The sequence below is a fragment of the Nostoc sp. DedVER02 genome, from assembly GCF_034530675.2.
Classification (GTDB): domain Bacteria; phylum Cyanobacteriota; class Cyanobacteriia; order Cyanobacteriales; family Nostocaceae; genus Nostoc.
On the sequence record NZ_JAVRCP020000007.1, the window covers coordinates 1 to 84,802 of the forward strand.

General features: G+C 40.6%; 64 protein-coding genes and 1 other RNA gene. 24 read left to right on the top strand and 41 right to left on the bottom strand.

Going from position 1 to position 84,802, the window contains the following annotated elements:
* Positions 1-141: 141 nt before the first annotated feature.
* The 5 genes from RMZ41_RS10135 to RMZ41_RS10155 form a co-directional block, all read right to left on the bottom strand.
* Entirely contained in the window at positions 142-306 is a 165-nt protein-coding gene (locus RMZ41_RS10135; RefSeq protein ID WP_322641456.1) for a hypothetical protein, read from the bottom strand.
* A gap of 278 nt (positions 307-584) precedes the next feature.
* Positions 585-4,586 carry a DUF4912 domain-containing protein gene (locus tag RMZ41_RS10140; protein ID WP_322641455.1) on the bottom strand — a complete coding sequence of 1,334 codons (4,002 nt, stop codon included), beginning with the start codon at positions 4,584-4,586 and terminating at the stop codon, positions 585-587.
* Between the two features lie 379 nt (positions 4,587-4,965).
* Entirely contained in the window at positions 4,966-6,096 is a 1,131-nt protein-coding gene (locus RMZ41_RS10145) for a precorrin-8X methylmutase (RefSeq protein ID WP_322641454.1), read from the bottom strand.
* 3 nt (positions 6,097-6,099) lie between these two features.
* Positions 6,100-6,645, bottom strand: a complete 546-nt coding sequence (locus RMZ41_RS10150; protein WP_322641453.1) for a hypothetical protein — start codon at positions 6,643-6,645, stop codon at positions 6,100-6,102.
* Positions 6,632-7,711, bottom strand: a complete 1,080-nt coding sequence (locus RMZ41_RS10155; protein WP_409875062.1) for an AAA family ATPase — start codon at positions 7,709-7,711, stop codon at positions 6,632-6,634. The genes RMZ41_RS10150 and RMZ41_RS10155 overlap by 14 nt, the downstream gene beginning before the upstream one ends.
* A 299-nt stretch (positions 7,712-8,010) precedes the next feature.
* Here RMZ41_RS10155 and RMZ41_RS10160 point away from each other — a divergent pair, with 299 nt between their 5' ends.
* On the top strand, positions 8,011-9,951 hold the full coding sequence (locus tag RMZ41_RS10160; protein ID WP_322641451.1) for a heavy metal translocating P-type ATPase: 1,941 nt from the start codon (positions 8,011-8,013) through the stop codon (positions 9,949-9,951).
* A gap of 129 nt (positions 9,952-10,080) precedes the next feature.
* On the opposite strand, the gene RMZ41_RS10165 is transcribed toward RMZ41_RS10160, so the two are convergent.
* From RMZ41_RS10165 to RMZ41_RS10175, 3 genes are all read right to left on the bottom strand, one after another.
* Positions 10,081-13,272 (bottom strand): efflux RND transporter permease subunit, encoded by a 3,192-nt coding sequence (locus RMZ41_RS10165; RefSeq protein WP_322641450.1) that lies wholly within the window; start codon positions 13,270-13,272, stop codon positions 10,081-10,083.
* Between the two features lie 279 nt (positions 13,273-13,551).
* Positions 13,552-15,180 carry an efflux RND transporter periplasmic adaptor subunit gene (locus RMZ41_RS10170; protein WP_322641449.1) on the bottom strand — a complete coding sequence of 543 codons (1,629 nt, stop codon included), beginning with the start codon at positions 15,178-15,180 and terminating at the stop codon, positions 13,552-13,554.
* Between the two features lie 1,239 nt (positions 15,181-16,419).
* Positions 16,420-17,709: a glycosyltransferase family 4 protein gene (locus RMZ41_RS10175; protein ID WP_322641447.1), complete on the bottom strand. Its 1,290-nt coding sequence runs from the start codon at positions 17,707-17,709 to the stop codon at positions 16,420-16,422.
* Between the two features lie 1,475 nt (positions 17,710-19,184).
* Between RMZ41_RS10175 and glyS the strand changes: the two genes are divergently transcribed.
* Both glyS and murD read left to right on the top strand, forming a co-directional pair.
* Entirely contained in the window at positions 19,185-21,371 is a 2,187-nt protein-coding gene (gene glyS / locus RMZ41_RS10180; protein WP_322641446.1) for a glycine--tRNA ligase subunit beta, read from the top strand.
* A gap of 84 nt (positions 21,372-21,455) precedes the next feature.
* Positions 21,456-22,916 carry a UDP-N-acetylmuramoyl-L-alanine--D-glutamate ligase gene (gene murD, locus RMZ41_RS10185; protein ID WP_322641445.1) on the top strand — a complete coding sequence of 487 codons (1,461 nt, stop codon included), beginning with the start codon at positions 21,456-21,458 and terminating at the stop codon, positions 22,914-22,916.
* Positions 22,917-22,955: 39 nt separating this feature from the next.
* Here murD and RMZ41_RS10190 read toward each other — a convergent pair whose 3' ends face one another.
* Complete coding sequence (locus RMZ41_RS10190; RefSeq protein WP_322641444.1) at positions 22,956-23,210, bottom strand: type II toxin-antitoxin system HicB family antitoxin; 255 nt, start codon at positions 23,208-23,210, stop codon at positions 22,956-22,958.
* Between the two features lie 395 nt (positions 23,211-23,605).
* On the opposite strand from RMZ41_RS10190, the gene argS reads away from it, so the two are divergent.
* From argS to RMZ41_RS10205, 3 genes are all read left to right on the top strand, one after another.
* Positions 23,606-25,369: an arginine--tRNA ligase gene (gene argS, locus RMZ41_RS10195; protein WP_322641443.1), complete on the top strand. Its 1,764-nt coding sequence runs from the start codon at positions 23,606-23,608 to the stop codon at positions 25,367-25,369.
* A gap of 156 nt (positions 25,370-25,525) precedes the next feature.
* Positions 25,526-26,089, top strand: coding sequence for a Uma2 family endonuclease (locus tag RMZ41_RS10200; RefSeq protein WP_322641442.1), 564 nt, complete (start codon positions 25,526-25,528; stop codon positions 26,087-26,089).
* 37 nt (positions 26,090-26,126) lie between these two features.
* Positions 26,127-26,579 carry a cobalamin biosynthesis protein gene (locus tag RMZ41_RS10205; protein WP_322641441.1) on the top strand — a complete coding sequence of 151 codons (453 nt, stop codon included), beginning with the start codon at positions 26,127-26,129 and terminating at the stop codon, positions 26,577-26,579.
* A 4-nt stretch (positions 26,580-26,583) separates the two neighbouring features.
* Here RMZ41_RS10205 and RMZ41_RS10210 read toward each other — a convergent pair whose 3' ends face one another.
* From RMZ41_RS10210 to RMZ41_RS10270, 13 genes are all read right to left on the bottom strand, one after another.
* A complete protein-coding gene (locus RMZ41_RS10210; protein ID WP_322641440.1) occupies positions 26,584-26,937 on the bottom strand; it encodes a phage holin family protein in 354 nt (117 codons plus the stop codon).
* 29 nt (positions 26,938-26,966) lie between these two features.
* Complete coding sequence (locus RMZ41_RS10215; protein WP_322641439.1) at positions 26,967-27,149, bottom strand: hypothetical protein; 183 nt, start codon at positions 27,147-27,149, stop codon at positions 26,967-26,969.
* 156 nt (positions 27,150-27,305) lie between these two features.
* The gene (locus tag RMZ41_RS10220; protein ID WP_322641438.1) at positions 27,306-28,334 is read right to left on the bottom strand and encodes a peptidoglycan-binding domain-containing protein; all 1,029 of its coding nucleotides are present in this window, start codon (positions 28,332-28,334) and stop codon (positions 27,306-27,308) included.
* A 110-nt stretch (positions 28,335-28,444) separates the two neighbouring features.
* Positions 28,445-29,716: a pitrilysin family protein gene (locus RMZ41_RS10225; RefSeq protein ID WP_322641462.1), complete on the bottom strand. Its 1,272-nt coding sequence runs from the start codon at positions 29,714-29,716 to the stop codon at positions 28,445-28,447.
* 108 nt (positions 29,717-29,824) lie between these two features.
* Positions 29,825-31,153 (bottom strand): M16 family metallopeptidase, encoded by a 1,329-nt coding sequence (locus RMZ41_RS10230; protein WP_409875067.1) that lies wholly within the window; start codon positions 31,151-31,153, stop codon positions 29,825-29,827.
* 248 nt (positions 31,154-31,401) lie between these two features.
* Positions 31,402-37,311 carry an AAA family ATPase gene (locus RMZ41_RS10235; RefSeq protein ID WP_322641436.1) on the bottom strand — a complete coding sequence of 1,970 codons (5,910 nt, stop codon included), beginning with the start codon at positions 37,309-37,311 and terminating at the stop codon, positions 31,402-31,404.
* 136 nt (positions 37,312-37,447) lie between these two features.
* Positions 37,448-37,631, bottom strand: a non-coding RNA gene (ssrS, locus tag RMZ41_RS10240) — 6S RNA.
* A 60-nt stretch (positions 37,632-37,691) separates the two neighbouring features.
* Positions 37,692-38,846, bottom strand: a complete 1,155-nt coding sequence (locus RMZ41_RS10245) for a 5-(carboxyamino)imidazole ribonucleotide synthase (RefSeq protein ID WP_322641461.1) — start codon at positions 38,844-38,846, stop codon at positions 37,692-37,694.
* Positions 38,843-39,367: a pentapeptide repeat-containing protein gene (locus tag RMZ41_RS10250; RefSeq protein WP_322641435.1), complete on the bottom strand. Its 525-nt coding sequence runs from the start codon at positions 39,365-39,367 to the stop codon at positions 38,843-38,845. The genes RMZ41_RS10245 and RMZ41_RS10250 overlap by 4 nt, the downstream gene beginning before the upstream one ends.
* Before the next feature lie 534 nt (positions 39,368-39,901).
* Entirely contained in the window at positions 39,902-40,609 is a 708-nt protein-coding gene (locus tag RMZ41_RS10255) for a DevA family ABC transporter ATP-binding protein (RefSeq protein ID WP_322641460.1), read from the bottom strand.
* Positions 40,610-40,737: 128 nt separating this feature from the next.
* A complete protein-coding gene (devC, locus tag RMZ41_RS10260; RefSeq protein ID WP_322641434.1) occupies positions 40,738-41,892 on the bottom strand; it encodes an ABC transporter permease DevC in 1,155 nt (384 codons plus the stop codon).
* 210 nt (positions 41,893-42,102) lie between these two features.
* Positions 42,103-43,527, bottom strand: a complete 1,425-nt coding sequence (locus RMZ41_RS10265; RefSeq protein WP_322641433.1) for an HlyD family efflux transporter periplasmic adaptor subunit — start codon at positions 43,525-43,527, stop codon at positions 42,103-42,105.
* A gap of 1,256 nt (positions 43,528-44,783) precedes the next feature.
* On the bottom strand, positions 44,784-45,521 hold the full coding sequence (locus RMZ41_RS10270; protein ID WP_322641432.1) for a phycocyanobilin:ferredoxin oxidoreductase: 738 nt from the start codon (positions 45,519-45,521) through the stop codon (positions 44,784-44,786).
* Between the two features lie 331 nt (positions 45,522-45,852).
* Between RMZ41_RS10270 and RMZ41_RS10275 the strand changes: the two genes are divergently transcribed.
* On the top strand, positions 45,853-46,080 hold the full coding sequence (locus RMZ41_RS10275) for a hypothetical protein (RefSeq protein WP_322641431.1): 228 nt from the start codon (positions 45,853-45,855) through the stop codon (positions 46,078-46,080).
* A 14-nt stretch (positions 46,081-46,094) separates the two neighbouring features.
* Here the strand turns inward: RMZ41_RS10275 and RMZ41_RS10280 are convergent, their stop codons facing one another.
* The gene (locus RMZ41_RS10280) at positions 46,095-46,694 is read right to left on the bottom strand and encodes a nucleoside triphosphate pyrophosphatase (protein ID WP_322641430.1); all 600 of its coding nucleotides are present in this window, start codon (positions 46,692-46,694) and stop codon (positions 46,095-46,097) included.
* 121 nt (positions 46,695-46,815) lie between these two features.
* Positions 46,816-47,361 carry a photosystem II reaction center PsbP gene (gene psbP / locus RMZ41_RS10285; RefSeq protein WP_322641429.1) on the bottom strand — a complete coding sequence of 182 codons (546 nt, stop codon included), beginning with the start codon at positions 47,359-47,361 and terminating at the stop codon, positions 46,816-46,818.
* 736 nt (positions 47,362-48,097) lie between these two features.
* Between psbP and RMZ41_RS10290 the strand changes: the two genes are divergently transcribed.
* From RMZ41_RS10290 to RMZ41_RS10305, 4 genes are all read left to right on the top strand, one after another.
* Complete coding sequence (locus RMZ41_RS10290; protein WP_322641459.1) at positions 48,098-49,093, top strand: ABC transporter substrate-binding protein; 996 nt, start codon at positions 48,098-48,100, stop codon at positions 49,091-49,093.
* 9 nt (positions 49,094-49,102) lie between these two features.
* The gene (locus tag RMZ41_RS10295; RefSeq protein ID WP_322641428.1) at positions 49,103-50,887 is read left to right on the top strand and encodes a diguanylate cyclase domain-containing protein; all 1,785 of its coding nucleotides are present in this window, start codon (positions 49,103-49,105) and stop codon (positions 50,885-50,887) included.
* Positions 50,888-51,250: 363 nt separating this feature from the next.
* Complete coding sequence (gene dapB / locus RMZ41_RS10300) at positions 51,251-52,087, top strand: 4-hydroxy-tetrahydrodipicolinate reductase (protein ID WP_322641427.1); 837 nt, start codon at positions 51,251-51,253, stop codon at positions 52,085-52,087.
* Positions 52,088-52,107: 20 nt separating this feature from the next.
* The gene (locus tag RMZ41_RS10305) at positions 52,108-52,794 is read left to right on the top strand and encodes a phosphate ABC transporter permease (protein ID WP_322641426.1); all 687 of its coding nucleotides are present in this window, start codon (positions 52,108-52,110) and stop codon (positions 52,792-52,794) included.
* Between the two features lie 182 nt (positions 52,795-52,976).
* On the opposite strand, the gene RMZ41_RS10310 is transcribed toward RMZ41_RS10305, so the two are convergent.
* The 3 genes from RMZ41_RS10310 to RMZ41_RS10320 all read right to left on the bottom strand — a co-directional run bounded on the left by RMZ41_RS10310 (position 52,977) and on the right by RMZ41_RS10320 (position 56,050).
* Positions 52,977-54,392 carry a right-handed parallel beta-helix repeat-containing protein gene (locus RMZ41_RS10310; protein ID WP_322641425.1) on the bottom strand — a complete coding sequence of 472 codons (1,416 nt, stop codon included), beginning with the start codon at positions 54,390-54,392 and terminating at the stop codon, positions 52,977-52,979.
* A gap of 100 nt (positions 54,393-54,492) precedes the next feature.
* The gene (locus RMZ41_RS10315; protein WP_322641424.1) at positions 54,493-55,122 is read right to left on the bottom strand and encodes a precorrin-8X methylmutase; all 630 of its coding nucleotides are present in this window, start codon (positions 55,120-55,122) and stop codon (positions 54,493-54,495) included.
* Between the two features lie 118 nt (positions 55,123-55,240).
* The gene (locus RMZ41_RS10320; RefSeq protein ID WP_322641423.1) at positions 55,241-56,050 is read right to left on the bottom strand and encodes a TPM domain-containing protein; all 810 of its coding nucleotides are present in this window, start codon (positions 56,048-56,050) and stop codon (positions 55,241-55,243) included.
* A gap of 252 nt (positions 56,051-56,302) precedes the next feature.
* On the opposite strand from RMZ41_RS10320, the gene RMZ41_RS10325 reads away from it, so the two are divergent.
* Positions 56,303-56,596: a DUF2281 domain-containing protein gene (locus RMZ41_RS10325; protein ID WP_322641422.1), complete on the top strand. Its 294-nt coding sequence runs from the start codon at positions 56,303-56,305 to the stop codon at positions 56,594-56,596.
* A 352-nt stretch (positions 56,597-56,948) separates the two neighbouring features.
* On the opposite strand, the gene RMZ41_RS10330 is transcribed toward RMZ41_RS10325, so the two are convergent.
* The 3 genes from RMZ41_RS10330 to RMZ41_RS10340 form a co-directional block, all read right to left on the bottom strand.
* Complete coding sequence (locus RMZ41_RS10330) at positions 56,949-57,488, bottom strand: DUF948 domain-containing protein (protein ID WP_322641421.1); 540 nt, start codon at positions 57,486-57,488, stop codon at positions 56,949-56,951.
* A gap of 11 nt (positions 57,489-57,499) precedes the next feature.
* On the bottom strand, positions 57,500-57,850 hold the full coding sequence (locus RMZ41_RS10335; protein WP_322641420.1) for a YtxH domain-containing protein: 351 nt from the start codon (positions 57,848-57,850) through the stop codon (positions 57,500-57,502).
* Between the two features lie 238 nt (positions 57,851-58,088).
* Complete coding sequence (locus RMZ41_RS10340) at positions 58,089-58,424, bottom strand: hypothetical protein (protein WP_322641419.1); 336 nt, start codon at positions 58,422-58,424, stop codon at positions 58,089-58,091.
* A 614-nt stretch (positions 58,425-59,038) separates the two neighbouring features.
* Between RMZ41_RS10340 and RMZ41_RS10345 the strand changes: the two genes are divergently transcribed.
* Positions 59,039-60,031 (top strand): metal ABC transporter solute-binding protein, Zn/Mn family, encoded by a 993-nt coding sequence (locus RMZ41_RS10345; protein WP_322641418.1) that lies wholly within the window; start codon positions 59,039-59,041, stop codon positions 60,029-60,031.
* Positions 60,032-60,121: 90 nt separating this feature from the next.
* Here RMZ41_RS10345 and RMZ41_RS10350 read toward each other — a convergent pair whose 3' ends face one another.
* Entirely contained in the window at positions 60,122-60,655 is a 534-nt protein-coding gene (locus RMZ41_RS10350) for a DUF4330 domain-containing protein (RefSeq protein ID WP_322641417.1), read from the bottom strand.
* 394 nt (positions 60,656-61,049) lie between these two features.
* Between RMZ41_RS10350 and RMZ41_RS10355 the strand changes: the two genes are divergently transcribed.
* A complete protein-coding gene (locus RMZ41_RS10355) occupies positions 61,050-61,913 on the top strand; it encodes a M48 family metallopeptidase (RefSeq protein ID WP_322641416.1) in 864 nt (287 codons plus the stop codon).
* A gap of 72 nt (positions 61,914-61,985) precedes the next feature.
* On the opposite strand, the gene RMZ41_RS10360 is transcribed toward RMZ41_RS10355, so the two are convergent.
* Complete coding sequence (locus tag RMZ41_RS10360; RefSeq protein WP_322641415.1) at positions 61,986-62,741, bottom strand: metallophosphoesterase family protein; 756 nt, start codon at positions 62,739-62,741, stop codon at positions 61,986-61,988.
* Positions 62,742-63,041: 300 nt separating this feature from the next.
* Here RMZ41_RS10360 and RMZ41_RS10365 point away from each other — a divergent pair, with 300 nt between their 5' ends.
* Positions 63,042-63,326: a DUF2470 domain-containing protein gene (locus RMZ41_RS10365; RefSeq protein ID WP_322641414.1), complete on the top strand. Its 285-nt coding sequence runs from the start codon at positions 63,042-63,044 to the stop codon at positions 63,324-63,326.
* A gap of 58 nt (positions 63,327-63,384) precedes the next feature.
* Here the strand turns inward: RMZ41_RS10365 and RMZ41_RS10370 are convergent, their stop codons facing one another.
* Together RMZ41_RS10370 and RMZ41_RS10375 are read right to left on the bottom strand one after the other, a co-directional pair.
* A complete protein-coding gene (locus RMZ41_RS10370; RefSeq protein WP_322641413.1) occupies positions 63,385-66,522 on the bottom strand; it encodes a plasmid replication protein, CyRepA1 family in 3,138 nt (1,045 codons plus the stop codon).
* Positions 66,523-66,627: 105 nt separating this feature from the next.
* The gene (locus RMZ41_RS10375; protein WP_322641412.1) at positions 66,628-66,852 is read right to left on the bottom strand and encodes a hypothetical protein; all 225 of its coding nucleotides are present in this window, start codon (positions 66,850-66,852) and stop codon (positions 66,628-66,630) included.
* A 211-nt stretch (positions 66,853-67,063) separates the two neighbouring features.
* Between RMZ41_RS10375 and RMZ41_RS10380 the strand changes: the two genes are divergently transcribed.
* Positions 67,064-67,573 (top strand): hypothetical protein, encoded by a 510-nt coding sequence (locus RMZ41_RS10380; protein ID WP_409875076.1) that lies wholly within the window; start codon positions 67,064-67,066, stop codon positions 67,571-67,573.
* Positions 67,574-68,049: 476 nt separating this feature from the next.
* On the opposite strand, the gene bchB is transcribed toward RMZ41_RS10380, so the two are convergent.
* Positions 68,050-69,576 carry a ferredoxin:protochlorophyllide reductase (ATP-dependent) subunit B gene (gene bchB, locus RMZ41_RS10385; RefSeq protein WP_322641411.1) on the bottom strand — a complete coding sequence of 509 codons (1,527 nt, stop codon included), beginning with the start codon at positions 69,574-69,576 and terminating at the stop codon, positions 68,050-68,052.
* Between the two features lie 665 nt (positions 69,577-70,241).
* Here bchB and RMZ41_RS10390 point away from each other — a divergent pair.
* From RMZ41_RS10390 to RMZ41_RS10410, 5 genes are all read left to right on the top strand, one after another.
* On the top strand, positions 70,242-71,264 hold the full coding sequence (locus RMZ41_RS10390; protein WP_322641410.1) for a tetratricopeptide repeat protein: 1,023 nt from the start codon (positions 70,242-70,244) through the stop codon (positions 71,262-71,264).
* A 277-nt stretch (positions 71,265-71,541) separates the two neighbouring features.
* The gene (locus RMZ41_RS10395; protein ID WP_322641409.1) at positions 71,542-71,760 is read left to right on the top strand and encodes a hypothetical protein; all 219 of its coding nucleotides are present in this window, start codon (positions 71,542-71,544) and stop codon (positions 71,758-71,760) included.
* Positions 71,761-72,042: 282 nt separating this feature from the next.
* Positions 72,043-73,209 (top strand): pyridoxal phosphate-dependent aminotransferase, encoded by a 1,167-nt coding sequence (locus tag RMZ41_RS10400; protein WP_322641408.1) that lies wholly within the window; start codon positions 72,043-72,045, stop codon positions 73,207-73,209.
* 113 nt (positions 73,210-73,322) lie between these two features.
* Positions 73,323-73,760 carry a secondary thiamine-phosphate synthase enzyme YjbQ gene (locus tag RMZ41_RS10405; protein WP_322641407.1) on the top strand — a complete coding sequence of 146 codons (438 nt, stop codon included), beginning with the start codon at positions 73,323-73,325 and terminating at the stop codon, positions 73,758-73,760.
* A gap of 138 nt (positions 73,761-73,898) precedes the next feature.
* Positions 73,899-74,951 carry an aromatic ring-hydroxylating dioxygenase subunit alpha gene (locus RMZ41_RS10410; RefSeq protein ID WP_322641406.1) on the top strand — a complete coding sequence of 351 codons (1,053 nt, stop codon included), beginning with the start codon at positions 73,899-73,901 and terminating at the stop codon, positions 74,949-74,951.
* A gap of 172 nt (positions 74,952-75,123) precedes the next feature.
* Here RMZ41_RS10410 and RMZ41_RS10415 read toward each other — a convergent pair whose 3' ends face one another.
* On the bottom strand, positions 75,124-75,801 hold the full coding sequence (locus RMZ41_RS10415) for an SDR family oxidoreductase (RefSeq protein ID WP_322641405.1): 678 nt from the start codon (positions 75,799-75,801) through the stop codon (positions 75,124-75,126).
* 183 nt (positions 75,802-75,984) lie between these two features.
* Between RMZ41_RS10415 and RMZ41_RS10420 the strand changes: the two genes are divergently transcribed.
* Together RMZ41_RS10420 and RMZ41_RS10425 are read left to right on the top strand one after the other, a co-directional pair.
* A complete protein-coding gene (locus RMZ41_RS10420) occupies positions 75,985-76,380 on the top strand; it encodes a hypothetical protein (protein WP_322641404.1) in 396 nt (131 codons plus the stop codon).
* A gap of 412 nt (positions 76,381-76,792) precedes the next feature.
* Complete coding sequence (locus RMZ41_RS10425) at positions 76,793-78,556, top strand: WD40 repeat domain-containing protein (RefSeq protein WP_322641403.1); 1,764 nt, start codon at positions 76,793-76,795, stop codon at positions 78,554-78,556.
* Here the strand turns inward: RMZ41_RS10425 and RMZ41_RS10430 are convergent.
* The 3 genes from RMZ41_RS10430 to RMZ41_RS10440 all read right to left on the bottom strand — a co-directional run bounded on the left by RMZ41_RS10430 (position 78,534) and on the right by RMZ41_RS10440 (position 80,881).
* Positions 78,534-78,680, bottom strand: coding sequence for a hypothetical protein (locus tag RMZ41_RS10430; RefSeq protein WP_322641402.1), 147 nt, complete (start codon positions 78,678-78,680; stop codon positions 78,534-78,536). The genes RMZ41_RS10425 and RMZ41_RS10430 overlap by 23 nt on opposite strands.
* Positions 78,665-79,705 carry a serine/threonine-protein kinase gene (locus RMZ41_RS10435; protein WP_322641401.1) on the bottom strand — a complete coding sequence of 347 codons (1,041 nt, stop codon included), beginning with the start codon at positions 79,703-79,705 and terminating at the stop codon, positions 78,665-78,667. Before RMZ41_RS10435 ends, RMZ41_RS10430 begins: the two co-directional genes overlap by 16 nt.
* 282 nt (positions 79,706-79,987) lie before the next feature.
* Positions 79,988-80,881, bottom strand: a complete 894-nt coding sequence (locus RMZ41_RS10440; RefSeq protein WP_322641400.1) for an alpha/beta fold hydrolase — start codon at positions 80,879-80,881, stop codon at positions 79,988-79,990.
* Positions 80,882-81,163: 282 nt separating this feature from the next.
* Between RMZ41_RS10440 and RMZ41_RS10445 the strand changes: the two genes are divergently transcribed.
* Entirely contained in the window at positions 81,164-82,858 is a 1,695-nt protein-coding gene (locus RMZ41_RS10445; RefSeq protein ID WP_322641399.1) for an S-layer homology domain-containing protein, read from the top strand.
* A gap of 102 nt (positions 82,859-82,960) precedes the next feature.
* On the opposite strand, the gene RMZ41_RS10450 is transcribed toward RMZ41_RS10445, so the two are convergent.
* Positions 82,961-83,200, bottom strand: a complete 240-nt coding sequence (locus RMZ41_RS10450) for a hypothetical protein (protein WP_322641398.1) — start codon at positions 83,198-83,200, stop codon at positions 82,961-82,963.
* Positions 83,201-83,684: 484 nt separating this feature from the next.
* A partial coding sequence (locus RMZ41_RS10455) for a tetratricopeptide repeat protein (protein ID WP_409875081.1) occupies positions 83,685-84,802 on the bottom strand: 1,118 nt, incomplete at its 5' end.

Sequence of the window (84,802 nt, forward strand, 5' to 3'; positions counted from 1 at the left end):
AACTTACTTTTGAGCAAGTAATTTCTGTCTCTTCTTATAACTTTATCCTAGAAGCTCTTTTCTATGCAGCTTCACATTAAATTGGTATTAGTAGCCAATACAGTTCAGAATGAGCAACAAAATATTTGTAGAGACGGCGATTTATCGCGTCTCGAAAACCCAAGCGTATTGAGTTAGTAGCGATCGCTCTGCCGGGAAGTGACAGAAGAGGGATAGATTTACCATCAAACGATAATTAATAAAAGCCTGAAACAACCTATTTTCGTAAACGCATACCATAATTAATTTGTACAGTGCGTAAGTCATAATCTACTCCAAAATATTGAAACCTCTCCCTGGTTTTACTACGCAAAACCAGGGAGAGGTTTGTCGAACTCACGTTACTTTATAAAAATGTCTGTTTACTTTCTCAAAATGACATTTGACTTATTCAAACCCCAGTTTGCTTTCCCATTTTGGTGTTTTCCGCAAGCAAAAGCCAGGACGAATAATTTCTATCATGCAAGACTTGAGCAAATTAACCCTTTCCCTATTTCCCCCTAAAAAGGGAGAATAGGGTGAAAAGGGATAGTTTAGCGTAATTACTAGTTCTCTGAAGTTTCCTGAGAGAACTTTTTATGAATGGTTTTGGTAGATTCTCCATCAGCCGCGACTGTGATCAGATAGTCCATTAAACCATCTGAAAAGGGGAGACGTAGGTGGAAAGTACCATCGGATTTAACTTTGACGGGATATCCACTAATGTTTACGTTTGTATTTGGTTGGGTTGCTCCGTGAATAATCAACTCTGCATCCGCCACAAACCAAAAATCTTCGTGGGAACGACTGAAAACGCGAACGTTAGGTGAACGGGCAATGAGTAACCAACGCTCGCTATCGGCGAGATAACCAATTTCAACCATGTAATCCCGATCGCTCACAGGAATCGCTACGAAGCGATCGCGGGCTATCTGTTCGCATTCGTACTGCTGGATAAGTTGGGGACTTTGATAACTCAAGTCAATGCCAGTTACATCATAAAGCCGCACTGCTAATTGAGAGCCACCCTGTTGTTGCAGTGCTTCGTTCTGAGTCGGGGAAATGTGCCAAGAAACATAAGCCCATTTGGGAGTACGGACTGTGAGCAGTATTTTGCTTTCTTCTTCACTACTCTCTTCTTCTACATTTACTAAGTCAACAGGTGTTTCACTTGCTAACGCTACATCTTCAAGGTTAATAGCTGTTTCGCTAGCTAAGGCTACATCTTCAACGGGGGAATCTGTATCAGCGGGACTGGAGACATGAACGATCGCAGAATGGGCAATGAACAACCAACGACCGCCATCAGCGACATAGCCGATTTCTGCTATGTAATCGCGATCGCTGATGGGAATTTCCACAAAGCGATCGTTTGCTGTCTCTTCACATTCATATCGCTGGACAAACTGAGGACTTTGATAGCTCAAGTCAATGCCAGTTGCATCATACAGCTGCACTACTAATTTAGAGCCGCCCTGTTGTTGCAATTCTGCTTTCTTGGTTTCGGATATCTGCCAAGAAACCTCAGCCCATTGAGAAGTACGAGGTGTGAGAACAATGCTGCTTTCTTGTTCAGCGATCTCTTCTTCTACATCCCAGTCAATATCTGTTTCACCCGCAATCGCTATATCATCAACGATTGGATCTGGAAGCACCGGGCTGAAGAAACGAACAACTGCTGAACGGGCAATCAATAACCAGCGCTCGCCATCAGCAAGATAACCAATTTCAGCTATATAATCGCGATCGTTGACGGGAATATCCACTAGTCCGTCATGTGCTGTCTCTTCAGATTCATACTGCTTGACAAGGTGGGGACTTTGATAACTCAAGTCAACGCCTGTAACATCATACAGCCGCACAACTAATTGAGAGCCGCCCTGTTGACGTAGGGTTGCTTTCTTGGTTTCGGATATCTCCCAAGTGACATGAGCCGATGTAGAAGTATAGGGTGTAAGTAAAATATTGCTCTCTTCTTCTACTTCTACCAAGTGAATATCTGTTGCATCTGCGTTGGCATCGCCCGTTGCAGGCATCGCTACATTATCAACTATCGGATCTGGAAGCACAGGGCTGAAGAAACGAACCACTGCTGAACGGGCAATCAATAACCAGCGATCGCCATCAGCAAGATAACCAATTTCAGCTATATAATCGCGATCGTTGACGGGAATCTCTAACAAGCGATCGTGTGCTGTCTCTTCAGATTCATACTGTTTTACAAGATGCGGACTTTGATAACTCAAGTCAATGCCAGTCACATCATACAGCCGCACTGCCAATTGAAAGCCGCCTTGTTGACGCAGTGCTGCTTTCTTGGTTTCAGAAATTTCCCAAGAGACATGAGCCAATTCATAAGTATGCGGTGTGAGCAAAATACTGCTCTCATCTTCTGCATCAACTGTAGTATCAGTTTCTCCTTGGGTATTTGATGGAAGATCGATCGCCCAGGCTCCAATCCCTGCACCTGCTGCTAAAGCCGCAACGTCTGCAAAATCTATAGATTCATTTTCAGCAGCAGCTTCTCCAATTGGCTCTGTTTGAGATTCTTCTACCACATTGGCAGGAGGTTCGGCTTCATCTGCTACTACATTAAATAAATCTTCTTCTGGCAATTCTGGTAAATCGATCAGTGAAGATTCCACTTTGCCATATTCTGGGAAAGGCAATTCATCTACTGAAGCTGTATTTTCAGTTTTGCCATATTCTGGGAAAGGCAATTCATCTACTGAAGCCGTATCTTCAGGTGAGGTGATACTTTCCAGCCAGTTCAATTCTGCCTGAAGTTCCTCATCTATTTGATCTTCACTAATTTCTGTGTCCCAATATCCCAAATTAGATGTTACTTCTGGCAGTGGGGCTGTGACTTCAGATGAAGGCAGTTGCACATCAGATATTTCTTCTGAAATGTTACCCAGTTGAGGATAGGGAGTATTTACTACAGCTGCTGGGGCTTCTATATCCCATGCAACGTCATCAGAATCAGGAGTGTTTGTCTCAGTATAATTATTTAGCTCAACCGTCTCATCAGTTAGATTTGTTTCTGTTTCTTTGTTGGTAAAGGCAGACCATGTAGCCGCCCCGATGCCCGTTGCTAAAGCTGCACCACCACTTAAAGCTGCGGCTCCCGAACCATTGGTTGCAGCAGTTGTACCTTCATAGAGGTTAGAAGTACCATTACTTGGCTCTTGTACTAAATTGGCTGTCCCTTGATTACCATTTTCATTCAGGTCAGACTCTGTTTGAGCATAGATATTGAAAGAAGTGCGATCGGGGGTTTCTTGCTCTTGGGAGTGTGGCAATGGCTGCTCTACAAGCATCGTTCCGTTAATGGAGGGAGCGGTGCCGGCATTGAGTAACGCCATTTCTCCATCTTCTGTACTAGGTGGATGAGGATTTGATTCTGGTAAGTTGTCTGTTTGATCGTTGGGCGATGGGCGTTTTCCCAGAATCCACGCTAATAAGGCTGTACCTACAGCAATAAAAAACAAAGGTAGGAGTAACCAATATGGTGTTTCCTTATTTACAATTGGGCTATTTTGTGCAGTAGCAGGAGCGACAAAAGGCTGTTCGCCAAATGCAGAAGCACTGGCGCTAGGAGAAGGTGTAGCAGCAGGTGTTATCTGGGCGCTGGGAGTAGGGGTGACGAAAGGTTGTGTGATGTTGGCTGCGACAGCAGTAGCTTCAGCCGTTCTACCTTGTTCTATAGCCTTCTGTCCTGGCGGTGCAAGGGTAAAACCAAGAAAATCTACTATGCTGACGCTGGGATTTTTTTTGTAAACGTAAACTAAAGGTTGCGAGAAGGGATATCTTGCATCATCTGGTAAAGCTTGATGTAATTGCAGAACTCGCACATTTTGCAGCTTTGACACCTGATTAGCTAACACATAGCTGATGCCGTCTTTGCCCAGTTGTTTGATAACTTCTGCGGTATTCTCATCCTTTAGTTGCGTAGCATCTGGCCCTGTAGCAAATTCAGCATTCTTGAAAGCTGGATAAGTGCGAAAAGTATTACGAGTCTCACTTGTACTAGGGTGATCGATTAACCGAATCTTTCCTGAAGGGCCTCCAACTTGTGACCAATTTGTAATTTGTCCCCGAAAAATCCGGGCAAATTGCTTACTAGTCAAGCTGCCTTTGAAAGGATTATCTGCGCTAACCACGATCGCAATCTTCTCACGGCGCAAGCGAACTTGCTCTAATCCTTGGGCTTTTTCTGCTGGTGTCAATCCACGCCCCATTGCTACGATGTCGATTTTGCCATCTAGCAACTCTTTCAGTGCCGTATCAGTGCCATTAGCGGCAATTTCAACTTTAGTACCCGAAAATTGTTTTTCAAAATTCTCTTTCAGGCTTTCGTTGATTGCACCCAAGCTACTTGAACCATCAATCCGAATTGTTGTCCCATTCTGCACTGTTTTCGGCACTGCAAAAGAAGGAGATTCAGGTTTAGATTGCGCCAGTATGGGTTCTGACACCAGCAAACCTGCTGCCATAGGAGTTGTAGCTAAAGCAACCCATAGTATCAGCCTGATTATCGAAGTATCTTTTTTTTCTTGTTGCCACATAAGCCCCTTAATTAAAGTAAAAAATAGAAAGCCTACCAGTTTTAAATCACAATCTTGTTAAGGATTATGGAGGAGACGCGCTAATTATACATCTGAGTTATCTTTACTTCTAACTTCCTTCAGCGCACTTGTATTGTTCTATACTTTGATTGAGATTGTATAGCATGATAATTTATACTCTAACTACTAGAGTCTGTTTACTATAAAATGTTCTAATTTAGATTGCAACTTATACGAAGTTGGTAGCTTATGGCCACAATTATGAATTATTGAATTACTAAAACTGGTAAAGTGTAGCAAATTCAATATTATTTAACAATATTATTTTCAGTAGTGCTAAGTACTGAGTATTTTTATGTCTTAAATGAGTACTTATTTTTCAGCAATCAGAAGAATCTCCTATATTTTTGAGATAACAATGACAATCTGGCTTATCAATGAGTGACTCCACCAAAGCATTTAAAGCTGTAGCAGCTAAAGTGCCACCTCCCAAAGTTCCTGCAACTGTAATAAAAGGTATCTTTTGTTGCATCAGTTGTCGCTTGGCTGCGGGAGCATGACTAAAGCCGATGGGCATTCCAATTACTAATGCTGGCTGGATTTTTTGGTTGGCGATCGCTTCACAAACTTCTACAAGTACTGAGGGAGCATAACCAACTACCAGTACACAACCCTGATTGACTTGCAGCAATTTCTCTCGCCATTCTCGATGTTGCCAAAAAGCAACTTCTGCTTCTGTGGCGGTAGTTATATGGGGATTATCAATTAAGGTTTCAATGTGGCATCCCAAGTGAAGTAATCGGGTTTGATCCAAAGCAGCAGCAACCGTTTGGGTATCAACAACAATTTGACAGCTTGAAGATAAGGCTTTTCGACTAGCTGCGATCGCATCTCGGCTCAATTTCACAAAGGACACTAAACTCACATCACCACAAGCCAAAACCAACTGAGAAATTAAGTGTTGTTCAATTTCCGAACGGTGAGACAAATCGGGTAGTAAGCGTTGTAGTGATTCTGAAAAAGCTTCTGAATGAGTATGAATTTCGGCATCTAAACCACTCCAGAGGTTTTCCAATCCACCCAATCCGGCTTGAGTTTCGACATCAAGTAACTTGAGTTGTGCCAAAACTTCCGCCTGCATAATTTGACAATGGCGATCGCGCCCCAATAATCCTTCTAATGCTGATGCAGTTTGTCGCAGTTGCGAAATTTGTTGCATCACCGCGCGATATTGCTGCTGGAGTTGTCCCATCAGGTTTGTAGTTGTCTCAGTTTCTGGTTCCACTTCCAAAATATTGCGGATATGGTTTAGCTGAAACCCTTGCTGCTTGAGTGCGACAATCCTTTGCAACCGCACGACATCTTTTTTGGTGTATAGACGGTAATTGCTGCGCGATCGTATTGGTTGCGGTAATAGTCCCAATTGATGGTAATGTCGCACCATCCGCGGAGTTAAACCGCCGCCGACTGCATCAGTGAGTTCTTTAATAGTTAAGCAACCAGCGCTCATGATTTACTCCAACAACGGCAAAATTCTTTGTAATTCTCCACAAGCCACCTGAAGAGATGGCGGTGCATTTTCATTCAAACCTTGGTAACACTGATTTACCAAGTTTTCTACAGATGGCTTACAAGCTGACTCATTGGTTAATTTGGAATATTCTGTTTCTTCATCAACAATTTCATCTTGTAAATAATGTATCCAAGTTTCAATATTTCTTTTGGGTATAAATATTGCGATCGCTTCTTTCGGCTGACGAATCTGCTGTGAATCTTCTATCAGTGCATCATCTAATTGTTTCAGCCTTTCCTCTACCGTTTTTTTGTCTGCATCAATTAAAACCACAAGCATTCCTGAAAGATAATTTTTACTCCGATATGCTTTCACCTCTGTGGGATAGCGTTTTCTGACAAACTGCTCTCCTGCACCTTTTGGGCAAATTTCAATTCTGAGATTTCTATCTAAAATAAAACCTCTTTTTTTCAGAAAATGCCGAGCAAAAACTTCTTGTTGCTTATCCTCACACAAAATAACAATCTGTACTCTACGCTGGCTCATAAAGCCATCCCCGTGCAATCAGTTCTGAAATTGGTAATCCAGTAGTTTCAGCAACTTCATTACTAATTTTTTTGACTCTTACAGGTGCATTACTCTGACGCTCAAACCAATAACCTATAGGTGATGCTAAAAGATAGTTAATTAATTCAGGATGATGAGAAATTAACAAAGCCTGGATTTTTTGCTCACTGCAAAGGTCATAAAGCTGAACTAGCCAAGGCTGAATTTCCGGTAGGGCTAAGAAATTCTCTGGTTCATCTATACACAGTGTGTAATCTTCAGACTGAGTGCAATAAAGAAGTGTGTACAGAGCAATTAGCACTTTTTGTCCATCGGATAATTCGCTAAAACGATAATCAATAATATTTTTTTTATCTTCACCTGTTGTAAATCGCAATTTTAAAGTTCGATATCTTTCACTAAAGTGTTCAAATTTAAAACTTATAAAACCATCTAAAACATCTTGTAGAATCTTCATAAGTTCAGAAATTTTACCTTGATCTTCTGAAATATAACGATACCAAGAAACAAAATTTTTCATTCTAAAATCTAGAGTTGTTTCTTCCTTTTCGCTGCCATCAGCCATAAGACTAGGAATAATTTGTACAATAATAAATCGCTGCATTCTATTTGTAAACCAAGCTATCTTCGTACTATTTGTATTGGCAGAAAATAACGATACTAGAGAAATAAACTCTGAAATTGAAGAAGGAAATGTAATATTTACTAATTCCGAAGTATCTTCTCGAAAAAATTGAATTTCATTTTTCTCTAATTTTAGCAATATTTGGTTATTAAACCAGAGACGTTCATATTCAACATGATTTTTATTTTGATTATGTTTAATAGCAAATTCATATTTATAATGACCATTATTCCCAGTAATTTCTAACTCAAAACGCTGAATTTGTAAAGTTTGCCAGCGAGTACAATCAGTATATTCAAAAATTTCTTCTAGGTTTTTGCGACCACTTACAAAAGTTTGAATTTTCCGCAAGGCTTCAAAAACAGTTGATTTACCCGTTCCATTACCACCAATAAACAGGTTAATCGAGTCAAAATTCATCTCGAAATTTACTAAACCGCGAAAGTTATCAATATATATTCGCTTTAGCATATATTTTTCCTCTTAGTTCAAGTTTAAAGTTAACAGTTAAATCGTCCTATTTACCCACATTCTGCTTTTGAAAAACGCTCCCAGAACACAAATAAAGATTTAACTCTGCGTACCTTTGCGCTTTCCAGCCTGCGGCAAGCCGCAAAAGCGTCTACAGCGCCCCTTTGCGTTTCAAAATCATTATAGACCTTGACATTAACATCAATGTCAAGGTTTAGCCTAAGAAAGTCCTTGTTAATTCACCTCTCATGCTCTACCCCCAACGCTTCAGCCAATTCACCAGAGAACACGCAGATACCTTAGCAGCGCTTTTGTGTGGCTTGCTGCTATTTTTTGGATGGTTCGCCTTACATCTCGGCTGGTTAGGATTAGCATTCCTTCTGCTACCGGCTGCTTATGTAATTGGTGGTTACGAAAGTGCGCGGGAAGGATTGACTACCCTTTTTAAAGAAAAAGAACTCGATGTAGATTTGCTGATGATTGTGGCGGCGATTGGTGCTGCTAGCCTTGGCTTATGGCGAGGAGAATATCATCTAATTATTGATGGGGCAATTTTGATTCTGATATTTGCTATCAGTGGTGCATTAGAAGGCTATGCAATGGCGCGAACTGAGCGCAGTATACGCAGTTTGATGAGCTTGACACCAGATACAGCAAGAATTTTGCTTCAGGGAAGAGAAGAGGAAATTCCTATCAGTCAGTTAAAAGTGGGTGATGAAATTATCGTTAAACCTGGGGAGCTAATTCCTACTGATGGGATAATTTTATCTGGTTACAGTACTCTCAATCAAGCTGCAATTACAGGCGAGTCTTTACCTGTAGAGAAAACGGTGGGTGAAGAAGTATTTGCCGGTACACTTAACGGCTATGGTGCATTGCAAATTAAGGTACACAAACCAGCCCAAAGCAGTTTGATTCAGCGCGTGATTCGCTTGGTAGAACAGGCGCAAACAGAAGCACCTCCTTCTCAAGAGTTTATCGATCGCTTTGAAAAAGGATATGCCAAAGTAATTGTAGTAGCCGGGATATTACTGGCAACTTTACCGCCATTCCTTTGGGGTTGGGATTGGGAAACAACCATTTATCGCGCCCTTACTTTCCTAGTGGTAGCTTCTCCCTGTGCGCTGATGGCTGCAATAATGCCCACCCTGCTTTCAGGAATCGCCAATGGTGCAAGACAGGGGATTTTGTTTAAGAATGGGGCACAGTTGGAGAAGATTGGCAAAGTCCGAGCGATCGCATTTGATAAAACTGGTACTCTGACAACAGGACAGTTGCAAATATCCCAAGTAATTGCAGTTAGTAAATACACGAGAGCAGATGTATTAAAAGCCGCAGCTAGTGTGGAATCTTATTCAGAACATCCTATCGGTAAGGCAATTGTGCAAGCAGCTGATAATTTGGATTTGGTTGGTGCAATCCAAGTACAAGCCATACCTGGGCAGGGAATTGTCGGAATTGCTCAAGAACAAGAGATAATCGTAGGGAATGCGGTTTTCGTGCAGCAATATGTCACAAATTTACCTGAAGAATTGCAAGAAATGGCTCAATCTTTGGAGCAAGAAGGTAAAACAGTGGTTTGGGTAGCACAAGAAGGCAGGGGAGCAGGGGAGCAGAGGGGCAGAGGGGCAGAGGTGATGGGTGTAATTGCGATCGCAGATGAAGTAAGATCGCAAGCAGCCGCAACCATTACCCGCTTAAAGCAACAGGGAATTGAGCAAATTGTCATGCTAACCGGGGATAATGAAGAAACTGCTCAAAGTGTCGCCAAAGCAGTAGGAATCGATCGGGTATATGCTCAACTTCTACCAGAAGATAAGCTAGATGTTATCCGCCGTCTACAGCAAAAGTATCAAACTGTGGCAATGGTGGGCGATGGAATTAATGATGCACCAGCTTTAGCCCAAGCATCTGTAGGGATAGCGATGGGTATATCTGGTAGTGATGTAGCATTAGAAACCGCAGATATAGTACTGATGGCCGATAAGTTAGAAAAAATTGCCGTGGCGATGCATTTGGGGAGGCGATCGCAATCCATAGTCAAACAGAATATAGTCGTAGCATTGAGTTTCATTATGTTGCTTTTGGTGGGCAACTTTCTAGGAAATATCAACTTACCCATCGGCGTGATTGGCCATGAAGGTTCTACAGTATTAGTTACTCTCAGTGGTCTAAGATTGCTGAAATGAAAAACTCCACGCCACTTGTGGGATGGAGTTTTTGGGCATGGGGAACAGGGCATTGGGCATGGGGATAAAGCACTCTTCTCTGTGTTCTCTGCGCCTCTCCGGTTCGGTAAATTAATTACGAATTACGAATTAGTTCTCGCCTTTTGTTGAATATGCAGTAGTTCTACCATCCAATGACATACCTTCTGTTTGCAGTTCTTGATGCTGATTTGGTTTGATAAAGCGCTCTGTCGTCGTCTTGATAACGATATACAAAATTGGCACTACAAACAAACTCAAGAAAGTCGCAATTAACATTCCACCAAAAACTGCTGTTCCCAAAGATTGGCGACTAGCTGCTCCTGCACCTGTGGAATTAGCCAAGGGGAAAATCCCTAAAAGAGTAGCAAAGGCAGTCATCAAAATTGGACGTAACCGTTCTTGTGAAGCTTCAATTACTGCTTTAGTCATCGAAAGACCTTGATCTCGCAATTGGTTAGCAAACTCCACAATTAAAATCGCGTTTTTACTAGCCAAACCAATCAACATTACTAGACCAATTTGACAATAAACATCATTAGAAAAACCCCGTAACGATTGAGCTACAAGCGCTCCAAAAATAGCTAAGGGAACTGATAACAGAATGATAAAGGGGTCAATGTAGTTTTCGTATTGAGCAGCTAGTACCAAAAATACAAATACCAATCCTAATCCAAAGATCAGGGGTGCTAAACCACCAGAATCTATTTCTTCTAATGCAGTCCCCGACCATTCGTAACCATAACCGGCTGGTAAAACTTCCTTAGCAACTTTTTCCATTGCTTTAATTGCGTCTCCCGAACTAGAGCCAGGAGCGGCGGAACCATTAATTTCAATCGAGCGGAAGAGATTGTAGTGATTGATAGTTTGCGCTCCTACAGTCTGAGTAACTTTAACTAAGTTGCTCAAAGGAATCATTTGATCCTTTTCAGAACGAACATATAGTTTGCTAATATCTTTTGGATTAGAACGAAACTGTTGATCTGCCTGGATATATACTCGATAATTGCGCTGCTGGAGATTGAAATCATTTACATATTGCGACCCCAAAGCAGTTTGTAAAGTATTGAAGATATCATCTATGGAAACTTGCAATGATTTGGCTTTATTGCGGTCTACTTCCACAAGCAATTGTGGTGTATCTGCTGCAAAGGTGCTAAATACAGCTTGTAATCCTGGTGTTTGATTAGCTTGACCTAGTAATTTACCCATCGACTGCACCAAATTTTCTAAGCCGCTGTTACCTCTGCGGTCTTGCAGTTGAAAGACGAAGCCACCAAAGTTACCTAAACCCTGAATTGGTGGCGGGTTCACAGGGAAAACCCTGGCTTCTGGGATTGCCATCAACTTCCCTTGCAAGCTGCCAATAATCGCCTGTACTGATTGACCGGGTTTTGAGCGCTCATCCCAAGATTTTAAAGTTGTAAATATGATGCCACTATTGGCAGTGCTACCACTAAAACCAAATCCACCGATCGCAAAAGTCCCCAATACTTCTGGAATTTGCAGAATTTCTTTTTCTACCTGTGCAATCACATCGCTGGTATATTGCAACGAAACCCCTTGCGGCCCTTGAATAATTGTGATGAAGTAACCTTCGTCTTCTTCAGGTAGAAAAGCTGTTGGTACTGTGATGTACAGCCAAGCAGTCATTCCCAAGGAAACAATAAACAACCCAATTACAATACCTTTGATGCGTGCTAGAAATGTAAGCGATCGCTTATAACTATGCTGTACCCAGTCGAGAAAGCGATTTATCTGGCCAAAAATCCAACCCAGCCAGCCTGAAGGTCTTTGTCCTTGACGCAGCAACACCCCACACAAAGAAGGTATCAGAGTCAAAGCCAAAAAAGTCGAAATCGCAATGGAAAAGGCGATAGTCAGCGCAAATTGCCGATAAAGTGCGCCTGTGGTTCCCGGAAAGAACGCCACTGGTACAAACACCGCCATCAATACCAGTGAAGTTGCAATCACTGCTCCAAAAAGTTCCGCCATTGATTCACTAGCGGCTCGCCGAGGACTAATTCCTTTATCCTGAATAAAACGGCTGATTTGCTCTACTACAATGATTGCATCATCTACCACCATCCCTGATGCTAAAGTCAGACCAAACAAAGTCAAACTATTAATCGAAAAGTTAAAAACTTTGACGAAGCCAAATATCCCAATGAAGGAAAGCGGAATAGTAATTGCGGGAATTAAGGTAGTTCGCCAGTCCTGCAAAAACACAAAAATTACAATTACAACCAGCACCACCGATTCAATCAAGCTCTTAAGCACTTCTGCCATCGACTCTTCGACAAACATGGTTGTGTCAAAAGCTACCTGATATTTCATGCCTGGGGGAAAACTTGGAGCCAATCGCGCAATTTCAGCTTTGACTCCCTTGGCTACATCCAAGGCATTACTACCAGGAACCTGATAAATCCCTAAACCGACAGCATCTTTACCACGAAATCGTAGAAATGAACTGTAGTTTTCTGCACCCAGTTCTGCTCTACCGACATCTTTGAGCTTGACTAATGTGCCATCATCTCCAGTTTTGAGGACAATTTCTTCAAATTCTGATGGTTCTTCTAATCGGCTAGCAGCACGCACGTCAAGTTGATATCTTTGTCCTTCAGGAGCCGGTTCTTGTCCAATTCTCCCTGCACCAACTTGTAAGTTTTGTTCAGACAAAGCATCTGCTACATCCTGAGTTGTTAGTCCCCGATTGGCAAGGCGACTCGGATCTAACCACAAACGCATTGCATAGCGGCGTTCGCCAAAAATTTGAGCGTTGCTTACACCTTTGACTCTTTTTAAGGCATCTGCTAAGTAAAGGTCGGCATAGTTACTTAAGAATGTATTGTCGTACTCTTTATTTTCAGCGAATAAACCAATCGCTAAGAGGATGTTACTAGATTCTTTCGATACTCGCACTCCCGTGCGTTGCACAGAGTCTGGTAGTTGTGGTTGGGCAACAGAAACACGATTTTGCACATCCACAGCCGCAATATCTTTATCACGCGATGAATCGAAGGTGGCTGTTATGGTACTAGTACCATCGTTACTGCTGCTGGAAGTGAGATATCTTAGTCCCTCAACCCCGTTGATTTGCCTTTCTAAGATATTTGTCACTCCGCTTTCTACGACTTCTGCACTAGCTCCGCTATAGTTGGAAGTTACAGTGATTTGGGTGGGACTAATTTCTGGGAATCTTGCGATCGGTAGTGTGGGAATACTGATTAATCCTATTAAAAGGATGACGATCGCACAAACCGACGCAAAAATTGGCCGCTTAATAAAGAAGTCAACGAACATAGTTTAAAAATTGGGCTTTCTTTGGGTATTTGGTATTTGGTATTGGGCATTGGGCATGGGGCATGGGGCATTGGGCATTGGGAATTGAGTATAGTTATTCTCCTTGTCCTCCTTGTCGCCCTCCTCCCAATACGGTTCGGATAAACATTTTTCATTTTCCTTGTGGTCTGGGGAATGGGTTTGCGGGTAAAGGATGTATTCAAAACCTTTCTCCTTTTCCCTTTCCCCTTTAACCGAACCGTATTGCCCCTCCTCCTCCTACTCCCCTGCCCCGTTCAGCTAAGGTTTCTGACTACCTGGTTCTTCCTTTGCTGGAGTGATAGGAGCGCCATTAGTTAGGTTGAGAATACCGGAAACAACAATTTTGTCTCCAGCCTTTAATCCTTCGATAACTTGATAATTATTCCCCTCAATAACTCCCAATTTCACGGGTTTTTGTTGAGCCACTAAAGATGGCGCTCCAGCTTTATTTTCTGCTGGTGCTTCAGCTTTATTTTCTGCTGGTGCTTCGGCTTTCTTTGCTGATGGCGCTTCAGCTACAAAGACAAAAGTCTCTCCACCCAAGCGAGATACTGCTGTAACTGGAATTAAAATTCCCGGACGTTCCTTCCAGATGACTCTGGTTTGCACTGACTGAAGATTAAGCAATCGATTTCTCAAATTGCCAAAGTTGGCTTTTACCAAAACTGTCTGCGAATCGGAACTGGCATTTGGGGAGATAAAACTGATTTTACCCGTTGTTGTGGGTTTGCCTTGGGCATCCAACATTTGCACAGGTAATCCCAAGCGCAAATTTCTGGCTTGATTTAGCGGAATGGATATATTCAGTTCTAAAGAGTCATTTTTGGTCAATGTTGTGAGTTGATCCCCTTGTGCCACATACTGTCCTACTTTGACTGGGATATCACCAACAATACCTGTGAAAGGAGCTAGGACTTTTGTGTATTGCAGTTGGACTTGAGCCGATTGGACTTGAGCGGCTGCTTGGCTTACTTGCGATCGCCCTTGGGCAATATCTTCTGGGCGGTTGCCGTTCACCTGCTGATTATAGTATTGTTTCTGTTGTTCTAAGGCAGCACCTAGCTGCTGGATATTAGCATCTCTGCTTTTGCGGAGTTGCTCTAGGTTTTTCTGGGCTGCAACTAACGCTGCTTGGGCACTATCTTTGTTTTTGATGTATTCGTCTAGGCTATCTTGGGAAGTCGCCCCTTCTTTTGTTAATTGTGCGTATCGCGTTGCTCGTGCTTGTGCTAATACTAGATCGGATTTGGCGGAATTAACTTGAGCTTCAGCCTGCTGAATTTGCTGTGGTAGCGATCCCGATACGGCATCTTGATATTTTGCTTGGGCCTGATCTAGCTGGGCTTTGGCTTGGGAAACTACTTCTGTTCGAGTCCCTGCTTTGAGTTCAGCAAGATTTGCCTGTGCTTGTTGTAGTGCTGCTTGTTTTTCTCGTAGCAAGGCTTGGGCATCATCAGTTTCTAAGCTAATAATTACTTGCCCTTGTTGAACCCGGTTGCCCTCTTTGATAAAAACCTGGCTAATTCGCCCTGCAATCCGTGGTTTGATTGGTACAGACTGTGGAGCTTCTAAAGAGCCAATAAACTCTGAACTTTCTTGTACAGTTTCAGTTTCCACAGTTGCTAGCTTGACGGGAATTGCCATCGGTTTTCCAGCAGCTGGCCCGCCTGCTGGTGGATTGCTAGCACTACTAGTTTGCCACCAGCGCCAACCAAAACCAATGCCTCCAATTAAGAGAATAATTCCCAAAATTAGAGGCCAACGACGCTTTTGAGGTGGTTTAGGCGATCGCTCTAATAATGGTTGCGACTCCTGGCTAGCATCAGTAACAGCAGGCTGTTCTATTTCAACTGGAAGGGGAGAATCAGGGAACTCAGAATGGGACATCTTCACTTTCTCGTCTTGTGGATTTAGACTTGGGCAATCTATTCTTCGCTAAAAAAGCATTATTTTGAATAGTTTTTAGCCCTTTGTTTTTGATGTTGATGACAAATATGTATTTGGGCGATCGCTTACGATGTCTAGCACCTAAAACAAACAAATATTTTTCAGCACATTATGGCTATTTTGTACATCACTTAACTCCTATCAATTTGTAAAGTGTAATTTATAAAACTTTTTTAGTCAGTATGAACCCATTACTTTCGCTCAGAGAGAAAACTCGGTTTATCTTGTTGCAATGGAATTAACTAAATTTTTTGCCTCCTCTCAATGGCAATTGATTAAGCAAATATCCTCAAAACTTATGTACTATTCAAAACTTTAGTTTTATGTAGTAATTTTGCTAAAACGCAGAATACCGTAAGGCAACCTACCTGTGGAACTATCTACAGATGCTTTCAAATCTATACCTGAAGATACTGCGCCCTTATCTTGACTTTTTTGCAAGTACACAACCAGTTGTTCGCGCAGTTATTTGATAGATTGGTATAAAATTAGACAGACTGTTTGAGAGAGTTGTTCATGAGCTTTGCAAAGGCTTAGTTGCACATGTAAGTACTTGCTTGCATTATAACCACATAACATACTGGATTTGTGTAAGTTCAAACATGAGTTTATCCCTCTTGAGTTGTATTGAATACTAATCTTAAGGAGGAAAAATCTATGGAGCGATGCCTGCGGCTGGCTACGCCAATGCTGATTAATTCAGCCTTATTAACCAAGATTGGGGCTTTCATCAAATTATCCTCACAACGAACAAAGTGCAATCAATCAGTGTACTCTAGAGTCCTATTTTTCAGCATTCTCATCTTCCTACACTTAGCTCACCCGATCAGATGATTTTTAAATCACCCAAATGGGTGATTCCATTTATCATCATCAGGGTTATGAATAGGACTCCTATTTGATTTTTACGAAGCTAGGTATGTTTTCAGAGCAAATAAATTTATTTATGGGGATTGTAATGCAAGAATTTTGTTAGCGCAGTGTAAAGCCTGCGGTATGGCAACGCTATGAGCGAGTCCACGTACTCTGTAAGAGTTGCAAGCTACGCTTTTAGTATCTCGTAGAGAGCGTCATTTTGAATTTTGAATTCCCCGTTCGCGTAGCATCCCGCAGGAAAGGGGTTGACTTACACAAGTAATTTAAAAAATTAAACCGAATTTTTGTCTAGTCAAAAGCCCTTTAACCATCCACAACTGATTCCTTGGAATTGAATTTCGGCAACATACCCACAGTTGATTTTCGATTAGTAACAATATGAGAAAGCAATCCTTCATAGCGATCGAGTGCTTGCTCCAAAGAATAATTTTCTTCAGCAAAATGTCTTCCTGCGTTACCTAATCTTTTTCCTAGAGAAGGATTAGCATATAAATCATACACAGCAGCAGCCATTGCATCGGGTGATTCTGGCTCCACAATTATTCCACCACCACTGAGTTCGATTGCTTTAGCCGCAGTACCCGTAGCAGGAACTGAACCCACAATTGGGCGACCACTTGCTAGTAGTAGTGGTATTTTTGAGGGCATATTGAACGAAATCACATTGCGTTTTTGCACAATTAATCCCACATCAGATGCAGCTAGCATTTCGGGTAGTTTTTCTCGTGACTGCAACGGTAGCAGCAAAACATTCTCTGCTCTATGTAATAGACAATATTCTTGCAAGCTTTGCAATGCTTTTGATTCACCAACAATGACAAAGACTATATCTTTGATATGACTTAAACAAACTGCTGCTTCTATTACTATTTCTAAACCTTGCGTTAGGGCAATATTGCCCGAATAAAGGACTACAAATTTACCATCAAGTTGATGGCTAGATATCCAGGAGTTGTTCTGTTTCGGCAAAGGGTGGATGAAATTTACATTAACCCAATTAGGAATACAAACAATTTTATTAACAGGTACTCCCTTATTCACTAAGTTCTCACGAAACCCATCGGCAATGACGCTAATAGTGTGTGCAGTCCGATATGCAAATTTCTCTAAAGCTGCAAGAATTCGGATCATCCACTTATTTTTCAGTAGCCCGATACGCACAGCGGCTTCTGGTAAGATATCTTGCACATTTAGAACTAATGGGCAGTTGTATAACCAACCAAACATTGTTGCTGGCAAAATACCTAATAGAGGTGGAACTGTTAAGATAATCACATCTGGACGTTCACCTTTAAAGGCTTGGGGCAAGCTTGTGAAGACAAAGCTTAACTCTAGTAACAGCCGATCTACAAGGTTAGGTTTAGACTTGATTCTCAGGTAGCTTCTCTGAATAGTGACACCATTTTTTTGTTCGTTAATATACCACTTACCTCGATAACCATCGTAAATTTCGCGCTCAGGATAGTTGGGCATTCCAGTAATCACCCGCACTTCATGACCTCGCTTTACTAGTCCTTCTGCCAATTCAGTCATTAAGGGAGCAATGCCAATTGGCTCTGGATGATAGTTGTAGGAATATATCAGAATGTGCATGAGCTATATATAAGTTTGGTGAAGACAGCCTAAGATAAGTGAATTTATCGCTAACTTCATTTGGGGCTGCAACTTTGTATTATTTAATTTAGGTTGTGATTAGATTATGACTTTTGTAAATCCCAGTTGTGAGCAATACCACTTAAGAAGTTTATATGTACATTTTAAAAGTTATTAGTTATTAATTATCAGTTTTTGTGGTTGGATAAACTTACTTAATTGTATATTTAAATTTTACCAGTATTAACTAATAATTTTTGAATGTTCACTTTAAATTTCTTTCCATATATTATGATAGTTGTTCACTTATTTAAAAGTGAACTTAGTCATGAAATTTACACTTAGGGGATTGTAGCATGAGATTTAATATCATGCATATAACCTACATTCCGGCTTGTGAACTGGCACATTAAGTATTTTTAACCAAGTAATCAGTATTGTATTTATGGGTAAGCATCCGATTTTTCCAGTAACTCAAAAGTACTAATTTTTTAAACCCAATGCCCCATTCCCCAAGTGGCGGGGCGGCTATCCCTCTCCACGCCACTTGCAGGATGGAGTTTCCCGCCGCCTTCGATGAAGAAAAACATTTTTTTAAATTTTTGGAGAAAATGCCAAGTCTATTTAATAAACCTAATGCGTACTCGATCTATAGAATTACTATTTGATTTTTGAACGAAATTAGGTATTGTAGAGTGTGTTAGAACGAAGTTCGTAACGCACTATTCTCAATGTTTGATGCCGTACTCTCCGCGCTCACATCCTACGTATATTTTCATAAATCAAACTTGATTCCTATATATCTCTTTTGATATATGTGTAGCAATCCAATTTGATTTATAAAAAAATCTAAATATCTGTAGTGGCGTGTTATCGCCGAGAGTACGGCACGAAAGCCTTCGGCTGATGCGTTATGCCTCTGGCTAACGTACCCTACGTATATTTAAAATTAAATATGAGTTTTATAGCAAGGTTTATGACTTATAAAATCATCAGCGATCGCCTGATAATAAATGATAAATTTGAGCTATGCAAAGTTGAAAACAGAAATACTGTTACCTAGAGTTTTCTAAAATTCTTAATAGGCTTACGGCGATCGGACTCAAAGCTACCTTTAGGACAACGGACTTCAAACATTACTTGTTGTTGAGACAAGCGCTATGGAAGCCATAGAGCCGACAATGTTAAATACAATAATCAAAAATGCCTGTTTCAATAATTCCATAATCTTTTTTCCAAGTGTTGCTGAGGCTGAGTCTCTACCATAAATCGGCATAAGTTCCACTTGTAAATGTATTTAAATTATCTTTTGATTCAAGTCTGAGAGCAATATATAGAGCCAATCAACTTTCAATATCCAACAGATATATAATTTTGGTGGTACAAAAATTTGTGTAGATAAGTATTCTATTATACTTAATAATTAACGCTACACATTTAACTAGTCTAATATCGTATATCTTTTGTATAGTATTATGATGGCAAAGGTTAAGAGTGTTGATATATCAGGAAATTTAGCGTTTCTATTAGAAGTTGGTACAGAAGAATTACCTGCAAGCTTTCTCAGTGATGCCTTAATACAATGGCGAGAACGCATTCCCCAAAGTTTGGAAGCAAACAGCCTTCAAGGTGAAAGTGTCCAGGTGTACGGTACTCCCCGGCGTTTATCGGTATTGATTAAAGGTCTACCATCACAGCAAGCAGACCGAGAAGAAGAAGTTAAAGGGCCCCCCGTCCAAGCCGCCTTTAAAGATGGTCAGCCGACTCCTGCTGCTATCGGCTTTGCCAAAAAGCAAGGTGTAGAACTGGATGCACTCTTCCTTCGCCCCACTGACAAAGGAGAATTTGTCTTTGTGCAAAAAAGAATTCCCGGTCGTCCGGTGGCGGAAATTTTGACAGAACTTGTTCAAGAGTGGATTTGGGGTTTAGAAGGTAAGCGGTTGATGCGTTGGGGAGATGGAGATGGGAGATTTTCTCGACCAATTCGTTGGTTAGTAGCTTTGTTAGATGAGACGGTGCTACCGTTGGAATTGGTAAATGGTTCTAAAACGATTCAGAGCGATCGCATTTCTCAAGGTCATCGTGTCTTACATCCTGAACCTGTGACAATTCCCCAGGCTACTGATTATGTTACCGCCCTCAAGTCTGCTTATGTCACTGTTGACCCAGAAGAACGGGAAAATCTGATTAAAGAGCAAGTAAAGGCAGTAGCAGAGAGTTTAAGCGGGTATACAGTCATTTACCCCGATTTGTTAGCGGAAGTAACCAATCTTGTCGAATATCCTTCTATAGTTGTTGGTAAATTTGAACCAGAATTTTTGGAATTACCAACTGAGGTAATTACTGAAGTCATGGTGACTCATCAACGTTATTTCCCTGTATTTAAACCAGATAGTTCTGAGCAACAATTATTGCCTAATTTCATCACCATTTCTAACGGCGATCCCAAAAAATCAGATATTGTTGCCGTCGGGAATGAAAGGGTAATTCGTGCCAGATTAGCTGATGGCAGATTTTTCTACGAAGCTGATTTAACTAAACCAATAGATAGCTTTTTACCGCAGTTAGAAAAAGTCACTTTCCAAGAAGAATTGGGTTCGGTGCGTATCAAGGTAGATAGAGTAGTTAAGATTGCTGAACAAATTACCACCCAATTAGAATTAGCAGAAAATCAAAGCCAAAAAATTCAACGTGCTGCTTTATTGTGTAAAGCAGATTTAGTAACTCAAATGGTGTATGAGTTTCCAGAATTACAAGGCATTATGGGAGAAAAATATGCCTTAGCCAGTGGCGAAGATGCCGAAGTAGCAAAAGCAATTTGTCAACATTATTTGCCAACGGGAGCCGGTGACAATTTACCCGAAACACTCACAGGTCAAATTGTCGGTTTGGCAGATAGATTAGATACCTTGGTAAGTATCTTTGGTTTAGGTTTAATTCCCTCTGGTTCCTCCGATCCCTTCGCCTTGCGTCGGGCTGCTAATGCTGTAGTTAAAATTACTTGGTTTTACAATTTACCGATAAATTTAGATAGTTTATTGGCACAAATAGCAACAGATTTTGCAGAGAAATATCAAAAAGATCGGGCATCATTAACCACAGCATTACAAGAGTTTTTCTTACAACGCATCCGCACCTTATTGCAAGAAGAAAAGATTGATTACGATTTGGTAAATGCAGTTTTAGGAGATAATGACCCAGAATACACAGAACGGACGTTAAAGGATTTATTGGATGTCCGCGATCGCGCCTTATACTTACAACAAATCCGTAACGACAGTACCTTAGATAACATCTACGAAACCGTTAACCGTTCCACACGATTAGCCGCTCAAGGTGATTTGGATACAAAACAGCTAGAACCGACAACGGTAGTTCGTCCAGAATTATTCCAGAAGCCTTCAGAGGAAGCTTTGTATAATGCCTTAATCGAATCAGTACCACAAACTCAAACAGCACAGCAGACACGGAATTATCAACTGTTAGTAGCAGCACTAGGAAAAATTGCTCCGACAGTTAGTAACTTCTTTGATGGGCCAGATAGCGTTTTAGTTATGGACTCCGATCCAGAAATTAAGCGTAATCGATTGCACTTACTGGGATTAGTTCGCAATCATGCCCGTGTTCTAGCTGACTTTGGTGCGATCGTCAAAAATCTGTAGCGTAGGTCAACAAAAAGTTGTGTAATTTTTACCAAGAAAGGCTACTATAGGGAGTGCTTAACCAGGGACACTCTGCTGCAATCTATGCCTAGAGCTACTGTTATTGGATTGGGAAAGTCCGGTGTTGCTGCGGCGAGATTGTTGAAAAGGGAAGGTTGGGAGGTAGAGCTAAGTGATAGCAATACCTCCGAAACCCTCCTCCAACAACAACAAGAACTCGTTGCCGAGCAAATAACCGTTAAACTAGGCCAATCCCTAGAATTGAATGGTGATAATTTACCCCAATTAATAGTTGTTAGTCCTGGCGTGCCTTGGGATATTCCCGTATTAATCAAGGCACGCCAATTAGGTATTGAAACTATTGGCGAAATGGAACTCGCTTGGCGAAATTTGCAATCCCTACCTTGGGTAGGAATTACAGGTACTAACGGCAAAACTACTACCACAGCTTTAATTGCTGCCATTTTTAAAGCAGCAGAATTAGACGCACCCGCCTGCGGTAATATTGGCTACGCCGCTTGTGAAGTTGCGCTATCCCAGGCAGGGAGCAGGGGGCAGGGAGCAGGGGGAGTAGAAGAAAAATTCAATCACTCTTCACTCGATTGGGTGATTGCGGAAGTTAGCAGCTATCAAATAGAATCTTCCAGTTCCCTTGCACCACGTATCGGGGTTTGGACAACTTTCACACCAGATCATCTGAGTCGCCATAAGACTTTAGAAAATTATTACAACATCAAAGCAAAGCTGTTGCGTCAGTCCGAGTTGCAAGTGTTCAATGGCGATGATGCCTACTTGAGGCAACAAGGTTTAAGTGCTTGGCCTGATGCTTATTGGACAAGTGTCAAAGGAAAAGATTTCTTGATTAGCGAAAAAGGCTTTTACATCGAGGACGACTGGGTTGTGGAAAAACTGACTGCAACCTCAGCACCAGAAGCGATTGTAAAAGTATCTACTTTGCGAATGGTGGGAGAACATAACCAGCAAAATCTCTTAATGGCAGTAGCCACGGCACGATTAGCAGGAATTAATCGTGATGCGATCGCACGGGCAATTAGTGAATTCCCCGGTGTTGCTCATCGTTTGGAGCATATCTGCACTTGGGAAGGTATTGATTTTATCAACGACAGCAAAGCTACTAACTATGATGCTGCCGAAGTTGGTTTAGCATCTGTGAAAACTCCAGCGATTTTAATTGCTGGTGGCGAAGCTAAAGCAGGCGATGATACTGGCTGGCTAGCACAAATTCAAACCAAAGCGGCTGCTGTATTATTGATTGGCTCTGCTGCACCCGCATTTGCCCAGCGTCTCCAAGAAGTGGGGTATTATTCTTACGAAATTGTGGAAACTATGGAAAGGGCAATCCCAAAATCGGCGGAATTAGCCAAGGAATATCAAGCGCCTGTGGTGTTGCTATCTCCGGCTTGTGCGAGTTTCGATCAGTACCCCAATTTTGAAGTGCGGGGCGATCGCTTCCGTGAGTTGTGCCTTGCTTGGGCGGCAGGAGGGAAGCTTCAACACAACTTGATGCTTTCATCCTCCCTATAATTTCTTCACTGTGTGGCTTGCAGTTGCACAGTGAATAAACTATGTAAAATTATTAACACTTTTTGTACTGCTGAAAAATAATTCTTTTGCAACTTCAACCTCATGAGCGATGCTTGTAGGCTGAGGAATAGGTAAATTATCTTCTAGCATTCCTTCTAGATGAAATTCAATAGCTTCTGCAATCATTAGCTTGACTTCTTCTAAAGTTTCACCCACAGCGACACAACCCGGTAAATCAGGGACATAAGCGCTATAGCTAGTTTCTCCCTTTTCAATCACAACTGTATAACGCATTAGTCTTCCTCATTTTGGGAACATCTTAATCGCGTGCATTAACGAAGTATAACGCTTGAAACACAGCCCAATCAAACCGTTGGGGGAGTTGAGTTTTTGGTAATGCCTGTGATAATTTAGAGAGAAATTGGCTCGGAAACGCTTCAACGTAAGTCGCTGTTTCGTTAAAACTTTGCTGTGAAAACAGCAAGGTTATTATTAATATCTAGCAACCTGGTGGCGTATAAAGACTTGAAAGTGCAAAATATGATGAGTTAAACGCAGTTTTGTCAAAAAAGATACTTTTACAAACGGCGTGTTGATTTTTTATTTCTCTTCAGAATCTCCAGATTTCTAAAGTGAATAATCAAGGTTTTCCAGAGCTACATTCCCTCTCTCAAAGATAAAATTTATATATGAACGCTACACAAGAAAAATTAAAATTTCAGGTTGAACAGGCAATAGTTGCGGCTTTTGGCGCTGATTTCGCGGGAGTAGATCCAATATTGGTTTCTGCTAGCAATCCTAAATTTGGTGATTATCAGGCGAATGTGGCTTTATCCCTGAGTAAAAAATTAGGCAAGCAACCAAGAGCGATCGCAGGTGCGATCGCTGAGAAACTAGATGTATCCGAAATCTGCGAACCGCCAGAAATTGCTGGGCCAGGATTTATTAATCTGAAATTAAAAACGGCATATCTAGAAGCACAATTGAACAATATTCAAGCCGATCCCCGGTTGGGACTTCCAGCGGCGAAAACACCGAAGCGGGAAATTGTGGATTTTTCCAGTCCGAATATTGCCAAAGAAATGCACGTTGGACACTTGCGTTCTACCATTATTGGTGATGCGATCGCCCGGATTTTAGAATTCCAAGGACATGATGTGCTGCGGTTAAATCATGTGGGTGACTGGGGTACGCAGTTTGGGATGTTAATCGCCTATCTGCGGGAAGTTTACCCAGAGGCGCTTACCACCGCTAATGCTTTAGATATTGGTGATTTAGTCACTTTTTACCGCAAAGCCAAACTGCGGTTTGATGCAGATGCAGCTTTTCAAGAAACAGCACGGCAAGAAGTTGTCAGATTACAAGCAGGTGCAGAAGATACACTCCATGCTTGGAAACTGTTATGTGAACAGTCACGGCAGGAGTTTCAAGTAATTTATGAGTTGCTGGATATCAAGTTAACTGAACGCGGGGAATCTTTCTATAACCCCCTGTTATCTGGCGTTGTGGAAGATTTAGAAAAATCTGGCTTACTGGTAGAAAACCAGGGCGCAAAATGCGTTTTTCTGGAAGGGTTTACAAATAGAGAAGGTGAACCTTTACCCTTGATTGTGCAAAAATCTGATGGCGGCTATAACTACGCCACAACAGATTTAGCATCTCTCCGCTACCGGATTCAGCAAGATGAAGCAAAGCGGATAGTTTATGTAACCGATGCTGGACAAGGAAACCACTTTGCCCAATTTTTCCAAGTAGCACGCAAAGCTGGGTGGATTCCTGATGATGTGGAATTAGTGCATGTTCCCTTTGGGTTGGTGTTAGGGGAAGATGGTAAAAGAATCAAAACTCGTTTTGGGGACAGTGTACGGTTACGGGATTTATTAGATGAAGCTGTTTCTCGTGCCCATGCTGACTTAAAAAGTAGATTACAAGAAGAAGAACGCCAAGAAACTGAAGAATTTATTAATGAAGTTGCTAAGGTAGTTGGCATCAGTGCAGTTAAATATGCAGACTTAAGCCAAAACCGTACCAGTAACTACATTTTCAGCTACGACAAAATGCTGGATTTCAAAGGTAATACTGCACCTTATATGCTATATGCTTATGCGCGGATTCAGGGGATTAGCCGCAAGGGTAACATTAATTTTAAAGAGTTGGGAAACAATGCTATTTTGTTGGAGCATGAAACAGAATTAGCGCTAGCAAAATATTTACTTCAGCTAGATGAAGTTATTAGTAATGTAGAGCAAGATTTGCTGCCCAATCGTTTATGTGAGTATCTGTACGAACTGAGTAAAAAGTTTAATCAGTTTTACGATCGCAATCAGGGAGTTCAGGTTTTGGAAGCGGAGGAACCGCAGCGAACATCTCGCTTGATTCTGTGTGATTTGACTGCTAGAACTTTGAAGTTGGGGCTAGATTTGTTGGGAATTCAGGTTTTAGAGAGGATGTAATATTTTTTTAACGCAAAGGGACGCTGAGGTAACGCAAAGGTGCGCTGAGTAAGAGTTAAATTAATTTCTTCTTGGTGTCCTTTGCGTCTTCTCTAACGAGACGCTACGCGATGGCGGTTCGTTAATCATAATTTTTGGAATTGGAGGCGATCGCTTATGGTACGGACACCATCAAAAAATATAACTTTGGCAGAGTTTCTAATGTTACCGGAAACAAAGCCCGCTAGTGAATACATCGATGGACAAATTATTCAAAAACCTATGCCACAGGGAAAGCACAGTATAATTCAAGGTGAAATGGTTAGCACTGTAAACTTAACGGTCAAGCCCAAGCGAATTGCTCGTGCTTTTCCAGAACTGCGGTGTACTTTTGGTGGAAGGTCAATAGTGCCAGATGTTGCTGTATTTACTTGGCAAAGAATTCCTCGTGATGAAAATGGTGAAGTTGCCAACGTCTTCCAAGCATCTCCCGATTGGACTATTGAGATTCTATCGCCTGACCAAAGGCAAACGAAAGTTACAAAAAATATTCTCCATTGCTTGAATTATGAAACACAAATGGGTTGGCTGATCGATCCAGAAGAACAAACGGTATTTGTGTACATTCGCAATCAACAGCCAATCATGTTGGATGAATTAGAAGCTTTAATTCCTGTGCCAGATTTTGCAAGTGAGTTGAGGTTGACAGTAGGAGATTTATTTGGTTGGTTGTTGGAGTAAACCAAACCCTAACGAATTTAATCAGGAAATACACCAAGTGCAACAGGTTTTATGGTTAGGAGTTGGTTGTAAACGGGGAACCTCATGGCAATTGATTGATTGGGCAATTGAGCAAGTCTTTCGAGAAAATCAACTTTGTCAAAGTGCGATCGCAGGGATTGCTACCATTGACACTAAAGCCTCAGAAGTTGGCTTAGTAGAACTTTGTCGTCTACGCAATCTACCCCTAAAAACCTTTTCTGCGGAAATTCTTCGTTCTGTGTGTGTGCCCAACCCTGCCACAAATATCGACTACAAAGTGGGTACACCTAGCGTAGCAGAGGCGGCTGCTATTCTTGCAGCTAATTTAATTGCTTCCCCTTTTAACAGCACAGAAGCATTGAAAATGAACCTCTTGCTTCCTAAACAAATTTTCCAGCTACAAGGGCAACCAGGAGCGGTAACGCTAGCTGTTGCCCAAGCCTCAAATATGATTATTACAAATTGCTAATTTTTTAGTCAACAACTCTCAAAAAATAGTTAATTATGCTGGAAACAATAGCTAGCACAATTGAACCTAACAAAGCAGGTAAAAAGCCCTGAATCTCAAAACCATAACCAGGAGTTAAGGCACTTGCCAACCAAAGGGTTAAAGCGTTGATTACCAATGTAAATAAACCAAAGGTGAGCAAGGTAATGGGAAAGGTCAAAATCTGCAAAATTGGTCTTATAAATGCATTAACCAGACCAATAACAAGGGTAGCGACTAAGGCAACCACAAAATTCTTGATATAGAATCCCGGAACAATATTAGCAGTAATAAATAACGCTACCGCAGTACCAAGCCAAGTTAATAAAAAGTGTTGCATAAGTTCTTTTAGAGGAATTAGCAGTAAGTTTAATTAATTTCACTGTTGCCAGTTGTGATTTGTAACACTGTCAGGTGTCTTTGTGCTTGACTCATATTGTTGCCATTATCTTTTGTCAGCCCAAAAGTAATGTAATTTTTCTGTGCTGGCATAGAGATACTTCTCATGGGTGTATCTTTATCGTATTGCAGGATGTACCGTATTAAATTCATAAAAATTTCTATAAGCGCCAAATCCCTACAGAGGTTTATTGAAGTTGAGAAAAACCTCTGTACCTTGGAAATTTCCAAAAAAGAAATAAGTTCAGAACTTTGAAGCATCTTGTCTGCACCTTTGATTAGTGCCAAAGTAGATGCTCCTTGACAAGGCTAACGGCGTAAAAGAACCTCCCAAGTAGAGCCACCAACTACACCGTCAGCTTCTAAGCCATAGCGCTTTTGTGCTGCTTTTACAGCAGTCTCGGTTGTCGCGCCAAAATCTCCATCGGCATCGCCTTTCAAGAAACCAAGCTTTTTCAGTTGTTGTTGCAACTTAACAACTTCAGAACCACGTAATCCTATACGCAAAATTGGCAATCCTTCTGAAGTGTATTGAATGCCAGGGGTTCGCTGAGTACTTGTTTTTGGCTGAGTTCGAGTATTTTGCCCAGTCCGTGTAGTTGCTTGAGTTCGAGTAGTTGATGTAGTCCGATTCGGTGTTTTCTGTCTGCTTGAAGTTGTAGTTTTTCTTGGGGTAGCTGGTCTTGGCTCAGGGCTAGTCGTCGCAGTTTGTCTGACGGCTTTTTTTGGGGTAGTAGGTCTTGGCTCAGGCTTAGTCACCACTTGGGTTACAGCTTGCCTTGGGGGGTTCGGGTTAGGATTTACAACGTTGGTGACGTTGCTAGCCTGGGTTGGCACAGGAAAATTTGTAGCTGAGTTAAATCTTGGCTGAGATGAAGGGACGGTGGATGCTACTGGTTGATTGGGGAAAAGTCGTTGCCACGTGCTAGCATCAACAACGCCATCTGGATTTAAACCAGCTGCTTGTTTGAACCGGGTAACAGCATTAGCTGTATTTTCACTGTATATACCATCTACAGCACCAGAATAAAAACCCAAAAGTTTTAAGGCTGCCTGAAGTTCAGATACACGTTCGCCTTGGCTACCAACTTTGAGGGTAGGGCGATTGATACTATCACTAGGATTGACTTGAGCAATTTTTTGTGGTGCTGCAATTGATACTACAGGCGTTGAGGCAACAAGCAGAGGTGTAGCCCAGAAGAGTATTTCAATGGCTGATAAAGATTTAAACCTCTTTGGGCAGCAAACCTTTTGCAGTTTTTCCATTCTACAGCGATTTACAGTGGGGTCTAGTAATTTTAAGTAACTCAAAATACTTGCTGTCAGGCTGCTTTGCATGGAATTTACTCCCAGAATATTCTCATGCTAATGGTACAACCGCTTGGGCTAAAAAACAGCTGCTCTATTATACGATGTCTACGACGGGCGTAGATGCAGCAAATTTTCAGTTACGCGATCGCCCGATTAATTGCTTCTTCTTGACCAACTAAAGATAAATAAGGTGATTTTAAATACTTACTTGCGGCAGCGATCGCATCTTTGGCACTCACCGCCGCAATCAATTCTTGAAACTTGGTGTCAAAATCAATTCCTAAGCCTAAAATTTCATACCAGCCGTATATCTGAGCAATTTGCCCGTTTGTTTGTTTACCCAAAGCGTACTGCCCCAAAATCTTATTTTTAGCAGCCTGGAGTGCGCTTTGGGAGACTTCGGCAGTAGACAATAAATCTACCTCTGTCCGCAGTCCTTCTAGGGCAATGCTGGTATTCTCCGGTGCTGTACCCATGTAAACCACAAATGAGGCTGGAAATAGCCTTGTAGAGTAAAAAGCGGATACTTCGTAAGCTAAACCGCGTTTTTCCCGTAATTCAACAAATAAGCGGCTAGAAAGCCCATTTCCCAAGTAAGTACACAGCAACTTCAGGGCGGCATAGTCAACAGAATTCACCGATGTTCCCAAATAACCAAGCATCACGATTGATTGTTGTGTCTGTACTGGCTTAATCCTTACCTGCGGTTCCACTTTAATCTCAGGTAAATTTAGTATTGGCAGTGCTTGGGCTGGCGCTTGCCAATCACCAAAAACTTCTTCCACTAAAGCTGCTGCATCTGTGGGTGTGACTCTCCCAGCAATGCTAATTACTACATTATCTGGGCGGAAATAAGTTTGATGATACTCCACTAAATCTGCGCGAGTTAAGCTACTCATAGTGGTTTCATCTCCCAGCACTGACATAGAGTAGGGATGATTTTGGTACATTACCTGCCGCATTTGTTCAAAGGCGACATTGAACGGTTGCTCTTTTTGGGAACGAATATCTTGGAGTGCTAAACGGCGTTCTAGTTCAACTTGAGTTTCGGGAAAAGTAGGCGATCGCAAAATCCGCCCTGCCAATGCTAAAATTTCCCCAAAATCGGATGTTACCGTCTTGAAAGACAGCAAAAAATAATCAGTGCCAGCATCCGCACTTAAACTCGCCCCTACAGATTCGACTTTTTCCGCAATTTCCAAACTAGAAAGTCCATCGCATCCCTTTGTCATCACTGCTGATAGCAAATGTGCCAATCCTGCTTGCTCGCGGTTTTCGTTACAACTACCGGCACGCACAAAGATTCGCGCTGCAATAATGTCCGCAGCCGGATTTTCTGCTGCCAACACGACAATGCCATTATTTAATACGGTGCGATGTATGGGCGCTTTTTGCAGCAAGGTTGTCATTTGTTCTTTGTCATTTGTCATTCGTCCTTTGTCATTCGTCATTTGTCATTTGTCCTTTGTCCTTTGTCATTTGCCAAAAACTAATGCCCCATTCCCAATTCCCAATCCCTAACAAGATTTAAGGACAGTAACCGCATAATTTTCCAGTGATAGATACTGTTTCGCTAATTTTTGTAGTTCTTGGGCATCAAAAGACTGAATCTGGTGCGGATATGTCACAGCTAATTCAGCTTGGGCGATGGTGTTGTAATATCCATAAAGCCCCGTCAGTTGATTTGGCGTTTCAGTAGAAAATGCATACTCGTTACACAGTACCCTGCGTGTACGAGCAAGTTCTTGTTCACTAATTTCTTTAGTCTGTAAATCATCCAAATGAGCGCAAATTAAAGACTCAACTTTTTCTAGATTTTCTGGTTCTAACCAGGCAGTAATTGTAAATAAACTTGATTCCCGTTGTAGAGAAAAACTACTATAAATTCCTTGTACCAATTGCAAATCTTCTCGTAAATCACGCACTAAACGCGAAGTTCGCCCTTCTGCCAATAACACTGACAACAAATCTAAACCATAGCCAGTGCGGATTTCTTCTACTCCTGGTACTAGCCAAGCCATCAACAATCGCGCTTGCTCTATGCGTGGTAAACACAGTTCTTGACGCTGAATTCCTGTTATTACTGGCTTTGCCACTTTCTCAAACTGCGGACAATCTGAGCGTTCACCAAAATCAGTAAATGAACGATTTACTAATTCGCAAGCTGATTGCTGCGCTATACCCCCAGCAATTACCACTGTCATGTTTTCCGGCTGATAGTGAGTGCGGTGAAAACAGCGCATTGCTTCTGGCGATTGCTGCATCAGTTCTTGCTCAGTACCCAACACCGAACGTCCGTAAGGGTGATGTGGATAGATGCTTTGAATCAAAGCTTGAAATCCTATCCAGTCGGAATCGTCTTGACAAGAGCGAATTTCCTCTAGTACAACGTCTCGTTCGCGGCTAAATTCATCTTCTGGAATTGCCGCATTTAGCAGGAGTTCTCCCAAGTAGGGCAGAGTATCTTTTAAATAAGGGGCAGCTGTAGTGAGTGAATAATGAGCATAATCATAGCTTGTCGCCGCATTACTTACGCCACCCCGGTTTTCAACTTTGGAATCGAACATTCCCGGGGGTAGCGTCGCCGTCCCTTTAAAAATCATGTGTTCTAAAAAGTGCGCCATGCCGAACCACGGTTTTGGCTCTAAGCTGGCTCCAGCACGCACCCAAACATCTGCCACAACTACAGGAGTAGTGGGAATCTCTTGATGAATAAAAGTTAAACCACTCTCTAGTCGGAAGACTGAGGCTGGAAATACGGTATTAGTTAGTTGTTTTAACAATTTTTGTAGCTTTAACCACAATTCAATGCAATTGTGTAATCTTAACTCTGAACGATACCTCATTTAGAATCAAGTTATACAGATTTTGAAGAATTGTGCTATTACTGTCCTCCAGATTACCGAAAAATTAGAAACGTTATGCATTGAGAGGAAAATCGCAATATTACAGAGACGCGATAAATCGCCGCCTCTACAAAGAATTTAATTCCTTGACAGACTACTATTTCCGACTTGTGTGTACACCGTAGCCCTTTATCAACAGGAGGATTGGGTAGGGGTTATGTACCTTATGTACTTGCAACACACTGTAGTTAAAATACTGGAATCTCAATGACAAATTCTGTTCCTTCGCCAAGCATAGAATTGCAACTCAAGCGCCCATTATGGGTTTCTTCGACAATTTGACGAGCGATCGCTAATCCTAATCCTGTTCCTTTGCCAACTTCTTTAGTTGTAAACAGGTGGTCAAAAATCCTTACTCTAACCTCTTCTGGAATCCCTCGTCCGTTATCTTTGATGCGAATTACTACCGTGCGTTGGTTACTGGATACTTCGGTGTGAATCAGTATTTGCTGATGATTGGCTCGTACTTGATTAAAAGAAAGCCCTTCAATGCATGTATCTAAGGCATCAATGGCATTAGCAAGGATGTTCATAAATACTTGATTTAACTGTCCTAAAAAGCACTTGACTTCTGGTAACTTTCCATATTCGGTAATGACTTCAATTGCTGGACGTTTTTCATTAGCTTTGAGGCGATACTTCAAAATCAACAGCGTACTTTCAATCCCTTCATGGAGATTACAAGCAACTTTTTCGGCTGTATCGGCTCTGGAGAAGGTGCGGAGGCTGGTACTAATGTCCTCAATCCGATCGCTTGCTACCTTCATTGAGCTTACGAGCTTTGGTAAGTCTTCAGTCAAGAATTCTAAGTCAATTTCTTCACCATGCTCAATGACTGCGATCGCCGGATTGGGATAATATTCTTGGTAGCATTGGATATGGGCGAGTAAGTCTTGAATATACTCTTCGGTATTGTTGACACTGCCTTTCAAAAATCCAAGGGGATTATTAATTTCATGTGCCACCCCAGCAACCAAATTACCCAAGGTTGCCATTTTTTCATTTTGCACCATTTGTAATTGGGCTTGTTGGAAATTTTGCAGCGCTTCTTCTAAATCCTGAGATTTGTGCCGTAAATCAGCTTCAGACTCTTGTAGTGCGGCTTCAGCAAATTTGCGTTCGCTAACATCTATGATTACGCCATCCCATATAATCGAGCCATCAGCTTGTCGCTCTGGTTGGGATGCACCTTGAAGCCATTTTACGGTTCCTGAAGATGTGATAATTCGCCATTCGTGTCGAAATGGTGTGATGTTTTCAGCAGAGTAGCTCATCGCCTGCTGAATACTGGTAAAATCATCTGGATGTTCCATAGAACGAAGACTCTGCGTTCCTGTCATTATTTCCTCTGCTGTCACTTCATAAAGGTTGTAGCAGCCAGAACTGACGTAGGGCATTGAAGTCGAACCGTCAGCATTTAAACGTATTTGGTAAATTGCTCCAGGAATATTATCAGCGAGTTTCTGGAAGCGGGCTTCGCTAGCGCGAAGTTGAGCGAGCGATCGCTCTAACTCTTGGGCATAATTTTGAGATTCTTGATAAAGACGGGCATTTTCTAGAGAGATGGCGGCTTGAGCGCATAGCAGTTGGATAACTTCGGTGCGATCGCTTGTAAATGCGCCAATCGTCAACTTATTTTCCAGATATAGTAACCCGATTAATTGGCCATGATGCAAAATCGGCGTACACAACACACTTTTGGGTTGTTGCTGCATCAAATATTGGTCAGTAAAAAAATCGTTTTTTGCTGTTGCATCATCCAGCACCACAGTTTTTAAGCTGTGTTTGACATAGTTTACCAATGCGATCGGAATGTTTTGGCTGCTTGACAATGGTACAGATACTAGAGTCACCCCTTCATGGATGGTGGCTACAGCTTTAACCACTAAGTTGCTCTGTTCAAGTACAAGTAGGGCAGCTTTTTTCGCTCCAGCATTTTCCATCACCACTCGCAAGAGGGTAGTGAGCAATTGCTCTAATTGAATTTCACTGGAGAGAGCTTGCGAGACTTTAAAGATGGTGGCAAAATCGAGGGCTTGAGAAATACTGTTGCTAGAAAGATTTGTGTGGATGGTTTGATGTGGAAATGATGATCCATCAACAGTTGAACTCAGTTGAAAGTGATTAAGTTGCGCTAGTAAGATGGGAGCAAGAAGTTGAGGATAGCGTTTTTCTAAATCCTCAGTTTTGGCTTTAGCGCCCCAACGAGCATAGCAGTAATAAGCTTCTTGCATATAAGCTTGGGCGATTTTTTCTTTGCCCCAGTCGAGGTAGAACTTGGCAGCTAACTCATTGCTCAAAGCTTCTTCTTGGATATATTCGTTTTCTTTCGCTAGAGTTATGGCGCGATCGTACAATTCTATTGCTGCTATTTTTTCGCCTAAAACCCGGTGGCGTTCTGCTTCCACCAAATCAAATTTGTGCTGGAAATTCATCGGTGCGAATTTGGCTTGAAACTGCAATTTTTCCTGGTTTTCGCCAACCTTCAAGAGTAATTTCTCCTGTTGAGATGGTTCAGCCGTGGGATAGACAGCAAGCCGAGATAAAGAATCGTAATAGTAGAAGACAGGCACTGATAGCATTCCGGCGCGACCGTTGAGGTATTGCTCTCCCTGATTTGCATTCTCAAGTGCCGCCGGAAAATCCTCAAACAGATAACTGAGTGTTAATTTACTTAAGAAAAATATATGGAGTGTAAATTCGTCGTTTTCTTTAAGGAGTGTAGATAATAGTTGTTTATATTGACAATCTTCACCAATAATTAACTCTGGAGTATTGCTATATTCGGTTAGATTTTTAATGCTTTGACAGATTATAATCGACCAATTTAATAAGCGCTGAGTTTTGGCAAAATTAGACTCGTAGGCTTTAATATCTGCTAACAAGATTTCCAAAACTTCTGTCCCACTTAAATAGACATAGAAGAACTTGAAAATCATGGATGTAATCACATGAAAAAAATCGCCTGTCTCTAATCCAATATTATGGGATTCCTGTAATAAACTTATAGAGGTGCGAATATGTTGTTTATTATATTGATTTAATGCAGCTACCTTAAATATAGTCATGCTTTGAACAGATTTTGCTTGAAATCTATCTAAAAGCATTAAAGCTAGCTTACCAAATTCATAGCCTGACTCGAGTTGGTTACAAGCATTAAGTACAATTCCAAAATCTGCATAACCTGGTGCAGAAAGTGTTGCATTGCCGTATGTAAGAGATAAATTCACTTCTTCGCAGGCCAAAATTGGAAACAGATACGAGCAATCCTGATGGATGGCGGGAGCAATGCAAGCCATAATCCGCAAGGCAGCTAAAGCTTTGGTATCATCCATCAATGGCAAATCAACTAAGCTCTCAATACTTCTACCTGCTAAGGTGGAGAGCGTGTTTACTACATATTGCTGAATGTCTGAAGGTGTTACTGATTCAGGTAATGTTACTCCAAGTTGAGCAAGAAGTTCACGCCCAGTTGCGATCGCTCGGAATGGTTGACCTTGAACCTGATAAGCTTGGAGTTGGACTTCATAAACTTTCACTCTATCCAGTAAGGTAGTTGTTTTTTGAATAACAACCTGGATAAGAGATTCCATCTGCTCAAACTCATTGTTTAGAAAGCTAGCTTCGGCGGCTTCTTCGTATAAATTTCGAGTCAGTTCGTAGGCAATTTCCCAACTATTAATTGTCAGTAACTGTATTCCATAATTGAGGTAATGAATTGCTGCACTATAAGCGGTAGCTTCTTTTGCTTTTTGACCAGCATTCAGATTTAACTGAGCTAATCTTTGGCGTTCATTTGGTAGGGTAATTAATGCTATTCCACAATTTAACTGACTGACAATTTCAAAAATTCGATCTTCCTGCTGAGAATCAGACGTATTTTGTAAAAGTAATTGACCAATTTTAAAATGGGTAAATTGTTTCTCCTCATCTGGAATTAGAGAGTAAGCAGCTTGTTGTACTCGGTCGTGTAAAAATTTGTAAATAGGAACTTGGAAATTGGGGTTTAAAGGATTTAAATAAGAATCATGCCCATTAGTTTGAAATAATTTATAAACTTCAGTAGTAGGTAAAACTAATCCTTCTTGCAAAGCTTTCCATAAAGATGCTGCGGTTTCGCCTTCAGATTGTTCAGAAACAATTGCTAAGGTTAGCAAATCAAAATAATTGCCAATGCACGCGGCTAATTTCAACATATTTTGCGTTGCTTCTGGCAACTTTTGTAACTGTTGTGCCACAAACTCTACTACATCATCAGTGAGAGCAAGTGCTTTAACACCAGCAATATCACATTGCCAGTATCCTTGCTCAGAATTAAAAACAATAAGTTTATCTTCATATATAGCTTTAATAAATTGCGTTGTAAAAAATGGATTTCCCTGAGTTTTTTGATAAACGAGCCGCGTTAGAGGTTGGGCAATTTTGGCTGAACAACTCAATGTATCAACTACTAATTGATTTAAACTAGCTGTAGTTAATGGAGCTAAAGTAATAGAGTTAATTGTGGCATTCGCTTTGCGAGCATCTGCTAAAGTCAACATTAATGGATGTGTTGTAGATACTTCGTTATCTCGATAAGCCCCAATTAAAAGTAAATATCCATTTCCTGATTCGCTGATCAGCAACTGCATTAATTTGAGCGATGCAGAATCAGCCCACTGCAAATCATCGAGGAAAATTACTAATGGATGTTCTTTTGTGGTAAATACCTGAATGAATTTTTGGAAGAGTAAATTGAAGCGATTTTGTGATGCACTTGGTGAGAGTTCCGTTGCAGGTGGTTGTTGACCAATAATTTGTTCTAGTTCGGGGATTACCTCAAGAATGACTTGCCCCTGATCGCCCAGCACTTGTAAAATTTTATTTTTCCAAGTTGACAATTGAGTATCACTTTCACTGAGCAATTGTTCTATTAAGCCTCGAAATGCCTGTACAAAAGCCGAGAAAGGAATATTACGATTAAATTGGTCATATTTACCTTTAATGAAGTAGCCCCTCTGCCGGACAATGGGTTTGTGAACTTCGTTGACCAAAGCAGTTTTACCAATACCAGAAAAACCAGCCACCAGCATTAGTTCTACCCCCCTGAGTCCCCCCTTGGTAAGGGGGGACTCAGGGGGGTTGGTAACGCGGTCAAAGGCTTTGAGCAGAGTTTCTACTTCATGCTCACGACCATAGAGTTTTTCTGGGATAATAAAGCGATCGCACACATCCCGTTGAGCAATTGGAAAACTTACAATTTTTCCTATTTTTTTGAGTTGAGTCAAACAATTTTCTAAATCATATTTCAGCCCAAATGCACTTTGATAGCGGTCTTCGGCATTTTTTGCCATCAATTTGCTGACAATAGATGATAGTACAGGCGGAATTTGCGGATTAATCTCATGTACTAAAGGCGGAAGTTTGGCAATATGACAATGCAACAATTCCATCGGATCGTGCGATTGAAATGGTAATTGCCCTGTTAGTAATTCGTAAAAAGTTACACCCAGAGAATAAAAATCAGTCCGGTAATCAATTCCCCGATTCATTCGCCCAGTTTGCTCTGGAGACAAATAGCCAAGTGTCCCTTCTAATACATTAGGACTTATGAGGCTTTGAGTTTCTCGTGGTAATAAAGATGCAATACTAAAGTCAATTAACTTAACTTCTTTAGTTTCTGGATTAATTAAAATATTGGCGGGTTTAATATCTTTGTGAATGATCCGATAACGAATTAAAATATCTAATGTATTGCACAGAGCGATCGCTACTTGTAAAAACTCAATTAGAGTTTGTGGTGTTTCCCCTATTGTCCTATTCTCTCCTGTGTCTTGCCACTGCTTTAGAGAAATTCCCCCAAAGTCTTCCATCACTAACAAATAGCCATTCTGATAGGGTTCCAGACTATAGGTTTGGATGATTCCAGGTAGATTCAAATTTTTAGCAATGGTGAACTGGTTGCGAAACTGTACCAATTCGCTGAAGCTGGGATAAGCAGTTTTCATCAGCTTAATCACCACAGATTTTTGGTCAGTTTCTCGATTAGCGCGATAAACCAAGGTTCTTGAACCGTTGTAGAGTTCTTTGCTAATTTGATATCCGAGAATGCTGACCATACGACTTAATTTTTGAGACCTCAGTATCTAGGTTTCCCAAAAACATGGCAATTTTTACTGTCAGTTCGCTTATTTTAAACTGATTGAAATAATTAAAGCTCCCAAATTCTAAGTAATTTTGGGAGCTAATAATTTTAAGTTCACCGCGACGCCGTTTTACCTAAGTTTATGACCTGGGTTTATCCAGGTGGGAACCTAAATTCCTCGTTTAAAGTTTCCGGGTACATGCCCGGTATACTGCCACGAGAACAGTTGATTCCCTTGTCATTAAAGGCATAGATCAAAAAACTTGATGGCAGTCACCAACGTCGTAGTGCAACTACCTCATTATAGCTTTTCAAAAGATGTTGTGTGTTCAACATCAAAAGTTTCTGATCAATTTACCTGGGATACCAGATAGATTCTATGCTGTGGGCGATCGCGATCGCTTGCTCTCGATTTTGATCGTCCAGCAAAACGGTAACATGTCCCAACTTCCGCCCAGGACGTGATTCTGTCTTCCCGTACCAGTGAATATGCGCTTGGGGAATTTCTGCTATTTGTTGACGCTGGCTTTGGTAGTCGCTGTCAGAATTTTCATACCCCAGCAGGTTAACCATCACAGCACCAGCGCACTGCAAAGCCGGATTCCCTAAAGGTAAACCACAAACGGCTCGAAGATGCTGCTCAAACTGAGAAGTTTCACAAGCGTCAATCGAAAAATGCCCAGAATTGTGAGTACGGGGCGCTATTTCATTTACCAGGACTTTGCCATCAGCCCTGAGAAATAGCTCAATTCCAAAGATTCCTACTACTTCTAGGCTATTTAATAGAGTATGTGCGATCGCTTCAATTTCTGCTACTTGATTGGGTGTAATATTAGCAGGCGCAATTACCCGCCGACACACTTGTTGTTCTTGTTGAGTTTCTACCACAGGGTAAGTGACAATTTCTCCCTCCACAGAACGCGCTGCAATTATTGCTAGTTCTCTTTCAAAAGGAATAAATTCTTCTAACAAGAAAAGTGATTGATTTAAAGTTTTTGTTGTAGTTTCATAACTTAGTTTTTGCTCTAAAGTCACAAAATCTTGAATTATGAAAGTACCCTGACCATCATAACCGTGGCGACGGGATTTTAAGACTGCTGGAAAACCTAGATATTCTATTTTTGATTGAATATTTTCCACCTCGTCAAGGGCAAAAAATTGAGGAACTGGTAAGCCCAAATTCCTTAAATAGCAACGCTGATGATATTTATCTAAAAGGGGAGCTAAAGCTTCTAATCTGGGACGGAAACAAACACCTTGTTTCGCTAAAAGAGATAAGGCATCTAAGTTAACAAATTCGTTCTCAAAGGTGATGACATCGCATTTTTGAGCTAATATTTCCGTAGCACTTGCGTCATCAACTGGCGCGAAAACAGTTTCTTGAGCGATTGACACGGCCGGATCGTGAACGCTTGGAGTTTGTACTACTAACTCTACTCCTAACTTCTGTGCTGCATCCGCCATCATCCAGGCAAGTTGTCCGCCACCAATTACACCAACACGTTTCATTGACATCCTAAAGAATCACGAGTTTGCACGCCTGTTTTGGAATTCACACCACTGGCTTTTTGACACAGTTCTTTGATTTGCGCCCGATCCAAAATTGCATCTGTAAAATCTGCACCGTCTATATTCACATCATCAAAGATGGCGCGGAGCAAAAGAGCTTCTTTGAAAACTGCATCACTCAAATCTGCCTTAGTCAAGTTTACCTGATCGACCATTGCATTAGTTAAATCTGCTCCGTGGAGATTCGCTTTTGTCATCACAGAAGCACTCATAACTGCTCCCCGCAAATCAGCGTTTGAAAAATTAGCCAGTTCCATGTTGGCGTTAGAAAACTCCGCAGCTTGCAAACTGTCACCAGAAAAATCACGTCTTGACAACTCTGCATTACTAAATGACAGTGGATGAGTCCAGCTTACCGCCAGTGCAGGATTAGCCACGCACCATATAATAATTCCTAGTAGGAACGCCAACCATTGCCGCCAAAATATGCTGAGAGTCAATTTGGTGTTTAATTGCTGCATTTAATTACCGTATTTGAATATTAGCAGGGCTGACTGATTCTAATTAAAACTCGCAGCCTTGCTACTGGATTTGAGGGATGTGTATTTCCCTTACTTAATATTTTGTAACGCAAAAAGGACAGATGCGACTCTTAAAATCTCTGCGTCTCTTTTGCCTCTGCGGTTTAAAAGTATTTTATTGAACCACAAAGGCGCAGAAAAGTCAGTGCGTTGCGGGGGTTCCCCTCGTCGTAGCACCTGGCGCAACACAGAGAAAAGAGGAATTATTGTCCAGCTTGAAAGGGCTAGTTATGAGTCAATACGGCTCAGTTAAGGGCTATTGGTAAAAATTTTTGGTTTTTGAGACGCGATAAATCGCCGTCTCTACAAGTGCTTTGGTCTTATCTGAACTGTATTGAGTTATGAGTTGAAATTTCTGATTGGGGAGTTAAGTAAGTAGGTCAAATTAAATACCTCACCCTGCCTCCGGCTTCCCTCTCCTTAATAAGGGATTGAGGGTGAGGTTTGATCTTATATTTAATTACGCCTACCTACTTATGACTGAACGATCTTATTTGAAGAATTACGAGTTAAAAGACCATCTTCCATTTCGACGATGCGATCCGCTATGTCTAGAATGCGGTTGTCGTGTGTAACTAATAAGATAGTGGTTCCCTGATTTTTAGCTAGACTCTGCATTATTTCGACAACATCGCGTCCTGATTGTTTGTCTAATGCGGCTGTTGGTTCGTCTGCTAGTACCAGTGGAGGGCGATTCACTAGGGCGCGCGCGATCGCAATTCTTTGTTTTTGTCCACCAGAAAGATTGTCTGGGTAGTAATCTACTCGTTCTTCTAGACCAACTGACCCCAGCATGGCTTTTGATTTAGCTACTGCTTCTATTTGAGATATATTATCATTTAACTCTACCGCCATTTGCACATTTTGCTTTGCAGTCAAAAAACCTAGCAAATTGTGAGCTTGGAAAATATAACCAATGTTACGTCGCATTTGTACCAGTTTGTTTTGACTGACACCAAAGAGTTCTTCACCTAAAAATTTTAAACTTCCTTCTTGTACAGAGCGCAAACCACCAATTAAGCTCAGTAATGTAGTTTTACCTGAACCTGATGGCCCAGTCATAATTACAATTTCACCCGGATATATTTCTAGGTTGATGTCAAATAATATCTGTTTTCTCAGTGAGCCTTTACCATAGTAGTGATTGAGATTTTTAATGGCAATTACAGGTTCTTTTTCCATCATATTTTTGTAAGTTATAAGTTAGACTTTCCAAAAGTGAACTGTAAGTTGAATCGAAAATTAGATTTTTTAACCATAAATTATAAGTTATATTTGATAATATTAAATTTTAATTAAGATTGAGTTAATTAAAAAATATCTGCTGGATCGGCAGAACGTAGTTTTCGAACTGCGATCGCACCGGAAATAATGCACATAATCATAGTTAAAACCAACACCATCACGGCCCGGTCAAAACTCATAAAAACTGGTAATAGAGTTGCATCTCTGGCGCTACTATACATAAATAATGAAAAAACAATTCCCGGGAAATATCCTAATACTGCTAATAGTAAAGCCTCCTGAAGAATAACCATCAATAAATAATTTTGTGTATAACCTATTGCCTTGAGAGTAGCGTATTCAGCTAAGTGATCTGCAACTTCTGTATAAAGGATTTGATAAACAATCACAGTTCCTACAATGAAACCCATGACAGTCCCTAATGTAAAAATAAACCCGATAGCTGTACTGTTTGCCCAATAACTGCGTTCAAAATCAATAAATTCTTGCTTAGTTAAAACATTGATCTCTTTAGGTAAATACTTTCGTAATTCTTGGGCAACTACTTGAGAATCTGCTCCTGGCTTTAATCTAATCAGCCCAATATCAATTAATCCCGGTTGACGATTACTAAATATCCGTAAAAAGTTAATATCACTCGTAATTAAATTTCCATCTGCGCCGAATGATGCACCTAATGTAAATAGTCCCCCTACTTTAATTTGCCGTCTTCGTACTTCTGCTGTTACAGTCTTTCCTTGGCTAAAATTAGCAGCAATTGGCCCATATTCTACTCTGGAAGAACGGTCAAATAGAACTACATCAGGTAGTTTAAGTTTATCTAAGTTCTCTTGAACTCCAGGTAAGTTAACTATATTAGTTTCTGGGTTCATTCCAAATATCAGGATACTACGAGGACGACCTGTAACAGGATTTTTCCAGATTGTAAAGTCTAAATATATAGGATGTACTGATTGGACTGCGGGTAAATCCAAAGCTTTATATAATCGTCTTTGAGAAAAGCTTCTCATTGCCAGAACAGCACTAGATTGACTATTTATTAAAACAATATCGCCCTGTAAGCTGTTATGAAATCTAACGTTACTATAATACAAAGCATCCCGGAAGCCGAGTTGCATAAACATTAAAATATCGGCAAAAGAAATTCCTGCCAAAGCCACAGCTAGGCGAGTTTTTTCTCTTGTGAGTTGTAGCCAGGATAAAGGTATTTTTTGACTCATCTTATAGGCATCCAAGCACAGCTAAAAAATTCGTAATTCGTAATTCGTAATTCGTAATTTAGTTTTTTAGAGAAAATTGAGTAAGAGAAAAAGTTAACGGTTGTATCGAATTTACAGAATGCTTAAAAGTGATTAGACAGGCTAATTAAGAAGATTCCCAATCCAAAATATCAAATTACCAATTGGTAATACTGTTCACCTATAACTTGGTTAGTTATTAATTTCGACCAAAACTTTAGCGTAAGTTAAACCAGATACTTTCTGGCTATCTTCTGGAGGCAGAGCAATTTTAACTTCTACAACTCTGGCATCTACATCTGCTGCTGGATCTGTATTTAGCACGTCCTTTTTACCAATTTTTCTGCCAATTTCGGTGACAGTTCCCTTTAGTTCGCCGCTAAATGCTCCATTGTCGCTGCTGATAGTCGCGTTTTGCCCAATCCGCACTTTACCAATGCTGTCTTCGGCGACTTCGGCAATTACATACATTTGGCTGGTTTGGCCGATTTCAGCAATACCATTTGCACCTATGGCTTCGCCTGACTTGGTGTAAACCTTTAAAATCTCTCCAGCGATTGGTGCTTGAACGTAGCTTAACCTGAGTTCTGCTTCGGCTTTTCTGACATTTGCGATCGCATTACTAACTTGGGCTTGCGCTACTTGCACATCGGTAGGACTAACATCTAAAATTCTGCTCAGTTTGGCCTTTTCTTCATCAATTTGTCTTTGCAAAGTTGCTAAAGTTTTGTCACGGTTAACTTTGGCTTCGATTAGCTGCTGTTGCAAAGTTGCTAAATTTTGTATTTGGTTAGCTCTAGCCTCAGCAAGTTGCTGTCGTACAGTTGCTAATGTCTGCTTTAGGGTAGCTTGGCTTTCAGCTACTTGCTGATTAGCGGTTACTGCACTCAAACGTCTACTATCCCGCTCTTGCTGAGAAATCGCACCTTCTTTGTATAAAAAATCATAGCGTCCAGCATCAACTTGGGCATTGCGCTGTTGGGCTTGAATCCGTGTAAGGGTTGCTCTGAGAGCTTCTCTTTGCCCACTGAGTTCAGCTTCTAGGCGATTTACTGTTGCTTGTTGAACAAGTTTATCTCCACTTAACTGGGCTGCAATCCGCGCGATCGTTGCTTGTTGACCATCTCTTTCGCCAAGATACTGCGCTTGTAGACGGGCAACAACTGCTCTTTGGGCTTGAATATCTCTTGGAGATCCAGCCCTAACTTGCGCTAAGTTGGCACGAGCTTCTTGCACTTTGGCTTTTGCTTCTTCTAATCCGGCTATTTGGCTATCGCGGTTATCCAAAATTGCCACAATTTGCCCTTGTTTTACCTGTTCACCCTCTCTCACTAAAAGTTGCTGAATGCGTGATGATGGCGATAATCCTGATGATGGGGCAGACAATTTAACAACTTCGCCTCGTGGTTCCAAACGCCCTACAGCACTAATGCTATTAGTAGATGGCATTACGGGGGCAGATGTAGTTAGTTTTCTCATCTGCTCAATTTTTGCTGTACCTAGTATCCCCGCAGCGATTACTACTGGCACAGCTATAGCGATACCCCACCAAATCTTAGGTTGTTCTTGATTAACTGCCTGCTCAGTTGGCTTTGGCTTTTCAGTCACCCTTGACATAGTATGTTGCCCATTTATCTGAATTGTGCTGATGGAAGTAGAAATAAAAGGGTTTTTAATCAACAGCCAGCTGCTTAGTTAGAACAAACAAAAGTAGTTTAAAGCTGAGTATGGCTTAAAACTCATTGGGTGATGAACGTTCAACACAATGGTTTTATAAAATGGTGTTTTCTATAGCAATGTCTGACGACAAGGTACTGATGCTCCTTCTCTGCGAGACGCTACGCGTAGCTTGCTTCTCCGTAGGAGTACGTCGCTACCGCTTTGCTAATGCGTCTGTGCTGGTTTGTATGCAATACACTTTAACTTCACTTCCATTACTCTTTCTTGAAAGGCTATCGTTTACACACAAGTATTTTAGAGTTGCAGCTTAACGTTGGGTGGGTTAATCTTAGCGATCGATACAATGCCATTGTTAGTTGATACAATGTGATTGTTAGTCGATACAATGCGATTGTTAGTCGATACAATGCCATTGTCAGCCGATACAATACTATTGCACCTCAAGAGACTTGTGTGTACACCTTAGCTCCTAAAAGCAGAGAGGCTTTGAGGCTTACTTACTCCCTAACTCTTGTAGCGTCGGGGCTGTTTTTGTTAGGTGTGTATTGAAATCGAGACAATAACTCTGAGTATTATTGAGACATGAGTGCAATGGGAGTGAACAGAATTTGCAAGCAGTATAAATCTAGTAGTCTGTCCCATTAATTTTGCTAGGTTTGTAGTAAGCACTTTAGTGCTTGAATATTTGAGGACTAAAGTCCTCACTACAAGCGTATTTACCCTTTAAATTTAATGAGATAGACCATACTAGATGTAGAGACTGGACATATCACATCTCTACACACCCAAAATGGTATGATGCGGTACTTTACTGCTACATTCACTACGCCTACAGTTAGTCCTAAAATTGAAAAGAAACATCAAAAATAGACTGTTACCTTTGCCGGATACAATCTTGCTACAAAAGTTAGTCTTCCTTAAGTGAATGAATGATTAACTAACTAAAAAATATCTGTCAACTTGAGCATTCTTAACATCAGAGTTTCCTTAATTTTCTGGTCAATGAGTTAGCTGTCTCTAGTTGCTTGCATTTACCAAGACAACAAACCATTTTGTGATATTCGCTTCAAAGACCTGATTATTCTCCCTGTTGCTATTTTGGGACTCCATTAAACTATCGTTGAATGAATTCTACATTTATCTGTTACGCGAAAACGTAACAGAACCTACAGATAGGTGAGATGGGGAGATGATCAAGTTGGGAGATCGAATAAAACTGTGGTCATATAATTTTCTGCCCAAGCTGGGCCAAAGGCTTTTTCGAGTACGCGGCGGGTTTTATCGTTTTGCTGCTGTTTGGTGCAGTAGTTGTGTTGTCCAGCGAGGTTTTGTGTGACTTGTTCAACTGAAACAGGATGTGAAGCGATCGCTTGGGTACAATGAATGTCTAAAAATTCTCGCACCCGCGACAGAAACATTGCTTCTTCTTCTGGGGAACCGGGACGCACAAAGATGCAAAAATCCGAAAAAATATTTCCCCATTCTGGTAATTCACGGGGTTGGGAAAAGTTAAGCACTTTTAGCTGTGTCAGTGCTGTAGTATAAGATTCTGGTAAGGTGCGCTCTGCTTGGATAGGAGAAAGGTCTGCGATCGCTGCACTAATTTGACCTCTACCGCCAACTAAATCGCAACCAAACATCGGCAGGTTGTATTCGGGACGGGGAAACATGACGCAGTGCAAAATATCCAGCATATTTCCGATTTTCGCCAGTTCCAAATGCATTTTGCGAAACTGGGGCGTTTGATAGCAACGGTTTTCAATCGTTAGTTTTTCGCCTTCTAGTCTACCTTCCACATACCCCAACTCATCAGGCAAATGGTAGGGCGATAGATCCAGGTGCTGATGCCAAGCTGCCTCAATACAATCAGCTAACTGACGAATTAGGGGATGTTGTTGCTCACGCAGCGAGGGCATAGAAGTAAATGACATAAGCTAGTTGGGAATGCGGTCTAATGCCAGTCTACAACCTGTCGTGCCACACCTGTTGTAGTCTGCAATATAAGCAAACACTTGCACCCAGGCAACGTAAAGAGTGATGAGTAATGAGTAATGAGTAATGAGTGATGAGTAATGAGTGATGAGTAATGAGTGATGAGTAATGAGTGATGAGTGCTGAGTGCTGAGTTAAAACTACTTGGCACTCAACACTGAGCAACGTAAAGTTATACGACAGATGCTTTTCACAAAGATTATTTATTTTGTAGTCTAGGTTACAGAAATAATTTTAAATTAGCCCATTTGTGAAGGCTAATAGGAAGCTATGAAACTAGATTCTCGTAGACCAGATTTTGCTGTGCAACCAAGAAGGCAGAATGTGGAAGGCTTTCAGCAGTTAAGGGCTTCTATTTGGGTGAAACTTTTGCTACTTCCCAACCCCTTTAGTTTTGACGAAGCACTTTTATTGTGTCCAGTTTCAGCTGATGAATGGCTAGCCTGGATTCCAGATCATGGGGAGGCAATACTTAATATCAGGCAATTTAGTTATTAGTCATCTGTCATTTGTCATTGGTCATGCCAGAAATCTGTGGCATCGTATCCCAGTTCTGCGAGCATGTGCCGGAGTAGGGGTAAGCTGAGTCCTATTACATTGGTGTGACAGCCTTCGATTTTTTCGACGAAGAAACTACCAAAACCTTCAATGGCAAAGGCTCCAGCACACTTTAACGGTTCACCTGTGGCAACATAAGCAAGAATTGCGCGATCGCTCATTTGAGCAAAGTAAACTCTTGTAACTTGAGACTTGACTATTGTGCGGTTTTGGTCTAAATCAATTAAGGTGTGACCTGTGTATAAGTCACCAAAGTTACCTTGCATTATCTGCCAACGAGCGATCGCTTCAGAAATGTCTGCTGGTTTGCCATAAATTTCACCATTTATAGACAAAACTGAATCACAACCCATAATCAAAGCCGATTCAAACTGCGGGGCTACAGTTTCCGCCTTATATTGGGCAAGAGTTTTGACTAATTCTGCTGGTTCACTTAATTGGATTTGCGACTCATCAAAGTCACTAGCCCGAACTATCGGTTCAATACCAACAGTTTGCAGCAAGCGGCGACGGGCTGGAGAAGCTGAAGCAAGTACAAAAGGTGGAATTTTCATGAGATTTATAAAAAACTTGTTAATTGGGTATTGGGCATGGGGCATTGGGCATTGGGCATTGGTGATTAAATTTCTTGTCTATCCCATTCCCTATTCCCCATACCCCATTACCCATTCCCAATTAATAAACAGAAAAAGAATTTACAACCTCATCAATCATTCTTTTAACTTTTGGCCAGCGTTTTTCAGGAATTGAGGCGTTGAGGGTAAAAAGTTTACCACGGCTTACAGCGACGCTGGCGATATTGTGGCGTTCCTGTTTATTGGCGAGTTTAACCTCATACTCTAAAAGGTAGTATGTTTTACCGTCTACTTCTCGCTGGGCAGCATTGACTAATTCAGCCGAACGACCAGAATCGGGAGGCGCAAGAGCAGCTTTTCCTAACTTATATCCTACTTCTGTTGGCGTTCCCAATTCTGACAAAGTTTTGCCTTCTGGAACTGGGCTAATCACAACAGAAACATTTTCAGACACCTCAATCAAATCGTGGAAAACCACATCTGGGCCGTTAGCAACTTTAACTTGCAGCCAGCCGTTAGGATATAAAAACTGATAGCCATCATTAGAGTCTATAAAGCTTTTGAGTCCAGCCGCAGCCGCCACATCAGAATTACTCAGGCTGAAACTCAACATTAGTAGCAAAATTAATACAATTCGTTTCCACATTTATACAGATTCCTTTGGGCTGGAGACAACACCAGGCTTGGATCATTTATCGTTATTATTCTCCCACCAACAGGGACGCTTCGGATAAGGCATTAGATGTTGACAAATACTCTCTGGTGTATCACCTTACTGATAAAGCGGTGTGAACTTGTCTCCCTTGCCTCTTTTTTCATCCATCTTTCTTGGCCGGAAACTCGCTCAGGCTGGACTTCTATATACACGGTAGAATTTGTAACCAAAAACGCAAAGGATACAGAGCAACTGAATTGATTTATGGAGAAAGCTTTAAAATGTATTTCGATAGCACATCGTAAAGCCTATAGCATGGCAATGCTTAAAGCGAGTCTTACGGCACGCTGGCGCGAACGAGCGTCGACGCACAGCGCATATTTACTACGTCCAAGTTTTCAGAGCAAATAAATTTATTGATAAGGATTGTAATGCAAGAATTTTGTTAGCGCAGGGTAAAGCCTTCTCTACCAGAGGCTGCGCCAAAGGCATGACAACGCTTAGAGCGAGTCCGCAAACGTCAATTTTGAATTTTGAATGCCCCGTTCGCGTAGCGTCCCGCAGGGAAGGCGTTGACTCTTGCAAGAGGTCTATTTTATCAAAAACAGCAGCATGGCTCTGTTGCGACTTAACTATCATCTTATTTGGGCAATAAAACAGGGACAGCCACTAATTGCCTGCGAATATGAAACTCAATTTTACGGTTATATTTTTGGCAAAATCTTCTATGCTTAATGTACTTAAATACGTTGCCTTTTTTATTATTACTACCTATATACTATTTGCTTGCCATGCTTGGACACCGACCAACTTAAAACGCCCTCCCTTGAAAGTAATATTTGGATCTTTTATTGGTGAATGTCCAGGCATTATTGCTCAAGAGAAAGGATTCTTCAAAGCACAAGGTATAGATGTGAAACCATTAGATATGAAACAAATTAATAAAAAATACATAAAATTAGAACAAGCAAATTTTAATGCGGGTAAATATGATGGTATTTCATTATCTTTAGGAACTTTTATAATGTTAAGTGCCACTAATCCCGATATACAAAGTGTGGTTATTATAGATGAATCAACAGGAGCAGATGTGGTAGTATCCCAATCACAAATTAAAACTGTTGCTGACTTGAAAGGCAAAAATCTGGGTGCAAATCTAGGTGGTTTTAGTGAAGTTTTCGTGACTGAGATGTTGAAAACTGCAAACTTAACCAGCGATGATGTGAACTTGGTTAAGTTAGAGGCTTCAGAAATTCCTCAACGCCTAAAAAATAATGTTATTCAAGCCGGACACACTTGGCAACCCCATCTTTCTGAAGCTATGAAATTAGGAGGAAATATCCTATTTACCAGCAAACAAACCCCTGGCTTGATTTTAGATATGATTGTCTTTCGCGGTGATATAATCCGCGATCGCCCCGAAGACATTCGTGCGTTTGTGCGAGGATGGCTACAAGCCGCGAACTACTGGAAAGAAAATGTTCAAGAAGGAAACGCTATCATCAGCAAAGTTTTAAAAATTTCTCGTAATACAATCTCTCTGGAGGGAGTAAACCTAACTGATTTAGGTGAAAATCAAAAATTATTTGAATCTAGCAATCCTAACTCCATTTACAAAACTGCCAAGATATATGCAGATTTTTTTATTCGCTCTGGAAACGTGTCGCGCATTCCAGAGCTAAAAAGTTTATTTAATTCTTCCTTCTTAAATCTTGCTCCCTAGTTTAAAGACATGCAGCAATCTCTTTTGGACAGCATCCGTACAAAGTTGATCGCTTCGTTTCTTATTGTTGCTTTGATTCCGTTGCTGTTATTAGGATTTATTAACAAACATACAACTGAAAAAGTACTAACTGAGAACGTTCAACAAGCCCTATTTGCAGCAGCTAGCGAAACTACTAACAGAATAGATGCTTTTATTGATAGAAATCTCAACGCTGTGCGAGTAGAAGCGCTTTTACCAGGTTTGGCAGGCTACCTCAGCCTAACTCCAAAAAAGCGAGATGACAGCCCCGAAATGCAATTGGCGACAGAAACATTAATCAGTCTCAGTCGCAAAGATATGGTTAATATTATCTCTTATGCTTTACTCGACTTAAACGGAAAAAATGTATTAGATACATATACATCAGATATTAGCAAAGATGAATCAGTTCAAGATTATTTTAAAAACCCGATGAAGACTGGGTTTTCTTTTGTTTCTAGCATGAAGCAATCACCAATAATTCCTGATCTTGTTACCCTCTTTTTTAGCAGTCCGGTTCGCAATGCCAAGGGAGATGTATTGGGTGTATTACGTGTTTCATATAATGTTACTGTTATTCAGCAGTTAGTAACTAGAAAAAGTCAGCTAGCTGGGGATAAATCCTTTGCTCTTCTTTTAGATGAAAATAATATTTATCTGGCACATAGTACTGCACCAGAACTACTTTTTAAATCAATTGTACCTTTGCCTTTGAATGTTGTAACTCAACTACAAAAACAGGGGCGTTTGCCTAATTATCCTGTTAAACAATTGGCAACTAATGAGCCAAAACTTAAGCAAGCATTGGATAATAAACAGTCATACTTAATTGCACCTTTGTCAGCAACAGGTAATCAGGTTAATATGATTGCGATCGCTCGTTTAAAATATCAACCTTGGTCTGTGTTGTTCGCACAGCCCCTTGCTGTTGCCCTAGTACCTGTAGAAAAGCAAATTCGTGACACAATGTTTCTCTTTGCAATTATCGCTTCAGTGGTAACAATTATCGCTTTTGCTATTGGGGAACTGCTAACAAAACCAATAATTTATCTTACCAATATAGTTTTCCAGTTTACCGCAGGTAACTTAGATATCCGCGCCAAAATTAGCTCACAAGACGAGATAGGTCAACTAGCTAAATCGTTTAACAACATGGCACTTCAGTTACAAACATCTTTGGAAACTTTGGAACAACGGGTACAAGAGAGAACAGCAGAGTTAGTAATTGCGAAAGAAAAAGTAGAAGATGCAAATCAGAAATTAGAACAACTAGTAAATCTAGATGGTTTGACTCAGGTGGCTAACCGTCGCTGCTTCGATGGACGACTACAAGCAGAATGGAAACGCCTTGCACGAGAGCAAAAACCCCTATCACTGATTTTATGCGATGTTGATAAATTCAAACTTTACAACGACTACTATGGTCATCTGGGAGGCGATGATTGTCTAATTACGATCGCGCAAACAATGCAACAGATGGTTCATCGTCCTGCTGATTTAGTAGCGCGTTACGGAGGAGAAGAATTTTCAGTACTCCTCCCCAATACTGACTTACTAGGAGCAATCAAAGTAGCAGAAAGTATTCAGCAAGCAATTCACAATAAAGCCATTCCCCATGCACAGTCTGATATTAAGGATATTGTCACTCTTAGTTTGGGTATTAGTTCTGTTATACCCACTTGCGACATCAAGCCACATACACTTATCCTTTCCGCCGATCAAGCCCTGTACAATGCCAAACATAAGGGGCGCGATCGCTATTGTACTCATTAAGCCCATACTATCGAGAAACAAAAAACCCCGACTTGATAGCCGAGGTAGATGGGAGAATTCCAAATGTCGATGAGATACACCGATACCTAAATCTTTTTTTCTTAGCTAACACCAGTAAGGTAGTTAAGTTTGGACTTTGCTAAGTTATATAAATAAATTTAACAAATATATTACAAATAGTCAATTTAACTTGACAAAAAATATTTATAGCTCTCATAAGAGCTACTTATCAAGGCTTTTGGAGGTGTGGTAAGTGAATTAAGGAAAATAAATCAAGGTACTAGGAATTAAGCCAGAGACTAGCTACTAGATCGCTAAAGTCTTTACAATTCCTTTGTTAGCTCAAAAAGTATTTCTTGACCTATGACGAATCAAGCTCCTATCCCGGTTATTGTCAATGGTGCTGCTGGTAAAATGGGTCGTGAGGTGATTAAGGCGGTGGCACAAGCGCCTGACTTAAACCTAGTGGGTGCAATTGACCACAGTTTGGAACATCAAGATAAAGACGCTGGAGAGTTGGCGGGTTTAAGCGAACCTCTGGAAGTGCCAATTACCAATCAACTGGAACCAATGTTGGGGTATGTAGCTGGCGATAGACAATCTCCTCCAGGGGTGATTGTAGACTTTACTCATCCCGATTCAGTTTATGACAATATTCGTAGTGCGATCGCTTATGGTATTCGTCCAGTAGTTGGCACCACTGGGTTAAGTCCAGAACAAATTGAAGATTTGGCAGACTTTGCCGACAAAGCTAGCACAGGTTGTCTAATTATTCCTAACTTCTCCATTGGCATGGTACTGTTGCAACAAGCTGCGATCGCAGCCTCCAAATATTTTGACCATGTAGAAATTATCGAACTGCATCACAATCAAAAAGCTGATGCTCCCAGTGGTACTGCCATTCAAACGGCGCAGTTACTAGGAGAATTGGGTAAAACTTTCAACCCTGCTCTTGTAGAAGAAACGGAAAAATTAGCAGGAGCAAGAGGCAGTATAGCAGATGAAGGGATTAGAATCCATAGCGTGCGCTTGCCAGGATTGATTGCCCATCAAGAAGTTATTTTTGGCGCAGCCGGACAGATTTATACTTTACGACATGATACGAGCGATCGCGCTTGCTATATGCCAGGAGTTCTACTAGCAATTCGCAAAATCTTAGCGCTAAAGTCGTTAGTATATGGATTAGAAAAGATACTTTAAACTTTAACTATTCAGCATTCATGTTAGTACCACTGACTCGCCAGAAATTTGAACAAGTTATCCCCCTAATTGCCACTGGTTTGCAGTACAAGTACTATTGGGGAAAGTTTTCAAATTTTTTGCAACGGCTGTTAATTTCTGTAGTTGCCGTAGTTGTTATATTACTTGTGACAGTCGTTTTTAAACTTGAGTTTGCTTCAATAGTATTTGTGCTAGGGATAGTTAGCGCTTTTTTTTGGTTGTGGTATCCAGTGTTTCAAGCAAGTATGCGGAATTTGCAATGCCGCCGTTATAAATATGGCGGCTTTTTCCGTGGTCGAGTACTAGATTGGTGGATTACAGACCAATTAATGGGTAAAACCGAAACAGTCAACAGCAAAGGCGAATTGGTGATTGTAGAAAACCGAGAAAAACAAATTAACTTAGAAGTGGGTGATGAAACAGGATTTACCATTGAGTTCGTAGCACCGTTACGTCCTGCCCACAAAGTTATTACTCGCGGTCAAATTGCCGAAATGGTAGTGTTATCAAATCGTCCAGATTTGAGCAGTATTGAACAATTTAGCGATATATACATTCCCAGCCGTGACCTGTGGATTAGCGATTACCCTTATCTGCGGCGTGATTTCTTTAATGAAGTTGGTCGTCGCCTGCGCGAAGACCAACAAGAAAAACCACGTCGTCGGCGGCGTAGAGTAGAGGATTAAACCAATTCGCAATTCGCAATTCGCAATTCGCAATTACGTTTTGTGACGGGGATTTAGCTGAGGCATCAAAACGCCCTGTCCTTCAAATGCTAGGACTTAAACCCCTAAAGTTTATTGAAGAAGAAGTGTTCGGGTATTTGAATTCGTTGATAAGTCTTTTCTGGTATGTACCTCACACTTTCTTAACGAGAGCATCCCACTTTGATGAGCTTCCCATTTAAACGATAAGTCACTTGACCACAAACAAAACCCGCCGACTTAGGCTCTACATAAGTCCGTGTGGGTGGATTTTGTTTATCTAGCTGCGATTTCCAGTTGCCAGATATTTTCTTTAAAGTAGGATATTTATTGAAAAATTGAGAATTTGTAATAATATCGTTAGGGCCCTTAACAGTTATCTTTGAACTGTTAATGTATATATTATAATCATAAACAACGTTGTTATTTTTAGTATTATTATTAATATTCTTTCCAGGGAAAGCATAGAGAATATTCCTTAAAATTCTGACATCAGATGACGTATGGGCAAATATTTGTCCTCCATTAATTTCTGGACTTTGATTATTTAAAACAGCAGTATTATTGACAATATCAACATGATCGCTTAAGTATGTATGAATGCCCGAACCACCATTATTAAATGTAAGATTATTTTGAACTAAAGTACGTCCTATATAGGGAGTCAATTTCGAGTCTTGCCGCTCATTTTTTGAGCCATCAATAATAATGCCATTACCATCTGTGATCTTGCTAGCTTCAATCCAAGGGATGTACATGCGATTGTTGTAAACCTTGTTGTTGGTAACAAACATTTTGTATCCCCGATTGTTGTCGGAATTCCAATTGTGCAACATTGAAATACCACTAGCACCATAAATACTATACCAGGCATTATCGAACACAGTGTTATTATCCACCGTCACATAATCGGACTCCATCGCTACGATCCCTACCCCTCCGCATTTGTGTACTTTGTTATTCAGAATACGAATGTGATGCACATGACCATTAGCTCGTCCGTCAACGTTTATACAGTTTCCATTTGTAAGCTGATTTGTTCTGTTAGTCTTCTGACTTAATGCATAATCAAGGGTGATATTGTCATTGTTTCCGATGACCTCCAACCCGTTGATCTCGATATATGAAGCTCCATGTGAAATCAGAACACCGTTCCATGTATTGTGTTTAATTTTTGGGAAATGACCAGGATATGCTTTATACCTAATCCATGCTTGTGCAGTTCCAGAACGTTTAATATCTACTACACTTCCAGCTTGGGCTGAATTTGTGTATACTCCGTTCATAATCAATACTGTATCGCCAGGATTAGTTATATCTGCTGCCCTTTGAATTGTCCTAAAAGCAGATGAAGTAGAGACTCCGCTATTTTTATCGTTTCCATTGCCGCTAACATAGTATGTTTTCGGAGCCGTCTTAGCGGTGATTAGCTCGCGGCTAGGTTGGCTAATTTCCTTATTAATAGATATTTGATGAACGTTTTCAACTGAAGATAATTTTATCTTGTTTCCCTCAACTAAAAGACCCAATGCCACTGGAATTGCAAGATATGCACTTAATCTAAAACCTTGAATTACCACAAGAAAAGGCTCCTTTATTACTAGTACTTAACAGAAATATCAGGATATTCAGTAATTTTAAATACTATTTTGTATTAAGGTTATGATACGGATGACTTTCCTAATTTCCCCGATTTCTATCTTGTCCATAGGCTTGCCAAGCCAAATCTACCAATCCGTCAACGATCGCAGCTGCAACAACTGCATTACCTTTGCGACTCTCTATTGTAATATGGGGCACTAGGGAGTCTTGTAAACGTCTCTTCGCTTCATCAACATCGACAAATCCCACTGGGGTCGCAATTATCAAAGCAGGTCTAATTTCCTCAGCCTCAATTAACTCTAGCAGTGCTGTTAGCGCTGTTTGCGCTTGACCCACTACAAAAATGCCCTCTGGATAACGCTTTGCTAAAGTTTCGATTCCCCATGCTGCCCGAGTTTTTTCTTTTTGAGGGCGTGTCAAAGCTTCCATGCTGCAATACACCGGGTTAGCAAAGGTATTTTGAATCTCAGATGCAATACCTACTTGTACCATTGGCACATCTACCACAATGGTAGTACGTGCGGCTAGTGCTGCTGCTCCTGCTTGCAAGGCACGCTCAGAGAAACGAATCAAAGACTTATACTCAAAGTCAGCCGTAGAGTATATTACCCGACGCACAATCTCATATTCTGCGGGTGAAAATACATGGTTTTCAATTTCGTTATCAATAATTGCTAAACTTTGAGCATCAGTTACGTGCCATTCCATTTTTGTTGAGCTTCTTAAATATTAGCTTTCAGCTTATCAGCTTCAGGGAGTTAGGAGTTAGGAGTTAGGAGTTAGGAGTTAATTAAAAACTCATAACTCAGCACTCCTAACTCAGCACTCATAACTCACTGCTAGAAGAAGACCGACTGAAAATAGGAGATAGGTAGGCAACCAAGACACCAATAATAAAGCCAGATATATTGCGAACTAGAGGTAGCCAGTCACTTGTGCGTGTCACTACTGGCCCAATGCCAAAAGCGAGAAATAAGATTCCCCACAACGGTGAGAAAATTAAAGCCCATTGCCAAGCAAAAACTTGTCCTTTCTCACGGGGTTGAGCCGCAAACCCACAAATTATCCCACCAATCACTGAGGTAATCAAGGTGAGAATCCATTGCTCTCGTGGCAATCCGGGGACAACATTGCAACCACCTTTTAGCAAACAGCCTTTAACGGATTCTAAAGCTTGCAGAATGGCTTGGTCTTCGCCTTGTTCGCGGACAAAGTATAAATTACCAAAGCGGGTTTGCAGTTCTATCCAGAATGTCCTGGGTAAAAGTTCATAAACAGCATCGCCAACGCTAAAACTGAGGATGTTACCGCCACGAGAATCGGCAACGAGTAAAATGCTTTTGTCATCCAAGCCCCAATATTTGATAACTGCCCGACCTGGAGTGCGGTCATACTGAGTCAAGACTCGCAGTTTCCAGCCTGTATCGGCTTCAAACTGTTCTAAATCTTTGACAAGCTTTTCTTCTTGCAGCACAGGCAGAGATTTAGCTAAGTCTACAACTGGAGTAAAGGTGTCAGGGAGTAATTCAGGATTGTCATAAGCCAGGGCCGGGGGAGAATGCATCACCCAAATTGACCCAGCCAGGAAAAATACTGCAATAGATACGAGAATTCTTCGCCAAAAACAAGATTGCATGGACGTTTTTATACAAATATCAACGGTAGAAGTGAACAAGTTGTTTTAAAAGAGTATGGGAAAAATGATAGTTCTTTACACTTGTTTACTTTACTCTAATCTAAGGGATCAAAGCAAAACGTTTTTGGGAATTGGGAAGGGAATTTTTAGTACTACATAAAACATTTTTGTCAATAAGTAAAAATACTTAAATAGACTAAAGCCATAGTGGAGTTCCGCATACAATAAAAGCAGAACAATTAGAGGTGAGAAATGACTAACAAAGAATTATTAATCCAAGAAATAGAAACTTTACCGCCGGAGTTATTAACAGAAGTACTCGATTTGATACGTTCTATTAAGGTTAACTATACAAAAAAGGAGTTGAAACCAGGTAAGCTTGAATCTATACTTTTCAACGATCCTATAGAAACTTCTAGCGATCAAGAGCAACTTACATATCGTCCTGCTTCGGGACGCTCCATCCTTCGACACGCTGGCACTTGGGAAGGTGATGACTTTTTCCTACCTCTGGATATAAATATTTGCCAAATTCACACAAATTGACAACATCACGGGTGCGAATGTAGCTTTTATCAAAGCTCCGATATCCGCTACGTTTTGCAAATACTTTTAAATCACCTATTCCACTGTCCCAAGATTCATCATATTGGCTATTAAGAATATCTACAAATTTACGAACAACTTTGTATGTACTTGGTTCTTGACAAAAATTTGGGAACAAGCACATTTCTCCTAAAAAGACTGCTTCATTAAAATATGCTTCACCCGTTCTGCCAAATTGATCAATACAATGCCAAAGTTTATCTATAAACAAAGCTCGCTTTTTTAAGCTGATAAAATAGCAAGTTTTGATATTGCATAAGGAAGATAAGCAATACGCCATACCATTTTTTGGTCAATCTTCGTCATCGAAATTGGTTTCCCAGCTAGCAGCGTCGTTGTAACCGTCATTAACGCGGTATACTTCTGCTTTTACCCGACGATTTTCTTGCCTTAGCACTTCTCGTTCTCGCAACGTTAGTGGTGGTTGTTCATTGGTAGGCAAGCGATCGCTATTTCGTCTCGGAGGTTTTGGGCGTGTGAAGTTTCTCCAAGCAGCTTTTGCACCAACAAAGATGCTACGTGTACTTACTTGCAGATTTTGAGCCTGAATTCTTGCACTATCAAGACTTTGATCGACTTGTTTAGCTACTTGACTGGCACTTTTTACACCTTGACTGACATCATCAGTTAAATCAGTTATTTCCAAACCAGTCACACGGATAGCTTCTAGAGTAGGCGGTAACTCCCGTGAGAGAGTATCAAATAGCTTTTCTGCACTACGAGCCGCCCGTGCTAACTCCTGCAAAGCCGGTATTGCCGCCACTAAAACCGCAGTCAAGCTTGTGGCAACTAAAAGTAAGGAGAGTCCCAACCAAAACAGGGGATCAATCACGGTAATGTCATTTATGAGCGTTCTAATTGCTGGGGAAGATAATCTGAGTCTTCAGGTGATGTTTGCCGCTTTAAGATTTGGCTTTCCTTCTGAGTGGCATCTACACCTGCTGCGATCGCTTCCCGTAATCGATCTAAAGTCTCATCCCAGTTCCTTAGTGCGCTAGCAGAGAGACGATCTGCTTGGATTTGCACACTCGTTGATAAATCTTCAGCCAATTCTGGGATAGCATTGGCTGATTTCTTCAAAATTTTACGTGTTTCGCGCCCTGTACGTGGAGCTACGAGCAAACCGGTTAAAGCACCGATAGTAGCTCCCAGCATCAAACCGCCAAAAAATACTCCGGAACGGTTATTAGACATATTGTTGTTTCTCTCTTCTTACACCTATTTTAGGCGGGTTTTCTCTCCTTGCAAGACCGACTGATTTTATTCAGTTAATCTATCTGACAAAATATCAGCCAAAAATGTTGCTTTTATTCATTAAACATTAGAACCATTAATTATTTATAATTCAAAACTCCCTGCGTTCCTGTCCCACCGTATCTTTGTGCCCTCGTGTCAGCCATAATTATAAATGTTCATGTGAACTTGACATAACTCATTTTGCAACAATTTTTTTCCCGGATATTAACTCTAGCCTCCGAAAATAACGCTGCCAGATTTTCTGTCCTTGCAAAAGTAGACTGATAATTTGCCGCACTTGTTGGATTTTTATTTGTAGCGCTTGATTTTTCTGCCGGAAATTATAAATACTCTCCTGACTGAGATAAATATTTTCAGGTGCTTTATTCAATGCTGCATGAGTACAAGTTTCATAAATGGTTAACCTATCTGCTATATATGCTAGCTGCTGCTTGAGTTGCCATACCCGCCAAGCCACATAGAGTAGTATCACTGAAATGAGAATATTAACGAGGATAACTAAAATTACCATTTTTTATCTTTACCAATATCAGCTTTGAGGAATTTTTCTATATACTTGACTACGAATTTTAGATTTTAAATTTTTTGGGCATGAACCAAAAAATCGCCAATTCGCCAATTTTGTAATAACTATATGCCCACACCTCGCAAAACCACAGCTACAATTGCCTTAGATTCACGACTCGGTTTGCGAAATCAACCCGTATGCTCAAAAAGCCCCAGCGTTACTACGTTTCACTTCTTAAGCTGATAATCCTAGTCAATTTGCAACCTTTGCGGAATCTAAGCATAATGGCATAGCCCTTGAACATCGGGAAAGAGAACTACACTACACTGGCGATCGCAAGCTCCCCAGCATCACCTTTATTATTGTGCTACTGCCTCTACCAGTTTTCCAGTTTGTCGCCTGAAGTTCACTAAAATTTTGCCTGCAAAATCTCACCAGTGCTTAAATCAGCAAAACTTGCTAGATGTGTACTGGGGAAAAGGAAAGTGGGAAAAGAGAGAGAGTCTATCAATTCCTCTTCCCTTATACAATTTTCCTAGCCGATGGCTTGCCTCTGGTATTTTGCAATTCGTTACTAATAATGATTATTTTTTCTATATATCCAGTAGGACGTGAGGATGTCAAAAATCTTACCATCAACTAATTTATTTCGAGTCATTTTTGTTGCTTTGACGATTGGATTTGTTGGGTGTGGAAATCAAGCTGCAAGAACTACATTTACTGAAACTACCACCCAGGTAAATGAGAATCTTCCTAAAGTTGTAGCAACGACAAGCGTATTATGTGATTTAACCAAACAAGTTGCTGGGAATACAGTTAACCTCACTTGCTTAATCGATCCTAATGCCAATCCTCGCGTTTATAAACCAAAGTCAGAAGATCGTAGAGCCATTGAGCAAGCTAATCTCATTCTTTATAATGGCTATAATTTAGAACCAAATCTGATCAAATTAATTAAAGCAACTAAAAACACTGCACCGAAAATAGCTGTCGGGCAACTTGCAGTATCTAAGCCACAAAAATTTGATAAAGATGGTAGAAATGTAATTAATCCTTATCTGTGGCACAATACCAAGAATGCTATCAAAATGGTGGAGGTAATTAATAGTAATTTGAGGAAATTAGAATCTAATGATGTAGCGAATTATAACAGCAACACCAAAAAAATCAAAAATGAACTAACTCAACTAGATAGCTGGATCAAGTCAAGAATTACGAGTATTCCTACTAAAGATCGCAAGTTAGTTACAAGTTCTGATGCACTGAGTTATTACGCCAAAGCATACGGTATTCAATTAGCAGGCGGATTACAAGGTATTAGTAGTGAAAAAAACTTGACAGCTACACAAGTGCAAAATTTGGTTACAAATATTAAACGGGCTAAAGTATCAACAATTTTCCCTGAAGCCGCAGTTAATGAAAATTCACTTCAATCTGTAGCAAGAGTTGCTGAAGTGAAAATTTCTGATAGGAAGTTATACGTTGAGGGGCTTGGTGAACCAGGAAGCGAAGCAGAAACTTATCAAAAAATGATGATTGCCAATACACGCACAATTGTAGAAGGCTTAGGAGGGACGTATTTAATGTTTCAACCGAAAGCTGCAAATTAATTATAATTCCATTAATCTGATAAACCGAAGTATTTTGTTTAATAAAAAAGTCGGTTTATCAGCATATTTTGGAAAACGAAAAGGTGAATGCTATTTGTCTTTTAATCTGATATCAATAACAGTTGCATTGAAGTTGTAGTTAAAACCTTCCAACTCAAATGGCATTCCAATTTTAACTTTACTGTTACCTAGAACTGGGCCATTATCTGTTACCTGGGCTTTACCATCTAGAGTTAAAAGCAAATCTGTACTAAAATTGTTGGTTTTAGGATCTGGTAATTCTTTAACAGTGCCATCAGGTTGGGAAACATTGATTGTTCTAGGTAGCTGTTGAATGGATTTAATCTCAATCTGTCCATAAGGTTGATTGCGGATAATCACATTAGTCTTTCCACCTTTTTTTAAACCTTGGTTAAATAATTGCTCTGGGTCACGGACATTCAAACCACGAACTACTAAGTCTACTTCTATAGGTATTGTTTTCGCACCAACTTGGGCAACAGAACCAGAAGTGCCAGGAAAGATAAAGATGCCAAATATCACTAGCAGAATTACCAGTGCAGCACCTAAATCTAGAAGATTGATTTTGCCGAACAAGCGACCTTTTGAATCTAAAATAGCCATAAAAAATTTTCCGAGGTAATAGCGAAGTAATTGATTGTAGCAAGAAGGATTTCGATGAAAACGGCAATTTTTCCTATTTGGTAATAACTCAAAGCGGCTAGGCGTTGCGGTTATGCGACAGTTTATCACGAGTTTTGTAAGTTCGCAGGGGTGGCAGTTGACCCCCAAATTTTTGCCCGTTAAGATTGACACACCTAGAAAGTAATATCTAGTGTTTCAGCCTATCTCTAGAGGGAATCTCTAGCGCCACACAATTCGGTAGATTTGCGTAAGCGTTAGCTGTATCACAACTCATTTGCTTTTGAGTGAAGAATGCAACTTAGAATACTCTAAATCCGTCTCATAATTTGTCCCATCATTTTATGTCCTTCCAAAATAATATTCAGAGTTTATTATGTTCAATTGGAAAATTTTTGTTGCAAATTACCGGGTGTGGCGGCGTAGCTGGTTTTATCCTTTAATTTCATTGGTAGTTGCCCTGAGTCTGTGCCTGAGTACACCAGTACCTGGAAGGGCTTTAGATTTCTTGCCCCTTTTACTCCAAGGAGTTCAGGCATTTCAGCTTTCTAATATGTCCTCTAATCAAGAAGTCGATCTTGGTAAGCAGATTAATCAGGAATTAGTCGGCAGTCAAGTCCGACTTTATCGCAATCCCGAAGTTAATCGCTATGTCGAACAAGTTGGCCGGCGTTTAGCAGTTAATAGCGATCGCCCCAATCTTCCTTATACCTTTCAGGTAGTTGAGGATGACGCTATTAATGCTTTCGCTACCTTGGGCGGCTATGTCTATGTCCACACGGGTTTGCTGAAAACCGCAGACAATGAAGCAGAACTCGCTAGCGTCCTTGCTCATGAAATTGGTCACATTGGCGGTAAACACGTAGCCAAACAGATGCAACAAAAAGCGCTCGAAAGTGGGCTATTAACAGCAGCAGGCTTAGATAGGAGTACGGCGGTGAAAATTGGTGTCCAGTTAGCACGAGACTTGCCCCGCAGTCGTAACAATGAATTTGAAGCCGATCAAAGAGGACTACGAACTTTGACACGTACTGGTTACGCCCAGTCTGCAATGGTTTCCTTTATGCAGAAGCTATTGAAAAAGGGTGGTTCTACTCCGACATTTTTGAGTACGCACCCCGGAACTAGCGATCGCATTGAGGGTCTTAGACGTGCAATTAACTCCCAACCTAGTAATGCAAATTATGGGTTGGATAATGCTAGTTATAAAGCCAATATTCGACCATTAGTAAGGTCTTGAGGGAATTGGGAATTGGGAATGGGGAATTGGGAATTGGTTATTTCCTCCTTACTCCCCCATCTCCCATATTGTTTAATTTTTATTCCGGCGATCGACTTTAATTTTGGCTGGATTAACAGTAATTACAGCCTCTTCTAAGGGCAGGGTACGGATATAATTTTTAAAAATATTAACTTGATAAACCAGGTTATTCGTAACATCTAGTGCGGTCAACCAACCACTGCGGGGATGATAAGCGCCAGTATCTATGTCTAGCCATCCCTGTCCTTGTGCCAATTTGCCAGGAGAAACATCAGGCAGAGTAAAAGTAATAGTGTGACCGATGATAATGAGCTTATCTGGAAAGTAGGGTTTCTCGATGCTGTGAAATTCCTCTCGTATCCAGCAGAGTTGATCGGCAGTTTGTTCTGTTACCGATTTGCAAGGGTCAACACCAGCATGAGTTAACCAAATATCCCCCAAGTCGATATATGTAGGCAAACTCTTGAACCAATCTAGATGATCGTCAGGGATTGAAGACTCATGATAACTGGCTACAGTCGCTTGCCCCCCACTGTACAACCACGCTTGCATTGTCGGGCAGGAAGTTCTTTCATTTGTCAGAATGTTTAATAACATCTGCTCATGATTTCCCAGCAAACATGGGTAGTTATGTCGTTTGACAAAATTAACTACTTGTGAGCTATGAGGCCCGCGATCGATTAAGTCCCCCAAAAAATAGATTTGATCGTCTGACGTGGGAGCGATCGCCTCCAACAAAGTCATCAAACCTTCATAGTGCCCATGTACATCCCCAATTACGATTCGTCTGGGGCTAGTTTCGCTCATTGTCTCTTAGCTTCAATAGTTTGGCTAATACTTCTGCTACAGTTTAAGCTGTCTGGTTTCCGTAATAGAAGGTAAAAATACTGAATAAGTTGTATTTTAATTTAATTATTCTCCCAAAAACTAATTTAATTATTCTCCCAAAAAAAATATCTTGATTATTTTCCCAAAAAGAAAATATATTTATGATGAACATAGAGTAAAGTTCATATTTCTTAATGCTAAAGAATAAAATCGGCCAATTTCACCCGCGTTAGCTTAGAATCAAAGCTGTCGCTGTATTACTCACTTTATACCCCAACAATGTCTAACGATTTCTCTGCTGAGATTAGTTCGCGCATCTGCAAACACATGAATGACGATCATGCTGATGCCATAGTGATTTATGCTAAAGCTTTTGGTGGTGTAAAGGATGCGATCGCAGCACAAATGCTGTCAATTGATGCACAAGGCATGAATTTAACAGCACAAGTTAACGGTGAAGCTGTACCAGTTCGCATTCAGTTTGATCATGTTTTAGTGGATGCAGAAGATGCTCATCAAACTCTCATTGCGATGGTGAAGCAGGCTAGGCTGAAAGCAAACTAGAAATTGAGATAAGTAATTACCATCTTTGAATTACGAATTACGAATTACGAATTACGAATTATTTATTGGCTACTGCGGCATCAGGCTTGGTTTGAATAATGTCAAACTTCCAGCCTGAAGAATCATTAGGCAACTCATAGCCAACACTCTTAACATGAGCCAGCATTAACTCATCTCGTTGATGCCAAACAGTAAATATTTTTTCCCTGCCATCGTAAAGCATTTCTAGGTCGATTTGATAAACCTCATTTACTCGCTTTAGTTTCAAGCCCAATAAATTTAAGAGTCGGCTAAGTATTTTTATTGCCGAAACCTGCTCTTTTTCTCCGACTAAGTTAATACCAAGCGCCCTTTTAATATGCTTACTATGCTGAAAAACAATATTTTTAAGCATAATTAAATCTGGATTACTCTCGGTAAACTCTCGTTCTGGTTCGAGAAACTGAAGCATTCCCAAAGCTCTCATCGCTTCAACTTTAAGGGTATAAGTTTTTAAATCTGGTAAAAAAACTTTTCCTTCACCCCAAGACAATTGCTGATGCCATTCTTGCTGATCTCTGACGTGAAAATACTCGCTCTCATGAGTTAGATAATAATGAATTAAAAGTTGACGATAATATCCTTGCTCATCTTGCAATTTCAGCCAAGGAGTGACTTTTACACCATACCTTTGTCTGAGAACATATTTATTAATTTGGTTACGCTCTGCATCAGTTAGAGAATGCTTTCCTAATAGCTGCTCATATTCTATATAATCGATATCTTTAGCATTAGCTACAGCAGTTGCTATCGATAGTTGATTTTGCTGCTTAATATCCTTAATTTTGCGTTTAATATCTTTAGCTTTTTGACGGCTCTGCGCCCAATCTTTTTGAACTTTGACAATTTCTAAAATTAATCTTCTGCGAGTAGCTAAATCATCAGCATCGGTTGCCAAAAATGCAAGGCGTAAATCTCGAATAATATTATTGTGAACAGCATTACTCCGCATCTGTATTTGATGCCCATCAGCAATCAAACCATCTTGCATTGATTGACGATAGAGGCGAATAGAAGCATTTACCCGTGCAGATAACTTAGCCCAAGTTCGCAAATGAATCGGGTCATGAACTAAAGGCAAATCCACATCTATTTTATGTAGTGGACTAAGCAAAGCTAAGTTTTCTTTTTGATTTTCTTGATACCAGTCAGATAGCAAGCGATAATTTGTACTACCACTACCAATTAAGCCAATACCTCGTTTCGCGCACCAGACAACACGCGGCACATCATCGCGCACTCTTGCTAATGCTTGTCTTGCTTCCGAGTCTGGAATTACCCCCTGAAAAATACCATAAACTCGATCAAAATGTTGGACATCAATACTAATTCCCGTACCCAGACTAGGGGTAACAAAAACGCCATCATATTCAGATATTTTTTGATTAATTGCTGCTATAAAATCAACTGCTGCATGGCCAGGTGTATTTGTAGTATGACTACTAACTACCAGAGTTTTAGGAAATTGTCGTCGTAATTTTTGTAGCCTTTCTTTCAGATAACGTTCAATTGTTTCACAACTATAACGCCCAGCCCGACTATCGGTAGTAACATAACATTTACGTCCAGCAAGTAAATCTAATTCCAATTGGTGAATTAACGGTGTTGGGTTGGGCGAATCATAAAAAGTTACATCCCAACCATGCTGAGGCTTCCATTGATTGAGAACTACCCAAGGCGTTAATTTAATTCCTGCTAATCCCTGCAAATATTCCAGAGAAACATCTGATAAATCAGCATCTTGGGCAATGACTAACCCACCAGTTGTTAAAACTGTAGAAATTAGTTGCTGGAATAATCTTAATATTTTTATACGCTTGTGTTTACAAGTATTACTGTTTAATAAATGCCACAAAGATTGTTCTACTTCATCTAAAATGACTATTGCTCCATGCCAATTTTCAGGGTTAAGTTTCCAAATCGAATCAACGCACAATCCAAGGGATTGCTGAGGAAAGGGTGAGCGGAGGATAGGAGGAGCGGGGGTAAGTTTTTTCTCAATCATTTTATCCCCATCTGTTTTATGGGTTCCCCATTGAATACCAATTTTTTCACACAAAAATCTTCCTAATAGGATTCTGTGAGTAATTAATAAAACGGGTTGGTTTCTAATTTTTGCTTGTTGAACAAGAGCTTGTAGTGATGTAGTTTTACCTGTCCCTTTTGCCGACTTGACTCCTACTAAACCAGAAGTTGGGAAAGGAATTTCACCTATATAAGGACGATTCAAAGTGAGAGCAGCAGGAATGGTTAACTCTGTGTGGGGTTTGGTTTGAGCCAGATAAATTTCTAAATCAACACTTTGGCGATAAACTTTCTCGAAACTAGTTGCACCTTTGGCAACGATAAACTCATCAACTCCTTTTTCAATTCCTGGAAGTTCGATTACTTTAACAGAGCAATTTTCTTGCTGGAATAAACAACCAAGTTGAGAAATAGCATTATTTACAGCAGCAATTGTTTTTGGTTGAGTTTCAAAATCAAAACAAATATAAAAGCTACGTTTTGTAATTGCAAAAACTGCTAAGTCAGGAATTAGCTGACGACGGGTAACTTTGCCAAATTCATCTTTAACGACCCGATAACCACTAGTAATTCCGGGAATAGCAATAGCCGCATATCCTTGTGTCAACAGCGTTGCTGCTTTTTTTACACCCTCGCAAAGAATCAGGGGAATGTTATGTTGCATCACCCATTGCCAAAAGCCTTTAGCTTCACCATCAGCAGTAATGGTGATATTGTCAGGCATGACCAGATTATAACGTCCAGCAACTTGCTGCCATACTTGCAGCGTTATCCGCAAACAAAACACCCGCGTTGGCGTGCTGGGAGGATGCTCGTATTTTATAGACTTACCATTATGATTCTGTCGGGGTTGATTTGGCTTAAAGCATCCCCATTCCATCATCTGCCAATTATTCAAAGGGTCTAGCCCCGAACACCACCAACCACCTTCAGTAATATGAGCATACCGCTGCAACCATCCAGCTTTCACCATTCCAGTATTGGTGCGGGGGAGTAGCTCAGAAATCAATAGGTACTCATAAGCGGTTACGCCTTGGAGTGACCTAAAATTGAGTTGCGCTAGGTGTAAGTCTATACCACTACTATTGACTAATTCTTCAAGGTGTTGGGGATGTAAATAGTGCAGATGCATAGGGAAAGCCGCGAAGAGAAGACAATGAGATTAAAACATTAACATGCATCTGCTTTTTTTCTATAAGAGAGATTGCGAGGCTTTTGTGATGCTTTTTTTACTTCGTTATGCAATACACATCGGTTCGCCCTTTAGTAGATTATTCTGCCTATTAGATCCCCAAAGTAATAATTTTGTATTGTGATATTTGTTCGATTTTAATTTTAATTTATCAGTAAATCTCCGCGTTAAGGAATGCGATCGCCATAGGGTAACATCTTCATTGACTTCAGCAAAAACTTTACACCGATTGTCTAGCTGCGATCGCACCTCATGTTTAGGATGTGACATATCTCAATGAATCAAGTCATGTAGGGATAATTCATATAGACGCAGCTTCCCGCAGGGTATGACCCCTACTGCGTGTAGTTTTGTGTAAGTTCTAACTTTTACTCAAGTAGCACGGTAACTTCAAAAGCTGATTAGAGCTAAAATAGACAACAATTCAAACAAGTTCAATTCGCTTTATAAACCTTTTGCTTTTAGTTCCAAATGTAGGAATATGGCTTTGTACCTTGTGATTTTACCGTGTACTTTTTTCATCACTAGCTATTTTTTATTAAAAAAAAATAATGAAATCTCGCATTTATTAACTGTATTTGCGGCTATCAGCTTGATTTTAGGGTTAATATTAGCTCCTTGGCAGATTTTACTTCTACTATTAATTATTATTCTTATCAGTACCAGCTACGAATACTACACAAGCAAGGTAGTCAGTAGAGAAATACAATATCCACAACAGCTAGTTACCAAATCTGAACCAAATTATAACTTAATCTACCGTGGGGCTTCCTATTGTGCTGATACTAATGCCAAACCGAATGGAATAGCCATACCATTAGTAACCCATAAATTGAGCTTTCGGGGATGTACTTATTTTGTTTGCGCTGATCCCAATACACAATCGGCTGGAATAATTACACCACCAGTAACCTATAAATTGAGCTTTAGGGGAAGCACCTATTCTGTAAATAGAAATGCACGTAAAGAAATTAAAGAGCAAGTTAGCTAGTACAAGTTTGGGTAAAACCAGCCACTATCTTAAAGCAGAGAAAGAGCTTAAGTCTTTTATTTAGAGCTTATTTTGCCTAGTTTGTACAGGAAAATTTATTTCGTAATAAGCAGAAGAGTGTTTTTTCAAAGAACACTCTTATATAGGAATCATATTATGTCCGCTTGATTACTTATTAAAGCCGAAGAACCCCACCCCCAACCCCTCCCCGCCTGCGGGGAGGGGAGACAAAGCACAGCTTTGGCGGGGTGGGGTTCTTTTATTATGGGTAATTTGGCGGACATGATATCATACTTAATTTCTGAAAAATCTAAGTATTTGTAGGGTGTGTTAGGCGTAAGCCGTAACGCATCATTCTTAAAGCTTTGGTGCCGTACTCTCCGCGCTCACACCCTACGTATATCTTTTCAAAAATCAAATAGTAGTCCTATATGGAATTCTAGCTATCAGTTTTATAGCTGATAGCTAAATTCTCATTAAGCCCCGACAGCTTCCTTGGCGGCGTACAATACCTCGGCGTTGATTTCTTTGAAACCGCGATCGCGGGCAAATTTTTCAGTATTACGCTTTACTTTACCGCGCACAAATCCAGGAATCTTGTTCAATTCTGCTTGACCATCTTTTGTCCAATTTAAATCAGAATCAGCAGAAATTCCCCTAGTAATAACTTCTTTGGTATCGTGACCACCGAAGATTTCTAATAAGTGATCTTCCATTCCCAAAGTGAAGGAATTGTAGATCAAATCTGTAATCTGATTCGTACCTTCGTAACCCATAAATGGTTTGTAACCAATGGGGAAGTTTTGGACGTGGATTGGTGCTGCAATTACGCCGCAGGGAATATCCAAACGCTTACCAACGTGGCGTTCCATTTGGGTTCCGAAAATGGCAGAGGGTTCGACACGAGCGATCGCATCTCCAATTTCACCATGATCTTCGGAGATTAGCACTTCATCGCAATATTCGCTCACCTGTTCGCGGAACCAATCTGCATCATATTTGCAGTAGGTTCCAGCCCAAACAACATGAATCCCCATTTCTCGCGCCAGAATTTTGGTAATGGCGGCGGCGTGGGTGTTGTCACCAAATACTACAGCTTTTTTGCCAGTCAAGTTTTGACAGTCAATGGAACGGGAGAACCAAGCAGCTTGAGATACATGCAAGGTTTGCTCGTTGATGAAGTCTTCGTAGTCAACTTCTGCACCTTGAGCGTTAATTACCTGTTGAATCTTGCGAATACAACGGGCAGTTTCCACTACACCCATCGGAGTAATGTCTATATAAGGCGTGCCGAATTGTTCTTCTAAGTAACGTGCTGTGGTTAAACCGAGTTCGCGGTAAGGTACGAGGTTAAACCAGGCTTTCGGCATTTTCTTCAAGTCATTTACCGAAGCACCTTCAGGAATTAAGGTATTTACCTCAATTCCCAAGTCAGCCATTAGCCGTTTTAGTTCGGTGCAATCATGATTATTATGGAAACCAAGGGTGGTAGTACCGATAATGTTAACCGAGGGTTTCTCAGTTTTGCCCTCTGCTAATTCGCCCCGTCTTCGTGCTTTTTCAATGTAGTATTGGACGATTTGATCCAAAGTGCGATCGGCGGCTTGGAGTTCGTTATAGCGGTAGTGGTTCACATCCGCCAGCATTACATCTCCTTTCGCTTCCAGTTGCGCCCGTTCAACAAAGTTGTGCAAATCTTCTTGCAAAATGCTGGAGGTGCAGGTGGGAGTTAAAACAATCAGATCGGGGTGTTCCTCGGCATCTTTGCGGGTGATGTTATCAACCACCTTCTCTTGGGAACCACGCGCCAGAACGTTGCGATCGACGACACTGGTTGTTACCGGAGTAAAATCCCTCTCCCGCGATAGCATGGAGCGCATGACGTTAAAGTAGTCATCGCCAAGTGGGGCGTGCATGATCGCATGGACATTTTTAAAAGAACTAGCGATTCGCAGAGTGCCGATGTGGGCTGGGCCTGCATACATCCAGTAAGCCAATTTCATGTTTGTGTTCTCCCTTTTCAACAGAAATAACACGGAGTCCGATAAAAGTGGACTATAAGTGCTTGATTATTATTAAATCGTTTCTGATTGTCTCAAAACTTGTATCCCTCATGAAGTGAAGAGTTGTAAGGGTTTTATCTGGAATGCATAGGAGTAGATATCCCTCAAACCTGCTTACTGATTGGGATCTAGCTTCTGATTTTAACAACATGGCTGTTGTTTTAGTTAAATAAATCTTAATTTTTTGGCAAATTTGTTTTCCATTTGGGGCAAAGTGTTAACTTCCCTTAAAAAAGCAAAGCTACAATTAACTTCCTTTAGAGACTTGCTGAGAACCCTATTCCTTTAGGAAGATTGCCGTACCTAGAACTGCCTGCCAAGATTTGACAACAAATTTGCTGGCTTAGAAGAGAAGTCGGCAATCTCAGCCTTTCGATTACTTGGAATATAGCTATTTACCAGGGATACAGAGATGTAACCCCCTTTTGGAGTATTTGTATTAATTGCTTCAAAAATATTCCTATAAATATGGAACAATATCATACTTGTCTATTTAAGTCTTATATCTAAAGATAGAAGATTAAGGTTAAAATTTGGGAAACCTAAGAGAGGTTCACTCTTAAGAGATGTCCTGCCTACTTATCGCAGAAAGCAACTGAGGTCAGATGACGCAACCTTTAAATCAAGTCAGAGAATGGGAACAACGTCGTGATGAAGCAAACCGCTACTACCAGCGCGGTAAGTTTCAAGAATCACTCGATCTTGCAACCAAGAATTTACACCTGGCTAGAGCAATTAGAGATCGGGCCAGAGAAGGTCATACATTAAACGATATCGGTTTGGCTCACCTCAGTTGCTGGCAACCTCAAAGAGCATTAGAGCGCTTTCATCAGGCGCTTTCGGTTGCTATTGAAATTGGCAACGCGCCAGCAGAGGGGACTGCACTCAGCAATCTGGGTTCTACCTACAGTCGTCTTGGACGCTTTTCGCAAGCGTTGGAATATTTTGACAAAGCACTACGAATCTTTAGGCGATCGCAAGATACTCAAAGTGAAGTTTCTACTCTTAATGATGTAGCGCTAATTTATACCCGTTTAGGAGAACCAAAACGGGCACTGTTGCTACAACACCAAATTTTGCGGATGCGGCGATTGTTAGGTGACTTTTCTGGTGAGGCTACAACCCTTAATGGTATTGGGTTTGCTTACAATGTTTTAGGCAAGTTTGAAGAAGCGCTCGAATTTTTTCAAGCAGCACTTCCAATTCAACGAGCCGTCAAGAATGTGCTTGGTGAAGCAACCACTTTGAATAATATTGCCTCAATCTACAGTGATTTAGGAAAACCGAAACAAGCATTATTGCTCTACTATCAAGTTCTTTTGACACGTCAGGCAATTAACGATCAAGCAGGTGTTGCTACAACCCTTCATAATATTGGTTTTACCTACAGCACCCTGGCACAGCATCGCCAAGCCATGAAGTTCTACAAGCAAGCCCTTGTGATTTATCAACAATTGGGCGATAGTCTGGGAGAAATTTCAACTTTGCTGAATATGGGAACCCTTTACGCTACCACGAAACGCAGAAAAATGGCGCGATCGTGCTACCAAAATGCTCAAGAGTTAGCAGAGCAAATTGAACACCAACCACTATTGGAAAAAGTACAGCAGTTTATAGATTCTCTCTAGTTTAGATGCAGCAAGCTCAGATTCCCGACTTCTTGAAGAAGTTGGGAATTTTTTTTGTTCGAGTTGAATAAGAAGCACTGCGAAACAAAGCGCGGATTGCGATCGCACACTTCCATTAGGTAACTCTCGTTTAGTCGGTGTATAATCTCCCTGCTCCCCTGCCTCTTCGTGAAGCTCAAAAAGTTCGCAACTTCATTACCGCCGACCATATACTAATCAACAGGTTACGATCAATTAAGAAGTAATAATTTTTTATGGCACCGCCAGGAGTCTTTTTATGTTCATTAATGAATTGTCACCTATATTCAGAGAATTTATCCAGCATCCAGCCTCATTTGTAGGTGGATTATTCTCTGGTGTGCTTCGGCTCAACCTTGCAGACGATCCTGTTAAAACCTGGCTGGATCAACAGACTCGCTCAAATAGTTATACCGGCAGCACAACAGAAGCACATAATGGCAAAACAAGCGGGCCTCAACAGATTTCGATTGACTAAATTTTTGAGTAATTGCAAATTCGGTTAATTATTATTATTGGGAATGGGGAATGGGGAAGAAGGAAGGGAGCAGGGGGCAGGGGGCAGGGGGAGCAGGAGGACAAGGGGGACAAGGAGGACAAGGGGGAATTATTGAATAAGTCTTTCCCTTGTCTCCCCTGTCTTCCTTGTCTCTTCTTCATGCCCAATTCCCAATTCCCAATTCCCAATTCCCAATTCCCAATTCCCAATTCCCAATTCCCAATTCCCAATTCCCAATTCCCAGTACATAACCAAGGAAATATGGAATCCCTAACCTCTCGTATGCATGGTGTACAGTCACCGATTATTCCTGTGGTTGGGGAATTGATTAAAAATTCTCCTGGAACAATTTCTCTAGGACAGGGTGTTGTTCATTACAACCCACCACCGGAAGCCTTAGAATTTTTATCCAAATTTTTAGCTGAACCCACTAATAATTTATACAAATCAGTTGAGGGAATTCCCCCATTACTGACAGCACTTGCAGAAAAATTGCAAGCCTTCAACGGCATTGAAATCAATGAGCAAAACTGTATCGTTGTGACAGCAGGGAGCAATATGGGATTTATGAATGCCATTCTTGCGATTACTAACCCAGGCGACGAAATTATTCTGAATACGCCCTACTATTTCAACCACGAAATGGCGATCGCAATGGCTGGTTGTCGTGTAGTATTAGTGGCGACAGATGAAAATTACCAATTACGCAAAGACGCGATCGCTCAAGCAATTACTCCCAAAACACGGGCTATAGTCACAATTTCGCCAAACAACCCCACTGGAGTCGTCTATTCAGAAGCAGCATTGCGCCAAGTAAATCAAATTTGTGAAACTCACGGCATTTATCACATCAGTGATGAAGCTTATGAATACTTTACTTACAATGGTGTAAAACACGTTTCTCCTGCTGCATTTGGGAGTTCCAAACACACTATTTCTTTATTTAGCCTTTCTAAAGCATACGGTTTTGCTAGTTGGCGCATTGGCTACATGGTAATTCCCAAACACTTATTTGTCACCATCAAAAAAGTCCAGGATACAATTTTGATTTGTCCGCCAGTAATTTCCCAATATGCAGCTTTAGGAGCATTGCAAGCAAAAGCAGAGTATTTACAGAGTAATATAAATGCGATCGCTCAAGTTCGGCAATTAGTACTCGATTCCTTGAATCGGCTACAAGGTTTATGCAGCATTATACCCCCTAATGGCGCATTCTATTTTTTCCTTAAAGTTAATACTCAGATGGATGCTTTTGAGTTAGTTAAAAAACTAATTCAGCAACATAAAGTAGCAGTTATTCCAGGTACAACCTTTGGTATGGATAACGGATGTTACCTGCGCCTTGGTTATGGGGCGTTGCAAAAAGAGACAGCAAAAGAAGGTATAGAAAGATTAGTGCAAGGTTTAGAAAGTATAGTTAGGAGTTAGGAGTTGATATTAAATTTATAAAGAAATAGAGTTCAGTTAAGTATTTTTTCTTCTCTCTGTGTTCTCTGCGCCTCTGCGGTTATTTAAAATTTTAACCTTAACAAATTGAACAGATGCCGATTATTAATAAGTTAATTGAAATTGAAACTGATCCCAAAATTAATATTTATGACATAACACCAGAAATTCAAGATTTCCTTGCTTCAACATCAGTTAAAAATGGACAAGTTTTAGTATTTTCTCGACATACAACAACAGCCTTATCTATTAATGAAAATGAAGTCAGATTATTAGAAGACATAAAAGTATTCTTGCAAAAATTAGCACCAGAATCAGACAGCTATTTGCATAATGACTTGCATTTAAGAGATGTACCGGAAGATGAGCCGATTAATGCTCACTCTCACTTAATGGCAATAATGCTAACTACTAGTGAGATAATTCCCGTTGTGGATGGTAAATTAGCTTTGGGAACCTGGCAATCTGTATTGTTTTTTGAGTTGGATGGGCCGCGTAAAAGAACGGTATTTGTTCAAATTTATGGCGAATAATGCAACTTCACGTCTGTAATCCTTCCATGACAACCTAAATCTGAACAGCAATTAAAAACCTGAAAGAATGTTTCTAAGTATAACCTTCCTTTCCACAAACCATAAATCTTGTTGTGTCAAAGGCAGAGGCAATTAGTGATGAAAAATAACGATAATTTTGTATTACGTAATACCTGGTACTATGCTCTCCCTAGTAATCAGATTAAACCAGGTATGATGATCAGCCGCATTTTTTTGGGTGAACCGGTGCTGCTAGTCCGAGGACAAGATGGCAAAGTTTCCGCTATGAGAGATATTTGTCCTCATCGTGCCGTACCTTTGAGTTGTGGTAAATTCGATGGGCAGGAAGTGGAATGCTGTTATCACGGTTGGCGCTTTAACCAAGCTGGACACTGCACTGCAATTCCATCACTGCTTGAGGAACAGCAGATGGATTTGAGCCGATTTGACGTACAATCATACGAAGTTCGGGAAGCTCAAGGGAATATCTGGATATATATGGCCGATCCCGATAATTATAAACCTGCTTCAGAGATAGAAATTCCGGTGATTCCAGGGTTTGGCGATCGCTCTCACCAGTTCGTAGAGGTGGTAAAATTCCCTTGTTTTATAGATCATGCAGTAGTCGGTCTGATGGACCCTGCCCATTCACCTTATGTTCATCGCGCTTGGTGGTGGCGAAATGAACAACTGCACGAAGAAGTAAAGCAATTTGATGCTTCACCCTACGGCTTCACCATGCGACGACATCAATTACCAGATAATGGAGGTCGATTATACTGGCTGATTGGCGGTGGTAGACCGGAAACGGAGATTTCTTTCCGTTTACCTGGAGTCAGAATAGAAGAAACCACGATTGGCAAGCATCGAGTCGTTAATTTAACCGCAGTTACACCTATTTCAGACACAGAAAGCGAGGTAACTTTTGCTCTTTACTGGACACTTTCTTGGTTAGGCTTTTTCAAGCCACTGCTGTATCTGTTGGCGCGGACTTTCATTGGTCAAGACCGAACGGTTGTCGAAAAGCAGCAAATCGGACTCAAATATAATCCTGTGCTGCGACTGATTAAGGATTCAGATATGCAAGCGCAGTGGTATTACCAGTTAAAGCGAGAGTATGCCCGGTCTGTTGCTGAAAAACGAGAATTTGTAAATCCTGTTAAGGATCAGGTACTTCGCTGGCGTGCCTAAATAATTCGTAATTGATAATTCGTAATTCGTAATTAAAGACTGTTTCAGGTTCTTACTTAGACCTTGAATGAAAAAAAGTGCCACATATAGATGAACGTGAGTGCATTTGCAAGAGTTGGGGGAGTTAAACTCAAAAATTACGAATTACGAATTACGAATTACGAATTACAAATTAGTCCAAACTAAATTCTGCAAATTCTGTTTGTGCAAATAGCATATTTCGGTCTACTGCTGACAAAATTTTGTTATTGGTGCTATTGCTATTTAAACAGCGACCAACTAACTGCGCTACATCTGCGCGATTGATGCTACCAATAATCCGTGGATCTTCAGTTAAAACGCCATTACCCGTTGCTGGTTCTGACTTTAGTCCACCAGAGCGGATGATTGTATAGGTAAGTCCACTGGCAATTAAGTGTTGTTCAGCTTTGTCTTTTTCAGCTAAAACTTTTCCGAGTACGGCTAAAACTTGGGGTGATGCAGCAACAACACTATTGCCAGCACCAATGGAAGATACAAGAATAAACTTTTGCACTCCAGCTTTAACTGCTGCATCAATCAGATTTTTATTACCGGGGTAATCCGGTCTTTCTGTGTCTGATGGTAAACCACCAATGGTACTAATAACAGTATGGATAGGTTCATCTGTCAGCATTGCGCGTTCTACATCTTCAACATTCAAGGCATCTCCCTGAACTACCTGAATACCGATTTTTTCTAGTTCAGTAGCAACTGCTGGTGTTCTCAGGAGTGCTTTAACCTTTAGCTGTTGTGCTGTGAGATATTGAGCGATTTCTCGACCAACACCGCGACTTGCTCCAGCCAGAAAAATGTAAGATGCACTTGTCATAATAAACCTAAATACTTGCGCTCAAAGGATTTTATCAAGAGATTGGCAGTATTTATTTAGCGACTTGTAAAAATGTACGAACTTTCATCTTGAACTATAGTAATTATACTTAATCCAATTGTAGGAAGTATTTTGGTAAACAATTGTGCCAATCTAGCAAATAACTTTGCAATGGATTTACTTATGGCTAAAAAATCTCAACCAAATCTAGAACAATACCAAGATGTCAGATTATCCGCCACAACGCGAATCTGGGTGATTACAGTCGCCATTCTTGGAGTTTGCGTCCCCCTCTCAGCCGTTACTAGAAGCGGTGCTATTCTTCCTTTAGTTGCTATTGGTGGTGCAGCAGTTGGTACAGTCGCGGTTTGGCGTTCTGATGAGCAAAAATCAAAAACTAACTATTTGCAACAACAGCAAATAGAACTGTTAGAACGAAGATTAGCGAATTTAGAAACCATTGTCAGCAGTGATGACTTGAATTTGCAAATGAAAATTAAACAGATTGAGGCAAGAGATACTTTTGGTGACTCATCTAATGTAAGTACTATGCCCAGACAACCAAAACGCAAAGGTTAAAATTAGCTAATCTCCACCATTTAGAGCAATTTCAGATGATATACCTGAAAATTATCGTTACTAGGTCAGTCTAGTAGAGGTATTAGTTGACTTAACGTTGCCGCAACCTTTAAAATCTCTCTTACATTAAACTTTCCTTTGCAGCTAGAAGTGTTTCCTTGGAAACAGTATCTTTTTCTCCGTCTCCGTTAGAATTGACTGACATGATTTAATTCTATATACTTCAACTGCATCAGTTCATGAAATGTCTAAGTGCTATCCATCTCTATCTTCCCCGGAAATATATTCCAATAGCTGTGTTTTATTAGACTACTAACATTACTGAATTTTTAATTAGCTAAGGTTATAAACTTGAGTAATTGCATTGGTATAGCTTACCGTAGGTATGCAATAGTTTGCCGCAGGAATGTAGATGGATTGGATTAGCTTACTTAAAGCTCAACAAACTGACTTCCTTCAACGTGTGAAGAAACCAAAGACTTATGACTTATCTTTATTGGAAAGTCAAGTCAAGGGTTGTCACACTGAAATGATGGCTTTTTGGGGCGAACCATTGGCCAGACTCCAAGAACTTTCTCGCCAACAAGCAGAAGTTCTTGCCAAAAACCCGCCGCCTACGCCACCTGAATATCCTGAACCTCCCGACTGGACGATACCTTTTCCGAAATACTTTCAACAACAAGCCCAAGATTATCTTTTACGGGAGTATATTGTTGAGCGGGTAATGGCTGAACGCTTGGGCAAATTGGTCAAAAAGGTGTCACAAGATACCTTACAAAATATGATTTTAGATGATGAGGGAAATTTGTGTGGCGAAAGCAAATTCTCTTATGTACTCAAAGATAATCCTCAGCTAAGTGTTCAAGTTTACGTTGCTGATGGAGAAAGTTTTAATGGTATTAAGAAAGACAAAATTAGATGGTCGATTACTCAAGAAGATTTGAGAAATCACCAAGTATTAATTTTTCTTTGTTTGTTTTATCCATCTACAGGTAATTTAGGTTACGAGAAACAAAGCATAATAACAGGCTTTTTACCAACAAATTTACTTGAAATTACTGAACCAAAATTGTATGTCACTCCGAGTAGTTTGTTATATGCTGGGGGGTTAAGTTGGTATTTAGAATCACTGATTGGTAAAAAAGATTCGTCGCCAGTAATTAATGAGATAGCGATCGCAGATACAATACAAACTCTACCAGCAGACCATTGTCTCAAGGATATAGTTGGTGATTGGGAATGCTGGCAAACTTTGCAAGGGCACAACAGAGGCATTAATTGTCTAGCTTTCAGTTCTTTGTGTAAGAATGGCAAAGCCTTACCCATACTGGCAAGTGGTAGTCGGGGCGAAACGAAACTTTGGGATTTAAGCAAGGGTGAATTAATAGATACATTATCAGAGTATCCTTGGGTGATGTCTGGGCTAGTGGATGAAGTAAATTCTCTAGCTTTCAGTTCAGATGGACAGACTTTAGTGAGTTGTGGTGCAGATTCCACAATTAAGCTTTGGCATGTAGGTGCTTTAGACTTGATAGATATTTTGCACAAACATAACGGCGTAGTGCGGTGTGCTGCCTTTACTCCAGATGGCAGAATGTTAGCTACAGGCGGAGATGATAGAAAAATTCTGTTTTGGGATTTGATGCAACGTCAAGTTGCGATCGCACTCTCCTTAGATGATACAGCTGCTCATTCCCTAGTTTTGAGTCGAGACGGTGAAACTCTGGTTACAGGTAGCTATCGTAAAATCAAAGTTTGGCGCACTTTACCCCAAACGGGGATCAAAAGTTTAAAGGACGCTGAACCTCTGCATACACTTATGGGTCATTCTCACATTGTTCGTTCCTTGGCAATGAGTGCAGATGGTAAAATGCTCGTCAGTGGTAGCTGGGATCAAACAATTAAAATTTGGCAATTGGAGACTGGAGAATTACTTCATACTCTGAAAGGACATAGAGATAAAGTATATGCGATCGCATTAAGTCCCGATGGACAAATTATCGCTAGCGGTAGTGCTGATAAAACCATCAAATTATGGCATCTACAAACTGGGGAATTACTGGGTACGTTTACAGGTCATGGAAACATAGTCACAGCATTAGCCTTCACTGCTTCCGGCGAGATGTTGGTTAGCGGGAGTTTAGATAAAACGATTAAAATTTGGCAACGAAGTTAAAATATTTAACATTTAGCGAACGCATTTGTTGATTTGGCGATCGCATTTGTTGATTCGGCAAACGCATTTGTTGATTTGGCGATAGCATTTGTTGATTTGGTGTCAAATTTAAGGTTGTTGCCACAAGCGCGGGGATCTTATCCGAACCGTACTGCTAATTTTATTGATTGCAACATCAGGCTGACAACTAATTAAAGTTGCCCCTATTACAGCTATTGTAATGACAGTGATTAGCCCTAATACAGTCGCTCGTTTTCTAGGTTTGATTTTCTTGATTAAATCATTTATTCCAGTGGCGCTACTAACAACTTCAATTGGCTTCAGTGCTTTTAAAGCAACAGTTGCATTGGCGTAGCGGCGTTTTCGATTAGGTTCCACCATTTTCATTAACCACGAGTGAAAATGCGGACTTACTTGAGGAACTAATTGCTGTAAATTAAAGCGATAATTATCATCAATTAATTTCCCAATCTCAATAGAACGAGTATTAGTAAGTAAGCAAATCAATGTTACTCCTAAACTATATAAATCTGATGCCTCAGTTAGAGAATGGCCAAATTGTTCTTCTGGGGGCATGAAACCTGGAGTTCCGGCTACAAAGCTGCTCAGAACTATTTTTGCATCCTGTATTCTAGCCAACCCAAAATCAACCAAATAAGCATTTAGTTGCTTATCAACCAAAATATTCTCTGGCTTAATATCCCGATGAATAATTGGCGGAACTTGCTTTTGTAGATAAACTAAAATCTCTAAGATTGACAAAGCAATTTGCTTAATTTCTTCAGTATTAAAGCTACTTGTTAAGCCTAGAGATGGGGCATTTTTATATTCCTGCACCAAATAAAAAGCCCCCGGTAGTTCAAACGAATCTAAATAACGAGGGATGCGAGAATGATTTAGTTGCTGCAAAATTTTGATTTCGCGCTCATAAGCTTTCACACCTGACAAATCAGCATCCGCACGAGCAAAACAAAACTCTTTAATCACCACTTGTTCGTTAGAGTTGAGGACATTCGCTAGATAAGTAATGCGTCCCCCTTCTCGATTGCGTCCTAGTTCGTTGATAATTTGATAGCCTTGTTCAGAAAAATTTGGATGGTGATTGAAGGGAATTATCTTTTTATATGCATTATGCACATCAAGCTCCATTAAACACACCAGATGAGTTTGATTCTATGAACGAATTTTAGACTTTTGATTTTGGATTGAAACAAAATTAAAAATTATTGCTTGAGAAATCCTGCACTTGTAAGCCATTGCGATTTTCTTTAAAAGGGATCTTCCAAGTAGGGCAATTAGCGTGCTAATAGTCAATCTAAAATCTAAAATCTAAAATTGAATCTCTCAGATGTCAGCCCCATTTATACCCTGCATTAGCCAAGGTGCATTAGCAGTAAAGTATATTTGCATTTGCGTCTTGGCATAAAATTGTTAACTTTGTGCTAGCCAATCGATAATCTTGGCATTAACAATATCTGGAACCTCATCGTGGGGACAATGACCGGCATTAGGAATAGGAATAATTTCGATTTCTTTGCCATTTTCACGTGCCTTTTCGTAAATTTTGGCCCCGGTAATTGGTGTCCAGGGGTCGTCAGCACCCCAAATTACTAATAGAGGACGTTCTACTTTGGGTAAAAGTTCCTCTGGGCTTGGGCCAGGAGGGGCTGTGAGAATGGAAGCGAAAACTTGTTGCGCTCCTGGGTCGCACGAGGGAGTATAAAGTAAATCAACTAATTCATCAGTGACGGCTTGGCGATCGCGGTAAACTTGGTAGAGAGTGCGGCGAATTTGGGCTTTTTGACGGATGCGATTATAGACAAATTTACCTGTAATTGGCGATCGCACAAACCGATTAAAAGCTGCCATCACTATCCGTAGCGGCGGATTCAATTCGTGGGGACGATGACTCAACCCACCCGCAGAGTTAATCAAAATACCACCAGCAGCAATTTCTGGATGTTCTACCAGTACAATCAAGCTCAAAAGTGCGCCGATGGAGTTACCAATAAATACAGCAGGTTCGTGTATATGCGCTGTACAGAAATCTTTGAGTAATTCCACCCAAACTTCCACACTGTAATCAATGGGCGCTTTATCGGAACCACCAAAACCTAAAAGGTCTATGGCAAATACCTGGTAGCCAGCATTAGCTAAAACTGGAATATTTTTGCGCCAATGTCCAATGGAAGCACCGAAGCCGTGAACCAGTACCAGAGGCCGTCCTGTGCCCATGACAGTGTACTGGATTTTGTAACCCCGCCAAGTCCAAAAGAATTTTTCAAAAGCGTCTTGAGTTGCAAGCTGCTGTGTCGTTACAGTCATTATGAAGATTAATAAAGTCTTTCTTTAATATAGTAATCTTCTCTGCCCGAAATAGTGCTGAGTGCTGTTAGCGGGGCGTTTAGTCCGTGCTAAGTGCTGAGTAAAAAAGCAATAATCACACTCAGAACTCCTCAACTGATAACTCCAACTCCTAACTCATAACTCAGCACTCAGCACTCATAACTCAGCACTCATTAGATGTTAGTTCCAAAACTACCAAGGGATTAATAAGTCAAGAGGTATTTAGTATCCCTTGACTTTTTAGACGAATAGTAGTGTGAGATGAAATACGTTAATCAAAGTTACTTTGCTCAAATAAGCAAATTCGTTCTGGCTGTAACCTCTGTGGCCATATTTTCGCCAATAGCTTCTGTATCTGCCGCTTTTGGGTTCTCTACCACCGTCGCCCAAATATCTGGTAATTCCTCCACAGGTAAACAACTTTTAGCCGCTCAAAAAGTAGAACCAAGGAGTCGCACTCAGGTAAATACTAGTAAAGTTTCGGCAAAAGGGAAAAAAACAGGTTTTAGTCTGGCAATTTGGCAACCAGCAAATAATTTTTCTGAAGTAATTGCCCGCATTTCTGTCAAGAGTAAAGGTGACAAAGGCTATTTACAAGAGCGGTTTTTGGGCGATTACAAATACAAGATTAAGCAAAAAGCAAAATTTGTTAAGGGATTAAAAGCTAGCGATCGCATCGTCGTGCGATTATATGATATTCAAAACCGCTTTATTGGCTACAGCGAATTTGAATGTTTGTCAGCAAATACCACAGTTAACCTGATTTTGTCAGCCAAACCGAATGAATACAAAGTCCTTCGTACTGTTTATGGTATTGATGCTAACCAAGACGGCACTATTGATAAAAATACCACTACTTACGACTACTTTACCCAAATCAGGAACCAAGGTGTTATTTTCCTGAGCAGTTCCCAAACCTTTCAAGGTAGTCAGTTTCAAGTAGAAGGCTTGTCAAAAATTGCAACGACTAGTGTTTATCCCCTCTCTTTCACTCAGGGAGATTATGCTTTAGTCCGTCAGTCGTTCGTTAACGCCTTTAGTTCTGATTTGGCAGAGGTTTTGCAAGCTAATCCAGGTAGTTTGGTGCAGGTGATTGAAGTCAGCGATAACTCTAGCTACGACATTAGCCAAATGCTAATGAATTATCGCCAAATCAGTATGTCTCGAACTCTGCAAGTTGGTTTTTCTGATGTTTCCGCAAACCATTGGGCTAGAAATTTTATTAGCAAATTGGCAGCAATGGAAATTCTTGAAGGTTTTCCTGATGGGACTTTCCGCCCAGATGCACCGATAACTCGCGCCCAATTTGCCGCAATGTTGCGGAAAGCTTTTGCCAAGGAGAAAATTCGTCAAGCGATGTCTAACGACAAGCCGCCGCGCGTCTACGCTTTTCAGGATGTCTCAACTCGATATTGGGCTTACAATGCCATCAGCGAAGTTTATCAAATGGGCTTTTTAAACCCAGTTGTTGACAAGGATTTCAACCCTAATCAAAAGCTTTCTCGCCTTGATGTTCTGGTAGCATTAGCGCAGATATTAAATTATCAAACTAGTGGTTCCACGGATATAATCTTATCTGTTTACAGCGATGTAAATACTATTCCTCGTGAATATCGCAGTTTAATTGCTGCTTTGACACAACGCGGTATTGTCGTCAACTATCCCGATGTGAAGTTGCTAAATGCTGAACAGGTAGCAACCAGGTCTGAAGTGTCTGCTTTGCTATACCAAGCTCTATCTAGCACTGGAAAGGTGGCAAACATCTCCTCGGAATATGTCGTTGGACAACAACAAGTTGCAACCGACGAGCAGACTCAAAGTTCAAGGGAACACATCAAACCACGTCGCCATTGCAACCAAGGAATTGGTAATGGTGCTGAGGGATGCGACCCAGGCAATTCTCATCCTCACGGTGGTAGTAATGATGAAGGTGGACGTACTCCTGGTAACAAGTAATACCTTTTTTAAGAGACGCGATTGATCGCGTCTCTAGCTTGCTCAACTGTAAAACTAATTTCCTGACCATAGGAAATTTCTAGTGTATGACCATCTGGGTTTCTAATATAAGCCCAGTAACCAACCCCCAGTCATTTGGGCCAGCAGCAGCCGTTCTGCCCGTGCCTCATCGCACAGGCGAGTAACTTCTTCACGATTCTGATAAGCTATCCGAAGATGGGATTGTGGTAACAGTGCGTCTTCTACTTTAGCTGCTTTAATTAAGACAATCACAAAAGGTCTAGTCAGGTCACTAATCCAAGCAACATCTACTTGAGTCGCTTGATCGATGTGATGATGCACACACGACTATCATCTGGGCATACTTTGCATAAAACGAGATACTTGCATCGACATTAGTAACTGCAAGTGCAATATGAGTAAAACCAAGAGCGGACATTTTCAAGAACTCCGTGTGTAGACTTGATCGGACGAATGCAGGTATTGGACTCAGCACTTACTAAGAATCCCCAGTAAACTATAAAGGATGAATACCAGAGGCCGAGGCAATATAAAACTCTTATAATGGCTGTTGTCATTCCGTCCCCTAATGTCATCACTAATAAATTACTACGACAATGACATGATTGTTTTGCCCTTTGTACCAAATTCTTAATTATCAAAACTTTCTCTTCTCCATAACAGTAAAAGCCTAAAATTGTTACTGAACTGCTAATAAAATGACCCAGTAGCGATCGCAAAACAGATCGCTACTGGGTGAGGCTAATTCTCAATTACACAAATTACTAAATAAATATTACTCTTTATAACAGTTAGCCTGTCTGCATTACCGAGTCGAACGGCTACCGCATTCCTGATTAAGGCTATAGGATTCAGTCTGCATTAACTTCTGAAATCTTCTATCTTTACGGATTTTATCAAAATTAGAGTCTAACTTTGCTCTTTCTCGGCATTCAGAATTAATCGCAATTGCTTCTTTAAGAGTTTTGACTGCTTCTTTTACATTGTTTTTTAAAGCATAACAACAAGCAATACTGTAATGAATATTTGGATAATGAATATTCAATTTTAATACTTGTTTAAAGCTTTTAATCGCTTCTGTATAACGTCCTAGTTTAAGTAGGATAAAACCTTGATTACCCCATACAATGTCTTTTTTAAACTTTAGTTTAATGGATTTATTGCAACTAGCTAGCGCTTCTTGATAGCGGGATAAATAGTATAAAGGATAACTATGATTTGCCAAATATAAAACAAAATCTTTATCATTTACCCCAAAATTCAAAGCTTTGTCAAAGCAAACTAACGATTTTTCATAATATTTAGATTTTTCAAAACTACTTTCTTGTTTATCAATAAAAGAAAACTGTTCATAATTAATAGCTAAAGGAATATTTAATTGTGGTTCTTCATGACTATCTTTTATTAATAATAGATATCCTAACGAATTCCAGCTTTTACCATTTTCAGGATTTATGTCTATTGATTTTTTACTACTTTCAATAGCTTCGTTATAGGATTTTAATTTATAAAGAACTATAGTTTTATCATACCAAAGATTATAATCATCAGGTTTCAACTCTAAAGCTTTATCCAAACTAGCAAGTGCATCTTGATAACGCTCTAGGTTGGCAAGCACTGTAGCTTGAAGTTTCCAAACCTCATAATCATCTGATTGCAACTCTAAAGCTTTATCTAAACTAGCAAGTGCATCTTGATAACGCTTTAAGTCAGTAAGCAATTTTGCTCGAAGTTTCCAAGCCTCATAATCATCTGATTTCAATTCTAAAGCTTTATTCAAACTAGCAAATGCATCTTGATAACGCTTTAGGTTGGCAAGCACTGTAGCTTGAAGTTTCCAAGCCTCATAATCATCTGATTTCAATTCTAAAGCTTTATTCAAACTAGCAAGTGCATCTTGATAACGCTCTAGGTTGGCAAGCA

What these genes read in the sequence shown, in the direction of transcription:
- RMZ41_RS10390 (WP_322641410.1), top strand. Translation starts at nt 70,242, where the DNA reads ATGACGCAACCTTTAAATCAAGTCAGAGAATGGGAACAACGTCGTGAT.
- RMZ41_RS10370 (WP_322641413.1), bottom strand. Translation starts at nt 66,522, where the DNA reads ATGCATCTGCACTATTTACATCCCCAACACCTTGAAGAATTAGTCAAT.
- RMZ41_RS10350 (WP_322641417.1), bottom strand. Translation starts at nt 60,655, where the DNA reads ATGGCTATTTTAGATTCAAAAGGTCGCTTGTTCGGCAAAATCAATCTT.
- RMZ41_RS10150 (WP_322641453.1), bottom strand. Translation starts at nt 6,645, where the DNA reads ATGAGCCAGCGTAGAGTACAGATTGTTATTTTGTGTGAGGATAAGCAA.
- murD (WP_322641445.1), top strand. Translation starts at nt 21,456, where the DNA reads ATGCCTAGAGCTACTGTTATTGGATTGGGAAAGTCCGGTGTTGCTGCG.
- RMZ41_RS10230 (WP_409875067.1), bottom strand. Translation starts at nt 31,153, where the DNA reads ATGAGGTATCGTTCAGAGTTAAGATTACACAATTGCATTGAATTGTGG.
- dapB (WP_322641427.1), top strand. Translation starts at nt 51,251, where the DNA reads ATGACGAATCAAGCTCCTATCCCGGTTATTGTCAATGGTGCTGCTGGT.
- RMZ41_RS10335 (WP_322641420.1), bottom strand. Translation starts at nt 57,850, where the DNA reads ATGTCTAATAACCGTTCCGGAGTATTTTTTGGCGGTTTGATGCTGGGA.
- glyS (WP_322641446.1), top strand. Translation starts at nt 19,185, where the DNA reads ATGATGGCAAAGGTTAAGAGTGTTGATATATCAGGAAATTTAGCGTTT.
- RMZ41_RS10280 (WP_322641430.1), bottom strand. Translation starts at nt 46,694, where the DNA reads ATGAAAATTCCACCTTTTGTACTTGCTTCAGCTTCTCCAGCCCGTCGC.
- RMZ41_RS10235 (WP_322641436.1), bottom strand. Translation starts at nt 37,311, where the DNA reads ATGGTCAGCATTCTCGGATATCAAATTAGCAAAGAACTCTACAACGGT.
- RMZ41_RS10355 (WP_322641416.1), top strand. Translation starts at nt 61,050, where the DNA reads ATGTTCAATTGGAAAATTTTTGTTGCAAATTACCGGGTGTGGCGGCGT.
- RMZ41_RS10425 (WP_322641403.1), top strand. Translation starts at nt 76,793, where the DNA reads ATGGATTGGATTAGCTTACTTAAAGCTCAACAAACTGACTTCCTTCAA.
- RMZ41_RS10135 (WP_322641456.1), bottom strand. Translation starts at nt 306, where the DNA reads ATGACTTACGCACTGTACAAATTAATTATGGTATGCGTTTACGAAAAT.
- argS (WP_322641443.1), top strand. Translation starts at nt 23,606, where the DNA reads ATGAACGCTACACAAGAAAAATTAAAATTTCAGGTTGAACAGGCAATA.
- RMZ41_RS10315 (WP_322641424.1), bottom strand. Translation starts at nt 55,122, where the DNA reads ATGGAATGGCACGTAACTGATGCTCAAAGTTTAGCAATTATTGATAAC.
- RMZ41_RS10415 (WP_322641405.1), bottom strand. Translation starts at nt 75,801, where the DNA reads ATGACAAGTGCATCTTACATTTTTCTGGCTGGAGCAAGTCGCGGTGTT.
- RMZ41_RS10365 (WP_322641414.1), top strand. Translation starts at nt 63,042, where the DNA reads ATGTCTAACGATTTCTCTGCTGAGATTAGTTCGCGCATCTGCAAACAC.
- RMZ41_RS10340 (WP_322641419.1), bottom strand. Translation starts at nt 58,424, where the DNA reads ATGGTAATTTTAGTTATCCTCGTTAATATTCTCATTTCAGTGATACTA.
- RMZ41_RS10140 (WP_322641455.1), bottom strand. Translation starts at nt 4,586, where the DNA reads ATGTGGCAACAAGAAAAAAAAGATACTTCGATAATCAGGCTGATACTA.
- RMZ41_RS10170 (WP_322641449.1), bottom strand. Translation starts at nt 15,180, where the DNA reads ATGTCCCATTCTGAGTTCCCTGATTCTCCCCTTCCAGTTGAAATAGAA.
- RMZ41_RS10145 (WP_322641454.1), bottom strand. Translation starts at nt 6,096, where the DNA reads ATGAGCGCTGGTTGCTTAACTATTAAAGAACTCACTGATGCAGTCGGC.
- RMZ41_RS10265 (WP_322641433.1), bottom strand. Translation starts at nt 43,527, where the DNA reads ATGTCAAGGGTGACTGAAAAGCCAAAGCCAACTGAGCAGGCAGTTAAT.
- RMZ41_RS10420 (WP_322641404.1), top strand. Translation starts at nt 75,985, where the DNA reads ATGGCTAAAAAATCTCAACCAAATCTAGAACAATACCAAGATGTCAGA.
- devC (WP_322641434.1), bottom strand. Translation starts at nt 41,892, where the DNA reads ATGAGTCAAAAAATACCTTTATCCTGGCTACAACTCACAAGAGAAAAA.
- RMZ41_RS10175 (WP_322641447.1), bottom strand. Translation starts at nt 17,709, where the DNA reads ATGCACATTCTGATATATTCCTACAACTATCATCCAGAGCCAATTGGC.
- RMZ41_RS10270 (WP_322641432.1), bottom strand. Translation starts at nt 45,521, where the DNA reads ATGTCATTTACTTCTATGCCCTCGCTGCGTGAGCAACAACATCCCCTA.
- bchB (WP_322641411.1), bottom strand. Translation starts at nt 69,576, where the DNA reads ATGAAATTGGCTTACTGGATGTATGCAGGCCCAGCCCACATCGGCACT.
- RMZ41_RS10325 (WP_322641422.1), top strand. Translation starts at nt 56,303, where the DNA reads ATGACTAACAAAGAATTATTAATCCAAGAAATAGAAACTTTACCGCCG.
- RMZ41_RS10225 (WP_322641462.1), bottom strand. Translation starts at nt 29,716, where the DNA reads ATGACAACCTTGCTGCAAAAAGCGCCCATACATCGCACCGTATTAAAT.
- RMZ41_RS10360 (WP_322641415.1), bottom strand. Translation starts at nt 62,741, where the DNA reads ATGAGCGAAACTAGCCCCAGACGAATCGTAATTGGGGATGTACATGGG.
- RMZ41_RS10245 (WP_322641461.1), bottom strand. Translation starts at nt 38,846, where the DNA reads ATGAAACGTGTTGGTGTAATTGGTGGCGGACAACTTGCCTGGATGATG.
- RMZ41_RS10440 (WP_322641400.1), bottom strand. Translation starts at nt 80,881, where the DNA reads ATGACTGTAACGACACAGCAGCTTGCAACTCAAGACGCTTTTGAAAAA.
- RMZ41_RS10410 (WP_322641406.1), top strand. Translation starts at nt 73,899, where the DNA reads ATGAAAAATAACGATAATTTTGTATTACGTAATACCTGGTACTATGCT.
- RMZ41_RS10375 (WP_322641412.1), bottom strand. Translation starts at nt 66,852, where the DNA reads ATGTCACATCCTAAACATGAGGTGCGATCGCAGCTAGACAATCGGTGT.
- RMZ41_RS10400 (WP_322641408.1), top strand. Translation starts at nt 72,043, where the DNA reads ATGGAATCCCTAACCTCTCGTATGCATGGTGTACAGTCACCGATTATT.
- RMZ41_RS10220 (WP_322641438.1), bottom strand. Translation starts at nt 28,334, where the DNA reads ATGCAAAGCAGCCTGACAGCAAGTATTTTGAGTTACTTAAAATTACTA.
- RMZ41_RS10215 (WP_322641439.1), bottom strand. Translation starts at nt 27,149, where the DNA reads ATGAATTTAATACGGTACATCCTGCAATACGATAAAGATACACCCATG.
- RMZ41_RS10445 (WP_322641399.1), top strand. Translation starts at nt 81,164, where the DNA reads ATGAAATACGTTAATCAAAGTTACTTTGCTCAAATAAGCAAATTCGTT.
- RMZ41_RS10405 (WP_322641407.1), top strand. Translation starts at nt 73,323, where the DNA reads ATGCCGATTATTAATAAGTTAATTGAAATTGAAACTGATCCCAAAATT.
- RMZ41_RS10295 (WP_322641428.1), top strand. Translation starts at nt 49,103, where the DNA reads ATGCAGCAATCTCTTTTGGACAGCATCCGTACAAAGTTGATCGCTTCG.
- RMZ41_RS10290 (WP_322641459.1), top strand. Translation starts at nt 48,098, where the DNA reads ATGCTTAATGTACTTAAATACGTTGCCTTTTTTATTATTACTACCTAT.
- RMZ41_RS10255 (WP_322641460.1), bottom strand. Translation starts at nt 40,609, where the DNA reads ATGGAAAAAGAACCTGTAATTGCCATTAAAAATCTCAATCACTACTAT.
- RMZ41_RS10305 (WP_322641426.1), top strand. Translation starts at nt 52,108, where the DNA reads ATGTTAGTACCACTGACTCGCCAGAAATTTGAACAAGTTATCCCCCTA.
- RMZ41_RS10160 (WP_322641451.1), top strand. Translation starts at nt 8,011, where the DNA reads ATGCTCTACCCCCAACGCTTCAGCCAATTCACCAGAGAACACGCAGAT.
- RMZ41_RS10155 (WP_409875062.1), bottom strand. Translation starts at nt 7,711, where the DNA reads ATGAATTTTGACTCGATTAACCTGTTTATTGGTGGTAATGGAACGGGT.
- RMZ41_RS10345 (WP_322641418.1), top strand. Translation starts at nt 59,039, where the DNA reads ATGTCAAAAATCTTACCATCAACTAATTTATTTCGAGTCATTTTTGTT.
- RMZ41_RS10190 (WP_322641444.1), bottom strand. Translation starts at nt 23,210, where the DNA reads ATGCGTTATACAGTTGTGATTGAAAAGGGAGAAACTAGCTATAGCGCT.
- RMZ41_RS10435 (WP_322641401.1), bottom strand. Translation starts at nt 79,705, where the DNA reads ATGGAGCTTGATGTGCATAATGCATATAAAAAGATAATTCCCTTCAAT.
- RMZ41_RS10165 (WP_322641450.1), bottom strand. Translation starts at nt 13,272, where the DNA reads ATGTTCGTTGACTTCTTTATTAAGCGGCCAATTTTTGCGTCGGTTTGT.
- RMZ41_RS10275 (WP_322641431.1), top strand. Translation starts at nt 45,853, where the DNA reads ATGAAACTAGATTCTCGTAGACCAGATTTTGCTGTGCAACCAAGAAGG.
- RMZ41_RS10380 (WP_409875076.1), top strand. Translation starts at nt 67,064, where the DNA reads ATGGCTTTGTACCTTGTGATTTTACCGTGTACTTTTTTCATCACTAGC.
- RMZ41_RS10210 (WP_322641440.1), bottom strand. Translation starts at nt 26,937, where the DNA reads ATGCAACACTTTTTATTAACTTGGCTTGGTACTGCGGTAGCGTTATTT.
- RMZ41_RS10200 (WP_322641442.1), top strand. Translation starts at nt 25,526, where the DNA reads ATGGTACGGACACCATCAAAAAATATAACTTTGGCAGAGTTTCTAATG.
- RMZ41_RS10250 (WP_322641435.1), bottom strand. Translation starts at nt 39,367, where the DNA reads ATGCAGCAATTAAACACCAAATTGACTCTCAGCATATTTTGGCGGCAA.
- RMZ41_RS10395 (WP_322641409.1), top strand. Translation starts at nt 71,542, where the DNA reads ATGTTCATTAATGAATTGTCACCTATATTCAGAGAATTTATCCAGCAT.
- RMZ41_RS10320 (WP_322641423.1), bottom strand. Translation starts at nt 56,050, where the DNA reads ATGCAATCTTGTTTTTGGCGAAGAATTCTCGTATCTATTGCAGTATTT.
- psbP (WP_322641429.1), bottom strand. Translation starts at nt 47,361, where the DNA reads ATGTGGAAACGAATTGTATTAATTTTGCTACTAATGTTGAGTTTCAGC.